This window comes from Streptomyces sp. TOM-9, from assembly GCF_056858595.1.
In genome coordinates this window covers 227,473-342,815 of the sequence record NZ_JBXEQB010000001.1, presented here as the reverse complement: position 1 = coordinate 342,815, position 115,343 = coordinate 227,473, and the positions used below count along the sequence as shown (strand labels likewise).

Below are 115,343 nucleotides of genomic sequence, written 5' to 3'. Positions count from 1 at the left end.
CCAGGTCGACCACACGGTCCGGGCCCTTGCGGTCCGGCAGGTGCTCCAGCAGGAAACGCGTGCCGATGTCGAGGTGATCGGCGCAGAACACGCCCGCGTGGTTGGTGACGGTGCGGCCGGACAGCGGGCCGATGCCGTCGGGCAGCGCGTACCGCAAAGGCCACGGGTTCGCCCCGGGGGCCGCCGCCGGATCGGGGGTGCTGAAGATCAGCCGGGCCTTGCGCACCGCCAGCGAGGTGCGGGTCGGCCCGATGACCCGCTCGAAGAGCCGCAGCGTGGACGTGTGGATCTCGGTGACCATGCCCGCGCCCAGGACGACGGTGCCGGGGTGCAGTGCGGGGGCCAGCCGGTGCAGCTGGTCCTCCAGCAGCGCGAGGCTCTTGGGCACCCGCACGAGCAGCACGTCGATGCGCGCCGGAGGCTCGTCGCGGGTGGTCAGCATCCGCACCTCGGCGTCCGGCGCGTTGCGCCGCAGGTTCGCCAGCGTGGCCTGCTGCCCGAGGTGGGAGTCCGTGATCTGCGTGGGGCGGTGTGCCGCCAGCGCCGTCGCCAGCGCCCCCCAGCGGTCTCCGAGGACGACGGTCGTGCCCGTCAGGTCCGTCCCGTTCTCCGCGAGGTGCCGCAACAGGTAGTCGTCCGCGGCGTCCCACGCCCGCAGCGTCTCCCGCGGCTCCGCGGGGAATCGGGTCAGTTCGAGTGCGCCCCACGGCGTGCTGAAGAGGTTCATCGCCCCCTCAGGGTACGGGCTGCCCGGGTGGCCCCCGGCTACCGGCTCCCGGGGTCGCCGGTCGTACGAAGCGGCCCGCGCCGACGACCGGGCCCACTGCGTCGGTGGGTGCGCGTGGTCGCGGCGCACCCACCGACGGGTTGACGTCAGCCCTGGGCGGCGTTCTGGATCATCTCGGCGAACGTGGTGACGTCCTTGGCCGGAGGCGCCTTGATGGCGGAGGTCTGGCCGTAGCCGGAGTACGCGATGGTCAGCTTGGCCGGGCCCTTGGCGGTCTTACCGGACTCCACGGTCTTGACCGCGAGGTCGTCGGCGCTGATCCACGCCTCGATCTTGACGGTGTTCTTGAGGCCGGTGGAGTGCAGTTCCTCGATGTAGGCGTCGCGCTCGTCCTTTGTGATGAGCTCCAGGACGGAGGTGTCGGCGGCGAGCTTCTTGATGTCCACGGTGCCCGTGTAGTGGGTCGCCTCGGCGCCGGCCACCTGCTCCTCGCCGGCCGCGGCGAGGTCCGCCGCGGTGGACAGCGCGGCAAGGGCCGCGGCGGGGCCGTGCGGCAGGTCCTTGGCCGGGTTGTCCTCCGCGGATGAGCCGTCGAGCTTCAGCCACTTCTTGCCGCCCGCGGCCTCGGCCATCTCCCCCTCGACCGGGAGGAACACGCTGCCGTCCGCCATCGTCATGTGCACCTTGCCGTCCGGACCGGCCATGTCCTTCATGTCGGCGTCGGAACCGGCGTCCATGCTCAGCTCGGCCCCCTCGGAGCCCTTCTTCCAGCTCAGCGTGCCCTCGGCCTTGGTGTTGCCGTCCGCAGGGTCGACGGAGTCGACGGCGACCTTCGCGGATGCCTGCTGCTCCACCGCCTTGGTGGCGTTCCGCACGGCTTCGACGGGGGAGACCTTCTTCTCCACCGGCTTGGCGGAGCCCTGCGTCGACGCGGACTTCGGCGCCTCCTTCGTGGCGTCACCACAGGCCGCGAGACCGAGCGCGAGCGTGCCGGTCGCAGCGGTGATCGCCACAAGACGACGGATGTGCATGAAGAGTTCCCCTCCGGGCGGTAAAGATTTGTACAACGATCAATGGCCTTGGACCCTACAGCAACCGACGAACACGCAAACGAGCGGGGGCTCCGCTCGTACGGAGCGCCATGTGCGCCTGACTCGCCCACCGATGCCGTCGTGAAGGCGGCGGACGAGTCGCTGATCGGCGGGGGAGGCGGCGACGACGGAGAGGCCGACGTCCTCGCCTCCTCCTACGGGCGTTGCCCGCAGGGCGCGGACGAGCTGGGGGCCACGAGCACCGCGTTCCCCTCGATCGCCACCGGCGTCCACGACCAGCCGGCGGAGGAAGCGGCGCGGATCGCCGCCTCAGCCCTCCGGGCGTCGCAGAGCCCGGTCCGGCAGATCAGGCTCGTGGCCTTCGGCCGGGCCGCGCTCGGTCCGCAGCCGGGAACCCGCCACGGCGGGTGCGTCAGCCGAGCTCCGGCACGACCTCGGCGGCCAGGCGCTCGGCGTGCTCGGCCGGCGCGAACAGGGGCGTGAACAGGATGAGCTCCGCACCGGCGGCGACGACCTCACGCAGCGCCCGGACGCACTCCGCCGGGGTCCCCGTGATCGCGGCGGCCTCGGTCTCGGGGGACTTGCGCATGTACAGCGCCGCCAGTTCGGCGTCGATCCGGGCGCGGGCGCGCCGGGAGTCGTCGTCCACCGCGATGTAGACGCGCTTGGCGATCCCGAAGCCGTCCACCGGCCTGCCGCTCTCGGCCAGCGCCTGCCGCACGATCGCGACCTGGTCGGCGAACTTCTCCGTCCGGACCTGACCCGCGCCGAAGAAGCCGGTGAAGAGCCCCGGACTCATCACGGCGCGGCGCAGCGCGGTGTGCCCGCTGCCGCCGAACCACACCGGGGGAAAGGGCTTCTGGAACGGTTTCGGTTCCATCGCCGCGTCGCTCAACCGCCAGAATTCCCCGGAGAAGTCGACCCGGGGCTCACGCCACAGGCGGGTCATGACCTCCATGCCCTCGTAGAAGCGGGCCACGTAGCGCTCCGGGTCGACGCCGAACGCCGCGAAGGGCCGCTGCGGGCCTCTCGTGCCGAATCCCACCTCGATCCGGCCCCGGCTCAGTTGGTCCAGCGAACCGATGCTCTTCGCCAGGTGCACCGGACTGTGCAGCGTGGACACGAAGACCACGCACCCCAGGCGCAGGCGCTCGGTGCACGCGGCGGCGAAGGTCATCGTCTCGAGCGGGGCGAGCTGCGGCTTCGTGCCCAGCGTCTGTTCCTGTGTCCAGGCACTGTCGAACCCCAACTCCTCGACGCGCGCCAGGAATACGCGGAAGGCGGCGGGATCGAACTCGCCGTCCGCATGGAACTGCGGAATGGACATCGCGCATCGCACCCGCGCATCGTAGGGAACGGAGTCCGCCGGGCCCGAAGCACCACGCCGCCGGACGCCCACGCACGGCGGAGTGACAGCGTGTGCCCCGCGCATGAGCGCTCTGCGACCACGGAATCTCCCGGAGTTGCGGCGCCGAACCGCCGAGGGACGATGGAACAGCGGCCGGCACGGTCCTTGCGACCGCCTCCGCTGCCCAAAAACGGAACCTCTCCGGCAGGAGGCCCACCATGCCCGAATCCCCGTCCGCGGCACCCGTCCTGGAACCCGCGGCCAAGGAACTGGCGGACGCGACCGCACAGCACCCGCGCATCTACGAGGTCGCGCCGGCGGACGGCCGCGAGATCCTCGACGACCTGCAGGCGGGCGAGGGCGTGCCCAAGCCCGCGGTGGACGAGGAATGGGTGACCGTCGACGCCGGACGGTACGGCAGCGTCCGTGCCCGCATCATCCGTCCCGAAGGGTCGACGGAGACCCTCCCGGTCGTGTTCTACATCCACGGCGCCGGATGGGTGTTCGGCGACGAGAACACCCACGACCGGCTCGTGCGCGAACTCGCGGTCGGCACGAACGCCGCCGTGGTCTTCCCCGTCTACGACCTGGCCCCCGAGGCGAAGTACCCCACCCAGATCGAGCAGAACTACGCGGTCGGGAAGTGGATCCTGAGCAACGGCGAGGACCGGAAGCTGGACGCCTCGCGGATGGCCGTCTGCGGCGACTCGGTCGGCGGCAACATGTCGGCCGTCTTCGCGCTGATGGCGAAGGAACGCGGCGACATCGACCTGGCGGCCCAGGTGCTGCTCTACCCCGTGACCGACGCCGACTTCGACACGCCGTCCTACCAGCAGTTCGCCGAGGGCTACTACCTCACCCGCGACGGGATGAAGTGGTTCTGGGACGCCTACACCAGCGACCCCGGACAGCGCGCCGAGATCCACGCGTCCCCGCTGCGCGCCGACGTCGAGCAGCTGCGCGGCCTCCCCACCACCCTGGTCATCACCGACGAGGCCGACGTACTGCGCGACGAGGGCGAGGCCTACGCCGCCAAGCTGCGCGAGGCGGGTGTGGACGTCACCGCGGTGCGGGTGCTCGGCATGGTCCACGACTTCCTCATGCTCGACAGCCTCCGGGACTCCAAGGCGACCGTCGTCGCCCGCACGCTGGCCGTCGAGGCCCTGCAGCGGGCGCTGCACCCTTGAGCCGCGTCAGGCGATCGTGACCCCGTAGCGTCGCACGGCGCCACCCGGTCCGGCCTCCTCAACGCCCTCGAGCACGCCGCCGTTGCGTTCGATCGTCCTGGCGGAGGCGGTGTTCGCCGCCTCGCAGACGATCAGCACCCGGTCCAGTCCGAGCCCGCGCGCCTCGTGGAGCATCCCGCCGAGGGCCCAGGTGGCCAGCCCACGGCGGCGCGAGGAGGGCCGGATGCCGTAGCCGATGTGACCGAACCGCAGCACGTAGTCGTCGGGCCCCTGCCGCAGGGCGATGCCCCCGTGCACCCGGTCGCCCTCGACGATCCACCGGTACCAGCAGCCGCGGCCCGCCTCCACCGCCTCCGGCCCCGACTGCCCGGCCAGCATCGTCACCCAGGCCGCGAACCCGTCCGGCGAGTCGACCTCGTCGGACGGCTCCAGGCCGAAGCCGTCCTCGTGCGGGCCGGGACCCCACTCGTCCCGCGCCTCGAGCCAGGCGGAATGCAGACGGGTGGTGGGCGCGATCAGCTCGGGCATACGGCGACGATACCGGTGCGTCACGGTGGGCCCGAAATTCGGGTGTGTGTACGGGCGGGCGCTGCTAATTTCGCTGACGTGCCGAAGCTCAATCAGATCATCGCCGTGGAAAAGGGCGTCAAGTCCAAGTCCCTCCAGGAATTGACCCAGGCCCATCACGACGTCCAGAAGCCCGCGTTGCTCGCCGGGATCTCGCGGACGTACCAGCCGAAGGACGAGGAGGGCGAGCAACTGCCCCCGGAGTCCACCCGGGTCCAGGTGAAGGCGGAGGACGTCCTGCACGAGGTCGGGGACACCCTGACGCGGCTCTTCGACGTGACGGCGACCAAGGACTGGGCCAACCGGACCGCGGCCGCCGACGTGGTGGTGGACGGGAGGGTGCTGCTCGCGCAGGTCCCCGTGCCGTACCTGCTCTTCCTGGAGAAGCAGCTCACCGACCTGCACACGTTCGTGCGCAAGCTGCCGGTCCTGGACGCGTCCGAGTCGTGGAACCCCGACCCGTCGACGGACTGCTGGAAGACCGAGCCGGTGCGGACGATCCGCACGAAGAAGGTCCCGCGCAACCACGTGAAGGCCGAGGCCACGGAGAAGCACCCGGCCCAGGTCGAGGTGTACTACGAGGACGTGCCCGTGGGGTACTGGACGACCGTGAAGTTCTCCGGCGCGCTCCCGGCGCGGCGCGTGAACGAGCTGCTCGTCAGGGTCGAGAAGCTGCAGCAGGCCGTGAAGTTCGCCCGCGAGGAGGCCAACGGCGCGGACGTCACCGACCAGCGCGTGGGGGAGGCGGTCTTCGGCTACCTGTTCGGGTAGCCCCATCAACGCCCCTCGTGAGAGCGGGGGGTGCGCCGAGAGCGCAAGCTGACACTGATGTTGAAGCTGACCAGGGGTATCAGTGGGGGTTCGAATCCCTCCCCCGGCACACCGGGCCGGGGTGGCCCAACCGGTAGAGGCAGCCCCGTCAATCTCAGACTCTCGCTCCAGTCTCAGCATTCGCCGCCGAACGCCGGATCGACCGAGCGCGGACGATCATCGACGGATGGGGGTTCAACTCCCCTCTGCGCCTCTTCCGTGGCGCGGTAGTTCAAAGGTAGAACACGTCGATCTCAGAATGATCCGCGACTCTTAAACGCCGCCGGCGTGTGCAATTGGGTGGCATCTCAGGAGCCCGGGCAGCTGGATATGCTCCCGGGCTCCGTCACGCCTCACCCGAGCGGGCCGCGGCCGGGACCGGCCGTAATTCGCTTGACCTTGCCGAGGGGCGACGCTGCACTGTGGCGGGTCACCACGACGCGTGGTGCCGGTATCCCGGGGAGGCAGCGGCAGCAATGGAGATCCGTTCCACGACCGACCAGGACCTCGACGTCTTCGTCGACACGCTCCATGCCGCGTTCGGGCGCTTCCCGGAAACCCCGGCCGAGGGCCGCGGGGTCTGGTGGTCGGCGCTCGAAATGGACCGCAACCTGCTCGCCACGACGGCGGACGGGCGGCCGATCGGCACCGCCGGTGCGTACTCCTTCGAGCTCACCTTGCCAGGTGAGGTCCTCGTCCCGGCCGCCGGCGTCACCGCCGTCGGTGTCGTGCCCTCGCACCGGCGTCAGGGCGTGCTCACCGCGATGATGCGCCATCAGCTCACCGGACTGCGGGCCCGCGGCGAGTTCCTCTCCGTGCTGCTGGCCTCCGAGGCCCTGATCTACCGCAGGTTCGGCTACGGACCGGCGACCTACACGGGTCGACTGACGGTGCCGCGCCACCAGGCCGCCCTCGCCGTCCCCCGGGCGCGCGGAACGGCCGGCGGCCCAGCGGCCGTCCCGGACACCGGCTCGGTCGAGGTGCTGCGGCGTGCCGAGTGCGGAGAGATCCTGGAAGAGGTCTACGACCGGTACCGCCGCGCACAGCCCGGCGCGCTGTCCCGGCCGCACCGCTGGTGGGCCCTGGGGGCGGGGCAGGCCCCGGTCTCCCCGGCACCGCGCTACGTCGCCGTCCACCGTGACGCCGACGGCGTGCCGGACGGGTACGCCAGCTACTCCCTCGGCGAGCCCGACACCTTGACGGTCGACGAGACCATCGCCACCGACGAGGCCGCGTTCACGGCCCTGGCCCGGTTCGTGCTCGGACACGACCTGGTGGCTCAGGTCGTGTTCAAGCACGTCCCGCCCGAGCATCCGCTGCGCTGGCAGTTCGCGGATTTCCGTGCCGGCCAGGCGAGCAACCACACCGACTGGCTCTGGGTGCGGCTGCTGGACGTCCCGCGTGCACTGACCTCGCGCGGCTGGTCCACGGACGGCGAACTCGTCCTCGACGTCGACGACCCGTTCCTGGGCGAGCACGGCCGCTACCTGCTGACCGTCCGGGACACCAAGGCGGAGTGCGTCCCGACGGACCGGGAACCCGACCTGTCCCTGGACGTGAGCGACCTGGGCTCGGTCTACCTCGGCGGTACCACCCCGAGCACGCTCGTGCGTGCCGGACACATCCGGGCCCACCGCCCGGACGCCGCGACCCTCGCCGACGCCCTCTTCCGCGCGGAGCGCGTCCCGCACTGCCTGCACTGGTTCTGACCCCGCGTGCGCCTTCGGCGACCGCGCAGGTGCCACCTCGCGGCTGCACGCGGGAGCCTTCGGGCCCGGCGTGCAGCCGCGGCGTTGTCAGCCCTCGCCGGTACCGCCCCGGCCGTTCACGAGAGGGCCCGTGACCGCACCGGATCGGGGTCGTCGGGCTGGATCGGGGCGGGGGACCTGCGGGTGCCGAGGCGGATGCGGGGGAGAGCGGTGCCGGGCGTGGGGGGCTTGTGGAACCGTGGTGCGCGACAACGTTGTCATTTGAGCTGGGCATGACTATACCGGCTGAGAAGGCAACGATGTCAAGGGAGTTGACGTGCACCCGAGGCGGTCTTCCGGCGCACCGGTGGGGCACGCTACTGTCCCCGCGGCTTGTGTGACCCGTGGTGCGCGACCCGTCCGAGAGAAGAAGGGCCGCGTCATGCGTTTGCGTACGACGTCCGTTCTGCTGGCCGCCGTCCTGGCGGTCGGCGGTGCCACTCCCGCCCTCGCGGCGCCCGCCGCGCCGCCACCCGATCTCGTGCAGGACCCCACCGCCTACGTCGACCCCCTGATCGGCACCAAGAACGGCGGCAACGTCTTCCCCGGCGCCGTCGTCCCCCTCGGCATGCTGTCCTGGAGCCCCGAGACCACCCGCGGCGACGCCACCCGCACCACGGCGCCCGGTGGTTACCACTACGACGCGACCCGCATCCGGGGGTTCAGCCTCACCCACATGTCAGGCACCGGCTGCGCGGGCGGCAGCGGCGACATCCCGTTCCTCCCGTACGCCGGAGAGGTCACCACCTCGCCCGCCGCGGACACCAAGGACGCGGTGTACGCCGCGGACTTCAAGCACGGCGACGAGACCGCCGAGCCGGGCCGCTACAAGGTGGGCCTGTCCTCCGGTGTGACGGCGGACCTGACGGCCACCGCGCGCACCGGCTCCGGCCGCTTCACCTTCCCCGCGGACAAGCCCGCCTCGATGCTGATCCGCACCGCCAACTCCGAGGTCGGGTCCACGGACTCCACCGTGACCATCGACCCGCAGACCCGTACCGTCTCCGGCTCGGTCACCTCCGGGAACTTCTGCGGCTACCTCGACCCGGAGGGCCAACGCTCCTACTACACCCTCTTCTTCACCGCCCGCTTCGACCGCTCCTTCAAGGCGACCGGCACCTGGCAGGACGACAAGGTGACCCCCGGCTCCACCACCGCCTCGGGCGGCACGGGAGGCTTCTCCCACGGCGGGACGCCGGTCGCGGGCAAGGGCGCCGGCGGCTGGGTGGAGTTCGCGCCCGGCAGCGGACCGGTGAACGTCAAGGTCGGCATCTCGTACGTGAGCCAGGCGGGCGCCGAGGCCAACCTCGCCGCCGAGAACCCGCGGCACCGCTCCTTCGACTCGGTACGGGAGGCGGCCGGTCGCGCGTGGCGGGACCGGCTGGGCGCGATCAAGGTGGGCGGTGGCACGGACGCCGAGCGCAGCACCTTCTACACCGCCCTCTACCACGCGCTGATCCACCCCAACGTCATCAGCGACACCGACCGCAGATACCGCGGCAGCGACGGCGAGGTCCACACGGTGGCCCGCGGCCACCAGGCGCAGTACGGCACCTTCTCCGGCTGGGACGTCTACCGCTCGCAGGTGCAGCTGCTCACCCTGCTGAGCCCGCGCACCGGCTCGGACATCGCCCAGTCCCTGTACGAGCTCGCCCAGCAGAACGGCGGCGTCTGGGACCGCTGGCTGCACGGTGCCTCCGGCACGCACGTCATGAACGGCGACCCGTCGCCGGCCGCCCTCGCCGGGATCCGGGCCTTCGGCGGCACGGACTTCGACCTGCGCGGCGCGCTCGACTCCCTGGTGAAGGCCGCGACCGTGCCGACGGAGCGCGACCTGTCGCCGGTGGGCAAGCCGATCCTCTCCGTGGGCCAGCGCCCGTCGCTGGACAAGTACCTGAAGCTGCACTACATGCCGTCCGTCTCCAACGCCTGGGGCGGCGCCGCCGAGACGCTGGAGATGTCGGGCGCCGACTTCGCCCTCTCGCAGCTCGCCTCGGCCGCGGGCCGGAAGCACACCGCCGCCGACTTCGCCCGGCGCTCCCAGTGGTGGCAGAACAACTTCAACCTCGCCGCCGACCCGAGCGGCGGTTACATAGCCAACCGCGCGGCCGACGGCAGCTGGGTCACCGGGTTCACCCCGGCCACCGGCAACGGCTTCGTCGAGGGCACGGCCGCCCAGTACACCTGGATGGTGCAGCACGACCCGGCCGGCCTGTTCGCGGCGATGGGCGGCCGCGACGAGGCCCTCGACCGGCTGGACGCGTTCTTCCACACGGCGGACGGCAAGTGGGCCTTCACCGGCAGCGGCGGCGAGAAGTCGGAGATGGACAACGAGCCGTCGATCAACGTGCCGTACCTGTACGCCTACGCCGGCGCACCCTACAAGACGCAGGAGACCGTGCGGGCCGCGATGGGCGCCCTGTGGTCCACGCAGCCGGGCGGCATCCCCGGCAACGACGACCTCGGCGCGATGTCGTCCTGGTACGTCTTCTCGGCGCTCGGCATGTACCCGCAGGTGCCCTCCCGCGCCGAACTCGTCCTCGGATCCCCGCTGTTCCCGCGGATCGAGATCGACCGCCCGGCCGGGAACGACATCTCCATCCGCGCGGCGGGCGCGGCGGCCGACGCGCCGTACGTCCGATCGCTGAAGGTCAACGGACGCGCCAGTGACCGGCCGTGGTTGCCCGCCTCCTTCGTCGAGGACGGCGGCAGGCTCGACTACACCCTGTCGCGCACCGCGGACCGCAGCTGGGGAGCGGACGCGGCCGACGCGCCGCCCTCGTTCCGGGAGGGTGAGCAGCCGCACCAGGTCGGCGTCGGCCCGACCACGGCGACGATCGCCCCGGGCGGCGGCACCAAGGTGGGCATCCGCGCCCTGTCGCTGCGCGGCGGCGCCGCACCGAAGGTGCGCTTCCGCGTCGAGGTGCCCGACGGCGTCACGGCGTCGCCCGCGGAGGGGGAGTTCACGGACGGCTCCCAGGAGATCACCCTGTCCACCGCCGGTGACGTCAAGCAGGGCTTCTACGACGCCAAGGTGGCGGTGAGCTACGGGGACACCTCGTACGAGCAGCCGGTGTCGCTGACGGTGGCCGCTCCCGGTTCCCTCATCGCGGCGTACAACAGCACGGGCGTCTCGGACGACGCCGGTGACCACGACGAGGCGGACTACGACGGCGGCGGCTGGAGCTACTCCCGTCAGGCGCTCGCCGCGGCCGGCCTCACCGGCGGGACGCAGGGCACGGTCACCGGAGGCCTCGCGTTCACCTGGCCGGATTCCCCCGCCGGCCGCCCCGACAACGCCTCGGCGACCGGCCAGACCATCGAACTGGCCACGCCCGCCTCGCGGTTGTCGTTCGTCGGCAGCGCCGTCAACGGCGACCAGCAGACGACGGCGACGGTCACCTACACCGACGGCAGCACCGGCGCCGTCGACCTGTCCTTCACCGACTGGACCGTGGGAGGTGGCGGCGGCAGCGTCAAGTTCGGCAACGAGGTCGTCGCCAAGACCGCCTACCGCAACGTCGCGGGCGCGGACAAGGACCCGGTGGCCACGTACGTCTTCGCCACCAAGCCCTTCTCGGCACCGGACGGCAAGACCATCACGAGCGTGAAGCTCCCGGAGAACACGGACCTCCACGTCTTCACCCTCGCGGTGGACTGACGCGGGAAGACCCCCAGGGGCGGGCGCGGAGCCGACTCCGCGCCCGCCCTTCGTGCTGCCCGGAACGGCGCCCCGCATCGGCGCCACATCAACATCACATAAAGTGGCGCACGTCATAGAGGGAATTCGGCACGGCCCGGAACCCTTTTCCCGGAATTCCGTCCCGCAATGCGCATTGCCAATTCTTTGTGCGCGTATTGCCTCATGTGGACGCGGGTGGCAGGAGGATATTTCCCGAGCCGTCCCACCGCGACGCTCCATTGTTTCCCCGCTCCGATACGGCGACATCCGGGTGGCGCTGCCGAACCCGGGTCACACCCCCGTAGGAGCCGGTGCGGCCCTGGTCACGGGGCGTGCCACGCGAAGGAGAAAGCACGTTGGGCCGTTACCTACTGCGCCGCCTCGGCAACTACGCAATCCTGGTGTTCATCGCGGCCAGCGCGACGTACTTTCTCGCATCCTTCACCCTCCACCCCGACATCAACTACCTGTCGAAGAATCCCCGGCCGCCCCTGCACTCGATCTACGCGATCCTGCACGCCTACAACCTCGATCCGCACACGCCCGTGTACCTCCGGTATTGGCGCTGGCTGACCGGGATCGTGCTGCACGGGGATTTCGGCAGGACCTACGACGGCGCTTCGGTCAACACCGAGCTGGGCCGCCGCGTCCTGGTCAGCACCGAGCTGCTCTTCGTCGCGACCGTCCTGGGGGCCGTCGGCGGCGTCGCGGTCGGCGCCTGGAACGCACTGCGGCAGTACCGGCCCTCCGACCGGGTGTCGACGATCGTCTCCTACGTCCTGCTGGCCACCCCGGTCGTGGTGATCGCGGTCGGACTGCGGACCCTGGACACCGCGGGCGACGGGCCGCTGGTGCAGTACATCGGGATGTACGACCCGAAGGTGCACGGCACCCTCCCGGTCGTCCTCAACAACCTCGAACACCTCGTGCTGCCGACGCTGACGCTGCTGCTCGCCCAGATCCCGTTCTTCAGCCGCTACCAGCGCAGCACGATGCTCGACGTCCTGGGCAGCGACTTCCTGCGGACGGCCCGCGCCAAGGGGCTCCGGCGGCGTCAGGCGGTCCTGCGGCACGGACTGCGCACCGCGGTCATTCCCGTGATGCCGCTGGTGGTCTACAACGTCGTGCTGCTGTTCACCGGCGCGACCTTCACCGAGGAGATCTACGGGTGGCACGGCATGGGGGAGTGGCTGGTCGACTCCATCACCAGCAACGACGTCAACGCGGTCGCCGCCGTGGCGATCTTCACCGCCGGCATCGTCCTGATCGCGGGACTGCTCTCCGACCTCGTCTACGCGGCGCTCGACCCTCGGGTCCGCACCTGAGACGGCCCACGTCGACCGACTCGAGGAGATTCCCTCATGACCACCCCCGCAACCGCCGCCGGGACCGCGGCGCCACACCGGACCCGGAGCCGCGGCGCGCTCGTCCTGGCCCGCTTCGCCCGCAACCGGCTGGCCCTGGTGGGCATCGCCCTGGTGATCGCCCTGGTGCTCCTGGCGTACGCCGTACCGCCGCTCCTGCACTGGACGTACCACGACAACGACTTCGCCAGCCTGGACACCGGGCCCGGCGGCGCGCACTGGTTCGGCACGACCCACTCGGGCCAGGACCTGTTCGCGCTCACCTTGAGGGGCCTCCAGAAGTCACTGGTCGTCGGACTCGTCGGAGGGCCGCTCACGACGCTGATCGCCGCGGTGGTGGGCGCCTCGGCCGGCTACTTCGGCGGCTGGACCGACCGCGTCCTGATGTGGTTCCTCGACCTGATGCTGGTGATCCCGGCGTTCCTGCTGCTCGCCGTCCTGTCACCGGCGTTCCAGCACGGGACCTGGCTGTTCTTCGTGGTCCTGCTCGCGGCGTTCGGCTGGATGATCACCGGTCGGGTGGTGCGGAGCATGACCCGGACCCTGCGGGAACGGGAGTACGTCCTGGCCGCTCGCTACATGGGCGTCCACCCGCTGGTCATCATCTTCCGGCACATCCTCCCCAACGCGGCCTCGATCCTCATCATCGACGCGACCGTCCAGGTGGGCGCGATCGTGCTCGGCGAGACGTCGCTGTCCTACTTCGGGTTCGGCATCCAGGCGCCCGACGTGTCCCTCGGCACCCTCATCGCCGCCGGAACGCCGGACGCCAACACCTCCCCGTGGCTGTTCTTCTTCCCCGCCGCCTTTCTCGTCCTGATCGGCCTCTCCGTCGCGTTCATCGGTGACGGACTGCGGGACGCCTTCGACCCGACGGCACGGGGAGCGAAGGCCCGGGGCCGCGCCCGGCCGGGCGCGCCCACCTCCCGGCACGCGAAGGCCCGGCAGGTCCCGCACCGCAAGCCCTCAGCCGCGGTCATCACCGCGGCACCCACCGAGGAAGGAGTCACGTCGTGACCGTCCCCACCGCCGCCCCCGGCGTCCCCACCCCGCGGCCGGCCTCCGGCGACCCGGTCCTGACCGTGCGCGACCTGCGGGTGTCCTTCCCCGGCGAGGCCGGACGGGTGCAGGCGGTCCGCGGAGTGGACTTCACGCTCCGCGCCGGCGAGACCCTCGCCGTCGTCGGAGAGTCCGGCTCCGGCAAGTCCGTCACGGCCACCGCCGTGCTCGGCCTGCTCCCGGACGACGCGGAGGTCACCGGCTCCGTACGGCTGAAGGACCGGGAGCTGCTCGGACTGCCGGACCGCCGGATGTCCGCCATCCGCGGCCGTGACATCGGCATGGTCTTCCAGGACCCGCTCTCGGCGCTCACCCCCGTCTTCTCCATCGGCACCCAGCTGGTGGAAGCCCTGCGGATCCACCAGGACCTCACCGCCGCCCAGGCCCGCGAACGGGCCCTGGAACTGCTGGACCTGGTGGGCATCCCCGACCCGAGGCGGCGCGTCGACGCGTTCCCGCACGAGTTCTCCGGCGGCATGCGCCAGCGGGCGATGATCGCCATGGCCATCGCCAACGACCCCGAGGTGATCATCGCCGACGAGCCCACCACGGCGCTCGACGTCACCATCCAGGCGCAGGTGCTGGAGGTCCTGGGCAAGGCCCAGGAGGTCACCGGAGCCGCGATCCTCCTGATCACCCACGACCTCGGCGTGGTGGCCGGCATGGCCGACCGGGTGGTCGTCATGTACGCCGGCAAGCCGGTGGAGACCGGGACCGCCGACGAGCTGTTCGCCACCCCCCGCATGCCCTACACCATCGGCCTGCTCGGCTCGGTGCCGCGCCTCGACACCGGGGACCGGACGGCCCTCACCCCCATCGAGGGCACGCCGCCGTCGATGGTGGACCTGCCGGCCGGCTGTCCCTTCGCGGCGCGCTGCCCGGTGGCCGTGGACCGCTGCCGTACCGAGGAGCCCGGTCTGCGGGCCGTCGCGACCGGAGCCGGTCACGCCACGGCGTGCCACCGCGGGCACGAGATCGACACGTCCGGCGGGATCCCGTCCGCGGGCATGTTCCGCACCCCCGCCTCACCGCGGCGGTCCGGGGCGCTTCCGCGCGCCGAGCGGCCGGAGGTGCTGCGGGTCACCCACCTCACCAAGCACTTCCCGCTCCTCAAGGGCGCGGTGTTCAAGCACCGGGTGGGCACGGTGCGCGCCGTCGACGGCGTGGACTTCGACATCCGCCAGGGCGAGACCCTCGCGCTGGTCGGCGAGTCGGGCTGCGGCAAGACCACCACCATGCTGCAGATCCTCGACCTCGCCGGGCAGCGCGGCGGCACCGTGGCCGTCCTCGGCAGGGACGTCGGGCAACTGGACGGGAAGGCGCGGCGGGAGCTGCGCCGGGACCTCCAAGTGGTGTTCCAGGACCCGATGGCGTCACTGGACTCCCGCATGCCGATCGGCGACATCCTGGCCGAGCCGCTGCGCACCCACGGCTGGGACCGGGAACGCATCGCCGCGCGCGTCCCCGAACTGCTCCGCCTCGTCGGGCTGCTGCCCGAGCACGCCGAGCGCTACCCCGCCGAGTTCTCCGGCGGACAGCGGCAGCGGATCGGCATCGCCCGGGCGCTGGCCCTGGACCCCAAGCTGGTCGTGCTGGACGAGCCGGTCTCCGCGCTGGACGTCTCGGTCCAGGCCGGGGTGATCAACCTCCTCGACGAGCTGCAGGCCGAACTCGGCCTGAGCTACCTGTTCATCGCGCACGACCTGTCGGTCGTCCGGCACATCGCCGACCGCGTCGCCGTCATGTACCTCGGCCGCATCGTCGAGGCCGGCGACGTCGAGGACGTCTTCGCCCGACCGGCCCACCCCTACACCCAGGCACTGCTGTCGGCCGTGCCGCTGCCCGACCCCCGCAAGGAGCGGCAGCGCCGGCGGATCATCCTCCAGGGCGACCTGCCCAGCCCCGCGGACACCCCCTCGGGATGCCGGTTCCGCACCCGCTGCCCCAAGTACCTGCAGCTCGCGCCGGCCGAGGCCAGGCGCTGCGACACCGAGGACCCCGCCGCCGGGGCGCTGGGCGAGGACCACACCGCCGCCTGCCACCACGCGGCCGCCCTGGAGGTCCTGTGACGCGCCCCCGGCCCGTGACGCACCCCCGGCCGTCCCGCCCGGCGGACACCCGACCCACGGAACCCACAAGGAGAGCCCAGTTGAACCGAAAGTCCGTAAAGCTGGCCACGGCAGTCGTGGTGTCCGCGGGTCTCCTCGCCGGCGCCACCGCGTGCGGAAGCGGCAACGGCGGCGCGAGCTCGTCGGCGCCCAAGGCCCCGCCCAAGGCGACCCTCAACCAGATCAACCCCGTCGACCCCGCGGGACTCCGGCAGGGAGGCACCCTCAACTTCCCCGTCGACGAGTACCCCACCCAGTGGAACAGCCTCAACGCGGCCTCGCAGAACACCGTCGCCGTGACCACGACGATGGCCCCCCTGCTGCCGTCGCTCTTCCACAGCACCCCCGACAACAAGCGGACCCCCAACCCGAACTACCTCAGCAAGGTGAGCACCGCCGTCAAGCACGGCAGGCAGGTCACCACCTACGCGGTCAACCCCAGGGCCCGGTGGTCCGACGGCACACCCATCACCTGGAAGGACTTCCGCGCGGACTGGCAGGCGCAGAACGGGAAGAACCCCAAGTACACCCCCGTCGGCACCTCCGGCTACGAGCAGATCTCCTCGGTCGCCGAGGGAAGCGACGCGCGGCACGTCGTCGTCACCTACGCCACGCCGTTCTCCGAATGGCAGACGCTGTTCTCGCCGCTGTACCCGGCATCGCAGATCGACACCCCGCAGAAGTTCGACGCCGGCTACAAGAACCGGATCCCGGTCACCGCGGGCCCGTTCAAGGTCAGCAGGATGGACCCGACGACCAAGGTCGTCTCCGAGGTCCGCGACCCCCACTGGTGGGGCCCGAAGCCGGTGCTCGACGGCATCAACTTCCGTACCCTGGACGCCGCGTCGACACCCGGGGCCTTCGCCTCCGGCGAGATCGACGTGGAGGACATCGGGCCCGACGTGGCCGCCTACAAGCAGGCGCAGAAGGTGCCGCACACCTCCATCCGCGTGGCGGGCGCCCCGAACCTGCGGCAGATGGTGGTCAACGGCGCGAGCCCGCTGCTGAAGGACGTCCGTGTCCGCCGGGCCCTGTTCATGGCACTGGACCGCCGGGCCATCGGCAAGGCCGACCTCAACGGCCTGCCCTTCCCGGCCCAGCCCCTCGACAACCACTTCCTCGTCAACAACGACGTCGCCTACAAGGACAACGCCGGCTCCCTCGGCCGCTTCGACCCCACCGCGGCGGGGCGGCAACTGGACGCGGCGGGCTGGAAACCGCACGGCGACGTCCGTGAGAAGGACGGCAAGCCGCTGGAGCTGACGCTGACCATCCCGTCGGGCACGCCCATCGCCGCCAACGAGGCACAGTTGTTCACGGCGATGCTCAAGAACGTGGGCATCAAGCTCGACACCAAGGTCAAGCCGAGCGACGACTTCTTCAACGACGTCAGCGCCGGGAAGTTCGACCTCACCCTGTTCAGCGGCATCGGCTCCGTGCCGTTCTTCCCGCTGACCAATGGCGCGGCGTCCTTCGTCTCCCCCCAGCACGGCAACGTCGGCCAGAACTACTCGCGCATCGGCACCGCCGCGATCGACGCCGACATGCACAAGGCGGGCACCGAGGTCGGCCACTCCGCCTACCTCGCCGACCTCGACGCCGCCGACGCCGCGCTGTGGAAGCTGGCCGCGAACCTGCCGCTCTACCAGCGCCCGCAGATCGTCGCGGCCAAGTCCGACGTGGCCAACTACGGCGCCTTCGGGTTCCAGGACACCGACTGGACCCGGATCGGCTTCACCGAGTAATCCCACTGGACCGCGGCGCGGGAGGACGACCCCCTCCTCAACGCCTCCCGCGTCGCGTCGGCCCCGACCCGAGCCGACACCCGACGAAGGGCCCTTGCCCCCGGTGCACCGGGGCCAAGGGCCCTTCGTCCGAACCGCCGTCGGCTACTTGACGCCGAAGGCGCGGATCAGGGTCTGGTTGACGCTGTTCCCCTTCGCGTCCCGCGCCGTCGTGCGCAGGCTCGCGAAGCGGGCCCGGGACGGCGCGTCGAGCTGCGCCTTCCAGCCGCCGCCCGACTGCCGCAGCGTCGTCTTGCGCCAGGTGGCGCCGTCGTCGTACGACACCTCGAGGGTCACCGTGCGGATCGCCCCCGCGCCCGCCGCGCCCTTCAGGTGCGAGGCGGTGACGGTCAGCCCGGTCCGGCGCTTGGCCTTGCCGGACAGGTCGGTGGCCACCGCGTAGTCGAGCTGGACCAGCGGCAGCGGGGTGATGGCCGAGTAGTCCGTCGTGCTCGAGGTGAAGCCCCACTCGGTGCGGGTGCGGGTCGAGTACGGGCGGTCGGCCACGTTCCGCTGACCCTCCACCACGATCCGGTAGGGCTGCGGCTCCGGTGACAGCCCCTCGGCGGTGACGATCCGCTCGTTGTAGTCCTCACCGAGCAGCTGGTCGCCCTGGTACAGCGAGACCTTCGAGGTGTTGCCGTCCACCCAGGCGACGCCCGAGTGACCGCCCGAGTCGCCCCAGGCCGGCAGCACGGACGTGCTGATGATGTCGCCCACCCGGTAGGGGGCCGTCCAGCTGATGCCGTCGTTGAGCACCCGCGGGTGCTGGATCGCCGAGAACCAGGTCTCGGTGCTCGTGCTGCGCGCCTTGTAGGTGCGCGTCACGCCCCGCTGGCCGAGGTCGCGCATCGCGGCGGAGGAGATCCAGCGGGCGTCCGCGCCCGCCGAGACCCACGAGGTGAGGGTGCCCTGGGCCGCGACCCGCGTGGCCTGGATGAGCGTGGGCCGGTTGAAGACGAGCGACACGTCCTCGCGGTACGCCACGGCCTCGGCCTGCGTGCTGTTGCGGAACGACTCGTCGATGCGGGCCAGGTCCCCGGGACGCGGACGGTAGGACGGGTCCTTCGGGACCGCTCCGTCGTGGTGGCGGATCAGGTCGTACGCGTAGCGCGGGTACGGGTGCGAGACCACCTTCAGCGTCGCCGTGCCGGTCTTGCGGAGCCGGCTCAGCAGCCGTGCGCTGTCGTCGGTGCCGAGCGAGGCCACCGGCAGGGGGGCGGCGTCGGGCAGGTCGGCCCAGGGGTCGAACTTGCCGTAGCCGTCGTTCAGGATCAGCAGCTGCCGGGCGCCGGCCTTCGCCGCCGCGGCGGCCTGGTCCGGGGCGGACACCGTGTCGCTGCGGCGGACGACCGCCACCTGGCCGCGCACCTTGAGCCTGCGGAACGCCGCAGCGGAGCCGTCACCTGCCCAGACCGCGCGGTAGGTGCCCGTGCCGTCCCGCAGCCTGGGGGACATGCTCTGGATGGTGACGTCGTCGTAGGTCTGCGAGCCGGAGGAGAACGTCAGCGGCGGCTGGATCTGCCGCCAGCGGGTCGCGAAGTGGTACGAGCCCTTCGTCACCTTCGGCGTCGGGGTCACCCAGAGGCTGTCGTAGCGCCAGTACTCGGGCATGTAGCTGTCCAGGAACGGGAACAGGTCGCCGTTGGTGCGGTACTGGTCCACCCGCATGAACTCGTTGGCGGTCGGCTGCGGCGTGACGGCGGCCGCCTTGCGCAGGCTCGCGGCCTCGAACCGCACGGTGCGGTCGGTGTCCAGGTCGATCTGCGGGGCCGAGAACATCGCGAAGCCCAGCGTGTGCGTACCGTCGATGCCGGGCACGTCCGCGTTCAGCCACGCGGAGTACGTGCTCGGGGACAGGCGCAGGTCGATGCGGCCCGAGGCGTCGACGGCGAACGCCTTGGGGGCGGTGTTGCGCTCCACGTCCTTCAGGATGAGCGTGCCGGGAAGGGCCTTGCCGCGCCGGTCCTTGGCGGTGACCGTCAGGTTGACCCGGCGGCCCTCCTTGTTCACCCCGACCGTGGTGCGGGCCAGGGCCGTGCCGTCGGCGCCGGTGGCGACGAGGCGGGTGGAGTAGGCGCCGTTGTCCTCGGCCGCGTCGAGGTGGGTGACCACGCCGACGGAGGCGGTGCCGTGGGCGGGCACGGTCAGCCGCGGTTCGGTCAGCGTGAACAGGCCCTCGGGCAGCTGGCCCGGGCTCAGGGACAGGTCCACGGTGACCGGTGCGGCGCCGGAGTTGGTGTAGGTGACGTCCTTGCGGACCGTCTGACCCGGCGTGTACGGGTAGTGCGTCTGCGCGTACGCGTCGCCGGAGGCGACCAGCGTGGCCTTCACGGCGGCGGCGACGTCCACGCGCCCGCTGCCCGCCTCGAAGGGGCTGAACCGCTGGGTGCTCGCGGTGGTGCTGATCAGGGCGGCCTTGAGCTGCTGCCCCGTCCAGTCCGGGTGCTCGGCGGCCAGCAGGGCCGCGGCGCCCGCCACGTGCGGCGTCGCCATGGAGGTGCCGCTCATCGTCTGGTAGGCGCCCTCGCCCTCAGGGGCGTACTGCGAGCGCGCGGCCAGCACGTTCACCCCCGGGCCGGTCAGGTCGGGCTTGACGGCGTTGTCGCCCACGCGCGGGCCACGGCTGGAGAACTGCGCCAGCTGGTCCACGCCCTTGCCGGGGCCGTTGACCGCGCCCACCGTCAGCGCGGCGTCGGCGGCACCGGGGGCGCTCACGGTGTACGGCGCGGGGCCGGAGTTGCCCGCCGCGATGACGAACAGCGCCCCGGTCTCCTCGCTGAGCCGGTTCACGGCCTCGCTCAGCGGGTCGGTGCCGTCGGTGGCGTCGCCGCCCAGGCTCATGCTGACGACCTTGGCGTGCTGGTCGCGGGCGGCCCATTCCATGCCGGCCAGGATCCAGGAGTCCTGGCCGCTGCCGAAGTCGTCCAGGACCTTGCCGATGTGCAGGGACGCGCCCGGGGCGACGCCCTTCTCGGTGCCACCGGAGGCGGCGCCGGTCCCGGCGACGGTCGAGGCGACGTGGGTGCCGTGACCGTGCCGGTCGGTGACGTCCGCGCCGGGCACGAAGCTCTCCGTCGCGGCTATGCGGCCGGCGAAGTCCGGGTGCGCGGCGTCGATGCCGGTGTCCAGGACGGCGACGTCCACGCCCTGCCCGGTGTCCCCGCCGGCCCAGACCTCCGGGGCGCCGATCTGCGCCGTGGTGTCCGACAGCGTGGCCTTGACCTTGCCGTCCAGCCACACCTTGGCGATGCCGCCGGCGAGCCGCCCTTCGCCGTCCGCCGTCCTCGCGGCCGCGGTGGCCTGCGCGCCGGCACCGGTCAGGGAGGACCAGAAGTCCGCGGCCCGCTCGTGCTCGGCGGAGATCGCCGCGCCCTGGATGCTGCTGAGGGTCAGCGTCCTGCGCGCGCCCTCCGGGGTCTTGGCGCTGCGGGAGCGGGCGGCGGCGTCGGTGTACGTGACGATGAGCGGCAGCCGGTCGCTGCGCGCGTCGTCGTAGCCGTCCTTCAGCAGCGCGGTGACGTTGAAGAGCCCCTCGTCCAGGGCTCCTGACGCGATGTAGGGAACCGCGGCGTCGGGATACACGTAGGTGTCGGTGCCAACCGACATCACGTGGGCGCCCCCGGTCCTGCCGTTCGGGTCGGTGACCGAGGTGACGGCCTGGGCCCGGCCGTCCCCGGTGACGGTGACCTTGTCGCCGGTGATCAGCGTGACGGTGCGCACGGCTGCGGAAGCGGCACCGGTCGCGGCGGGGGAGGGGGACGTCGCCGAGGGGTCGGCCGATGCGGCCGGACCCGTGGCCGTCAGCACCACCAGGGCGGCGACGGCGGCTGTCAGCCCGCGTCTGCGGGACGGAGGCATGCGCAAGGGAACCTCATGGACTCGATGGGGTGGGGTGGAACGCAGTCAGCCATCCGTTCGCATCGCTGTAAAGGCGGCCCTTTGGCACTTCTGTGCCATGTCACCAAGTGGACACGGCGCAAAGCGGCGCAATGATCGGCAAGCGAGACACACTGCACGGTGTGAGCGGCCGCCGCACAGCGGCACATCCATCACACGTTGCTGACAAGACGTCAGTTCGCTCGCGTGCACGAAGGTCAGAGGTGGAGAAGGATGACGGAAGGCGCCGCACCCTTGGAGCTGGTCGGACTCGACGCGGGGGCGGAGGCCGTCTACCGCGAACTGCTCGCACACGGTGGCGGTACGGCCGACGACGTCACCGCGGCGTTCGGGCTGGGCACCGGAGCGGCGGTGGCCCTGCTGGAACGCCTGCACCACTGCGGACTGCTCAGCCGCCGCTCCTCGGGGGAGTACCTGACCGTGGATCCGCGTCACGCGCTGCGGACACTGGTGGAGTCCCGCGAACGCCAACTGGCCGCCGTACGCGACGCCACCGGTCCGCTCGGCGCGCTGTTCGACGAGGCCAGGCGGTCCAGCGCCGGCGAACCCGCCACACGGACGATCAGCGGCCCGGAGGAAGTCGGGGACTGCTACTACCGTTTGCACCAGGCCGCCAAGTACGAGATGTGCGGCCTGGCCCGGCCTCCCTTCCTGTTCGCTCCGAACGGTCCGCTCGACGAGGCCGCCGTACGGCGCGGCGTACGGGTGCGGGTCGTCTACGCGGCCGCCAGCTTCGACGAGGACGGCGAGGGGCAGGAGCTGGGCAGCCTCGTCTCACGCGGCGAGGAGGCCAGGGTCGTGTCCTCGCTGCCCGTGAAGCTGACCATGGCGGACCGCTCGGCGGCCATGGTGTCGTTGAGCCTGGGCCCCGACAGCACCGACACCCTCTACACCGAGGCGCCCCCCTTGCTCGAAGCCCTGACCGAGCTCTTCGAGCACTACTGGGCCGGTGCCGCCTCGCTGAGCGGGCCGAGCTCGCAGCCACCACCGCCACCGGAGCCCGCCACCCCCGGCGAGCAGGTGCGCAAGCCCACCGACGAGGAGCGGAACCTGCTCGCCCTCTTCGCCGCCGGGGTCAAGGACGACGCCATCGCCCGCCAGTTCGGGATCTCGACGCGGACACTGCGCCGGCGCATCCAGGACCTCTACACGGAACTGGGCACCACCAACCGGTTCGGCGCCGGCGTCGCGGCGGCCCGGCGCAACTGGGTGTGAACGCGGAGTTGCGCCGGCGTGCCGCGGAGGGACGATGGGAGGAGGGCGCGGCGGTGTGCCGTGCCGTCCGAGGTGGTCCAGGTGTCCGAGGCGCGAACGGTCGACTACGGCGTCACCAGGTTCGACGTCCCCCTGCCCGGGACGTTCGAGGAGGCCGTGCGGCGCTACGAGTCCCTGGTGCCGCAGTACCGGGCCGATGAGATCCGGGACCTCGTCCGGTCCGGCGGCTCCTGGGAGAGCGCCCTCGCGCTGGCCGAGGGGAACGCGCCCCACGGATTCATGATCTTCTGGAGGGACTCCGGAACGGCGCTCATGGGCCTCGCCGGGGACACGACGCCGTTCGTGATGTACCTGATGGGCAACTACGCCATCGCCGAGCGGATGTTCCGCCACGATCCCTCCGCCATGATGCACGCGCCGCTGCGCACCGAGATCTACCGGAGCACCGACGCACCGCGATTCGTGATCGACAAGCCGAGTTCCCACTTCGGCAGTTACGGCAGCGAGGAGATCGCCCGAGTGGGGCTGGAACTGGACCACAAGGTCGCCCACCTGCTGACACTGATGGAGGCGCCGGTGCCCGCCGGGCTCGGCTGACCCGGCCATGACGGATCTGCGCTACGACACCTTCGTGTGCGACGGGTTGCGCCGCGCCCAGGGCCCCCGGTTGCCCGACGGGAGCCCGATCTTCTCCTCGCCGCTGACCTCGACGCTGGTCCTCGGCGACGCGGAAGCGGTCCTCGTCGACCCGCCGTTCACCCGTGAGCAGGTGCGCGGTGTCGGGGACTGGATCGAACGCTCCGGCAGACGGCTGACGTACGTCTACGCCACCCACGGCCACGGTGACCACTGGTTCGGCACCGATCTGCTGCTGCGGCGCTTCCCCGGGGCGGTCCCGTACGCCACCGAGGGCACCATCGAGCTGATGCACCGGCAGGCCACCGAGGGCCGCCGGACCAGGTGGGACGTGGACTTCCCCGGGCTCATCCCGGACAGCCCCGTGGTCTACCGGGTGGTCCCGGCCGACGGGTTCACGCTGGAGGGGCACCCGCTGCGCGTGGTGGAGACCGGTCACACCGACACCGACGACACGACCGTCCTGCACGTCCCGTCGACCGGCCTGGTCGTGGCCGGTGACGTGGCCTACAACGGGGTCCACCAGTACCTGCGGGAAAGCGCCGGCGGCGGCATCGACAAGTGGCTCGCCGCGATCGGCACCGTCCTCGCGCTGCACCCGCGCGCGGTCGTGGCCGGCCACAAGGACAAGGCCCTGCCCGACGACCCCGTGATCCTGCGGCAGACCCGCGACTACCTGCTCGACGCCCAGCGCCTGCTGGCGGACGAACCCCGCCCCCGCACGTTCTACGACCGGATGCTGCAGCTCCACCCGGACCGCCTCAACCCGGGCCCGGTCTGGTACAGCGCCCTCGCCCTCCTGCCCTGACGCCGCCGCCCGGACCGCAATCCGGAACCGGAACGGCAGCGGGGGCGTCGTGCCCAGGGACGACCCACTCGATCATGAAGCATCGTGAAGGAGCCCGGGCATGACGGCTGCGGCCACGCGTTACCTGTACCTCGTCCGGCACGGGGAGGCCGTGCCGGACGAGAGCGGTCTGTCGGACGACGGGCGCCGCCAGGCCGCCCTGCTCGGCCGCCGGCTGGCGGACCACCCGATATCCGTGGTCCACCACGGCCCCCTGCCCAGGGCCGCGCAGACCGCCGCCGTGATCGGGGAGCACCTGGACGGTGCCGTCCTGCGCGTCTCGGAGACCGCCGGCGACTACGTCCCGTACTTCCCTCGGCGCGACGAACTGCCCCCGGACAGCGCCGACCACCTGCTGCGCTTCCTCGACGGCGCCACGGCGCAGGAGCGCGTGCTCGGCCCGGCGCTGGCCCTGCGCGCGCTCGAGCAGTTCACCGGTCCCGTCGAGGGCGATCAGGAGCGTCACGAACTGGTCGTCACCCACAACTTCCTGGTCGGCTGGCTGGTGAGGCACGCCATGGACGCCCCGCCGTGGCGGTGGCTCGGGGTCAACCAGGGCAACGCGGCCCTGACCGTCATCCGCTACGCGCCGGGGCGGCCCGTCTCGGTCCTGGTCCAGAACGACACCCGTCACCTCCCTGCGGAGCTGCGCTGGACCGGCTTTCCGCCCGAGCTGCGGATGTGAGGGTGCGGACCGGCGGTGCCGGGGCCGCCGGAGGCCGGCCGCTGCCGTGGATAAAAAATGGATGTACATTCATTATGATGGAGCCATGCAGAGCACACCCAGCCGCACCGCGCAGCACGTCGCGCTCTTCCGGGCACTGGAGTCGGTGCGCCGGGGACCGCGCCTGTTCACCGACCCGTACGCCGCCTCGTGCCTCGGTGCCGGCTACCGCCTGGCCGTGACGATCGCCCGCTGTCCGGGCGTGGCGCGGTTCCTCGAACGGTGGATCGACCGGCGCTGGCCCGCGGGTCCGCGCGCTTCGGCCGTGGTCCGCACCCGGCTGATCGACGACCTGGTCGTGGACGCCCTGGAACGCGGCGCCCGGCAACTGGTCCTGCTGGGCGCCGGCTACGACAGCCGGGCCTTCCGCCTGGACGCGGCGCGCGGCGCCACCGTCCTTGAGGTCGACCACCCGGCGACGCAGGCGGTCAAGCGGGGGCTGGCCGCCACCTGGTCCGCCCGGGCGGGCCGGCCGGGAGACGGCATCCGCTATGTTCCCGTGGACCTGATGCACCAGGACCTCGGCGACGCCCTGCGCGGGGCGGGACTGACCGGCGACCGGGCGGTGGTGGTGTGGGAGGGCGTGACGAACTACCTCGACGCGCCCTCGGTGCACGCCACGCTGACGGCGCTCTCCACGACGCTGGCGCCCGGGAGCCGGATCGTCCTCACCTACATGGACCGAAGGGCCCTGGACGGCACCGGTGACTTCGACGGCGTCACAACATGGGCGGACACGGTGCGTACGGCCGGGGAGCCCTTCACCTTCGGCTTCCTGCCGGACGGGCTCCCCGCGTACCTGGCCGAGCGGGGGCTGGAGCTCACCCTGGACCGGTCGGCGAGGGAGGCCGCCGCGGAGTACCTGGAGCCCCTGGGGCGGCACGAGCCGGCCGCGCCCTTCTACCGGATCGCCCAGGCCGAGGTGAAGTGATGCCCAAGGTCAGTGAGGAGCACCTGCGGGCGCGGCGCGGGCAGATCCTCGACGCCGCCGCCCGCTGCTTCGCCCGTACGGGCTTCCACCGCACCACCATCCAGGACATCGCGGCCGAGTCCGGATTCAGCACCGGCCTGGTCTACCGCTACTTCGCCGACAAGGACGACATGGTCGCGGCCATCGCGGACCGGTGGCACGACGACCAGGCCCGCCGACTGCACCTGGACGACCCCGCCGGACGCACCGCCGACGCCTTCCGGGAGGTCGCCGGAGGCTACCTGGGACTGCTGCGCTCACTCGCCGGCTCCGACGAGCGGCAGCGCGTGCAACTCGGCGTCCAGATCTGGGCCGAGGCCCTGCGGGCACCCCGGGTGCACGCGGTGGCACGCGAGGGCGTGGACCGTCCCCGCGCCGTCGTCACCGACCTCGTCCGGGCGGCCCAGGAGCGCGGCGAACTGGACCACTCATGGCCTGCCGACGGCCTGGCCCGGGTGTTCGTCGCGATCTACCAGGGGCTGGCGCTGCAGACCGCCTGGGATCCCGAACTGGACCACGCCGCCTACGTCGCGGCGGTCGAGCGCCTCATCGGCGCTCTGGCGCTCCGGCCTGATCCTTCGTCGCCCTGAGGCACGCGCACCTCAGTCCAGCACGAGCGACGACAACTGCGGCGAGTACGTGGCGTGCAGCACGAGCGCGGCGCTGCCCACGACGGCCGCGTCCGCGCCGAGCGGGGAGGCCGCGACCTGGACGACGCGGATGTGCCGGGCCAGGGGCCGTGAGGCCAGCGCGGAGGCGACGGCGTCGACGTAGCGGGACTCCACGTGCTGGATGCCGTGGCCGCCGAGGATGATGAGGTCCACGTCGATGAAGTTGGCGATGGTCACGGCGACCGTGGCCACGTGACGCGCGGCCTCGTCGATGACCGCGGCCGCGATCGGGTCGCCGGCTCCGGCCGCGCGCTGGACCGCGGCGTGGTCGACGGAGGCCGGGTCCCGGTCGTACACCGGGGACAGCACGCTGCCGCCGGGCTTGTCGGTGAGGCGGCGGTGCGTCTCGGCCACGATCGCGGACGGGTTGGCCAGTCCTTCCAGGCAGCCCCGGTTGCCGCAGTAGCACTCCGGCCCGTCCGACAGCACCGTCGAGTGGCCGAACTCGCCGGCGTTGAGCGAACCGCCCCGGTAGACCTGGTGGTTGAGGACCAGACCGCCGCCGATGCCGGTGCCGAAGAACAGGTAGGCGAAGTTCGCCACGCCCCGGCCCGCGCCGGACCAGCGCTCGCCGACCGCGGCGGCCGTGGCGTCGTTGTCGAGCGTCACCGGAAGGCCGGTGGCGTCACTGAGCATCTGCTGCAGCGGGACCCGCGTCCAGTGCGCGAGCTGGGGCGGGGCGACGATCATGCCGCTGCGCTGGTCGATCGGCCCAGGGGTGGCGAGGCCCAGCCCCAGGACGTTGGCGCGCGGCACGTCCGCCTCGGCGAGCACCTCGGCGACCAGGTCGGCCATGGCCGCCACCACGTGCGTCGGATCGGTGCCGGGGGGAGTGGGGTGCCGTCTGACGACCAGTGGCCGGCCGAGCAGGTCGACCACGGAGCAGGTGAGTTCGACCGGGTCGAAGACGAGGCCGACCGCGTTGCCGGCGTCCGCGTTGACCCGCAGGGTGGTGCGGGGCTTGCCGCCGCCCGCGCCACGACTGGCCCCGTCCTCCCGCACGATGCCCTCGTCCAGCAGACGGCGCACGATCCCCGAGACGGTCTGTGGGGTCAGCCCCGTCTTCTGGGCGATCTCGACCCGGCTGATCCCGTCGGCGAGTTGGATCTGGTCCAGGACCACCGCCCGGTTGTACCGCCCGACTTTGGGGAGGTTTGTTCCTGCTTGCCGCACACGCGTTCCTCTCTTACCGCAATGACGATACCGCTCAAGGGCGTTGACTTAGTAAAACAAATGGATTTAAAGTCCGGTGCCCAAGCCGCAACAGGTCCGGCGTGGAGGCACGGCGCAGTGTCATCGGAGGCAAGTTGATGTCCACGAAATGTCGCATCCCAGGGGAGGCGGGCCCGCGTGATCGCCGCGGCGTCCGCAGCGTGGAGCTCCGCGCATGAGCCGCGCCCCGATGCTGCTGGAGATGCGGTCCATCACCAAGACGTTCCCCGGCGTGACGGCGCTCGCGGACGTCAACCTGGTGGTGAAGGAGGGGGAGATCCACGCGATCTGCGGCGAGAACGGCGCAGGCAAGTCCACCCTCATGAAGGTGCTGAGCGGGGTCCACCCGCACGGCAGTTACACCGGCGAGATCGTCTACCGCGGCGACACCGTGAGGTTCCACGACATCCGGGCCAGCGAGCAGGCCGGCATCGTCATCATCCACCAGGAACTGGCGCTGGTCCCCGGCATGTCGATCACGGAGAACATCTTCCTCGGCAACGAGCCGCGCAAACGCGGCTCGATCGACTGGAGGGCCGCACAGCACCGCGCGGTGGAGCTGATGGAGCGGGTGGGCCTCAAGGAGGACCCGGACACGCTCGTCAAGGACATCGGCGTCGGCAAGCAGCAACTCGTCGAGATCGCGAAGGCGTTCGCCAAGGACGTGAAGCTGCTCATCCTCGACGAGCCGACCGCGGCCCTGAACGAGACCGACTCGCAGCACCTGCTCGACCTGCTGCGCGGCTTCCGGGACCGCGGCATCACCTCGATCATGATCTCCCACAAGCTGAACGAGATCGAGGCGGTCGCCGACACCATCACCATCCTGCGCGACGGCCGGACGATCGAGAGCCTCGACGTCGAGGCCGACGGCGTGAACGAGGACCGCATCGTGCGCGGCATGGTCGGCCGCGAACTCGACAGCCGGTTCCCCGACCACACGCCCGACATCGGCGAGGTGTTCTTCGAGGTCCGCGACTGGACCGTGCGGCACCCCGCGTCCGACGAACGGCTCGTGTGCAAGGGGTCCAGCTTCACGGTGCGGCGCGGTGAGATTGTCGGCTTCGCCGGCCTCATGGGCGCCGGGCGCACCGAACTGGCGATGAGCCTGTTCGGCCGCTCCTACGGCACGTTCCTGTCGGGACGGGTCTTCAAGGACGGCAAGGAGATCCACCTCAAGACGGTGTCGGAGGCCATCCGGCACGGCCTCGCCTACGTCAGCGAGGACCGCAAGTCCGTCGGCCTCAACCTGCTGGACGACATCAAGACCTCGATGGTCGCCGCCAAGCTGTCGAAGATCTCCCGCCGCCAGGTCATCGACCCGGTGAGCGAGCACCGGATCGCCGAGGAGTACCGGCAGAACCTGAGGATCAAGACCCCCAGCGTGGACGAGGAGGTCGTGAAGCTCTCCGGCGGCAACCAGCAGAAGGTCGTCCTCGCCAAGTGGATGTTCACCGACCCCGACCTGCTCATCCTCGACGAGCCCACCCGCGGGATCGACGTGGGCGCCAAGTACGAGATCTACGGGATCATCCAGCGGCTGGTCGGCCAGGGCAAGGGCGTCGTCGTCATCTCCTCGGAGCTGCCCGAGCTCATCGGACTCTGCGACCGCATCTACACCGTGTTCGAAGGCGCCATCACCGGTGAGGTGACACGCCGCGACGCGAACCCGGAACTCCTCATGAAACAGATGACCTCTATGAAGAAGACACCGAGCCCATGAGCCGCATCACAGACCTGCAGAAGAACCTCTTCGGAGGCTCGACCTCCAACGCCCGCCAGTTCGGCATGATCGCCACGCTCGTCGCGATCGTGCTCCTGTTCCAGATCTGGACGGGAGGGCTGACCCTGACCTCCGGCAACCTCATCGCCGTGGTCAGCCAGTACTCCTACATCCTGATCCTGGCCATCGGCATGCTGATGGTGATCGTCGCCGGGCACATCGACCTCTCGGTCGGCTCGGTGGCGGCGTTCACCGGGATCGTGGTCGCCAAGACGATGCAGGAGCACTCGCTCCCCTGGCCCCTCGGCATCGTGCTCGGCCTGCTCGTCGGCGCGGCGATCGGTGCCTGGCAGGGCTTCTGGGTCGCCTACGTGGGGGTGCCGGCGTTCATCGTCACCCTGGCGGGCATGCTCCTGTTCCGCGGCGGCAACCAGTACATCGGCAACGCCGACACCGTGCCGGTCCCCACCGGATTCCGTGACATCGGCGCAGGCTTCCTGCCCGAAGTGGGCCCGGACACCGGATACAACAACCTGACCCTCCTCCTCGGTCTGGTCGCCTGTGCGGGCGTGGCCTGGCGGGAGTGGCAGGCCCGGCAGACCCGGCGCGCCATGCACGCCGACGCCGCGCCGCTGTGGGTCACGGGGATCCGTCTGGTCGTGATGGCGGGCGTCATCGTCTTCGCGACGCTGCGCTTCGCCGGCGGCCGCGTCGGCACCAGCTTCCCGATCTCCGGGATCATCCTGATCGCCCTGGTGCTCGCGTACTCGTACTACACCCGCAACACCATCGGAGGCCGGCACATCTACGCCGTCGGAGGCAACTCCCGCGCGGCCGAACTGTCCGGCGTGAAGCTCCGGCGCGTCAACTTCCTCGTCATGATGAACATGTCCGTGCTGGCCGCGCTCGCCGGCATGATCTTCGTGGCGCGGTCCGCGGCCTCCGGCCCGCAGGACGGTCTGAGCTGGGAACTCGACGCCATCGCGGCCGTGTTCATCGGCGGCGCCGCAGTCTCCGGCGGCCTCGGCACCATCAGCGGCTCCATCGTCGGCGGTCTCGTCATGGCGCTGCTCAACAACGGTCTCCAACTGGAGGGCGTCGGCTCGGACATGGTCCAGATCATCAAGGGCCTGGTCCTGCTCCTCGCCGTCGCCTTCGACGTCTACAGCAAGAGCCAGGGTCGCTTCTCGATCATCGGCACCCTGATGCGTCCGTTCCGCCAGAACGAGACGTCCACACCGGTCGACCCGGCGAACCCGGCCTCCGACCCCGACAAGGCTCCGGTCGCAGGATGACCGACCGGCAGTAACCCAGGGTGCCGCATCAGGGCGGCGCTCGATTCTCCCCGCATCACCAGGAAAGGGCACAACCCACATGCGCAGAACCATCACCAGAGCCGTCGCCGTGATCGGCGCCGCCGCGCTGCTCGCCCTGGGCACGGCGTGCTCCAACGAACGCGAGGGCTCCACCGGCAAGGACACCAGCGACGCCAAGGGCGGCTTCGCGAAGGACGCCCTGGTCGGTGTCGCGCTGCCCGCGAAGACCTCGGAGAACTGGGTGCTCGCCGGTGACCTGTTCACCAACGGCCTGAAGGACGCCGGCTTCAAGGCCGACGTGCAGTACGCGGGCGCCTCGACCACCGTCGCGGACCAGCAGGCGCAGATCTCCTCCATGGTCACCAAGGGCGCGAAGGTCATCGTCATCGGTGCCACCGACGCCTCGCAGCTGTCCACCCAGGTGGCGCAGGCCAAGCAGGCCGGTGCGACGATCATCGCCTACGACCGCCTCATCACCAACACCCCGGACGTCGACTACTACATCGCGTTCGACAACTTCAAGGTCGGCCAGCTGCAGGGCCAGGCGCTGCTGGACGGCATGAAGGCGAAGAAGGCGAAGGGCCCCTACACGATCGAGCTGTTCTCCGGTTCGCCGGACGACAACAACTCGAAGGTGTTCTTCGACGGCGCGATGGAGGTGCTGAAGCCCGCCATCGACAAGGGCGACATCGTTGTCGGTTCCGGTCAGACCGACATCAAGCAGACCGCGACGCAGGGCTGGAAGGCGGAGAACGCCCAGAGCCGTATGGACTCGCTGCTGAACTCCACCTACAACGGCAAGAAGACGCTCGACGGCGTGCTGTCCCCGAACGACACCCTCGCCCGGGCGATCATCACCTCGGTGAAGGGCGCCGGCAAGCCGGTCCCGGTCGTCACCGGCCAGGACTCCGAGGTCGAGTCGGTCAAGTCGATCATGGCGGGTGAGCAGTACTCCACCATCAACAAGGACACCCGCAAGCTCGTCGCCGAGACCATCAAGATGGTCCAGGCCCTGCAGACGGGCGGCAAGCCGACGATCAACGACACCAAGTCGTACAACAACGGCAGCAAGGTCGTCCCGTCGTACCTGCTCCCGCCGGTCATCGTGACCAAGGAGAACGCGGCCGAGGCCTACGCCAACGACCCGAAGCTCTCCCCGCTCACGAAGTAGCTCACGAAGCGGTCGCGCACGACCACTGCCGCCGGTGCCCCGGACCTCGTCCGGGGCACCGGCGGCAGCCGCGTTCCCGGCACCGGAGGACACCGCCGCCACGGGAGCCCGGTCAAGGGCAGCGCAGCAGCCGCCGCGGTCCGATCCCGTCGTCGTGGATGAGCCGGATCTCCGTCCTCCCGACGCCGTCGAGCCCGTGCAGGCACGGGACGCCGATCTCGTCACCGGCCATGGTGATGGCCGCCTCCTTCGCGGCGATCGCGTCGTCCGCATGGTCCACCACGTAGTAGAACCAGGTGGACGCGGGGCCACGGGTACGCACCTTGAACCCCACCAGCCACTTGTCCGCCGAGGTGGCGCGACACGCGGTCGCGTGCGGACGCCGTGGCGTGAGCGCGTACTCCTGGTCGTGTCCACGCGTTCCCCCGATCCCCGGCACGGCCCTGGCGATGTGCAGCATGGCGCGCCTCCTCAATCATCGGTCGTGCCCGGGTGGGACGCGGGAAGAAGTTGAGCCATCTCCCTCCTGACCGGACAGCCCCCGCCGCTGTGACAGCGTCCGGCCGCCCCGTGGGACCCGGCTCAGGCCTCCGCCGCCGTGGACAGCACGGCCTGGGCGGCCGGGCACGCCGGTCCCGGGCGGCGCGTCGTGGACGCGGCCCGGGACCGGACGGCGCGCCCCTCATCCCCAGGCGCCGGCGATCTGCCGCGTCGTGGCGTTGAGCCGGTTGAACAGGTTGGTCACGCCGATCATCAGGACGATCGCGGCGAGCTGCTTCTCGTCGAAGTAGGTGGCGGCCGCGTCCCACACCTCGTCACCGACCGCCTCCGGCCGGTCGGCCAGCCGCGTGGCGGCCTCGGCCAGCGCCAGCGCCGCCCGCTCCTCCTCGCTGAAGTACGGGGCCTCCCGCCACGCGGCGACCGTCGCCAGGCGCTCGTCGCTCACCCCGGCCTTGCGGGCCGTCTTCGCGCCGCCGTCGACGCAGGCGCTGCAGCCGTTGATCTGACTGACCCGCAGGTGCACCAGCTCCAGCGTCTGCCCGTCCACCCCACCGGAGTGCACGACCTTGATCAGCTCCTGGATGGGCTGCATCGCGCCGGGCAGGACGGCGGCCGGGTTCTGCATACGGGACTGCATCATGGTTCTCCCTCTTCCGCTTCGGTGCCCCGCTCCCCGGGGCGTGACTCCATGACAGCGCTTCGGACTTGCCATGACGACGGCGGTGGGACACCGTGGGACAGCCGGAAGGGCCTTGTACAGCGGCGATGCGGCCCGGAGGCGTTCTTCCGGGGCGGGACAGGAAGGCGGGGGACGGGTGGTTGCGCAGCAACGGACGGCGGAGGCCGACCCACCGGAGGAGCTGGCCGCCCGGCTCCGCATGCTCCAGGAGCTGTCCGGACGGGGCGTACGGGCCCTGGCGCGTGACACGGGCCTGAGCTCGTCGTCACTGTCGCGCTACCTCACCGGCCGGACCGTGCCGCCCTGGCCCGCCGTCGTGGCCCTCTGCCGTCTCCTCGCACGCGACCCGCGCCCGCTGCGGCCCCTGTGGGAACGGGCCTCCAACCCGCTGCCCGCGCCCCCGAGGACCAGCCGCCAGGTCCACCCCCCGACGCCACTCGCGTCGGCCCCGCGGCCGCCCCGCAACGATCTGCCGCGTGACGCCACCGACTTCACCGGACGCAGGGACGAACTCGCCGCCGTGCTCGACGCGGTCGGCAGCAGCAGGGTGGTCGCCGTCGACGGCATGGCGGGTGTCGGCAAGACCTGCCTGGCGGTGCACGCCGCGCACCGCCTGGCCGCCGACTACCCCGACGCCCAGCTCTACCTGGACCTGCACGGGTTCACCGAGGGCCGGCGGCCGCTCGACCCCGGCCCCGCCCTGCGGGCGCTGCTCGCGGCGCTCGACGTGCCCTCCGAGAGGATCCCGCAGGAAGGCGTCGAGCAACTGGCCGCCTGCTGGCGCTCGGAACTGGCCCACCGGCGGGCCGTCGTGGTCCTCGACAACGCCGCGGACGCCGGCCAGGTCCGCCCGCTGCTGCCCGGCGCGGGCCCCTCCGTCGCCCTGGTCACCAGCCGCAACCGGCTGCTGGGCCTGGAGGAGGTGCCCCCGGTCTCGCTGGACGTGCTGACCCCGCAGGAGAGCACCGAACTGCTCGCCCGCGCCAGTGGCGAGCCCGGCGGGTCCGACGGGCGGCTGGCCCGCGAACCGCAAGCGGCGGCCGAGGTGCTGCGGCTGTGCGGCAACCTGCCGCTGGCCCTGCGGCTGGCCGCGGCGCGACTGAGGCACCGGCCGGGCTGGACCGTGGCCATCCTCGTCGAGCGGATGGCGGAGGGCCCGACCGAGTTCGACACCGCGTTCGCGATGTCGGTGAACCAGCTGGACCGTGCCCAGCGCCGCCTGTTCCGCCTGCTGAGCCTCCTGCCGGGCTCGACCTTCGACGAGTACGTCGCGGCCGCCCTCGCGGACGTGCCGCTGCGCGACACCCGGGTGATGCTCGAGGACCTGCTCGACGCGCACCTGGTCCAGCAGCCCGCCCCCGGCCGCTACCGGCTGCACGACCTGGTGCACCGGCACGCACTGCGGGCCACCACCGAGCAGGACCCGGCGGCCGAACGGGAGCGGGCACGGGGCCGGGTGCTCGACTACTACGTGCACGCGGCGGCCGCCGCCGACGCCACCATGCCCTTCCTGTCCCGCAGCCGGGAGGCATGCGCGGGCCCGGCCCCTGCGGAGCTGCCGCGGTTCACCGACAAGTACACCGCCCTCGCCTGGTTCGGCGCCGAGTACGCCAATCTGCTGGCCGCCTTCGAGGCCGCCCTCGCCGCCGGGGCCGACGCCCATGTGTGCGAACTGCCGCGCTTCATGAGGTCGTACTTCGCCCGGCGCTGCGGCACCACCCAGCTCAACTCCCTCTTCGAGGGCTCGCTGGCCGCCGCCCGGCGCCTGGGCGACCCGCGGCAACTCGGTGAGGCGCACAGCGATCTGGGCTTCGCACGCCACAACGCGGGCCGGATGGCGGAGGCCGGTGCCGCGTACGAGGCGGCCACCGCCCTGGTGGCGGAGGCGGGGGACCTCCGGGCCGAGGCCGAACTGGCCATGCGGCGCGGCTACCTGAGGTGGGACCAGGGGTACGTCGAGGAGCCGCTGGAGTTGTTCCGCCTGGCGGGGAAGCTGTACGCGGACGCCGACTGCCCGATGGGCACGGCCCACGCCACCGCCTACGAGGCCTGGGCCCTGCTGCAGCTGGGGCACCGCGAGGAAGCGGCGCGACTGGCCCGTCAGGCGATGGAGATCCCGCACGCCGACCCCGCGTGGCCGCCGGCGCTCACCGCGCTCATCACCCTCGGGGTGGCCATCGCGCGTGAGGAACCCGGACGCGCCCGCGGCCATCTGCACCACGCCCTCGCGCTGGCCCGTGAGGACGGGCACCGGCACAACGAGGCCTGGTGCCTGAACTGCCTGGGTGTCGCCCTGCGACGGATGGGCCGCTATGAGGAGGCGCTGGCCAGTCATCGCGAGGCCTTCGCGCTGCTCGACGAGCTCTTCGAGGAGCAGTGGAAGATCCACTTCCTCAACGGCTACGCCGAGACCTGCCGGTTGGCCGGTCTGCCGGAGGAGGCCCTGCGGCTGCACCGGCAGGCGCTCGACCTCGCCCCCCGGGTGGGGCACCGGTACGAGGAGGCGCTGGCCCACGAGGGGATCGCCGCGGTGCTCGACGTCACGGATCCGTCCGCCGCGGCCCAGCACCGTGAGGCCGGACAGGCGATCCTGCGCGAGCTGGTCCCGGGCGCCTGACGCGCGGCGTCACGCCGGGTGCGTTGTCGGTCAGCTGTTCGACCTGACGCCCGGCGGCGTGGGACAGCTCTCGCGCCGCCGGGGTCGTTGTGGACCGTACGAGAGGCTGACCGGACCGGGAGCTAGATGAGGGGGAGTTCACCGCCGTCGACTGTCAGGCTCACTCCGGTGACCCACTGAGCCCGGTCCGATGCGAGGTAGGCGACGGCCTCGGCGATGTCGCGCGGGTCTCCGGGACGCCCCAGAGGAATGCCCGCTGTGGTGGCGGCAAGCGGGACGTCCATCGCGTCGGCGAAGTTCTGGCGGATCGCGTCGGCGCCCGGGGTGAGCACGTTGCCGGGGATGATCGTGGTGACGCGGATTCCGGCAGGGGCGAGCTCGGAAGCGAGCGCTTTGCCGTAGGTGTTGAGGGCGGCCTTGGCGGCAGCGTAGTGAGCCAATGGCGGCGCCGGCGTGAGGGCCGCTCCCGATGAGATGTTGACGATCACGGCGCCCGACCCGGCCTCGCGCAGCGCCGGCAGCAGCGCGTTGTTGACCCTCACGGCGGACAGGTAGTTGAGGTCGAGTGCGTCGATCCATTCCTCATCGGGGATGGATGAGAGGCCCCCGATGTGGGCGCGTGCCGCCGCCGCGTTGTTGACCACGATGTCGACGCCGCCGAGTACGTCGAGCGCTGCCGCAGTGAATGCCCGCACACCCGCGAGCGTGCCGATGTCGCCCTGAATGAAGGTGGCGGCCTTCGGCGTCTCGTCGGAGGCGTTACGCGCAGTGGTGACGACGGTCGCGCCGCCGTCGAGCAGCCGCTGCACGATGGCCGCGCCGATCCCGCGAGTGCCTCCCGTGACGATCGCGCGCTTTCCTGCGAACTCGGTGGGGTCGGGTGAAGTGCTAGTTCTGAACATGCGGTCCAAAATAACAGGTTCTGGACCGAACGTCCAGAAGATCTGGACCGATGGTTCAGAACGGCGTACCATAGAGGCATGGGGCGACCACGGAAATTCAGCGAGCAAGACGTCCTGGCCGCTGTGCATCGGCAGTTCAACGAAACCGGCTACCACGGAACCTCGGTCGACGACCTCTCCCGCGTGACAGGGCTCAGCAAGGGAAGCCTCTACGGCGCGTTCGGCGACAAGGAGTCCCTGTTCCAGCGCATATTCGAGGAGTACTGCGCAAACTCCGACGAGGGCGCCGCCGCCCTGCTCGAAGGCCCGGAGGACCAGGCCCTCGACCGCCTCCGCAAATGGCTCACGGCGCCGGAGGACCACACCGGTCAGCCCGGCTGTCTGCTGGCCAAGGCCACGGCCGAACTGGCGTCGGAGAACGAGGCCATCGCGACCAGGTCACTCGCGGCGTTCGAAGTGCTGCTCGACAGCTGCCGCCAGCTTGTCGAGCAGGCGCAGCGCGCCGGCCACCTGGATCCGGCCGCCGACGCCGAGGCGCTCGGCGGACTGATCGTCGCCACGCATCGCGGGCTCGAAGCGCTCGCCAAGGCAGGGGTCGACGTGAAGACCAGGAACCGAATCGCCGACGCCGCGATCGACAGCATCGCACTGCCGGCTTCTTGACCCGGGAGCCGGCAGGTCCCGTCTGCGGCGCGGCGGACCTTGGTTCCCAGTCCTCTGCGGGAGCGGCCGGTGGGATGGTCGCGGGGCTCGCCGGCCGGGGCGGCCGCCTCCTGCGTACGCGGGCGCGGGGTCCGGTCCGGACCCCGCGCCGTACGACGCCGCCGGGTCAGGCGGCCGGAGCGAGTTCGGCCCAGTGCGTGGCGCGGCCGGTCTCCCAGCGGTCGCCGTGCGCCGAGGCCACCTGGTCCACGATGGTCATGCCCCGGCCGTGTTCGCAGTCGCCGCAGCTGGCGGCCCATTCCCCGATGGAGGCGGCCGGTCCGCCGTCGGTGACCTCCACGCGGACCTGCCCGGTGCTCCGGTCGCGGTCCAGGTGGAGCACGATGGGCGGACGGGCGTATTCGAAGGCGTTGGTGACGAGCTCCGAGACGACCAGCAGGATCTCGTCGGCAGCGGCTGCCGGCACGTTCCAGCGGTGCAGAGCTTCCTTGGTGAGTTTGCGGGCTTCTGCGGGGGCTTCGGGCCGGTAGCAGAGCGCCCAGCTGTCTGTTTGGGCCGGCAGGGACTGCCGGCCCGGCCGCTGCCCTGCGTCGACGGTATCCATCCCATCCCTCTCGTTGTACCTATCGGTACAACACGGGCGGGTCACCGACGATTCCGCAGGCCGGGGCTACGCGCCGGGGTCGCCGCGGCGCAGCAGGACACCGACCCCGTCGTCCAGGGCGAGGGTGCCGCGGGGCACGACCACCAGCTCGGCACCGGTACACGCCGCGGCACGCAGCAGGGCCGCTCCGGCGGGTTCCCCGGGCCCTGCCGGCAGGTGCCCGGGGAGCGGCGGGGGATCGTTGACGAGGACGGCCTCGGCGTCCGCGCGCCCCAGCGCCGCGACGACGGCTGCGGTGCCCTCGCAGGCGGCGCGGTCCTGGGCGCGCTGCATCAGATACGCCTCCAGGCGGGCCTGGTCAGCGGCGTTGAGGCGGCCGCCGAGCTCGCGGGCGAGGTGCTCCTCCAGCAGGGCCCGGTCGGGAGCGCCGCCGGGGTTGCGGGTGCCGACCGTGACGAGGGCGTTGCCCAGGCGTTCCGGCATGTGGTCGACCAGGACACCGGCGGTCCGGGGGTCACCGGGATCGCGGCCCAGCACGAGCACCTCGGCGGCGCCGCGGTCGGCGAGGTCGGTCAGGTCCCCGGCGAGCCGGGGCGCGGTCCGCTGCCAGTCCTCCGCCGGGACGGTCTGCCGGACGGCCGGATCCGTGTCGATGCGTCCGGCCGGCCAGCGCTCCGTCTGGGCGGCGACCTGGATGCCGCCGCCGTCCTCGGTGCGGCCGACGAACAGCGCCAGGTAGGGGAGGTCCGGGGCGCGCTGCACCACCAGGGGCAGGGCGTCGGGCAGGTCGTCGAGGTCGGCGGTGTCGTGCACGGGTGGTTCGGGCAGCTCCGCGGCGAGCACCAGTTCCCCACGGGTGGCGAACAGGGCCTGGCCGTGCCGTCCGGGCAGGTCGTCGTCCATGCCCACCGCGGCGTGCAGGGCGTGGACGGTGGCGGGGTCGGCGCCGTGGGCGGTGAGGTCGTCACGCAGGTGCCGCCAGCGCCGTGCGATGACGCGGTCGGGATCCGCGACGTCCCGGGAGGTGTCCAGGTAGGCGCTCGCCCACGGGCCCGGCCGGTCGAACAGCGGTTGCAGGAACGACAGCTTCATCAGGGTGCCTCCCGGACGGGGCTCCTGTGGCCGGGCGGCGGCCGGGGCCCGCGCGGATCGGTGTGTGCCGGCAACCGGTGCCGGCCCCCCTTGAGCGTGCCCGTACCCGCTGGAGCGCGCCCGTATCCGCGCGGTGGTCCTTCGTGCGTGTGGCGGCGCGGGCAGTGGACCGCCCGGGCCGCCACGGACCTCAGGTGAGGCAGCCGACGTGGGCGAGGGCCTGCCGTAGCAGGACGCCCTGCCCGCCCTGCATCTCCTGCTGCAACTGCGGCGAGGACGCCTCCTGCGGGGTGAACCACACCAGGTCGAGGGCGTCCTGCCGGGGGTGGCAGTCGCCCGCCACGGGGACGACGTAGGCCAGGGACACCGCGTGCTGCCGGGGGTCGTGGAAGGGTGTCACACCCTGTGTCGGGAAGTACTCGGCGATGGTGAAGGGCTGCGGCGAGACCGGGATGCGGGGCAGGGCCATGGGCCCGAGGTCCTTCTCCAGGTGGCGGATGAGCGCCTCGCGGACACGTTCGTGGTGGAGCACCCGCCCGGAGACGAGGGCGCGGCTGACGTTCCCGTCCGGTCCGATGCGCAGGAGGAGACCGATGTGTGTCACCTCCCCGCTGTCGTCGACCCGCACGGGCACGGCGTCGACGTACAGGATCGGCATGCGTGCGCGGGTCAGCTCCAGGTCGTCCGGAGACAGCCAGCCGGGCGTGGTTTCGGTCATGTCGGCCATCGGGTGATCGTACGCGGAGAGCAGGCCACGTGGGGGTGATCGCCGGGGTGCGCCGCGAACCTGTTCGACCCACGTTGGTGCGCTCGCGCACGCCCTTGCGCTGCGCGTTGCTCCGTTGCGGGATCGTCAATCGGTCCGGGTGCGCAGGCTCCGCGCCAGGGTGGGGATCATCACCGTCGCAGGGACGAGGTGCAGCCCGATGAGGGCGGTGGTGGTGGCGGTGTCCGCCCCGGACAGGAGGGGCGGGACCAGCGAGATCGCGGTCAGCGGCACTGCCGTCCACACGAATCGCCTGGCGGGGTGAGCGCTCCGACGAAGAAGAGCGACGGCAATGACGACGCCCACGACCGAGAAGAAGCCGGTCACCACGGCGAACCCGGGCAACGGGATCGTCTCGCCACCATCGGGGACCTCGAAGCCGACGCCGACGGCCTGGGCAAGCGCAGCGGCGAGGGTGGTGGCCACCATCGCTGCGAGCGTGGCGATGAGGCCGGTGCCGGCGAGCCTGCGGAGTCGGTGGGTGTGGCTGGTCCGGCCCGATGCCGGGCCTGCGACGACCCCGGTGTGCCCTTCATGGTGTTCATGTCGTTCCTCCTTGATCCGGTGACCGGCGTACGGGGTGTGGTGACCGGCATGTGACGGTCACGGCCTTGGGGGTGACGATGCGCACCCTCCCCGTGCGACGGCCGGGGTTGCGCAGGGCGCGGACGCCGGTGCCGCGAAGCCAGAGTCCGGCGTCGCGTCCGAGGACCGGCCGGGGCTCGCCGTCGCGCAGCTCCAGCTGCACTCGCCCGCGGGTGACGACGCCGAAGGCGTCGCACCATCGCGCGGCGACCATCGCGACACGAGTACCACCGCGCAGCGCGAGCGTCCGCACCGGGGCTACTCCGTGCCGTCCGCCGGCAGGCGCTCCGGCAGCCCGAGCCGCGGGAACCGGTCGGCGTGGAAGACGACGAGCTCGGTGATCACCCCGCCGGTGACGCGCAGGACGTCGAGCGTCAACGGCAGGTAAGCGCCCTCGCGCTCGTTCCAGAGGTAGAAGGCGACGGCGGGCTGCCGGTTCACCGACGTGGGGACGCCGCGCAGTCCCCGCATGCCTTCGAAGCCGTCCTCGATCCAGCCGGTCACCACCGCGTCGCGGCCCAGGGACAGGCCCGGCGTCGGCGGCATCGAGCAGCGGACGTCGTCACGGAGCATGCCGGCGAGCCGGTCGACGTCCGCGGCCACGCTGGCGTCGGTGAAGCGGCGTACCAGCTCGCGTGTCCCGGAGTCCTCGGCGCCGCCGCTCCAGTCCTGCCGCTCGGCGGGCAGGTGCTCCCGCATGCCGGCGCGGGCCCGTTGCAACGCGCTGTTGACGGAGTTGACGGAGTCGCCGAGGAGTTCCGCGACGTCCTTCGCCGGCCAGCCGAGCACGTCGCGCAGGATGAGTACGGCGCGCGGGCGCGGCGCGAGGTGCTGGACGGCGACGAGGTACGCCAGCTCGATCGTCTCCCGCGCGACGGCGACGGTCTCCGGCTCGTCGGCGTCGGCCGCGGGCAGTTCGTCGAGCAGCCGGTCCGGGTAGGGCTGCAACCACAGCACCTCGCCGCCGGTCGCGGGCTCCGGGCGGCGCTTGGCGAGCAGGTCCAGGCAGGCGTTGGTGGCGATCCGGTACAGCCAGGCGCGGAACGTCGACCGCCCCTCGAAGGTCTCCCGGCGTCGCCAGGCACGCAGGAACGTCTCCTGCACGGTGTCCTCGGCGTCCTCGAACGACCCGAGCATCCGGTAGCAGTGCACGTGCAGCTCCCGCCGGTGCCGCTCCGCCAGCCCCGGGAACGCCGGCTCGTCGACCTCGCCGAGACCGCTCCCGCCCAGCTCCTCCAGCCGCGTGTCCGCACTCATCACGTCATCCTTCCGTCTCGTCGTGTCCCGTCGTACGTGTGACGGGTGCGGGCGCGACAACTCATCACCGTGGTCGGTGGCATGGCACGGACACGCAGGGAACTCCGCCGCCTCGCGGCCCCGGACCAAGGATCCGAAGGCCACGCCTGACGAATGGTCATCTCGTGGAGTCTGCAGGACCCCTTACCGGGAGGGGGCCTGCGCGGTCGCGGCCTCCGCGTCCTTGCGGGCGGCGCGACGCTCCGTCGCCCAGTAGCCGAGGCCGATCAGGGGCAGCGCGGCACCGAGGACGCTGACCGCCGTCCAGCCGTCCGCGTGGTAGGCCAGCGCCCCGAGTTGCGATCCGAGCGCGCCTCCCACGAAGAAGATCGCGATGAAGGCGCTGTTCAGCCGCGACCGCGCGGCGGCGTCGAGCTGGTAGATCGTGTGCTGCCCGAGGATGAGCGAGGTCTGCACGGCCATGTCGATGAGGACCGCGGCGAAGGCGATCAGGATGATGCTGTGCTGCCCGAAGCCCGCGACGGCGAAGGCCACGGCCGCGACGCCGAGGGCGATCCCCGTGACCGGGCGGACGAGGCCGCGGTCCGCCCAGCGGCCCGCCAGCGGTGCCACCGCGGCACCCGCCGCGCCCACGAGCGCGAAGACCGCGACGCCGATCGGCGAGTAGTGGAACGGGCCGGTGAGGAGGAAGGAGACGGGGGTCCAGAAGACGCTGAACGCGCCGAACATGGCCGCCTGGTACAGCCCCCGGCGTCGCAGCGCCGGATGCGTCCGCACCAACTGCACCGTCGAACGCAGGACCCGCCCGTACGACAGGGAGGTCGTCGGGGCGTGCTGCGGCAGGGCGGCGCGCAGCGCCAGGGCCAGGAGCGCCATCAGGACCGCGGAGCCGAGGTAGACGTAGCGCCAGCCCGCGAGGTCGGAGACCAGGCTGCTGACGGTGCGGGACAGCAGGATCCCGGCGAGCAGTCCGCTCATCACCGTCCCGACGATGCGGCCGCGGGCGCGGTCGGGCGCGAGGCTCGCCGCGAACGGCACCAGGATCTGCGCGACGACGGAGGTGGCACCGCTGACCAGGGACGCGACGAGCAGCATCGGGAAGCTCGTGGCGAAACCCGCCACCGCCAAGGAGACCGTGGTGACGGTCAGCAGCGCGGTGACCAGCCGGCGCTTCTCCAGCCGGTCCCCGAGCGGGACCAGGAAGACCATGCCGACCACGTAGCCGATCTGGGTCACCGTGATCAAAGTGCCGGCCGCTGCCGGACCGAGGTGGAAGATCGTGCTCAGCGACGCCAGGAGCGGCTGGGCGTAGTAGAGGTTGGCGACGGTCAGCCCGGAGGCGACGGCCAGCAGCCCGACCAGCCATCCCGGAACGCCGTGGGCGGCCCCGGCGGGCGCCGGACGACGCACGGACCTGGTCGTGCGGGGAGGGGACACGAGGACCTTCTCGTGTCGGGAACCGGTGGTGCGGTTCGGGCGGGTGAGTGGCGGCCGAGCAACTTCTCGCGCCGCTCGGATGAATGCTGCAGCGCCCGCACCCGACGATTGCTTCCCTGGTGAGGAAGATGCATCACGATATCTGTCATCTCTGATGGAGATGACCGCCGTCACCGCCGGGCGGGGGAGTCCTCGGGCGGCGTCACCTCGAACGCCTCGACGGCCCCCGGCAGCGGCTGCGTGAAGGCGTCACGCCGCAGCCGCCGGCCGAGCGCGGTGACCGCGGGTTCGGTGTAGCGGGCCGCCAGGGGCCCGACGACGACCAGGATCAGGACGTACGCGGTGGCCAGGGGCCCGATACGGGGCTGCGTGGCGACGGCGAGGCCCGCGATGACGATGGAGAACTCCCCGCGTGCGACGAGCGCGCCACCCGCCCGCAGCCTGCCCCGCGCATGGATGCCCGCCCGCCGGGCGGCGTACCAACCGGTGACGATCTTGGTTCCCGTGGTGACCAGCGCCAGGGCCAGCGCCGGAAGCAGCACGGGCGGGATCGCCGCCGGATCGGTGGACAGCCCGAAGAACACGAAGAAGACGGCGGCGAACAGATCGCGCAACGGCGTCAGCAGACGTCCCGCTCCCGCCGCGACCTCACCGGACAGGGCGATGCCCACCAGGAACGCCCCGACGGCCGCCGACACCTGCAGTTTCTGGGTGATGCCCGCCACCACCAGCGCCAGGCCGAGCACGACCAGCAGGAGCATCTCGGGGTTGTCGGAGGAGACCGCCTTGCTGAGCAGCCGGCCGTGGCGCAACGCCAGGTACAGCACCGTGCCCACGGTGCCGAGGGCGATCGCCAGCGTCACGCCCCCGGCCGCCAGGCCCAGGCCCGCCAGCAGGGTGGTCAGCAGCGGCAGATAGACCGCCATGGCCAGGTCCTCGATGACGAGGACGCCGAGCACCACGGGCGTCTCGCGGTTGCCAAGCCGGCCGAGGTCGGTGAGCACCTTCGCGATGACACCGGACGAGGAGATCCAGGTGACCCCGGCCAGCGCTACGGCGGCCACCGGCCCCCACCCCAGCAACAGCGCCGCCACCGCGCCGGGTACCGCGTTGAGGACGAGGTCCACGACCCCCGACGGGTACTGCCCGCGCAGATTGGTGACCAGTTCCGACGCGCTGTACTCCAGGCCGAGCAGCAGGAGCAGCAGGACCACGCCGATCTCGGCCCCCACGGAGATGAAGTCCTCGCTCGCCGACAGCGGCACGATGCCGCCGTGCCCGAAGGCCAGTCCGGCCAGCAGGTAGAGCGGGACGGGCGACAGCCCCATCCGGCCGGCGAAGCGCCCGATGAGGCCCAGCCCGAGGATGACGGCGCCGAGCTCGATGAGCAGCGCGGTGGTGTCGTGCATCGTCACTGCCCCGCCACGATCGCGGCCAGTGCGTCCACGCCCTCACGCGTGCCGACGACCACGAGCGTGTCCCCGATCGCCAGCCGGAAGTCCGGCCCGGGAGACGGGTGTGCGGTGGTCCGCCGCATCACTGCCACGACGGAGGCCCCGGTCAGCGTCCGGGCGCGGGTGTCACCCAGCGGCCGTCCCGCGTACGGCGACCTGGAGTCCACCGGGATCTGTTCGGTGACCAGCCCGATGCCCTCCGTCCGCACCGCCTCCAGCGGTGTCGGGTCCAGCAACCGTGCCAGCCCTGCGGCCTCGTCGGCCTCCAGCGGGACCGACATCCCGCACGCGTCGGGATCGTCGGCCTCGTAGAAACCGAGGAACCTCCGTCCGTCCTGGTGGACCACCACCGACAGGTTCCGCCCGGTCCGCGTGGTCACGTCGTACTGCGTGCCGATGCCCGGAAGGGTCGTCCGCCGTATGCCCACTCCTGCCTCCCAGGCGACCCGCACCCCACCCCTGCGGACGGCGCGCTCTTGACCAGCGACTTTTACATCCTTATTACGTTCATCCGGAGCGTTCTATTCCGAACGCGTCGGTCGTCGCGTGGTCGGGCAGAAGGGGGCGGCGCCGGTCACTCCTCGCCGGAGAACCGTTCCCACGCGGACTGCCGGGTGATCCCGAGGGCTTCGCCGATCCGGGTCCAGGTGACACCGCGGCGCCGCAGTTCCTGCACCCATGAGCGCAGATCGGCCTCGGCCTGGTCGATGTGCGCGGCGACGCGCGGGATGTGGCCCAGCATCTCCGCGTCGGTCAGCGACGCCCAGAGCGGCAGGGGAGCCCCCGGCGGGGTGCCCAGACTGCCTTCGATGATCGATGCGGACAGCGCCACGCATTCGTTGCAGATCTGCACACCGGCGCCCGCGACCAGCTTCTCGACCTCGCGGTCGGGCTTGCCGCAGAAGGAGCACCGGGTGAATTCGTCCTGGATGTCAGAGGTGGGCACGGCTCACTCCTAGGTTGTCAGGGATTCCCTGACAACCTAGGGCGTCAGGGAATCCCTGACAATCCGTTCGTCTGCGCCATCTCCACGTCGGAGTCGGTCAGATGAGGAGGTGTCGGCTTGGTCGAAGGGCGGCCCCGGTCCCGCCGCGCGGCGGGACCGGGGCCGGCCGGATCAGGCTGCGGGCCCCACGGCCGGGGGCTGGGACAGGGCGGCCTTGACGCTTCGCGTCTGCTCGTCGGCGAGGACCTCGAACCGGTCGTGCGTCAGGGCCTCCATGGTCAGTTCCGCCACGCTGGCGGCGCTGATCTTCGGCGCGTCCGTCCATGCGCTCAGGTCGGTGTCCACGAATCCGCAGTGCACACCCACGACCAGGGTGCCCTGGTCGTGCAGGCCCTTGCGCAGGGCGTCCGTCAGCGACCACTGCGCGGCCTTGGACGCGGCGTAACCGGGGAACTGCGGCTGCCCGACCCAGGAGGCCAGCGACAGCATGTTCACCAGCGCCCCGCCGCCGTTGCGGGCCAGCACCGGGGCGAAGGCCCGGGACACCGCCCACGTGCCGAAGTAGTTGACCTCCATCGCCTGCCGCGCGCCGTCGAGGCCGCCCGACAGCAGCCCGGTGGTCGCGCCGCCGATGCCGGCGTTGTTGACCAGGACGGAGACGTCGCCCGCCGCCTCGGCGGCCGCGGCTATCTGCGCCTCGTCCGTCACGTCCAGCCGCAGCGGGACGAGGTCCGGATCGGTCACGCTCTTCGGGTCGCGGACGCCGGCGTAGACCTTGGCCGCGCCCTGCTCCAGGAGCGCCCGGGCGAACGCGCGCCCGATCCCTCGGTTGGCTCCCGTCACCAGGGCGACGGATCCCTTGATGTCCATACGGCTTTCCTTTGCGGCACGCCCTCTCGGCAGGGCACCGGACACAGCTCGAGCACGTGGCCCTTCGGGGCCCGCCGTTCCAGGCTAGCATCTGGATTTAACAATGAAAGTCAGATGTCGCCGGCGGTGGCGACGACACGGCCCCACCCGCGAAACCGCAGGTGGGGCCGGGGCGGGGCCTGTGTGTCCGCCTCAGAGGGCGAGGGCGCCGCCGTCGATCGGGAGGGTGGCGCCGTGGATGTGCGCGGCGTCGTCGCCGGCGAGGAAGACCACCGCGGCGGCTACCTCCTGGGCGGTGCCCGGCCGCTTGGCGGGGTAGTTCCGGGCGAGCTTCTCCAGCAGGGTGCGGTAGACCTCGTTGGCCTCGGTGACGGTGGGGCCGGGGGCGACGGTGTTGACCCGCACCCCCTTGGAGGCCAGCTCGACCGCCCAGGACTTCGTCAGCGAGTGCAGACCGGCCTTGGTGGCCCCGTAGAGCGCGGCGAAGTCCATGCCGACGACGCCGTTGATCGACCCCACGTTGATCACCGATCCGGAGCCGCGCTCCACCATGGCGGGCACCAGCGCGGCCGCGAGCAGGAACGGGACCTTGACGTTGACCGCCAGCGCCTCGTCGATCTGCTCCTCGGTCGCCTCCGTCATCGACTGCGGCGGGACCAGGTAGGCGGCGTTGTTCACCAGGATGTCGATCGGCCCGCCCGCGGCCGTCGACGCCTCCTGCGCCAGCCGCCGGACCTCCGTACCGCCCACCGCCAGATCGGCCTGGACGAAGTGCGCGCGGCCCCCCTGCGCCGTGATCGCCTCGACGACCCCGGCACCGCGCTCCGCGCTGCGCCCGGTGACCACGACGGTGGCACCCTCGCGTGCCAGGGCTTCCGCGACCGCACGGCCGATGCCGCTCGTCGAACCGGTGACGAGTGCGGCGCGGCCCGGTAGACGTCCCATTGCACAACCTCCAAGGAATGACGGGTACTTCCGCGGGTGGCGGCGCGGGCGAGCCGGACCGGTCGCAGAAGTGATTGCTGCGTCAAGTAAATCGAGGAGTGCTTGACCCGTCAAATATCGTGCCGGTGAGGTGGGTTGGCGGACCGCCGGCCGGGCGCCAGGCGGTTCAGGGGCGGGGCCAGGGCCGTCCGGCGAGGCGTTCGATGTCGGTGTTGAAGCGCCTGAGGTAGGAGGCGAAGGCGGCGATGTCCTGGTCCGGCCAGTCGGCCATGACCTTGTCCAGGCCGCCGATGATGGCGTCGCGCTCCTCGTCCAGCATGCGGGCGCCCTGGGGGGTGATGCGGAACTTGCGCGCCATTCCGCCCTCCGGGTCGGGGATGCGTTCCACGAGCCCGGCGCGCATCGCCGCGGCGGTCTGCCGGTTGAGGGTCGAGGCGTCGAGCGCGAAGGCCTCGCTCAGCTCGCCGATCGACATGGGCCCCTGGACCCGGATGCGGCTGAGGAGGATGTAGGCGCTGCGGTCCAGGGCGCCGGACCGGTGGCGCAGCAGTTCGTGGCGGCTGAGGAGCATCTGCTCGTACTCGACCTCGTGGGTGGACCTGCCCATACGTCTTCCGCCTCCTGCCGTCCGCCGGGCCGCCGGGGTGCGTGTGCGGCGCCCGCTGTCATCCTCGCACAGCGCGTGCACCAGCCACATCATGTGCGCGATGCACTTCCTATGTACGATGCACATCGATCCCGAATGCAGGACCGTCAGGCGAGGAGTGCCGTCATGAACGCCCCACAACCCACCGCCCGTGCAGGGGGCGTGGTCGCCACGCTGGCCCTCGCCGGCATCACCGCCGCGATCATGCAGACGCTCGTCACCCCGCTGCTGACGGAGCTGCCCCAGATCCTGCACACCTCGTCCTCGAACGCCGCCTGGGTGATCACCGCCACCCTTCTGGTGGCGGCCGTGTGCGTGCCCGTCTTCGGGCGCCTCGGCGACCTGGTGGGCAAACGGCGCATGCTGGTCGTCTGCTCGGTGCCGCTCGTGGCGGGCTCGGTGGTGTGCGCCCTGTCGTCCTCCGTCACGCCGATGATCGTCGGACGGGGTCTGCAGGGCATGGGCATGGGCATGGTGCCGCTCGGCATCGCCCTGCTCCGTGACGTGGTCCCCGCGGAGAAGCTCAGCTCCTCCATCGCCCTGGTCAGCGCCTCCATGGGCATCGGCGGCGGCCTGGGCCTGCCGATCGCCGCCGCGATCGCCCAGTACGCCGACTGGCGCGTGCTCTTCTGGGGCTCCGCGGGCCTGGCCGCCGTCGTCGCGGTGCTGATCTGGTTCTTCATCCCCGAGGTTCCCGCCGGCGCCAAGGGCCAGCGCTTCGACGTGCCCGGCGCGCTCGGCCTCGGCGTCGGACTGGTCTGCCTGCTGCTCGCCGTCTCCAAGGGAGCCGACTGGGGCTGGGGTTCGGCGACCACGCTCGGCCTGTTCGGTGCCGCCGTCGTCGTGCTGGCCGGCTGGGGCTGGTGGGAACTGCGCACCCGCGACCCGCTGGTCGACCTGCGGACCACGGCCCGGCCCCGGGTGCTGATCACCAACCTGGCCTCGGTCTTCGTGGGCTTCGGCATGTACGCCGGGATGCTGGTCGTCCCGCAGCTGCTGCAGTTCCCGAAGGCGACCGGCTACGGCCTCGGCCAGTCCATGCTCGCGGCGGGTCTGTGGCTCCTGCCGGGCGGCATCATGATGATGATCGTCTCTCCCCTGGGCGGCAAGCTGACCAATGCCCGCGGCCCCAAGTTCACCCTGATGTGCGGCGCCCTGGTCCTCGCCGCCGGGTACGGCCTGTCGCTGGTGCTGACGGGCTCCGCCTGGGGTCTGATGCTGGCGGTCATGGTCGTCAACAGCGGCGTGGGACTCGCGTACGGATCGATGCCCGCCCTGATCATGGGTTCGGTCCCGCTGTCGGAGACGGCCGCCGCCAACGGCTTCAACGCCCTGATGCGTTCGCTCGGCACCTCGGTGGGCGCCGCCGTGATCGGTGTCGTCCTCTCCCAGATGACCACGACCGTGGGCGGCTACACCTTCACCTCCGAGAACGGCTTCCGCACCGGGCTGGTGATCGGCTGCGGCATCGCGCTGGTCGCCGCGCTCGTCGCCATGGCCATCCCGGCCGCCCGCGCCGCGTCGGGCGACGCAGAGGCCGCGCCGGCCCCCGAGCTCCGCAAGGCGGCGCTGGACGGCTGAACCGCCGCACCGCCGCACCGCAGGGCGTGCGGTGCGGCGGTGCGGCGGTGCGGGGTCCCCGGCTCGCGGTGAGCCGGGGACCCCGCCGGTTTCAGACGGACCTGCGTGCCGCGGACGCGCCGTTCGGCGATCCGGTGATGGTGAACTGGGAACCGGGCTCGATCAGTACGCTGCCCTGGGCCGAGTTCGTGATCGTGACGTTGGTCAGGGTGGCACTGCCGCGGGCGCCGCTCATCGCGAGGATGCCGGAGCCGCCCACGGAGTTGTCGATGCGGACGTCGGTGACCTTGACGCCGGGCATGGAGCCGCCGCCCGTCTTGAACTGGATGCCGTCGTAGGTCGAGTCGTGGATCTCGGTGTCCCGGATGGTCACGCCCGGGATGTCCGTGCCCTGGGCGAAGAGCGTGATGGCGCCGAACTCCTGCGCCTCGCCCCAGAACGCGCCGCCCGTCCGGTACAGGGCGTTGCCCGAGATGGTGGTCTGACCGGAGAAGGGGATCGGGTCGTGGTCGGTGGCGAGCATGATGCCCGGGTAGTTCATCGTGTCGGAGACGATGTTGTTCTCGATGGTGTTGCCGTAGCCGCCGTAGACCGCGATGCCGTTGGCCCGCCAGGGCAGCTGGATGGTGTTGTTGCGGAAGTGGTTGTCGTGGCCGACGTCGACGGAGGTGTCCTTGACGTACTTGCTGGCCCACACCGCCAGCGCGTCGTCGCCGGTGTTGCGGAACGAGGAGTTGTAGACGGTGGAGTTGCGGGTGCCGTTGGCGAAGTTGATGCCGTCGGCGTAGGTGTCGCGGATCCGGACGCCGGTGAACTCCAGCCCGTCGCCGGGGCCCCACAGCTCGGGGATGTTGGAGTAGTCACGGCCGACCCAGACGCCGACGTTGGCGTGCTCGATCCACACGTTGGTGATCTTCGTGTCCTTGCCGAAGCGCCCGTTGAGGCCGACGCCGCCCTCGGCGTTGCCGTCGCCGCCGCGGATGGTGCCCGAGCCGAAGATGGCGATGTCGGAGATCTGGGTGTTGCCGTCGATGTCGAAGCCGAAGTTGCCCTCGTGCGGGTGGTTGATGCCCCCGGCGTTCTGCGGCGGGGTCAGGGTGTAGAGCTGGGAGTGCCACATGCCCGCGCCGCGGATGGTGACGTCCTTGATGCCCACCTGGTTGTACTGGCCGCGGTTGAGCGGGTCGTCGGTGAGGATCTTCTGCTCCTGCCGCCACTGCCCGGCCGGGATCCACACGCAGGGGATCTGGCCGTTCTGGTCGGCGGTGACCGCCCGCTGGATGGCGTCGGTGTCGTCGAGCCCGTCGCCGGGGACGGCCCCGTACTCGGTGATCGAGGTGCAGTTGGCCGGCTTGCTCAGCGGGGGAGCCACCTGCTCCAGGTCGATCAGGTCGATGACGTAGTAGGCCGCCGAGTCGCCTGCGTCACGCTGCAGACGGAACGTGGTGCCCTGCGGGTACGTGCCCGACAGCAGCGCGTGCGCCTCGTCGAACAGCCGCCGCGCGTCGCCGCCCGGCCGGTTGGTCAGCCCCTCCGGGTCGTCGGTGCTGCCGTACAGCCAGCTGTGCTTGGAGGACAGGTTCAGCTTCTGCACGAACGTGCCGTCGGCGTACAGGCTGATGGTGGCGTCGGCTCCGCCGCCGGCGGAGGAGTCGGGGATGGAGTTGCGCACCACGATGGAGTTGGTGGACGTGGTGGAGGTGAACTCGACGTACTGGCCGCCCGAGTCGAGGCGGACGGACTTGCGGCCCGAGGACTCGGTGGCGAAGTTCGTGTGCCCGAAGGTCCGCTTGGCGTCGGCGGTGAGCAGGGTGCCCTGGTAGCGGCCGTCCTCGGCCTCGTACTCGGTGTACGGCAGGGCGGCGCCGCGTCCGACGACGAGGGACTTGGCGAGCACGTTGTTGTTCTCGTTGGTCTCGGTGACGACTCCGGTGGCGTCCGCGGTGGCGGTGAGCGTGGCCCCGCCGGCGGTCGCCGTCCAGGTCCCGCTGATCGCCACGGTGACCGTGGCACCGGCCGCGACCTGACCGGTCGTTCCGTTGAGCGTGGTGGTGCCGGCCTGGAGCCGGGTCACCGAACCTGCCGCGGCGGCGGTGATGCCGCGGTTGTGCACGGCGACGGTGAAGGAGACGGACGCGCCCACGGCCGGATTCGCCGGGTTCGTGGCGATCGAGGTCACCTCGAGGTCGGGGCCGGGGGCCTGGCTGACGACCAGCCGGTCCGCGGCGTTCCGGCTGTTGTTGGTGTCGTCCAGCTCGGCGACCGTGTTGCGCGGGTCGACCACCGCGGAGACGGCGTAGCTCCCGGCCGCGCGGGTGCCGGTGGAGACGGCGACGGTGGCGGACGCACCCGGGTCGAGGGCGGGCACGTCGGCGCTGCCGGCGACCGTGCCCTCCACGTTGACGTCCACGGTCGTCGCGGCCGAGCGCGCGGTGCCGGCGTTGCGCACCCCGGCGTTCACGGTGACCGGGTCCCGCTCCGACGGGGCGGCCGGTGACCAGGTGAGGCCCGTGACGGTGAGGTCGGGCGCGGGTGCCGCGGTGCCGACGACCTGGAACTCGGCGACCTGCCCGCCGGGCGCGCCGGTGTTGGAGGAGAACCGCAGGCGCACGTCGGCCCAGCGGCCGCTGACCGGGATGGTCACCGCGTTGCCCGTTCCCGGGCTGAAGGCGTAGTCCGCGCGGTCGCGCAGTGAGGTGAAGCCGGTGTCGGACGCCCCGCGGCCCAGCACCTGGATGCCCTGGGTCCTGGCGCCCCACACCGGGTCCGGGTTGAGCTTGACCACTACGGCGGTGACGTCCGCTGCGGAGCCCAGCTTCACGGTGAGGTCAGCCGGGTGGCCGGCCGCCTCCCAGTAGGTGGAGGTGGAGTCGTCGGTGGCGTTGGCGGCGACGTAGGTCTGCGTCGACGACGTGGCCTCGACCGGCTTGTTGCGCGCCAGGTTGGTGCCGGTGGGCGGCGGGTCGGTGCTGCCGCCGTCGTCTCCGTACACCTCCAGCTCGGACAGCTGCGCGGCGTTCCAGCCTGTGTTGCCGGTGACGTTGACGCGGACGTACCGGCCGTTGACGGGCGAGCTCAGGTCCACGGCGACGGTGTTGGCCTGGGCCGGGTTGAACACCCGGCCGGCGGAGGCGGAGAGCGTGGTGAACGAGGATCCGTCGGTGCTGCTCTGCAGGGAGAGCGTCTGCGTCCGGGTCTCCCAGCCGGACGGCAGTTTGAGCACGATCCGGTCGACGGCACGGGTGGCGCCGAGGTCGACCTGCACCCACTGGGGGAAGGAGCCGGCCGGGCCCTCCCAGTAGGAGGCCTGGGCGCCGTCGGTGGTGTTCCCGGCCGGGTATGCGCCGAGGGAACCACCGGCGGTGGCAGGGCGGCCGAGGGCGAGGTTGACGTCGGCAGCGGCAGCGGCAGCGGCAGCGGCAGCGTCCGAGGCCGTGGGGGCTGCCTGGGCGGTGGCGGAGATCGGTAACAGCCCGACCGTCATGAGCCCGGCCAGGGCGGCGGCGGACAGCGACCGTCGGCCGAGGGGTCTCCAATGCATGGGGTCCTCTATTCGGTGGGGGGCGGGGAGCGCGGCAGCCGGGCGAGGAGGAACCAGAAGAAGCAGCAGAAGCAGGGGAAGCGGGGACCGAAGGGGACCGTCCCGACGTGAGAGCCGGCCATGCACGCCAATTGAGTCAGCCAGTCAACTTCTTGCGGAAACTGCGTCATTAGGTTTCTCGTACGTCTCGGATTTGTCAACAGCTTGTAATTCAGGGGTAGTTGAGCCCGAGCCGTGCTTGCGTCACTTGCGGAGCACTTGCGCGGGTGGGTCTATCGGTCATGACGGCATAGACCCTGGTAGACCCTCCGGACGGTCGCCGGATGAGCCGGCGTCGGCGTGGCGCACACTCGGAGGGAACGCAATTTATTGAGTGCTCTACGCAAGATCGCTGGCTTCGGGCGCGCGAAAGGGCCGGTGCCCGGCACGATGTCGTGCCGGGCACCGGCCCCTCACGGTGTCACTTCAGGCCGAAGGCCCGGGTGACGGTCTGGGTGACTCCGCCGCCGTTGCGCTGCTCGGCGGTGACGCGGATCGACACGTAGCCGGCCCGGTGCGGTGCGTTCAGAGCCGCCTGCCAGGTGCCCTTCTTCTGTTTGAGCCCCTGCCGCAGCCAGGTCGTCCCGTCGTCGTAGGAGACCTCGAGCCGGACCGCGGAGACCGCGTCCCCGGCGGCCGAGCTGCCGAGCACCACCGGAGTGACGGAGAGTTCCGTCCTGCGCTGCGCCCGGCCCTCGGCGTCCAGTGCCGTGCCGTAGTCCAACTGCACCAACGGGACGGCCTGCACACCCTCCGGGGCGCCCGAGCTGAAGCGCCACTCGGTGTGGGTGGCGGTGGAGTAGGGGCTGAGCCCGGTGTCGCCCTTGGTGTCGACGACCAGCCGGTACGGGAGCTTCTCCGGCGCCAGGTCACCGACGCCGAACCAGGGGAAGCCCTCCATGTGGGACAGTTGCCGGTCGCCCTGGTAGAAGGAGATCGCCTGGTACATGCGCGACCCGCCGCTGTGCGCCGAACCCGCGTCGCCGAACCCCTGGATGTAGGCGCTCATCGCGTTCTCGCCCCGGTAGGGGAGGTCGGAGGTGACCATGCGGGGCCGGGTGATCGGCCCGAACCAGCGGTCCCCCTGCACACTGCCCGCCCGGTAGGTCACCAGGTCCGTCGACGAGCTGCCCCAGCCGTCCAGCGCCGCGTTCTGCTGCCACGTGACGCCGGCGGTGACCCAGTCGGTGCGCCGCCCGGGGGCGACCGCCTCAGCGGGGAGCGCGTTGGGCGAGAACCCGTTGTACGGCGGATAGTCGTACGACGGGAAGTCCAGCCGCGACTCGGTGACCTGCCGTCCGGGAGGCGGGGTGAAGTCGACGTCGACGCGCGCGAGGCTGCGGGCGTCCGTCCTGGCGGAGGGATCCGCCGGAATCCCTCCGAGGTGCTGGTCGACCAGGTCGTACAGGTACTTCGGCGCGGGATGCGCCTCGACCGCCAGCCGCACGCCCTTCCTGCCCGCGGCGGTGGCCTCCTTGATCAGCGCCTCCCCTTCGTCCAGGGACAGCGAGGCGACCGGGAGCTGTCCGGTCGTCACCTTGTCGGGGTCGCCGTACCAGTCGCTGCCGCGGCCCTCACGGTCGTTGACCACCAGGAGCAGTGCCGCACCGGCGGCGCGCGCCGCCGCGGCCTGATCGGCGGGGGTCACGGCGTCGCTGTCGCGGACCACCACGGCCCGGCCGCGGGCGGACACGCCGGCGTACTCGGCCCGCGTTCCGGTGCCGGCGAAGACGGCGTCCAGGCGCGAGGTGCCGTCCCGCAGCGGCCGGGAACCGGGCTGCACGAGGGGGTCGTCGAGGTGGTGGCCCCGGTAGGTGATCTCCAGGGGCCGCTGCTCGGCGCGGATCCTGGTGGTGAAGACGAAGCTGCCCTTGCGCACCTTGTCCTTGGTCGGCAGCGCCCACAGGCTGTCGTACGTCGCCGAGGGCCAGATCCGCTCGCGCAGGGCGCTCCCGTCGCCGGGGGTCGGAGTGCCGGAGGTGAAGGAGCGGTACAGGTCGATCCTGCTGCTCACCACGCTGGTCGGCTGCGGTGTCGCCACCTTGACCTGGCGGGCCCGGGAGGCGTCGAGCACCACGGAACGGTCGCCGGTGAGCTCGATCTCGGGGGCCGTCAGTACCGCGAGCCCGAGGGAGTGGGGCCCGTGGAGTCCCTGCACGTCCGCCAGCGACGCGACCATGTAGGAACCGGGCGCCCAGCGGCTGGTCAGCGACCCGTCGGGAACCCACAGGTAGGTGGAGCCGCCGTCGGCGCTCCTGATCTCGACCTCACCGCTCGCGGGCCGGCCGGAGCGGTCCTTCAGGCGGATGGTGAGGTCGTACTTCTCGGACTCCACGGAGACCCCGACCGCCGTGTGGACTTCACCGCCCGCGTGGCGTGCCGTGACCCGGGCGGCGTACTGACCCGCCGCGAGGCCCTTCGGATCCACCACGACCTCGGCGGTGGCGGTGCCGTTCGCCGGCACCGTGACCCGGCCGCCGGACAACGCGAACACCTGTGCGGGGGAGTCGCCGCGGTCGACGGAGAGCTGCAAGGTGATCGGGCGGTCGGTGGTGTTGGTGTAGGTGATCTGCCGCTTGACCGGCTGCCGCTGCGCACCGGGCGACCACCGCACCAGCCCCGCGTCGACCGACCCGGTCGCGATGACCTGGTCCTGGTTGTAGGCGGCGGCCACGTTCAGCCGGCCGGTGCCCGCCCGGTAGGGGCTGTAGTCGGGGGTCGGCACGCTGGTGCCCATCAGGGCGTCCTTGATCTGCCGGCCCGTCCACCGCGGGTGCTTCTGCGCCAGGAGGACGGCCGCCCCGGCCACATGGGGCGTGGCCATGGACGTGCCGCTGTCGACCCGGTAGAAGCCCTCGCCCCACTCCATGTACTGCGAGCGCGCCGCCAGCACGTCCACGCCGGGGGCGGTCATGTCGGGCTTGATGGCGTCGTCGTTCATCCGGGGTCCCGCGCTGGAGAACTCGGCGACGTGGTCGGACGCGTCCACCGCGCCGACGGTGAGCGCGGCGTCCGCCGTCCCCGGCGCTGCCACGCTGTAGGCACCGGGCCCGTCGTTGCCCGCGGCGATGACGAACAGCGCACCCGTCTCGGCGCTCAGCCGGTTGACCGCCTGGCTCAGCGGATCGTCCTGGGTGTGCCAGCCGCTGACGCCCAGGCTCATGCTGACCACCTTGGCGTGCTCGGTCCGCGCCGCCCACTCCATACCGGCGATGATCCCCGAAATGGTCCCGGATCCGCTGTCGTCCAGGACCTTGCCCACCAGCAGGTCGGCGCCGGGGGCGACCCCCTGCTCCTTGCCGCCGGAGGCGGCGCCCGTCCCGGCGACGGTGGACGCCGTGTGGGTGCCGTGCCCGTTCCGGTCGACGACGTTCCCGTCCGGGACGAAGCTGCGGGACGCCACGACGCGGTCCACCAGGTCCGGATGGGTGGCGTCCACCCCGGTGTCGAGGACGGCCACCCGCACCCCGGCCCCCGTGCCACCCGCGGCCCAGGCGGCGGGTGCCCCGACCTGCGCCGTGGTGTCGGCGAGCGTCGCCTTCGCCTTGCCGTCGAGCCACACCTTGTCGACGCCGGCGGCGAACCGCGGTGCCGCCGCGGCCTTTTCGGCGTCGGCCCGCGCGGTGCCGGTGAGGGCCGACCAGAAGTCCGCCGCCTTCGACCGCCGGGTGCGGACCGCCTCGCCGCGGACCGAGGGAAGGCTGCGCGTGGTCTCGGCCCCCGGCAGCGCCGAGGAGCGGGACGTGAGGGTGGCGGAGCCCTCGGTGCGGGTGACGATCAGGGGGAGCGCGCTGAGGTGCGCGTCGTCGTAACCCTGGGCCATCAGCTGTGTGACGTTGAAGAGTTGCTTGTCGAGCAGCCCCTTCGCGATGTACGCCACCGCCTCGTCGGGGAACACGTAGGTGTCCCCGCCCTCGGTGGCGACGCGCACCGAGCCCGTGGCCCCCGGCGCGCGCTCGACCTCCACCGCGGGCGCGGTGCCCTTCGGACCCTGAGTCACCGTCACCTTGTCACCGGTGACCAACGTGACGCGTGCGGGCGTGCGTTGTGCCTCGGCGGTTGCGGGTGTCGCCGTGGCCGACGGGGAGGGAGGAACGCTGTTCGCCGCTCCAGGGGTGACGAGAGCGACGACAACGGCAGCAGCCACGGCCGCCGCATATCTTCGGGTAGAAGGGGGTCTCACATTGCCCTCCAGCGTGGATGATTGCACGAATTCGATCACCACTGAAGAGGGCGTGTAAAGAGCTTGAACCTGAGGCTATCGGAATGTAGCGTTCTCTCTTTTCGGCTCGGCTGGACCTGGTCGTGGCGGCCGGGTGAGGTGCCCTCAGGAGGCCCCGGTGACCTGCGGGTTAAGAGCCCTGGGGAGGGTCCGCGAAATTTACCGACCGGAAACAAAAGAATTTGACCGGCGGTGCGGTCGGGGCCCCGCTTTCCCCGAAAGTTTCGAAGGTAGGAATGAATGCTCCCACCGTTTTGCCGTGAATTCGGGAGCGCCCGAAGATGTCGCCATTTGTGACACCAAAACCGTGGGGATGCGGCTGCCACCTCAGTCAACTGCCCTTGCCAGCAGCCTGGGACATGGTGTGCGAGACTGCCGCGATCGACAGCACGACCGACCCCCCTCGGCGATGGAGTCCGTCATGACGACCGGCACCACCCCCCACTCACCGCGGATCGACACCAGCAGGGCCCACCCGGCGCGCGTGTACGACTGGCTGCTGGGCGGCAAGGACAACTACCGCGTCGACGAGGCCGTCGGCGAGAAGCTGCCGCCAGAGGCGCGTGACGCGGCCCGGCAGAACCGGCAGTTCATGCAACGGGCCGCCGCCTGGCTCGCCGCGCAGGGCGTCGACCAGTTCCTCGACATCGGCTCGGGCATCCCCACCGAACCCAACCTGCACCAGATCGTCCAGCGCGTGGTACCGGCGGCGAAGGTCGTCTACACGGACAACGACCCCCTCGTGCTGCACCACGCGCAGGCGCTGCTGGCGGGCCGCCCCGAGGGCGTCACGGACTTCCTCGAGGCCGACGTCCGGCGGCCGGAGGAGATCGTCGAGCACGCGCGGGGCGTCCTGGACTTCACACGCCCCGTCGCGCTCTCGCTCATCGCCCTGCTGCACTTCGTCCCCGACGAGCAGGACGCCCACGGCATCGTGCGCCCCCTGCTGGCCGCGCTGCCGCCGGGCAGTTACCTCGTCCTGTCCCACGCCGCGTCCGATCTCTTCCCGGAGCTCGCCGAACAGGTCACCGCCGAGTACGCCAAGGGCGGCATCCGCCTCGGCTTCCGTACGCGCCCGGAAGTCGCCCGCTTCTTCGACGGCCTGGACCTCGTCGCCCCCGGCCTGGTGACGGCCCCGGAGTGGTTCAGGACCTCCCCGGCGCCGTCCCCCGAGGACAGCGGGATCTACGCGGGGGTAGCGCGGGTCCGGTGACGTCCGAGCGCGGGGTCAGGGGTGGGCGACGACGGCCACGGGCGCGGCGCTGTGGTGCAGGACGGCGTGGGTGACCGGGCCGATGTGGCTGCCGACCGTGGACCGGCGGATGCGGCGACCGACCACGACCAGGCAGGCTTGGCCGGAGGCGTCCACCAAGTGGTCGGCGGGCCGGCCGATGACCTGGTGGGCGTGGACGTCCATTTCCGGGTACTTCGACTGCCAGGGACGTAGGGCCTCGGTCAGCGCGGTGTCGCGTTCGGCTGCCGAGGCCTTGATCAGGTCGGGCAGCACGACGCCCGAGCCGTGGATGTTGGGCGGCAGGGTCCAACCGTGGATGACCCGCAGGGGCGCGGCCCGGCGGGCGGCGGCGTCGAAGGCGAAGGCGAGCAGGTCGTCGTGGGGCCGGTCCAGGTCGAGTCCGAGGACGACGTCCCGGTACGGGGTGTCGGCCGATGCCACTCCGTCGGCATCCGGAAGGTGCTCCTCCTCCACCGTCTTGGCGGCCCTGACCAGGACGACGGGGCGGCGCACCGTGGCGATGACCGCGAGCGCCACAGAGCCGACGAGGAAGCCAGTGATGCCGTGCAGGCCGCGGGAACCGAGCGCGAGCACCTCGGATTCACCGGCGGCGGCCGCGAGGACCGCCACCGGCTGCCCGGCGGACTCCTCGGAGATGACCTCCAGCGGCGGATACCGCTCCCGCAGGGCCCGGGCCGCGTCCCTGGGAACGCCTGCGGCCCAGGAGCGCATGGCGACCGGCCCGGTCAGGGGTGCGTTGGCGTAGGGCTGCCACTCCCAGGCGTGGAGCAGCCGCAGCGGCAGGTCGCGCATTTCCGCCTCCCTGGCCGCCCAGTCGGCGGCCGCCAGGCTCTCGGGGGAGCCGTCCACACCTGCGATGACACAACGCACCATGACGTGACCTCCTTGCCGCAAAAGGGACGGGGTTGCTGCTGGGCCTGTGCTCCTACCGTCCCCGCGATGCCCAGCCGGTGGTATGGGCCACTGGTCCCCGCGGGGGACCGGTCGGCCCACAGTGCGAGGCCGTGGGTCACGGGCGGGTGGCGACGCATTAGGTGAGGTCGGCAGTCGGTTGCAGTAGGCCCAACTTGTTGTCGTTCCGGCCGAGGACCTTCACCAGGTCGCCGCGGGCCTGCGTCGAAGGGCGTCGACGATGCAGGAGGCGGGGCCCGCCGATGACGTAACGGGACGATCGGGGCGGTGCTGACGCCCAGGGTGCCGTGCCGCGCGTCCGTCAGGGCCCGGGGAGCCGAGCTCCCCGGGCCGGTGCTGGGCGTCGCGCCGGGCGTCAGCGCAGCCAGGCGTGGTCGCGGACGACGGGCAGCCGGGCCCATACGCGGCCCAGGCCCCAGGTGGTGCCCGCGGAGGCGGTGGCAAGGGCGATCAGCACGACCGCGTACACGAGGTGGTAGTCGGCGAAGGGGTTGGTCGACATGCTGGGCGACCCGTCGGCCAGGTGCCGGGCCGGAGGCCACTCGGCGACCCACATCAAGGCCATCATCGCGGTGCCGGCCACGGCGGAGATCCGCAGCGCCACGCCGCTCATGACCGCGACGCCGACGCCCAGCAGGCCCAGCATGAACAGCCAGTCCGCCCACTCGGCGCCGGCCCAGGCGTGGAAGGTGGACTGCAAGGGACCCGCGGCGACGCCGCTGAGGAACCCCTTGGTCGGCGAGCCGCCGTCGATCCAGCCCTTGCCGGAGCCGGTGGCGTAGCCGAGACCGAAGGTCTTGTCGAGGAAGGCCCACAGGAAGACGAACCCGGTCAGGACGCGCAGTCCGGCGAGGACGTACACGCGGGCGGACGTTGCGGACGTGGCAGCAGCCTCGCCGGACGGGGCGGTGCCTGTGCCGGTCCTGCGCCGTGCGGGGAGGCGGAACCCGGTGTGCCGCTGGGGGTGTCCTTGGATGGCCATGGTGCTGATCCCTTCCGATCCGGGCGGAGCGTGAACCTGGTGGATTTCGTTGCGTGTTCACTGTCCTGCGTGGCGGAGGTGCGACGCCGTGGGCCGAAGGCCCGTGGGCATGGGGCCGAACGTCCCTTCTGCAGAGACCAGTTGGTGCACCAGACCGTGTGCGCTGAACGGTTCGCGGACATGGGCAGTCAGCGGCGGGGCCGGCGCGCGAATGCCGCGCAGCGGGAAACGGATGCCGAGCGCCTCAGTGTTGGCCGCGCCCGGATCATGGAGGCGCAGTACGCCCACGCGCTTGACGTGCCGGGCCCCGCGGCGAGGCGGCCGAGCCGTCGACGGCGGCCGGCTCGTCGGCCGAGGACCGAGTGGGCGCGACAGGTCCCCTGCGGGAGCCGAGGCCGTGGGCGACGCCCCCGGCCACCGTGCCGGTCGCAACGGCGGAACACCGGTGGAGGGACGTTCGAAGCCGCCCCGATCCGGCTATCTTGAAGCTGGGCACCTGCCTGCTGTGCCGGATGGAGGATCCGTGGGGATGGACGGCAGCGAGGGCGCGGAGCGCCTGCCCCGGCTGAGGCTCGACGAGCTGCTGGACGAACTGCAGACACGCATCGACGCGGTCCGGGGGACGCGGGACCGCGTGCACAGCCTGCTGGAGGCGGTGCTGTCGGTCGGGCGGGAGCTGGACCTGCCGCAGGTGCTGCGACGGATCGTGGAGGCGGCAGTGGTGCTGGTCGACGCCGAGTACGGGGCGCTGGGCGTGATCGGCGACGACGCGAAGCTCGCGCAGTTCCTGACCGTCGGGGTCTCGGACGAGCAGATCGAGGCGATCGGCCCCCTGCCGTCGGGCCACGGCATTCTCGGCGAACTGATCCGGCACCCCGAACCGCTCCGCCTGCGCGAGCTCTCCCACCATCCGGCCTCGTACGGATTCCCGGTCGACCACCCGCCGATGCACTCGTTCCTCGGGGTGCCGATCCGCGTCCGTGACGAAGTGTTCGGCAACCTGTACCTGACGGAGAAGCGCGGCGCCAAGGAGTTCGACGACGAGGACGAGACCGTGTTGTCCACCCTCGCCGTCGCCGCGGGCGTCGCCGTCGACAACGCACGTCTCTACCAGGAAGCCCGGTCGAAGCAGCGGTGGCTGGAGGCGAACGCGGAGGTCACCGCCAGTCTCCTGTCGGGAGTGGACGAGTCCCGCATCCTGGAGCTGATCGTGGAGCGCGCACGCAGCATCACCGGCGCGGATCTCGGGGTGGTCGCGCTGCCGGTCGACGGCACGACGGACGTGGAGGTGGCGATCGCCACCGGCACCGACGCGGACCTCCACCGTGGACTCACCCTCCCCCGGCAGGGGTCGTTCGCGGGCGCCGCCATGGAGGCCACCGAACCGATCACCAGCCCGGACGTGGAGCACGATCCGCGCATCACGGCCGGCCCGCCCCGGTTCGCTGGGCTCGGCCCTGCGGTGGCCGTCCCGATGAGTGCCCCGCAGGGGGTGCGCGGCGCGCTGTTGCTGGCCCGCGCAGAAGGGCAGCCGGTGTTCACCGAGACCGAGACGGAGTTGCTGCTGGCGTTCGCCGGATCGGCCGCCCTCGCCATGGAACTGGCCGAGCGACGCCGTGCCGCAGAGCAGATGGCACAGCTCGAGGACCGCGACCGTATCGCCCGGGACCTGCACGACCTGGCCATCCAGCGGTTGTTCGCCACCGGCATGACCCTGCAGAGCGCGGCGCGTTTCGTCGACCACCCCCAGGCGAGCGAGCGCCTGCTGCGCGCCGTGGACGACCTGGACGAAACCATCAAGATCATCCGCTCGACGATCTTCGGCCTTCGTGTCCACGAAACGACCTCGACCCGGCATGGTCTGCGGGTGCGCACCGCGAAGGGGGTCGAGGAGGCCGTGCCCGCGCTCGGGTTCACCCCGTCACTGCGGATGGAGGGCCTCATCGACACCGATGTCCCGGCCCCAGTGGCCGACGAGGTCGTCGCGGTGCTGGGTGAGGCACTGTCGAATGTGGCACGGCACGCACACGCCGGTTCGGCTGAGGTCGCCCTGGTGGTCGGCTCCGGCATCCTGGCACTTTCCGTGACCGACGACGGGGTGGGGCTGCCCGAAGGCGGCCGCCGCAGCGGTCTGACGAATCTCGCCAGGCGGGCCGAGAAGCTCGGCGGGTCGTTCACCGTCCGGACGAGGCCGTCCGGGGGGACGCACCTGGAGTGGAAGGTGCCGCTCGGCCCGGAGCCGGCGCGTGATGTCCCTCCATGACGTCCGTCGCCGACATGCGCGGGCTTGCCGGGCCCTGAGGGCCGTACCCGAGCCGGACGAGTATCTGGACGTGTCCCGGCCCGCTTTCCGCGCTGCGTAGCGCCCAACGCAGGTCGGGCCACTCCAGTGCCTGGTGCAGCAGCGACGCCCGCACCCGGTGCGCGGTGGCCACCAGAAGGACGTGCTCCAACGCCTGGCCGGCCCGCAGCCAGTCCGCACGCCGGTCGTGGGCGGTGGACAGCACCGCGATCAGCGGCTGCTGCTCGAATACCGCGGCCGGCAGCTGATTCTGCGGACCCAGCGCGGAGAAGTCCCGCATCGGCAGCCGCCCTGCGGCGTCCCGCGGGCCCAGGGCCACCGGCGTCAGGCCGTCCCGAGCACCTTCGCGGATCCAGCCCCGGCTCTCGGTACGGCGCGCGGGGTCGGTCACACCCCGCTGCTCCGCCTCCGAGGTCAGCCGCAGTATCCGCTGGGTCTCGCCGGCGTCTGGCACGTACAGTTTCGCCCCCTCCGAGTGGGCGGCGTCCGCCAGTTCGGCGAGGACCGGCCCCGGGGGCCGGTGCGCCGAGAAGGGAGCGCGGCTGCTGTGCCGGCGCCACAACGACTGGTACAGGTCCGCACGGTGCTCCCCACCGCTGCGGGACGGTCCGGCCAGCCGTACCGAAGCCAGCAGGTCCGGCTGCGCCGGGACCGGCAGCAGCCGGACGACGGGCTCCCAGCCGAAGTGGGCCACCGCGACCCGCAGGTTGAACACCGCCGCACCGACGGACACGTGCAGCGCCCGGCCCAGCGGGTCGGCCTCACGCAGCCCGCGCTCACCCGTGGCACGGACCAGGACCGTGGCAGTGTCCGGCTCCAGGCGGAATCGCCACGGCTGGCTGTTGTGGAAGGACGGCGCGGCGACGGCGGCGGAAATGAGCTTCTCCAACGTCGCGCCGTCGAGGGTCGTGGGCATCATGGTGGTCTCCTCCCGGCCCGGAACCTGGCTCAAGGTTCCGCCCCGCCGTGCTCGCGGGGGAGGGGCCGCTCGTCCCTGAGGCAGGAGCCATGCGGCACCATCTCAGCGTCGTGACTCGGCGTCCCCGCCGCCCCCGGTCTGGTGCTGGGTGGCGAGCACGGCGGCCTGGATGCGGCGTTCCACGCCGAGCTTGGCCAGCATCCGGGAGATGTGGTTCTTGACCGTCTTTTCCGACAGGAACAGCCGCTTGCCGATCTGCCGGTTCGTCAGGCCCTCTCCGATGAGTTCCAGGATCTCCCGCTCGCGCGGAGTGAGCGTGGCGAGGGTCTCGTCCTGCGGACTCGCCGGTTCTTCCTGGTGGCGCAGGCTGCTCATCAACCGGGCGGTGGTCGCCGGGTCGAGCATCGACTGGCCCGAGGCCACGGTCCTGACGGCGGAGATCAGGTCGGAGCCCTTGATCTGCTTGAGCACGTAGCCGGCGGCGCCCGCCATGATCGCGTCCAGCAGGGCGTCGTCGTCGTCGAAGGACGTCAGCATCAGACAGGCCAGTCCCGGCATGCGCGAGCGCAGCTCCCGGCAGACCCCGATGCCGTCGCCGTCCGGGAGACGCACGTCGAGGATCGCCACGTCCGGCCGCAGGGCCGGTCCCCGCGCCAGTGCGTGGCCGACCGTGCCGGCCTCCCCGACGACCTCGATGTCGGGTTCGGCGTCGAGGAGGTCGTGCACGCCCCGCCGTACCACCTCGTGGTCGTCGACCAGGAACACCCTGATCGGCGCCCGCGGTGAGAACTCCTCTGCACCCGTCATGCCGGCCCCCTGCCGTGTGTCGCTGCCCTGACGTCCCGTGTCCCGGTGATCCTCACCCACCAGGGCCGGGCGCGCCAGGGCCGAACGGACCCATCGGAACGGGGCGGGCCCATCAGGGGACGTCGATGCGCCGGCCGGTGATCGCGGCCGCGTCGATCCGTACCCACTCGCTGCGGTCGTCGTCGCCCGGCCACGGGCCGCTGTACGCCCGTCGGGCGAGGTGCCGCACGGCCTCCGGGTCCTCGACGTGCCTGGCCGGGCCCCGTACCAGGACGCTCCAGCCCTGGCTGAGCGCCTCGTCCACGTGGTCCACCTCGAAGACGACCTCCGTTCCGGTGACCTCGGCCGGCCCGGAACCGGGGGCGGTCCTGAAGACAACGGAACCGTCGACCACGCTGTAGTTCACGGGCAGGATGGCCTCGCGGCCGGGAGCGGTCACTGCGATCCGGCCCACGCCGTGGCCGTTCAGGCGCGACCAGCATTCCTCGGGGGAGAGCTCCACCAGGCGTGCGTGCGATGAGGCGCGCCCGAGGCGGCCGGGCGGAAGGTCGGCCTCCCCTCCGTTGAGCGCCACGACCGTGGTGTCCAGGGCGGCCGCGAGCGTTCCCAGCGTTCCCGGACCGGGAGCGGCCGTGGACTGCTCCTCGATGAACCGCAGGTAACTGGTGGCCATGCCGGCCCGGGCCGCGACTTCCTCACGGGTCAGACCCAACTCGTCGCGCCGCTTCGCCACACGGCGCCCCATGTCACCAGGGGCGGCCGGATACGGATTCGGTGCCATGCTGCTCACGTCCTTGGTCCCGAGGATCTGAGAGACCGCGCACTGCCGCGTGCGGGTCGGACCCTTACGATCGTCGCCCATCGGCGGCTCCGGAGACAGGGCCGAACGGGCCCGGCAGCCGGTGAGAACGGCCTGCCCGGCCCACCCGGGCGGCCTCTTCGGCCCCTGCTCCTCAACCCCGCCCCCGTGCGACCGTCGCCGCAGGGAAAGGGGGCGTGGCCATGAGCGGTCGGGTGATGTTCTGGCGGTGGCGGCGCAATTCGATGCGACGCGGAACGGATGTCGCGGAGGCGTGGACGGGAGTGGCGGCGGCGGTCCTGATGGCCGTCGGTGGTCCCGCCGCGGGGGTCGCTTCCGCGGTCGCCGTGGAGCACGACGCACTGCACTAAGGTGACGGCATGCGCCAGGTGACGGCAGTCCTCACCGAGGACGCGGCGGACGCGGTGGAGAACTCCTACACGGGGTCCTCCGGTACGGTGCGGGCCACCGTGCGGTGGACCGCCCCGGACGGTGTCGCGCACGTCGGCAGCGCTCGCGTGGAGCCGAACAGCCGGACGGGGTCCACCACACCCGTCTGGGTGGACCGGCACGACGAGATCAGGGAACCACCGCTCACACCGGTGCAGGCGGAGGTGCAGGGGCAGGTGTTCGGTGTCTTCGCCGCCACCGGCGCGGGCGGGCTGGTCCTGGCAGGACGCTGGGCCGTCCGGCTGCGGATCGACCGTCATCGGGCGGCGGCGTGGGAGCGGGAGTGGGCCGAAGTGGAACCCTCGTGGGGCCACCGGCGGGCATGATCACCCCCAACGCCCGGGGTGCTTCCGGTGTGCTTCAGTCCCACACGGCGTTGACGACGCCCTCCACGGCTCGGGCGAACCGTGACGCCACAGGGACCAGCGACGGGTCTCCCGGCGCGCCGGAGAAGTGGACGACGCCCTCCTCGACGCGTGCCCGTACCGGTGAGGGCTCGCCGGGGAAGAGGTACCCGGCGATCTCGCGGTTGACCTCCTCGGCGATCTCCTCGTCCGGACGCAGGAAGACCTTCAGCAGGTCGCCGCGGCTGACGATGCCGCACAGCATGCCCTCGGCGTCGATGACCGGCAGCCGCTTGACGTTCCGGAACGCCATGGCGCGCGCCGCCTGGGCCAGCGTGGCGTCGGCGTGCACGCACACGGCGGGGGCGCTCATCAGCTCGTCGGCGGTGGTGGCGCCGGCCTTGCACAGATCCGGCAGGCGCCGCATCTGCTCGTTGCGGGAGGGAGCGCTGTCGCGGTACTCCTCCTTGGGCAGCAGGTCGGCCTCGGACACCAGGCCGACTACCCGACCCTCGCCCTCCAGCACGGGGAGTGCACTGACCTTCCACCGCTCCATGGTCGTGACGATCTCCTTGAACGAGGCGTCCCGGCCAACGGCGACGACGGAACGGGTCATCACGTCGCTGACGATGTGCGGACTGCCGTGCATCGGTCCCTCTCCTCCTGGCGGGCGGAAGCCGGTCAGTGCGCGGTTCCGCTGCCGGCAGGACCGTAGAGGTCCAGCAGACGGGTGCGGGTCTGCAGCAGGCGGTGCGCGACGATCTCCGCCACCCGGCGGGACACGGCCCGGCCGAAGGCAGGGTCGGCCTCGCACAGCGCCCGCACGATCGTGGCGTCGTACTCCGTCGCCCGCACCGGGCTCTGCGCCTGGGCGCCCAGATGCCAGCTGTACGGAGGGAACAGCCACGACCAGCCGAGAAGGTCGCCGTGTCCGAGAGTCTCCAGCACGGCGGGGCGGCGCCCGGGGACGTGGAGGTCGAGTGCGACAGATCCGGTGTGGATGATCCAGAACCTGTCGGCTCGTTGCCCCTCCTCGAAGATCCGGGTCCCGGCCGGGAAGGACACCTCGCGGCCGAGTTCCGTCAGGCGCTGTCGCGCCTGGGCCGGCAGTACGTCGAGCAGGCCATTCGTCGTGGCGGTGGTCATCACCGGCACCTCCGTCCTGAGGACCGTCCACACGACGTGACGGGGGACGACCGGGCGGCCCGTCGGCGGCCCTCGTCCTCAGGCTGCACCCCGGCACCCTCCGCCCGCAGGGGCCTACCGGCCCCATGTCCTGGCCCGCCCGGTACCGAAGGCGGGTGCACGTCGGTGAGCCACCGCTGACCAGGGGGTCCGGAGGTCAGCCGATGGGGACCAGGACGACGGGGCAGTGCGCGTGCTGGAGCACCGCGTGGGTGACCGGTCCCAGGCGCATGCCGAGCGGGCGGTCCTGGCGGCGATGGGCACCGACCACCACCACGTCCGCCGCGCGGCTCGCCTCCACAAGCGCGGCGGCGGCGTGTCCCGGAACGGAGTCCACCCGCACGGCGACATCCGGAAAGCGTTCGGTCAGCTTTGACACGACGAACCGGGCCAGTTCCTTGTGCTGCCGTGCCTGGGAGGCCAGGTCCTGGCGGTGGGACGTGGGCCACTCTCCCATGGAGATGTGCGGGTGGGTCCAGGCATGGAGGACCCTCAGCCGTGCGGCGCGTCGTTCGGCCTCCTCGAACGCGAACAGGGCGGCCTCGGCGTCGCTTTCGTCCTCCAGGCCGAGCAGCACCTTGTCGTGCAGCAGCCCCCGTCGGACGGCCGCGTCCTCGCCGCGGACGACCATCAGCGGACCAACGGTGTGGGCGGCCACCCGCAGGCTGACGGAGCCCAGGAGCAGGCCGGCGAAACCGCCACGGCCTCTGGTGCCGACCACGGTCAGGGTCGCGGTCCGGCCCAGGCGCACCAGCGCCGAGGCCGCCGGCTCGGCAGCCTGCTCCAGTGCGACGGACAGCCCCGGATGCCGGTCCTCCACGCGTCTGGCGGCCAAGTCCAGGACCGTACGGGCCGCTTCGCCCGGCGGGCGCTCGCCATCGGCCTCCAGGCCGAATCCGACCTCGCCCGGATCGGGCCACGGCAGACCGAGCACGATCCGCAGGGCGGCGTCCCGCCGGTGTGCCTCGTCGGCCGCCCGGTCCAGGGCGCGCACGGCAGGGTCCGATCCGTCGACCCCCACGACGACCTCCCCGTGTGGTACGCGGGGCGGCCCCGCTGCGTATCCGCGGCCCGTCATGCCCCGCCTCCCTTGGTCGTCATGTCAGCCCACCACGATGCGGCGGCCCGTCACGGTCGCCGGTGTGATGCGCACCCACAGGTCGCGGTCCCCGCCGGCCCACGGCCCGGTGTACGCCTGTTCGTTGAGCCGCCGGACGCCCGCGGGGTCGGTGACGGTGTGCGCCATCCCGCGGACGAGGACGCTCCAGCCCTGGCTCAGGGCGTCGTCCACCTCGTCGACCTCGAAGGCGCACTTGGTGTCAGAGGCCTCCGCGGGGGTGGCGGCCGGCGAGGTGCGGAAGGCGATCGTGCCCTGGTCGACGCTGTAGTTGACCGGTACGACGGTGAGTCCCTCGGGCATGGACAGGGCGAGCCTGCCCACCCCGTGAGAGGACAGCAGTCTCCAGCACTCCTCACCGCCCAGTTCCACCAGTTCGGCGCGGCCTGCGGCCTGCCCGCGCCCCGACGGCAGATCGGCCTCGCCACCGCTGAGCGCGGAGACGCTGGTGTCCAGCGCCATGGCCAGGCCACGCAGTGTCGCGATGCCGGGAGCTGCGGTGGAATCCTCCTCCACGTACTGCAGATAGCCAGGGGCGATGCCCGTACGGGCCGCCACTTCCTCCCGCGACAGGCCCAATTCCTCACGGCGCATCGTGATGCGCCGGCCGATGTCCCCGGGCACGGTGGCTGGGGAGTGCTTCGTCATGACCGTCGGTCCTTTCCTCAGAGCTCAGTCGGTGAGCGCCATCGCCGAGTGGTGCGGGCCGCCGAGCACGACCTTGAGCGCCGCGGCGTCGGCCGCCCGGCCGAACACGGCGTAGGCCTCCTCCATGTCCTGGAGTTCGAAGGTGTGGGTGACGAGGGAAGCGGCCGGAGGCGTCCGGAAGCCATCATGCGCAACAGCACCGGGGTCGAGTACGTGTCCACCAGCCCCGTGGTGATGGTCACGTTCCTCCTCCACAGGTCCTCCAGGTGAAGGGTGGCCCGGCGCGCCGTGGACGCCGACGTTGGCCGGATGGCCGCCCGGCCGGACGATGCGCGCGCACGGTTCGAAGCTCTCGGGAACACCCACCGCCTCGATCACCACGTCGGCGCCGAGTCCCTCGGTCAGGTCGAGGACCAGCCGCTCGGGCTGCTCACCGGCGTTGGCGACCGCGTCCGCGCCCAGGCGCTTGGCCACGTCCAGACGGGTCTCCGCCAGGTCGATAGCGATGATCCGGTCGGGGGAGTACAGACGCGCCGTGGCGATCGCGGCCAGTCCGATCGGCCCGCTGCCGACGACGGCGACCGTGTCGCCGGGCCGGACGCGGCCGTTGAGGACGCCCACCTCGTAGGCCGTGGGGAAGATGTCGGCGAGCAGCACCGCGTCCTGACTGCGCACCGAGGCGGGCAGCGGGTGCAGGCGGACGTCGGCGAACGGTACGCGCACGTACTCGGCCTGGGTCCCGTCGATCAGGTGCCCCAGTACCCAGCCTCCGCCGCCGACGCACTGCCCGTAGGCTCCCTCGCGGCAGAATCGGCACCGGCCGCACCCGCAGATGCAGGAGATCAGCACCCGGTCGCCGGGACGCACCGTCGTGACAGCGGTACCGGTTCCGACGACTTCGCCCACCGCTTCGTGACCCAAGACGGTGCCGGGGCGCACGTCGTGCGCGTCACCCTTGAAGATGTGCAGATCGGTTCCGCAGACGGTGACCGCGCCGACGCGCACGATCGCGTCGCCGGGGTCCTTGACCTGCGGATCCGGCACCTCCTGCCAGCGGGCCTGCCCGGGCCCCTGGAAAACCCACGCCTTCACGGCCTTCCCTCCTTCGGACGGAGTCGTGTCCTGCCGTCAAGGTGTGGCGCGGCGCCAGGCGTCCGCCTAGGCCGGCCGGGCCAGTCGAGGAGGCCGACCGGTCGCCTTGGGGGAGCCTCACACGCGGCTCGACGTGAGGTCGAAGCGCACGTCCACGACACCCTCGACGGAGCGCACCATCCGTGCCACGACCGGGACCAGCGACCGGTCGGCGAGCAGGCCGCTCACCGTCACGATTCCCTCGGTGACTTCGACGTCCACCAACTGCCACGCGCCCGGCAGGACTTCGCCCGCGAGGATGTCCCGCACGTCACGGGCGATGTACTCGTCAGTCCGGAGGAACACCTTGAGCAGGTCGCCGCGGCTCACCACGCCGCGCAGCGTTCCGTCGGCGTCGACCACGGGCAGTCGTTTCACGTGGTGCAGCGCCATCGTCCGTGCCGCCTGCGCCAGGGGGGCGTTCTCGCGCACGGTGACCGCCGGGGCCGTCATCAGCTGCTCGGAGGTGACCGCGGCCGCCTTGTCCGGGCCCGCGCCGATCGGCGGGGCGACGTCCTCGCGGTGTTCCTCCTTGCGCAGCAGATCCGCCTCGGAGACCACGCCGACGACCCGGGTGCCGTCGGCCACCACAGGTAGCGCGCTTACCTTCCACTGTTCCAGGGTCCGCACGATCTCCTTGAAGGACGTGCCCAGGGCCACCGCGACGACCTTGCGTGTCATCACGTCGCTCACCGTCGCCGGTTGCAGGTTGGCGTTCATGGCCGCCTCCTTCGACGAGGGACGGAAAACCTCCCGCACCCAGTCTGGGACGCGCCGGTAACCGCCGCCATTGGGCCACCCGGCCCCGTGGACGGGCCCAACGCCCCCTGCCGTCGTACAGAGCCGCGGCGGTCTGCTGGACGAAGGGAAAGCCCGACCGAGGGAGGCTGACATGCTGCGAGACCGGCAGTTCACCCGCCCGGGCCCGATGCGTACCCGAAGCGGCTGCGAGATCTCCGTGTCCCGAGTCGATCCCGTCGAGCGCCCTGTCGGGACGGGGCGGATCGGCCTTGACGTTGCACGGTCGTCCTGCGACCAATGGCGCGGCCGGGCGGGCCTCACCCCTGCCGAGGCCCGCCACCTGGCCGCGATGCTGACGGCCCAGGCCCGCGCCGTCGAGCGGGAAGCCCTGCGCGACGCGGATGACCGGGGCGACCTTCCCGTGGAGGTACGCCGGGTGGAAGGCGATCACTACGCCACCGTCGTACGCGGGCACCGGATCGACACCGACCAGCCGCTCGGCGGCCCGGGGACGGACCGGGGACCCACCCCGGTAGAGCTGTTCGTGGCGTCCCTCGCGTCATGCGTCGCCCATTACGCCGGGCGCTACCTGGACCGGCACCACCTGCCGGGCGATGAACTGCGGGTCGGCGCCCGCTTCACCAAGGCACCCGGCGCGCGGATCAGTGCGGTCGCCCTTCGGCTGACGGTCCCCCCTCTGCCGCCCGAACGCGCCGCCGGACTGCTGGCCGTGGCGCGGCACTGCACGATCCACAACACCTTGTCGGCACCACCCGAGGTGACCTTCGACCTCACCACCGCCGTCGGGAGCGCACCGTGAAGGTCTCCGAGTTCATGAACGCGCCCGTCGTCACCGTGCAGCCCGGCACCCCGGCGCGGCAGGCCGCCCTGCGGATGGAGGACGCCGGGGTCGGATCGGTACTGGTCGCTCGCGCGGATCGCCTGCTGGGTATCGTCACCGACCGTGATCTGGTCGTACGCTGCCTGGCGCAGGGTGGCGACCCGGACATGCCGGTGTCCGAACTGATGTCGGCCCCCGTGACCACGCTGGACGTCACCGACGACCTCGCGGACGCCTACCGGACGTTCCGCCGCTGCGGCGTGCGGCGCCTGCCCGTGCTGGACGGGCACCGGCTCGCAGGGTTGCTCACCGTCGACGATCTCTTCCTCGACCTCTTCCAGCACCTGGCCGATCTCCTGGGACCCGTGGCCTGGACGGTACTGAAGGAACCGCCCGAGGACGGCACGGCAGGGCTGGTGGCGTCCGGACCCCCGGCCTGGCCGGGGTGATCGCACCACCGCGACCGGGGAAGCGCCGACGGCGGAGAGGTGATCCCGTGGGACCCGCAATCCACCACGACACGGCTGTGGCCCAAAAAGGGCTCTCACAGGAAGATGCGGAACGACGACTCGCCCGCTACGGCGGGAACGAGGTGGCTCCGCGCCCGCCGACCCCGCTGTGGCGCCGCGTGGCACAGCAGATGAAGGACCCGCTGATCCTGGTCCTGGTCGTGGCCGCCGTCCTCACCCTCGCCACGGGCGACTTCCCGGACGCCTGCGTCATCTTGCTCGTCATCACCGTCAACACGGCCGTCGGCGTGGCGCAGGAGGTCCGTGCCGAACAGGCTGTCGCCGCACTGACGGCTCTCAGCGCACCCGCCGCCCGTGTGGTCCGCGACGGTGAGGAGCGTCGGGTGCCGGCGGTGGAGGTGGTGCCGGGCGACGTGGTGCTGCTGGGGGAGGGTGACATCGTTCCCGCGGACGGCGAGGTGACGGAGGCCGCGGCGCTACTGGTGGACGAGTCGTCGATCACGGGCGAGTCCGTTCCGGTGGACAAGGACGCCGGTGGCTCGACGGCGTCGGGCACTGTCGTCGTCCGCGGCCGGGGCACGGTCGTCGTGACCGCGACGGGAGCCGCGAGCGCGACCGGCCGCATCGCCTCGCTTTTGGGTACGGCGCCCGCGCTGACCCCGCTGCAGCGCAGGCTCGCCGGTTTCGGACGGGTCCTCGCCGCCGTCACCGTGGTGCTGTGCGCCGTGGTGCTGACCATCGGGCTGCTGCGAGGGCAGCCGGTGGAGCTGATGGTCGTGGCGGCGATCAGCCTGGCCGTCGCGGCCGTACCCGAGTCCCTGCCCGCCGTCGTGACGCTCGGGCTGGCCCTCGGCGCCCGGCGGATGGCCGCCCGGAACGCCATCGTGCGCCACCTGCCGGCGGTGGAGACGCTGGGTTCCGTCACCGTCCTCGCCACGGACAAGACCGGCACCCTCACCGAGGGCCGCATGGTCGCCGAACGGTTCTGGACCCCTGAGGGCGAGGCCGAGGCTCGTGGCAAGGGCTACGAACCGGCGGGGAGCCTGGTGCGGGACGGCCGGGCCGTCACCCCCGACGATGCGCCTGATCTGGCCCGACTGCTGCGCGCCGCCGTACTGTGCAACGACGCCGGGCTGGAGCCCTCGGCCGGCGCGGACGGTGCGACGACCTGGCATGCCCTGGGCGACCCCACCGAGGCTGCCCTCCTCGTCGCCGCGGCACGGCTGGGCCTGGACCGCGAGGCACTCCTACGGGAGCTGCCACGCGTGGACGAGGTTCCGTTCGACAGCGGCCGCAAACGCATGACCACCGTTCACCGTGGACCAGTCGACGGTTGCCTCGTGGTGTCCAAGGGCGCACCGGAGGTCATGCTGCGGGCCGAAGTCCTCGACGACGCGCTTCCCGTGCTCGCTGCGGCCGCCGGTCGTGCAGAGGAGTTGGCGCGCCAGGGGTACCGTGTGCTCGCCGTGGCGGCTGCCGACCACGGCCCGCGGTCCTCGACCGGCGCCCCTGGCGACTGGGAGTCCGTCGGGCTGTCGCTGCTCGGTCTCGTCGCCGTCCTCGACCCGCCACGGCCCACCGCCGCGGGAACCGCGGCAGCCTGCCGCACCGCCGGGGTCGTCCCCGTCATGATCACCGGGGACCATCCGCTGACCGCGGGCGCCGTCGCGGGTCGCCTCGGCATTCTCGACGGCAGCCGCGTGACCACCGGAGACCGGATCGACCACGGCCTCGTGGGCGATCCCACCGGCACCCGGGTGTACGCCCGTACCACCCCCGAGCAGAAACTCGACATCGTCCAGGCATGGCGCCGCAGCGGTCACGTCGTCGCCATGACCGGCGACGGCGTCAACGACGGCCCGGCTCTGCACCACGCCGACATCGGAGTCGCCATGGGACGCCGCGGCACAGAGGTGGCACGGCAGGCCGCCGATCTCGTCCTGGCCGACGACGACCTGGGCACAGTGGTCTCCGCCGTGGAGGAGGGCCGCCGGGTCTACGCCAACGTCCGCCGCTTCCTGCTCTACGCCCTGTGCGGGGGCATGGCCGAGATCCTGGTCATGCTCCTCGGCCCCTTCCTGGGCATGCCACTGCCGCTGCTCCCGGCCCAGATCCTGTGGATCAACCTGCTCACCCACGGCCTTCCCGGGGTGGCACTGGGCGCCGAGCCGGCCGACCCTGCGGTCATGCGCCGGCCGCCCCGCCCGCCGGGCGAAAGCGTACTCGGCGCCGGGCTGTGGCCGCGGATCCTGCTGATGGGCTGCTTCGTCACCGTCCTCACGCTGCTCACGGGCATGTGGGCGCACGACACCGGGCGTCCGTGGCAGAGCATGGTCTTCCTCGTCCTCGGGGCCACCCAGCTCGGAATCGCCCTGGCATCCCGGGCCCGCCACGGCAGTTGGGCCAACCCCTTCCTGCTGGTCGCCGTCGCGACAGCCCTCGCCCTGCAGATCGCGGGCGTCTGTCTGCCCCTGCTGCGCGCGCTGCTGGGCACGGAACCGCTCTCGGCCGGAGACCTCGGCATCGCGTGCGGTCTGTCGGCCCTCGGCTACCTGGCGATGCGCCTGCAGGCACGGCTCTTTCCCGCGTCGTCGACGGACCCGCGGAGGCCGTCGGGCGCGCGTGGGTCCGCGTGGTCGCCGCTCAGGCGACGTGGGCGCTGAATCCCGGCGTTCGCCAGGTTCGGCCGTCGGGCAGGATGGCCAGCGCCTCGTACCCGTCCAGCCCCTCCAGCCAGGCGCGGGATCCGCTGCCACGTGCGAAGGCCGCGGTGGCGTAGGCGTCGGTCATCGTCAGGCCCGGCCCGATGAGGGTGATGGACGCCAGGGCGGTGGCGGGGGTGCCGCCGTGCGGGTCGAGGATGTGGGCGCCGCGTTCCGCGGTGCCCGAGGTCGCGATGGCCAGGTCGCCGCTCGCGGACACGACGGCGGCCGGCGCTCCTGGGTGAAGCGGGTCGGCAATGCCGATGCGCCAAGGTGTGCCCGGGGCCGCCTGGCCCCGGAGGCGGACGTCGCCGCCCCCGTTCACGCAGGTGTGGTGTGCCCCGGCCTCGTGGAGCATCCGGGAGGCGTTCTCGGTGGCCCACCCCTTGACGAGACCCGAGGGGTCGAGGGTGCAGCCGGCCGTGATGCTGAACCAGCCGTCCGTCTCGTGGGTCGCCCGGGCGCACAGCTCCAGCACGTCGCGCACCTCGCCCGGACAGTCATCGAGGCCGATCTCGCCGCGGCCGAGCCTGCTGACGGCGCTGTCGGGCCGGTACGTGGAGAACACGGCGTCCACGGTGTGCAGATGGCGGACGGCACGGTCGAGGGCATCGCGGACGGCGCAGGTGGCCCGGTCCCGGACGTCGAAGGAGAAGACGGTGCCCATCACGTGTTCGACGTGGTGCAGTCCGCGGGCGGGGTCACGCACGGGCCTGGTCCAGAGCGCTCTGCAGGGACCGGACGTAGCCCTGGCTGGTGTAGCTCGCCCCGGACACGGCGTCGATGCGGGCGCTCTGGGCGCCGAGGGCCTCCTGCGTCAGGCGGGGCAGGGCGTAGGCGGCGATCTGCCGGTCCCTGCCGTTCTCGTCCGGCGCCTGGAGGACCCGGACGGCGGTGATCCTTCCGTCGGCGAGCGTGGCCGCCACCTGCACCGTCCCGTAGGGGGTGTCGACGGGCGCACCGGTGAAGGTGCCGTTGGCGGCGCCGTGGCCGCCAGGGGACGCCTGCTCCGACCGCTGGGGCGTGGGCGAGGCAGCCGAGGGATCCGGACCGCCTGCCACGACGGACGGCTGGTGGGGTTTGAGGAAGAGCATCCCGGCGATGAGGGCACTGGTCCCGGTGGTGGTGAGCACGGCGCGACGCATGCGGTGGTTCTCCTCAGAACGCGAACGACTCGTGGTGGATGCGGCGGGCGGGCACTCCCGCCTCGCGCAAGGCCCGCACCGCGGCTTCCGTCATGGGCGGCGGGCCGCAGAGGTAGACGTCGTGACCGGCCAGTCCGGGGACGAGGGCGGACAGTGCCTGCGCGGTCAGGGGGGAGTGGTAGCGAGCGGGGTCGTCCACCACGTAGTGGACCGTGGCGCCGCGCCTGTGCGCTATCGCGTCGAGTTCGCCGCGCAGGGCGAGGTCTTCCGGACGGCGTGCCCGGTAGACGAGGGTCACCGGGCCGGGCAGGGTCTCGAAGAGAGTCCGCAGCGGGGTGATGCCGACACCTCCCGCCAGCAGGAGGACCTTCGACGCGGTGCGACGGTCCGCGGTGAACGCGCCGTAGGGGCCTTCCGCCCACACGCGGGTGCCCGGGGTCAGCCGGGCCAGGGCGCCGCTGTGGCCGCCCGCGGACTTCACGGTGATGCGCAGGTGCCGAGGGTGGGCCGGGGCGGACAGGGAGTACGGGTTGGCGGTCCACCACAGCCCGCGGGTGAGGAAGCGCCAGCGCAGGAACTGTCCCGGCGCACCCGCCAGCTCGTCCAGGTGCTCACCGGTGAGGTGGACGGACACGATCCCGGGTGCCTCCGGGTGGACGGCGACGACCGTGAGCCCGTGGCGGAGGCCGCGCCGGAGCGGGACGGCGAATCGGTACCAGGCGACCAGGACGGCGGCGCCGAGGTAGAGGGCGTACCAGGCGGTCTGGGCTGCCCGGTTCCCGACGAAGTCCGCTCCGTTGGACAGCTGGTGCCCGAAGGCGAGGAAGACCGCGAGGTAGGTGGCGAAGTGCAGGTAGTGCCAGGTCTCGTAGCTCATCTTCCGGCGGGCCGCACGCGCGGAGACCGCACCCGTGGCGACGAACAGCAGGAATCCGGCGGTGCCCTTGAGGAGGTCCGGATAGTCCAGGACGAATGTCGTGGTCTGTCCCACGAATGAGGCGTGCGAGGCGGCGGCGTAACCCCAGATGATCAGCAGCGTGTGGGCCAGGGCCAGGGAGACGGTGCAGCGTCCGCCCCAGGCGTGCCAGCGGGCGAGCCGGTCGGTTCCGACACTGTGGTCGAGGAGGGGCGCGCGAGCCATCAGCACGAGCAGGACCGCGCAGGCGTATCCGGCGAGGAGGCCCGTGATGCGGCCCGCACCGGTCAGCCACCCCGCCGGACCGACGACGGAGGTGGTGTCGGACCACCACAAGGCCAGCACTCCCGCGGCGCCCGCCCAGATCGCGAGCGGCGCGAGCACCGGGACGAGGCTGCGGCGCGGCCGCCGGTGGCGCAGTCCGCGACCGGCGTGGGCGGTGGTGGAGGTGGCGGCCATGAGGCTCCCAGGAGCGTGATCGTCGTCGGGCGCCCCCAGCATCGGCATCGAACCTCTGCGTTTCCTCTGATCCGGGCAGCTCAGCGGGAACTCAGAGGAGACGCAGAGGTTTCCGGGGCCGCCGTGGCGACGTGTGCGAGGGATGCTGTACTCACCATGGAAGAGAACGGCACACCACCCCCCGGCATGCACCGTCCCGACGGGAGCCCGGTGCGCATCCTGGTCGTCGACGACGAGCCCGATGTCACCGACGTGCTCTCCGCCGCTCTTGCCGGAGAGGGCTGCCGGGTACGGACGGCCGCAGACGGGGCGTCCGCGCTCGCGACCGCCCGCGACTTCCGCCCCGACGCGGTCGTCCTGGACTGGATGCTGCCCGACGTCGACGGCCTGCACGTCCTGCGCGAGCTGCGGCGCGACGCCGACCGCGTGTGCGTGCTGTTCCTGACGGCTCGCGACGCGGTCGAGGACCGCGTCGCCGGCATCACGGCGGGCGGCGACGACTACGTGACCAAGCCGTACAGCCTGGAGGAGGTCATCGCGCGGCTGCGCGGTCTGCTCCGCAGGGCTGGGATGACCGCCGCCACCGACCTGGACCGGCTGGTCGTCGGTGACCTCACGATGGACGAGGAGGCCCGGGAGGTCCGCCGTGGCGGGACCCTGATCGAGCTGTCCCGGACGGAGTTCGAGCTGCTGCGGTTCCTCATGCGCAACCCGCGCCGGGTGCTGTCCAAGAGCCAGATCCTCGACCGGGTCTGGGCGTACGACTTCGGCGGCCAGGCCCATGTCGTCGAGCTCTACATCAGTTATCTCCGCAAGAAGATCGACGCGGGACGTTCCCCGATGATCCACACGGTCCGCGGCGTCGGATACGTCCTGAGGTCCGAGGCCCCATGAGACGACTCCCTCCCCGCACCCTGCGGGGTCAGCTCACCGCCGGGCTCCTCGTCCTGCTGGCGGTGGCGTGTGCGGCCGTGGGCGTCACCACCGTCCTCGCGCTCAAGGGATTCCTGCTGGGACGACTGGACGAGCAGTTGACGGCGACCGGGGGGCGCTTCGCGGCCAGTCTGGAGCACGAGAGGACGCCCGACGCGGACAACCGCCCCGACACCAGGGGGCAGGCCGACGCGACCTTCGGCGCCCGACTCCTCGGCGGCGACGTCACCCATGCCGCCGTGGTCGACGACGCGGCCGACCGCCCCCTGGCGCTCTCCGCCGGAGACCGACGCGCCCTGGGAGGTGTCCCGGTCGACGGGAGGGGGCACAGCATCCGCATCGCCTCGCTCGGCGCCTACCGCGTCACGGCGGTACGCGGCGACGACGGCGACGTCCTGCTCACCGGACTTCCGCTGCACCCCGTCGAAGCGACGCTGCACCGCCTCGAAGCCGTGGAGGCCGTGGTCTTCGGCGCGGCCCTCCTCGCCACCGGAGTCGCGGGGACGTTGTGGGTACGGGTGAGCCTGCGACCCCTGCACCAGGTCACCGAGCACGCGTCCGGTGTCGCACGCCTGCCCCTGGCCACCGGCGAGGTCGCCATGCCGCGGCCCCTGCCGGACACCGACCCCCGCACCGAGGTCGGCCAGGTCGCCGCCGCGCTCAACCACATGCTCGGGCACGTGGAGGACGCCCTGGTCCGGCGTCAGGCCGGCGAGGAGCGACTCCGCCACTTCGCCGCCGACGCCAGCCACGAACTGCGGACCCCCGTCGCGAACATCAGGGGCCACGCCGAACTCGCCCTTCGCCATCGGGGCCCTGTCCCCGCCGAGATCCGCCACGCCCTCGATCGCATCCAGTCCGAGTCGCAGCGCATGACGCACCTCGTCGACGACCTCCTGCTCCTGGCCCGTCTCGATGCGGGTCGCCCACTCGAGCACGAGGAGGTCGACCTGACCCGGCTTGTCCTCGACGCCGTCGACGACGCCCGCGCCGCGGGACCGGGCCACCGCTGGTTCCTGGACCTTCCCGAGGAGCCCGTCGTGGTGTCCGGAGACGGCCATCGTCTACAGCAGGCCCTCGGGAACCTCCTGGCCAACGCCCGCACGCACACTCCGGCCGGTACGGAAGTGACGGTTGCCCTCTCCTCGGACGCGGACGGCGCACGTCTCACCGTCAGCGACGACGGGCCCGGGATCCCGGCGGAACTCCAGCCCGAGGTCTTCACCCGCTTCGTCCGTGCCGACCAGGCCCGTTCGCGGAGCACGGGCAGTACCGGCCTCGGACTCGCGATCGTCCACGCGATCGTCACCGCCCACCACGGTGCCGTCGAGGTCACCAGCCGCCCCGGGCACACCGAGTTCCGGGTGTCGCTCCCCGCTCGCTCCGGCTGACCACGTGCCGGCCGACGAGCCGCCCGTCTCACTGGACGGCCGCGTGAATCTCCTGTTCGGTCGCGGAGTGGGAGACCACGAGCAGTTCGTCGCCGGGCCGCAGCACCATCTGCGGCGTCGGCACGGTGGGCCGGCCCTCGCGGACCACGGTGGCGATCACGCTGCCCTCCGGCAGGACCACCTCGGCCAGCGGGCGGCCGGCGGCCCGGGACGCGGCGCTGATGGCGGTCTCGATGACGTTGACCCCTGCCTTGCTCAGCCGCAGCAGGGCCACGGTGTCGGTGGCTCCCGTGGCCTCCTCGATCAGCGAGATCAGCGGCGTGGCGGCGGGCACCGCGCTGTCCACCCCCCACGTGCCGTCGAACAGCCAGGCGTTCTCCTCGTCGTTGACGCGGGCGGCCACGCGCGGGACGCCGAAGTGGCGTTTGGCCAGGAGGCTGACGATGAGGTTGTCCTCGTCCTCCCCGGTGGTGGCGATGACCAGATCGGCGTTGAGCGCGCCCGCGTGTTCGAGCAGGTCCGGGTCGCACGCGTCGCCGGTCAGCATCCGGACGGCGAGTCGCGGGCCGAGTTCGGCGGCGCGTGCCTCGTCCCGTTCGAGGACGGTCACGTCGTACCGTGCGGCGGCGAGCACTTGGGCTATCTGGGCGCCGAGCCGTCCGGCGCCCGCCACGATCGCTCTCATGTCCCGAGCTCCTTGTCGAGGAAACCGCGCAGGCGACCGAGGGCCGTGGTGGCGACGGTGAAGGTGACCACGTCCCCGGGCTCGGCCAGCGTGTGGCGAGAGGGAACGAGCGAGTGCCCGCCGCGGGTGACCTCCGCGACACGGATCTCGCCGTCGACCTCGAACACCGACAGTGGGCGGCCGGTGAGGTAGTCGGGCAGGCTGGAACGGACGAGCAGTGTCTCGCCGTCGCCGAACCCCAGTTCCGGCGCGAGGTGCCGGTGCAGCAGAAGGCGGTGCAGGCGGTCGACGGTCCAGCTGACGCTGCTGATGGTGCGGATGCCCAGGCCCCGGTGGACCTCGGCCCTGCGCGGGTCGTCGACCCTGGCAAGGACGACGGGCACCCGGTACGTCTGCCTCGCCACTCGCGCGGTGACGATGTTGCCGTTGTCCCGGCCGGTCACCGCCAGCAGCGCGTCGGCGTGTCCGACGCCCGCCGCGTCCAGCACCGCGCGGCTGTAGCCGTTGCCCTCGAGGAAGTGCCCGGCGAAACCCTCACGAAGGGCTTTCCGGGCCTGCGGACGACGGTCGACCACCCAGATGTCGTGGCCCTCGGCGGTGAGGCGCAGGGCCAGCGCGGAACCAACCCGCCCGCAGCCCACGATGATCACCTTCATGCCCCCGCCCCTTCCCGTCGCCCCGCGCCAGGCAGTGGCCGGAAACGCCGCAGCCACCACTTGCGCAGTTCCTCGGCGGCCAGCGGCAGTGCGCCGAACGCGGCGAGCACGGCCCAGTCGGCGGCGTCCAGCGGCGCGGTGTGGAACACGGCCTGCAGGAAGGGCAGATAGGAGATCGCCGCCATAGTGGCGACCCCCAGCAATCCCGCGGCGATGAGCGCGGGGTTGGACCACAGGCCGATGCGGAAGACGCTCTCGCGGTCGGTGCGCACCGCCTGGGCGTTGAAGAACTGGCTGACGACGATGCCCGCCTGGACCATGGTGATCGCCTCCCGGTAGACCGGGTTGCCGGCGGTGAAGTCCGCGTAGGGGACGCCCGCGGAGTTGACGTGCCAGAAGAACACCGCGCACACCCCCAGCGCCTGGATGCTGCCGAGGAACAGGAAGCGGCGGACCACTGCCGCGGAGAACAGCGGTTCGCGCCGGGAACGCGGCGGTCGGTCCATCACATCCGGCTCGGGGGGCTCGGCGCCGAGCGCGAGCGCGGGCAGCACGTCCGATCCCAGGTCGATGGCGAGGATCTGCACGGCGGTGATCGGCACGAGCGGGAACCCCACGAAGGTCGCGACGAGGATCGGGACCAGCTCGGCGACGTTGTGGCTGAACAGGTAGACCAGGAACTTGCGGATGTTGCGGTAGACCGAGCGGCCCAGACGGACGGCCGCCGCGATCGACGCGAAGGAGTCGTCCAGCAGCACCATCTCGGCGGCCTCGCGGGCCACGTCGGTGCCCCCGGCTCCCATGGCCACCCCGATGTCGGCGTGTTTGAGCGCGGGAGCGTCGTTGGCGCCGTCCCCGGTGACCGCCACCACGTGGCCGGTCCCCTGCAGGGATGCGACAGCCCGCATCTTGTGCTCGGGGCTGACCCGGCACAGCAGCAGCTCGGCAGGGCGCCCCAGCAGTTCGCGCAGTGCCTCGCTGTCCATGGAGTCCAGGTCCGCGCCCGTCACCACCAAGGGTGCCGCCCCGCGGACGATCCCCACCCGCCGCGCGACCGCCTCGGCGGTCAGCGGATGGTCGCCGGTGACCATCACGACGCGGATCCCCGCCCGACGGCACGCCGTGACGGCGTCGGTGACCTCCGGGCGCGGCGGATCCTGCATGCCGGCCAGCCCCAGGAACACCAGGTGGGACTCGGCTTCCTCCTGTGATCCTGACGGCTGCCCGGGCGGCAGCGTCCGCTGTGCCACCCCCAGTACCCGCAGTCCTTGCGCGGCCATCGCGTCGTTCGCCTCGGTGATCGCTTCCCGTGCCCGGGCGGTCAGCGGCTCGGGCCCCGACTCGCCGACGGCATGCGTGCAGCGCGCGAGCAGTTCCTGCGCCGCACCCTTCACGCAGATCTGGCTGCCGCCGTCCGGGAGCGCGTTCACCGTGCTCATGACTTTGCGGTCGGAGTCGAAGGGGAACTCCGTCACCCGCGGTGTGCGCTGCTCCTCGCGGGCGGTGTCCACTCCGGCCTTGGCGGCCGCCACGAGCAGGGCGCCTTCCGTGGTGTCGCCCAGGATGCGCGTACCGCCCCGCTCACCCGGGGGCAACAGGCGTGCGTCGCAGCACAGGGCGGCCACCCGCAGGAGTTCCCGTACCGGTCCGGGATCGGTGACCGTGCCGACGGGCTCGTATCCGACGCCGGACACCTCGTGCCAGGCCCCGCGTGCCCACAGCCGGGTCACGGTCATCTCGGCCTGGGTGAGGGTGCCGGTCTTGTCGGTGCAGATCACCGTCGTCGACCCGAGCGCCTCCACCGCCAGCAGCTTCTTCACCAGCGCGTTGCGCCGGGCCATCCGCCGCACGCCGATGGCCAGCGACACCGACAACGTCGCCGGGAGTCCCTCCGGGACCAGGGCGACCATGACGCCGAGTGCGAAGACGAACGAGGCCACCACCGGCTGCCCCGACGGGATCCGGATCGCGAACAGCAGGGCTCCGATGACCAGGGCCGCCAGCGCGACCCGCCGGGCCATCGCCGCGACCTGGACCTGCAACGGGGTCCGCTGACGGGGCGCCCGTGCCGTCAACCGGAAGATCCGGCCGAACTCGGTCGCCGCGCCGGTCGCGAAGACAACGGCCTTGCCCGAGCCGGCCACCACGTCGTTTCCCATGAACAGGCAGTCACGCGCCTGCAGCAGCGGGCCGGCCGGTACCGCCTCCGCGGTCCGCCGCACGGGCTCGCTCTCCCCGGTGAGTGCGGCGTTGTTCAGCTCGACCGCCCGTGCCTCGACGAGCCGGCAGTCGGCGGGTACCGCATCGCCCGCCTCCAGGACCAGCAGATCACCCGGCACGAGTTCCCGTACGGGCAGCGGCGCCCGCTCCCCGTCGCGCAGCACGGTGCACGTGTGCGGCACCATCGCCTGAAGTGACTCGGCGGTGCGTTCGGCCGAGTACTCCTGGGCGAAGCCGATCACGGCGTTGAGCAGCACCACCGCGGCGATGGCGAAGGCGAGCTGGAGGGTCCCTTCGTCGCGGGGCTCCTGCAGTCCGTACGCGAGGAACGTGATGGCGGAGGCGACCAGCAGCACTACTGCGAACAGATCGGTGAACTGGGACAGCAGCCGCGGCCACAGACCCCGCCCGGCTGCTGCGGGCAACTCGTTGGAGCCGTGACGTGACAGGCGCGCTGCGGCCTCGGCGGGGGTGAGACCGCGCGGCGAGCTGCCCAGTGTCGTGAACACCTGCTCCGGGGGCAGGCAGGGCACGTCCGCCGGGTCGACGTCGTGGGCGCCCGGGGCAAGCTGAGGCCGCCGGGGGACGACGGGGGCGGATTTCATCCGGGCCCGCCCCCGGGAAGACCGCCGGGACCGGCGGGAGGCGGCCCGTCGCGGCCCGCGACGAGTGCACCGTGTCCGATCACCTCGAACCCTGCCGGTGACCGGTCGCCTGTTCCAGTACCTCGAGCCTCTGCCGGTACTCCTTGTCGTCGATCTCGCCGCGGGCGTACCGCTCGGCCAGCAGCTCCCGCGGGCTCGGGCGCTGCCGCTCGGCGGACCGGGCCGGACCGGTATCGTGGGTGCGGCGCACCAGTACCGTCACGGCCAGGCCGACGAGCACCAGCAGCACGAGCCATCCGAGTGACATCAGGGCCCAGCCCCAGCCGTTCATGTGGCCGTAGACGAACATCGTGTCCTCCTCACAGACTGCTCAGCCGGTCGTCGGCGACGCCGTGGACCGTGGGTTCCACGGGCCGCTGATGCGTGTCGTCGAGCCGGTACGTGAGCCGGTTGACCACGGCGACCACGCCGTCGACCCGGCGGGTCAAGGCCTCTGCCAGCGCGACCTCAGTGCGGCGCTCCAGGCGGCCTTCGAGGGTGACCACCCCGTGGTGGACGCTCACCCCGATCGCGCGCGGCGCGAGCCACAGCGCCCGGACGACGACCTCGTCGACGACCTCCGCGCGGATGTCGGGGTCCGGGCGGAGGAAGACCTGGAGCAGGTCGCCACGGGTGACGATGCCGACGAGACGGTCCTCCTCGTCGACCACCGGCAGCCGGTTGACGCGGTGTTCGGCCATGGTGCGTGCGGCGACGGCGATGGATTCCCCCGCGCGTACGGTGATCGCCGGAGTGGACATCAGCTGCCCGGCGGTGCGTGCGCGGCCACGGACGGCATTCCTCCGGGCGGAGGGGGACAGCGCCGGCAGGCGCCGCCGCCAGCCCTCCTGCCGGGCCGCCTGGCGCAGCATCAGGTCGGTCTCGGAGACGACTCCGAGCACCTTGTCGTCGTCGTCGACCACGGGCAGGCCGCTGATCCGGTGCCGTGCGAGCAACGCGACGACGTCCTTGAACGGAGTGCCCTCACGGACACTGACGACGTTCGCCGTCATCAGGTGACCGGTCTTGCGGTGCTTCATCGTCGTCTCCTCCTGGCCGCGGCAGGCTCACCGAAGCCGGCGCAGGTACGGGTCATGGGCGTGCCGCGGGAGCACGCGGATGCGGACGTCGAGGGCCTCCACGCCGCCCGGGCGGGCGACCACGGGATTGAGGTCGGCCTCGGCGAGCTGCGGCAGGTCGGACGCCATCGCCGACAGCCGCAGCAGCAGTTGCTCGAGCCCCTCCAGGTCGACCGTCGTGCTGCCGCGGTGACCGAACAGCAGCGGGGCACACCGCGGCGCGGTGATCAGGTCGTGGACGTCGAGGTCGGTGAGCGGGGCCAGCCGCGCCGCCTGGTCGGCCAGCACCTCGGTGGCGGTGCCGCCCAGGCCGAACAGGACCAGCGGCCCGAACACCTCGTCCTGGACGAGACCTGCGAACAGTTCGGTGCCCCGGCCCGCCATCGGCTGCACCAGTACGCCCGTCAGCACCTCGCCGAAACGTCCGGCCAGCTCGCGGTACCCGGCGCGGACCTGCTCCTCGCCCTGGAGGTCGAGCAAGACCGCCCCGTGCTCGCTCTTGTGCACCAGGCCCGGCCAGTGGGCCTTGAGCGCCACCCGCCCGCCCGGCCCGGCGAGCCGCGTCGCTGCGTCCACGGCCGCCTGCTCGTCCCGCGCCCATGCCTGCGCCACGTGCGGGATGCCGTAGTGGTCGAGCAACTCGGCGCAGGCGTACGGGGCGAGCCAGCCTCCGTCGGGGTGTGCGGCGAGGAACCCCTCGACCAAGGCCCTCGCGGTGGCCGCGTCGGTGCCCGTCAGGGCGGGGACGGTGCCCGGCGGCCGGGCCAGCCCGCGGGCCCGCGCCGCCGCGTGGGCCAGTGCCTGCGCCGCAGCCCGCGGATCACTGTAGGCGGGCACCGCCCCACCGCCTGCGGTGTGCAGCAGTCGTACGCCCTCGGGCTGGTCGAGCAGGACCGCGGCCACGGTTGCGGCCCGGCCGTCGCCAAGGCCGTGCGTGAGGGCCCGCACCGGGTCGTCACCGGTCGCCGCCGCCAGGGCGGTGGGGACCAGGACGAGCAGTACGGCGTCCACGGACGGGTGGCCGGCGAGCCGGTCCACGCAGGCGCGCAGTTCGCTCTCGCCCACCGCGGCGGTCGTGTCCACCGGATTGGCGGCGCTCGCACCCAAGGGCAGCAGACCGAGCAGTTCCCGGGTCAGGGCGTCCGGCAGGACGGGCACCGAGAGCCCGGCCTCCTGGCAGGCGTCCGCCGCCAGTACCCCGGCGCCACCCGCGTTGGACACCACGGCGACACGGGTGCCGTCGGGGAGTGGCTGCGAGTGCAGGAGAGCGGCGGTCTCGAGGAGTTCGCCGATCGTGCGCGTCGCGATGATCCCCGCCTGGGTGAACAGCGCCTGCCGGGTCATCGTCGGCGTCGCGGCGGCAGCCGTGTGCGAGGCCGCGGCACGCCGCCCGGCCACGGAACGGCCCGCGTCGACGGTCAGCACGGGCATGACGCGTGCCACCCGGCGGGCGGTGCGGGAGAAGGCGCGCGGGTTGCCGAAGGACTCCAGGTGGAGCAGCGCCATGTCGGTGCGGCCGTCGCCCTCCCACCACTGCAGCAGGTCGTTGCCGCTGACGTCGTACTTGTCGCCGAGCGAGACGAACTCCGAGACCCCGATGCCCAGCCGGGCCAGGCCGCCGAGCAGCGCGATGCCCACCCCACCCGACTGGACGGCGACACCGGCGGTACCGGGCAGCGGCCGGTGCGCGGCGAAGGTGGCCTCCAGCCATACGCCCTCCTCGGTGTTCGCGATGCCGAGGCAGTTCGGGCCGACCAGGCGCATCCCGTAGTGGCGGCAGGCACCGAGCAGCGCCACGGCCTGGCCCGAGTCCAGCCCGGAGGTGACGACGACCAGCGCGCGCACCCCGACGGCACCACACTGGCGCGCGACCTCCGGCACCGCCGCGGCCGGGACGGCGAGCACGGCCAGCTCGGGAACCTGCGGCAGGTCGGCCACGGACGGGTACGCGGGAACGTCCGCGATGGTGCCGGCGTGAGGGTTGACCGCGTACAGAGGACCGGTGAAGCCGCCGCGCAGCAGGTTGCGCAGGACCGCCCGCCCCACCGACGACGGCTTGGTGCCGGCCCCGACGACCACCGCCGAGCGCGGGCGCAGGAGCGGCCGCATGCTTGCGGTATCGGCGCCACGGCCTCGTTCGTCACAGGCCGCCAGGTACCGCTCGTCGGCATCGAGACGGATGGTGCAGTGCACTTCGGGGCCGTCGAAGTGGCGGGCGGTCCGCAGCCCCAGATCTGCGAAGACCTTGAGCACGGCGTGGTTGTCCGCGAGGGCGTCGGCTTCGAAGACCTTGATGCCGTCGGAGCGGGCCGCGTGCACCAGGTGCTCCAGCAGCAGGGTTCCGACGCCGGTGTGGTGGACGTCGTCGGCCACGGCCAGAGCGACGTCGGCCGCCTGGGAGTCCTGTCCGGTGACGTACTCGGCGAGGCCCACTAGCCGGTCGCCGAGCAGCGCGAGCAAGGTCAGCCGACCAGGCCGGGCGGGTTCGTGGAGACGGTCGGCGGCGAGCTGTCCCGAACGCCGGCCCACGCAGAAGAAGCGCAACCGCACGTTCTCCGGCGACATCCGTGCGTACAGGTGCTCGACCCGGTCGTGGTCGTCCGGCCCCGCGGCGCGGATCTCCACGGTCCTGCCGTCCGCCAGCAGCGCGTGGGCCGGATGCGGCCGGCGCAACGCGGTGTCCGTCATCGCTGTTCCCCTCTCCTCGGCTCCCCCCCCACCATCGGGCGGGGACCGAGGTGCTCCCAGGGGTCGGCCGGGGCTCCGACGGGGGCCGAAAGGCCCCTCATCCGGCGCCGGCCGGGGCGGACGAGGGTCAGGCGGTGCCCTGTCCGGAACGCGCGGCCCGGCGCCAGACGAGAGCTCGTGGAGGGCGAGGACACGGCACCGTCCACTGCCTGCTCCCGCAGGGTCAGCGGTGCGCCGGGGCGGGCCGGACGGTGTCGTCCGCCTTGTAGCCCAGCCGGGCCTCGACGTCGACGACGCCGTCGACGCCGCGGCACAGTTCGGTGACCACCGGCACGAGGCTGCGGCGATCCACCACGCCCTCGAGGGTGGCCTTTCCGTCGACCACCTGGACCGTGACGGCGTTGGGGGCGAGCCCGAGCGTCTTCACCAGCAGGTCACCGGCTATCTCCTCACGGATGGCGCGGTCCCTGCGCAGGAAGACCCGGAGCAGGTCGGCGCGGCTGACCACCCCCACCAGTCGGCCCGTCTCGTCCACCACCGGCAGCCGCTTCACCCCTCGACGCTCCATCACCCGGGCCGCCTCGACCACGGACCACTCGGGCCGCGCGACGACGGGCGGGCTGCTCATCAGCCCCTCCGCGGTCGTGGCGGCGAGGCCGGAACGCTCGCCCGGCCGCGGATGCCGGGCCGGCAGCAGGCCGGTCGGATCCGGCTGCCCCGCCTCCTTGTGCAGCAGGTCCGCCTCGGACACCACGCCCACCGGCCGGTTCCCTTCGTCCACGACGGGAACGGCCGTGACGTCGTGTTCCGCCAGCAGCTTCGCGATCTCCTTGAACGGCGTATCCGGCCGCGCCGATACGACTGCCCTGGTCATCAGATCGCCGACGTTGCGGTGGTACATCTCCCCGCCTCCCTGCACTGTCGTCTCAGGCCGGGTCCGCCGTGGACGGGCCCCGCCTCGTCAGGTCCACTGTCGGTCGTTTCCACCGTGCCCCGCATGGGCCGGTGGGGCCACCGGTACGGCCGAGGGTCTCCTGGGACGGGCCGACTGGCCCATGTGCGCATGGGGCACCGACCGGCAGGGTCGTCAGTACGGGAACCACCATCGAGAGGCGGTGGAAGCCATGACGCTTCCCCTGGTCGTGGGCACCGACGGCTCGGATGCCGCCCTGAAGGCGGTCGACTGGGCCGCGGACGAGGCCGAGGTACGCGGGCTGCCGCTGCGGATCGTGCACGCCTCCCTGTGGGAGCGGTACGAGGGACGGGCCCCTTCCTTCAGCCGGGTACCTCCCGAAGCGCAGATTCTGGCCCAGCACATCGCGAGTTCCGCACGGGAGCGGGCCGGCCTGCGCCGCCCCGGCCTCGAGGTGTCGGCCGAGGTCCTCGCCGAGGACTCCACGTACGCGTTGCTGCGCGAAGCGACCCGCGCCACCGCCGTGGTGGTGGGCCACCGTGGCCGCGGTGACATGGCGGGCCTGCTGCTGGGCTCCGTCGGTCTGACCCTGGCAGGCCGTGCGGAATGCCCGGTGATCGTGGTGAGGGGCGACCGAGAGGAACGGGACACCGGCTCCGGCCAGGGCTGGATCGTGCTCGGTGTAGGGCCGGACGAGAACTCCGCCGCCGCCGTGGAGTTCGCCTTCCACGAGGCCCAACTGCGCGGATGCGGTGTGCGGGCCGTTCACGCTTGGCGGATGCCGCCGGGCGGGAGCGCCGAGTACGGCTACGAGGACGAGGCGGCCAAGACCCACCAACGTCGTGCAGAGGAACACCTTGACCAGGCCCTGCGGGCCGCGGCGACCGCCCGCCCCGGCGTGCGCTACCACCGGGACGTGCAGGAGGGCCATGCCCGCAAGGTCCTGCTCTCGACGCTGGACGACGCCGACCTGCTGGTCGTCGGCGCCCGTCGACGCAACAGCCCCTTCGGGCTCCAGCTCGGGCCCGTCAACCATGCGGTGATCCACCACGCCCCGTGCCCGGTCGCCCTCGTCCCCCAGCCCGCGTGATCCGCGGTTGAGCCGGCCCTGCCCCGCTCCCGGGGCGGGGCAGCTGGGTCGAAGGGAGACTGGAGAGGAAGGCCTGTCGCACGACCCCGAGGCGCAGGAGGGTCCGCGCGGCGGGCCCGGCCCGGCCGCCGGATTCCCTGGAGAGGGGTGACGATGGGGGAGTGGACCTGGTCGTACGAGGGTTACGACCCCGCCCAGGAGCGCCTGCGCGAGGCACTGTGCACCCTGGGCAACGGCTACTTCGCCACCCGCGGCGCCGCCCCGGAGACCGTGGCCGGCCCCCACCACTACCCCGGCACCTACGTCGCCGGGTGCTACAACAGGCTCCACTCCACCGTCGCCGGGCGGAAGGTGCAGAACGAGGACCTGGTCAACCTGCCCAACTGGCTGCCCCTGCGGTTCAGGATCGGCGACGGCGGGGCGTGGTTCGCCCCCGACGACGGCTCACTGCTGGAGCACCGGCAGGACCTCGACCTCCGACGCGGCACCCTGACGCGGACGTTCCGGCTGCGTGACCCGCGCGGGCGGGTCCTCGCCGTCGAGCAGACCCGGCTGGTGCACATGCACGACCCGCACCTCGCCGCACTGCGCACCGTCTTCCGCGCGGAGGGCGACTGGTCCGCCGACTTGGAGGTCGAGTCCGCGCTCGACGGCGACGTCGGCAACGCAGGTGTTGTCCGCTACCAGGACCTGAACGGCCGTCACCTCACCCGGATGCACACCGGAACCTCCGAACCGGACACGGTTTGGCTGCGGTGCCGTACCACCGCCTCCGACATCCGCATCGCGCTCGCCGCGCGGACACGCGCCACGACGTCTCCGACGGCCGTACGGACACTGGAGCCGGGGGAGCGCACCGTGGTCCACCGGCTGACCGTCCCGGTCGCGCCGGACCGGCCGGCGGTCGTCGAGAAGACCGTCGCCCTGCACACCTCCCGGGACCCGGCGATCAGCGACCCGCTGCACGCCGCCCTCGACCGTGTTGAACGGGCCCCGGACTTCGCCGGCCTCCTCGCCACGCACACCGCCGCCTGGGCGCGGCTGTGGCGCCGCGCCGGCCTGGACGTGCCCGGCGAAGCCGGACGGATCCTGCGGCTGCACGCCTTCCACGTCCTGCAGACCCTCTCCCCGCACACCGCCGGGCTGGACGTGGGCGTGCCCGCCAGGGGACTGCACGGAGAGGCCTACCGCGGACACGTCTTCTGGGACGAACTGTTCGTCCTGCCCTACCTCGACCTGCACTTCCCCGAGGTGTCCCGGGCGCTGCTGGAGTACCGCCACCGCCGTCTGGAGGAGGCGTGCCGGGCGGCGGAACAGGTGGGGTGCACGGGGGCGATGTACCCGTGGCAGAGCGGCAGCGACGGACGCGAGGAGACCCAGACCCTCCACCTCAACCCGCGCTCGGGACGCTGGCTACCGGACCACACCCGGCTCCAGCACCACGTCGGCTCCGCCGTGGCGTACAACATCTGGCGGTACGGCCAGGCCACCGGCGACACGGAGTTCCTGTACACCAAGGGCGCCGAGATGCTGTTGCAGATCGCCCGCTTCTGGGCCTGCCGCGCCACCTGGGACCCCGACTACGACACCGGCGGCCGCTACCGCATCCGCGGCGTCGTCGGACCCGACGAGTACCACGACGCCTACCCCGGCTCCGCGACGCCCGGAGTCGACGACAACACCTACACCAACGTCACCGCCGCCTGGGTACTGGAGCGGACCCTGGAGCTGTGGCGGACTCTCCCCGCGCCGCGCCGCGACGAACTCCGCGAGCGGACGGGGCTCGGCCCGGAGGAGACGGAGCGCTGGGAGGACGTCTCGCGCAAGCTGTACGTCCCCTGGCACGCCGGCGTGATCAGCCAGTTCGCGGGCTACGACGGACTGGAGGAGCTGGACTGGGCGGGTTACCGGGCCCGGTACGGGGACATCCGCCGGCTGGACCGGATCCTGGAGGCAGAGGGGGACTCCGTCAACCGCTACCAGGCGTCCAAGCAGGCCGACGTACTCATGCTGGGCTACCTGTTCCCACCCACCGAACTGCACCGCCTGTTCGGGCGCCTGGGGTACCGGCTGGACGACGGCACATGGCGGTCCACCGTCGACCACTACCTGCGGCGCACCAGCCACGGATCCACCCTCAGCGGAGTCGTGCACGCCTGGGTGCTGACCCGGGCCCACCGGGCCGACGCATGGTCCTGCGCGCAGGAGGCACTGCTCGGGGACGTCACCGACGTCCAGGGCGGCACCACCGAGGAAGGCATCCACCTGGGTGCCATGGCCGGCACCCTCGACCTCGTCCAGCGGGGCCTGACCGGTCTGGAAGCCCGTGAGGACGCCCTGTGGCTCGATCCGGCACCGCTGCCGCAACTGTCGCGCTTCGCCTTCACGGTCCGCTACCGCGGTCACTGGGGCGTGCGGATCCACGTCGACGGAGGCCGCGTCAGCGTCGCCGTCCCCGCCTCCGCGGGGGCACCGCTCCGGGTCCGCCTCGGCGGCCGGACCTGGTCCGTCCCGCCCGGTCGCTTCCGGCTGCTCGACCTGCCGGCCCGATGAAATGGGTCCGCGGCGCGGGCCTTTCACCGCACAAGGCAACTGATCGACTACGATCCGTGACATGACGTGGCGAGCGGGTCGGCGCATCTCCTTCCGCGGAGTGCTCCTGCTGCTGGGCGTGCTCGTGTTCACGAGCATCCACCTGGTGGCCTGCGCGCACGGGCCGGACCGCACCGGTGGCGACACCCTCACCGCCGGTCCCGCCGCGGCGGCCCCGTGCCAGCCACAGGACGCCGCGACACGCCCGGACCAGGACGTCGCCCGCGGCGACGGACCGCCCGCCGACCACCACGCCCTGTGCGGAGTCGCACTCGACCGGCTCCCCGATCCCCGCCCCCGACTGGCCGACACCCCCACGGTTTCCGGCATCGGGTCGGCGCCTGCCGTACCGGCGCCGGCCATCCACCCCCCGAAGGCCGGGGCCGCAGGCGCCGGACGGCCCTGCGCACCCGCCCGTTCCGGCCCCGGAACACTGAGTCTGCTCTGCGTATCGCGGACCTGACAGGGCCCCAGCCCCGCCCGCCGCACCGCGCACCGCGCACCGCGCACCGCGCACCGCGCACCGCGCACCGCGCACCGCGCACCGCGCACCGCGCACCGCGCACCGCGCACCGCGCAGCGCGCAGCGGGCACGGCTGCACGCGCCCCCGGATCCGTACGAGCAACGGCCGCGCCACGGCGACGGCCGCAGGAGAAACCCGTATGAGCACCCTCCCTCACCCCGGCACGCCCGCGTCCCCGGCCGCGCTCCTCGCCGCCACCGCGCCCCCGCGCCGCACTCCGGCCGGACTGGTCGGCAACACGCCCGTGCTGTGGGTCGGATCGCCCTTCGTCCCCGACGGCCGCGGCTTCTGGGCCAAACTCGAGGGCTTCAACCCCGGCGGCATCAAGGACCGCTCCGCGCTGTACATGATCGAGGCGGCCCGCGCCCGCGGTGAACTCCTCCCCGGTGCCCGCATCGTGGAGTCCACCAGCGGGACGCTCGGCCTCGGGCTCGCCCTCGCGGGGGCCGTGCACGGACACGCGGTCACGGCGGTCACCGACCCCGGCATGGAACCGCCCATGGTCTCCCTGCTCACCGCCTACGGAGCGACCGTCGACATCGTCGCCGAACCGCACGCCGTCGGCGGGTGGCAGCAGGCCCGCCGCGACAGGGTGCGGGACCTCCTGGCGGCCGATCCGACCGCCTGGTGCCCGGACCAGTACCACAACCCGGACAACGTCGCCGGCTACGCGGCCCTCGCCCACGAACTCGTCGCCCAGCTCGGCCGCATCGACGTCCTGGTCGCCAGTGTCGGCACCGGAGGACACTCGGCCGGGGTCAGCGGCCCGCTGCGCGCGTTCTTCCCGCACCTGCGGCTGGTCGGTGTCGACACCACGGGGTCGACGATCTTCGGCCAGCCGCCCGCCGCCCGGCTCATGCGGGGCCTGGGCAGCAGCATCCATCCCCGCAACGTCGACTACGCGGCCTTCGACGAGGTGCACTGGGTCGCCGCCGGCGAGGCGGTGTGGGCCTGCCGGCGCCTCGCCCGCGACCACTACGCCAGCGGCGGCTGGAGCGTCGGCGCGGTCGCCCTGGTCTCCCGCTGGCTGGCCCGTACGCTGCCGGCCGAGACCCGGATCGTGACGATCTTCCCCGACGGCCCGCAACGCTACGTCGGCACCGTCTTCGACGACGCGTACTGCCGGGGCCACGGCCTGCTCCACCACGAACCGGCCGAGGACCCGCAGGAGATCGCCCACCCGGGCGAGACCGTGGTCGACCGCTGGACCCGCTGCACCACCGTGGTGGACCCGCTGGCCGACGCGCCGGACGGCGAACTCGGCGGCCTGTCCTTCGAGGCCGCCCGGTGAGGGGGCTGTGGCGGCAGGCCCGCTCCTTCGACACTCCGGCCCGGCTGCTGATGGCCAACCAGTTCGCCATCAACCTGGGCTTCTACATGCTCATGCCCTACCTCGCCGACCACCTGGCCGGCGGCCTCGGCCTGGCCGCCTGGGCCGTCGGCCTCGTCCTGGGCGTACGGAACTTCTCCCAGCAGGGCATGTTCGTGCTCGGCGGCACCATCGCCGACCGCTTCGGCTACAAGACACCCATCGTGATGGGCTGCACCCTGCGCACCTTCGGCTTCGCGCTGCTGGGGCTGGTCGACTCCCTGCCCGCGCTGGTCGCGGCCTCGGCCGCCGCGGGGTTCGCGGGCGCGCTGTTCAACCCGGCGGTCCGCGCCTATCTGGCCGTGGAGGCCGGAGAGCGGCGGGTGGAGGGCTTCGCCCTGTTCAACGTCTTCTACCAGGCAGGCGTCCTGATCGGCCCGCTGGTCGGCCTGGCCCTGCTCGCCCTGGACTTCCGCGCCGTGTGCCTGACGGCCGCGGCCGTCTTCGCCGTGCTGACCGTCCTGCAGTGCCGGGCCCTTCCCGACCGGCGGCCGAAACGCGGTACCGGCCCCAGCGCGGCGGCGGGCGTCCTCGGCTCCTGGCGGCAGGTGCTGGGCAACCGGCCGTTCATGTTGTTCGCCCTGGCCATGGTCGGCTCGTACGTGCTGTCCTTCCAGGTCTACCTGGCGCTGCCCCTGCAGGCCCACGCACTCCTCGGCACCGGCGGACAGGCCGTCACCAGCGGCCTGTTCATCGTCTCGGCGGTCGTGTCGGTCCTCGGCCAGCTCCGCATCACCGGGTGGGTCCGTGCCCGCTGGACCGGACCGCAGGCCATCGTCGGCGGGATCCTCCTCATGGGCCTGGCCTTCACGCCCCTGGCCATGAGCCCCGACCCGTCCGGAGGGCCGTTCGACGCGGGTCTCGCGGTGGCCCTGCTCGTGGTCGCCGTCGCGGTCCTGGCCGTGGGCAGCGCGGTGGTCTACCCCTTTGAGATGGACACCATCGTCACCCTCTCCGGAGAGCGCCTCGTCGCCACGCACTACGGCTGGTACAACACCGTCTCCGGCCTGGGCATCACCCTGGGCAACCTCGCCACCGGCGCCATCTGGGACCTCGCCGACCACAGCGGCAGGCCGTGGCTCCCCTGGCTGACGCTGACCATGACCGGCCTGCTCTGTGCCGCCTGCGTCCAGCTCCTGTCCCGGGCCGGGGGCCTCGCCCCGGTCAAGCGCGAACCCGCCCTCGCCTGACACCGCCTCCCGGGCGTTTCCGGCCGGGGGACGGCTCCCTGGACTGGCGGGCTGCCGATGGGTCTGTTGCGCTGAAAGGAGACGGGACGAAGGTGGTGAGCGGCAGTGATGGGTGGTCCGGACCGGCCCGGCTCGGCGGGCGGCGGCTCCTTCGACGGTGAGAGCGTGGCCGGCCGCGTCGCGGTGCGACGGGAGCAGCTGGGCATGTCCCGCGAGGAGCTGGCCACCAAGGCCGGGATGTCGATCGTGTACCTGCAGCAGGTCGAGGAGCTCGGCACCGGCTTCGACCCCGCCGCGCTGATGCGGCTGGCAGCCGTGCTGGGGGTGTCGTACGAGGAGCTGGCGCTCGGCTCGCGCGAGGCGCCGCCCGGACGGGGCGGACCGGCGGCCCGTCCGGTGCTGCAGCGGCTGTCCCAGCAGGAGTGCTGGGAACGGCTGGGCACGCACGGCATCGGCCGGGTGGCCCATCCGCCGGAGCCGGACACCGGCGACGAGCCTCCCGTGCTGGTGCCGGTCAACTTCCTCGTGGATGGGCGAACGGTCGTCTACCGGACGGATCCGGCCGGCGCGGCAGCGGTCGCGTCCGGCACGAAGCTCGCCTTCGAGACCGACCACGTCGACGAGGCCAGCCGTGTCGGCTGGAGCGTCCTGGTGGCGGGCACCGCCGACCGGATCACCGACGCCGCCGTCGTGGAGTCCCTCGCCCGGCGTCCCGGGGCCGAGCCCTGGCCCGGAGGGACGCGGGAGCTGTGGATCCGCGTCGTGCCGCGTGAGGTGAGCGGCCGCGCCATCCGGTCACTGCCGGCGGCCGAGGACCGGGCGCCGCGGCACGCCGAGTGACGCGGGCGTGTGAAACCCCCGGGCGACGCAGCATCGCCCGGGGCTCCGGCTGGCCCCGCAGACCAGCCGTGGGCTGCTCCTCGTCCTGAAGCCGGAGTCCGACACGGATCGCGCCGGGGACACGACCGTCGGACTCACCCGGATCACCACCGGGCGATGCACCGGCGATGCGGCTGGGCGGTCGTTCACGGTCGGCGCACGCGCACATCGGCTCGACGGGTGACCCACGGGACTTCATCGGTACGCCGGGGCGCCGGAGTGGCAGCCATCTGTCCGGGGGCGCTGTGCCATGCGCCCCGTTCTGACCACCGGTGTGGTGCCGCCGTGCAGCCCCACCGGCTCGAAGGGAGCAGTACCGATGCGTACACGACTGCTTGCTGCCGCCGTGGCAGCGGCGGCATTGTCCGGGATAGCAACGCCCCAGGCGTTCGCTGCGGGGCTGACCGACCAGGACACGACGTTCCTGACGCACATCCACCAAGGGAACCTCGCCGAGATCGCGGCTGGGAACGACGCACAGGGTCACGCGACGAGCGCATGCGTGAAGCAGGTCGGCGAGGTGCTCGTCCAAGACCACAGCAAGCTCGACGCGGATGTGAAGATGCTCGCGGGCAAGCTGAAGGTGACGCTGCCGCCGTCCACATCCGCCGCGCAGGACAAGGGGCTGGCCGAGGTGCAGGCGAAGGCGGGCAGCCCGGCGTACGACGCGGCATGGCTCAGCGCCGAGGACGTCGGGCACCGCGAGACCCTCGCGCTGATCGACCAGGAGATCAAGGCGGGGAGCAACGCCGAAGTGGTGGCAGCCGCCCGCAGCGCCCGTCCGGTGGTGGCAATGCACCTGGAAATGGTCCGCGGCGGCACCTGCCACGCCCCCTCGGGCACCGGCATGGTCCACGCTGGATCCGGGGGCCAGTTCGCCGCCGCGCAAGGCTCGGCCACCACCGCGGGCATGGTCGGCGTGGCCGGAGGCGCGTTGCTCACCGCCGGCGGAGCGGCCTGGCTCCTGCGGATCCGCCGCCGAACGGCCGGGAAGAGCTAGAACCCGTGGAACGCCACCGGCCGGCCGCCGCTGTGATGACACTTTGCGGTCTGGGCGCGGCGGCCGCCGGCTGGCTGACGTGGACAACGCCACAACTGGGCGTCACCGACTCGGGCACCCTGCCCGCCGGTGTGCACCGCTCCGCCTTTGACGGCCAAGAGGCGTCGTCGCCACCCACCCGCATCCATGGCCCAGCCGGTCTCGACGCCGTCGTCGTACCTGTCGCCGCCCGGGCAGACGGTGCTCTCGACCTGCCGGAAAACCTCCACACCGGCGGATGGTGGGCACTGGGGGCCCCGCTGGGCGCGGCGACCGGCACGGTGTTGATAGCGGGTCATGTCGACAGCCGCGAAGACGGGCTGGGCACCTTCGCCGCACTGTACGACATACCCGTGGGAGGCCCCATCACCGTGACAGGAGCGGACGCCAAGGTACGTCTGTACCGGGTCACCGCCCGGCGCACGTACCGGCAGGAGCATCTGCCACGTGACCTCTTCACACGCGCCGGCCCCCACCGGCTGGCACTGATCACATGCGCCGGTCCCTACGACCGCGCGGCACGCCGCTACGAACGCAACCTCGTTCTGTACGCAACGCCGACCGAAGAACGCACCCCCGGCCCGCTTCGCCCGAGCATGCGGTGGGGGTAGCCGGAGCTGGTGACTGAGCGCGCTGACGACCCTGCACCGCAACGGCGAGCGGGTCTACCAGAGCATCTACCCCTTTGACTACTTCTACGTCGCCGACAACGAGCGGGCCGACTACCGGCTCACCGCCTCCGTCACCCGCGGAGCGGTGGCCGACGTCTCCACGAGCTTGACCGCGTCCTGGAGGTTCTCCTCCGCGTACGCGGACGGGATCCACCAGATCCCCACCTCCGTCGTGCGCTTCACCCCCGCGCTGTCCCTGGACAACACGGGCAAGGCACGGGCCAAGGTGCGGGTGCCGGTCACCGTGGAGGGCGCCGCCGAGGGACGGAACCTGAAGTCCCTCAAGGTGTGGGTCTCCTACGACAAGGGCGCCCACTGGGAGAAGACGGGCGTCCGCGACGGCCGGTTGGAGGTCACCAACCCCAGGGCCGGCGGCACCGTCTCGTTCAAGGCGGAGGCGGCCGACCGCCAGGGCAACACCGTCACCGAGACGATCGTCGACGCCTACCTGACGAAGTAGGCCGCGAGCGGCGTGGACGGGCGCTCGGCCGGGTCTCCCCGGCCGGGCGCCTTTGCCCGTGGCGACGGGCGGTCAGGCCTTCAGGGCGCGGCTGTGCAACGCGGTGACGGCCTTGCGGGCGGAGAGGATGGCGCCGTGCTGCCAGGCGTCCATGTAGGACAGCCAGTCGCCGGCGTACAGGACGCGTCCGGTGGGTTCGTTCAGAGGTCTGTACACGGCGGCGTCGGTGCCGCCCGGGATGCTGTGCCAGGCGCCTTCGAGGTGGCGGACGCGCTTCCAGGCGATGGAGAAGGAGTTCGCCAGCTCGCTCCGGTACTTCTCGCCGTGGATCTTCACGCCCTGCATGACCGCGCGGGCCTCACGCCCGGCGGGGGTCAGGGCGGCGTAGGCGTCGGCGTTGGCCCCGGTGTTGTAGTAGCCGACGATGACGCCGCGCTTGCCGTGGTGGCCGTAGGACGGGTACCAGATGTGGGACAGGTCCAGGTCGGTCTCGGTGATGCCGCCGTAGATGCGGTGGTCGGTCTCCCACCAGCGGCTGCGGTACTCCAGGCCGATCTTGCCGGCCGACGAGGGGCGGATGGTGGTGAGCGCGGTCTGCACGTCGGGACCGAGGTTGTGCGGCAGTTTGGCGAGCAGATGGGGCGGCATGGCGGCGATGCAGTAGTCCGCCTCGACCTGCCGCTGCCGTCCGGTGGCGTCGGTGTAGCCGACGGTGACGCCGCCGGCCGACTGCACCAGCGACGTGGCCTGGCAGCCGTAACGGATCCGGTGATCGCCGATGGCGCGGGCGAAGGCCCTGGGTATCCGGTCCATGCCGCCGACGGGCTGGAACATCAGCATCGCCTGGTCGTACTCGAACTCGAACGCGAAGTGCCGCCCGACACCCGAGGCGAAGACCTCGGAGGCCGTGGGCAGGTCACCGAGCAGGCTCCCGGGCGTGCCGGCGGCGCCGGGCCAGGTGGTGAAGCCCCGGTTGGCGCCGCCGGCGTACGCCCAGCCCTCGGACCGTCCGCCGATCTCGCCGAATCCCTCCAGGAACGACAGCAGCCGCTCCTTGTCCTGGGCGGTCAGTTCCTGGTCCAGCGCGCCCTGGTCGGTGGCCTTGGCGAGGAGTTCGCTGACGTAGCCGAAGGTGTCCGCCTTGGCGGTGCGGTACCGCACCGGCTGCCCGGGCGGCATACCCGCCGACTCGTGGTAGATGTACGCGTCGGCGTTGGCGTTGGTGAAGACCTCGATGGGGACGCCGAGTTCCCGGCAGTAGTCGAGGGTGACCATCCACTGGGCGAGCCGGGCCGGCCCGGCGTTGAGGTACTGGCCCTGGGAGAACCGGGCGGTCTGGGTACGCCCGTCGAGGTCGGTGTGGGTGTCCCCGCCGCGCACGGTGTAATTGCGGCCGCCCGGCCTGTCGCGCGGCTCCAGGATCGTACAGTCGTATCCGGCCTTGCCCAGTTCGTAAGCGGCCGTCAGCCCGGCCAGCCCCGCGCCCAGGACGACGACCTTGCCCGCCCTGCGTCCGGTGAGGTGGAAGTCGGCCGCGTTCGGCGCGCGGAAGTCGGCGCCGCGTCCGGCCGCCTCGGCGGTCGGCGCGAGCCCCAGCGCGCCCATGGTGGCGAACATCGCCCCGGCGCCGCCGGTGATGCCGACGGCGCGCAGAAATCCCCTGCGGTCGAGTCCTGTTGGCTGCCCCTGTGTCATGAGTCGCCCTCTCTCGATCTGCCGGTGTGCACGCCGATCTTCAGGGCGGCCTGTTACGGATGATGTGGCCGGAACATGACAGAGCCATTTCGCGTGCCGCGGGCGTGTGAACGGACGTCGAGGACCCGGCGCCCAGTGGCGCCGCGCGGCCGCCATCCGGGTGATCGGCGGCGGGACCGGCGGCGCGAAGCGGGGCTGCCGACGGGAAGGTGCGGGGTGGGTGAGGATGTTGAGGTTGTCGATGTCGCATGCCGAGATGGGAGAACGACGTGCCTTTGGTCGGTGAGTACCAGCCGAGCCCCGAGCAATGGGTCCGGGACCAGGTCGAGCTGTACGAGGGTTCCGGAGGGACCGACGGGACCACGCTGCGCGGCAAGCCCGTGATCGTCCTGACGACGCTGGGCGCCAAGTCCGGCAGGATCCGCAAGACACCGCTCATGCGCGTGGAGCACGACGGCAGCTACGCGGTCGTGGCCTCGAAGGGCGGCGCCCCTCAGCACCCGGTCTGGTACCACAACCTGGTCGCCGACCCCCGGGTGGAACTGCAGGACGGCCCTGTGCGCCAGGATATGACGGCCCGTGAGGTCACGGGCGACGAGCGCGCCGCGTGGTGGGAGCGCGCGGTGGAGGCGTGGCCCGACTACGCGGAGTACCAGAAGAACACCGACCGGGAGATCCCGGTCTTCGTCCTGGAGCCGGCGGCCGCACCCCACTGACCTGCCCCGCCCCGACGGCCGCCGCCCCACGAGGGGGCGGCGGCCGTCGCCTGTGTGCCGGCGGTGTCAGTCCGGGGTCCCGGCGTGGGGCGGGGGGCCCGGCAGGGCGGGGCCTTCGGCGGTCTGCATGCCGTCGAAGACCAGGCGCAGGTAGCGCCGCCACAGGTGCGGTTGCGTCGTGTGCACACGTGAGACGGCCAAGGGGATCCCGCTCATCAGCAGCATGACGTCCTGCCCGGTCATGTCCTGGCGGACGGCACCGTGCCGGCGGGCCCGGTCGGTCAGGGCCTCGGTGACGGCGCTCACCCGTTCCTGGCTCTCGCGCACCTCGGCGTGATCATCGGCCACCCCGTGGACGACCTGGCAGAAAGCGCGGTCCTGGACCTGCAGCTCGACGGCGGCGCTCATGAATTCGCGCAGCCCCTCCGCCGGGTCCCCGGCCTCCATGAGGTGCTCACCGGTCGCGGCGAGGGCGTGCATCTTCTCGCAGACGATCGCCGCCAGAAGATCGTCCTTCGTGGGGAAGTGCCGGAACACGGTTCCCTTGCCGATCCCCGCCCGCTCCGCGATCTGGGCGACGGACACCTCGGTTCCGTGCTCGGCGAATGCCTCGGATGCGGCGCTCACCAGCAGTTTCCTGCTGCGCGCCGCGTCGCTGCGCATCGGCCTGGCCGCCGGGTTCGTCATGGCTTCCTCCGCTCTTCCGCGGCCACTGTAGAGCAACCGGACCGCCCGGTCACATTGTGGCCGGCAACATGACCGCCCGGTCCGCTTCCGTGCTACGGTCAACATGACCACCCGGTCCGCTTATGGCGGCGGGGCGGGGCGACGTCCATGAGGCCCCCCGCACACCGCACCGACCGGCCCCCCACATGGCCGCGGGGCGGTGCCGTCACAGGGCGCCGCCTCCCGTAGCTCCCCTCACCCCTCCTCCCGCACGAGAGACCCCCCTTCCCATGCCTGCACCAAGCCATCCCCGTCCGCGCCATCCCCATCCACGCCGCTGGGCGGCGCTGCTCTTCATCTCCATCGCCCAGCTGATGGTGTTCCTGGACAGCGCCGTCATGAACATCGCGCTGCCCTCCGCCCAGCAGGCCCTGCACTTCTCCGACGGCGGCCGCCAATGGGTCATCACCGCCTACGGCTTGGCCTTCGGCGGCCTGCTCATCGTGGGCGGCCGCCTGGGCGACCTGCTGGGCCGCAAGCGGACCTTCACCATCGGCCTCGTCGGCTTCGCCCTGGCCTCCGCACTGGGTGGTGCCGCGGCCAACCTCGGCACCCTGCTCGTCGCCCGGGCCGGACAAGGCGTCTTCGGCGCACTGCTCGCGCCCGCCGCACTCGCCCTGATCTCCCTGACCTTCACCGACGCCAAGGAGCGGGCCAAGGCCTTCGGCATCTACGGCGCCATCGCCACCGCGGGCGGTGTCCTCGGCCTGCTCCTGGGCGGTGTCCTCACCGAGTACCTGAACTGGCGCTGGTCGATGTTCGTCAACATCCCGTTCGCCGTCATCGGCATCATCGGCGCCCTCACCGTGGTGCACGACGTCCCCAGCGCGGAGAAACGTAGCCGCATCGACGTACCCGGCGCCGTCCTCGCCACGCTCGGGCTGGTCGCCCTGGTCTTCGGCTTCTCCGAGGCCGAGAGCCGCGGCTGGGGCTCCGGGCTCACCGTCACCATGCTCCTCGCCGGCGTGGTGCTGCTCCTGGCCTTCCTGATCACGCAGAGCAGGATCACGTCGCCGCTCCTCCCGCTGCACGTACTGACCGGACGCAACCGCGCCGGCGCCTACCTGTCGGTCGCCTTCGGCGTGATGAGCATGTTCGGCATGTTCCTCTTCCTCAGCTACTACCTGCAGCTGGTCAAGGGGTACTCCCCGATCGCGGCGGGCTTGGCGTTCGTGCCGCTGGGAGTCGCACAGGGCTTCGGCTCCATGGTCCTCGGCACCCGCCTGTCCGCCAGGATGCGCCCCGGCCTGCTGATGACCGCCGGCTACCTCGTCAGCGCGGTCGGCGTGCTCCTGCTCGCCCTGCTGGACGCGGACAGCTCCTACGCCCTGCTCGCCGTCGCCGAGATCATCACCGGCCTCGGCATCGGCACCGCCTTCATGCCCGCCATGAGCCTGGGCACCCACGGGGTCGCCCCCCGGGACGCGGGCGTCGCCTCCGCCATGGTCGGCACCTCGCAGCAGGTCGGCGGCTCGATCGGCACCGCCCTGCTCAACACCATCGCCGCCGGCTCCACCACCGCCTACCTCGCCACCCACGGACACGGTGGCCACGGCCGAGCGGCGACCGATGCCGCGCTGGTCCACGGATTCAGCACGGCCTTCTGGTGGGCCACCGGATTCCTGCTCCTGGCCGCCCTGTTCTCCCTCGTCGCGGTCAACGCCCCCCGCCCGGGCCACAGCGCGACCCCTGCCACGGCGGAAGCCCCGGGAACACCGGCACCCGTCCACTGACCAGTGGGACGGAGGAACCGGCCAAGCCCGCGGCTCCGTGTCCCGCGAACACCCACCCCCGGCATCCCGTGACCTACGCGTGCCATGCCGGGCAACGAAAGGAGACCCCATGTCCCACCGCCTGCAGTCCAAGGTCGTCATCGTCACCGGAGGCACCTCCGGCATGGGCGCGGCCTTCGCGAAGCGCGCCGCGTCCGAGGGGGCGACCGTGCTCATCGGAGCCCGCGACAAGGAACGCGGCGAGGCCACCGCCGCGGAGGTCACCCGGGAAGGAGGTACGGCCCTGTTCGTCCCGACGGACGTGACCGTCGAGGAGGAGGTCGCGCACCTGGTAGATGTCGCCGTCACGGAATTCGGCGGCCTGCACGGCGCCTTCAACAACGCGGGAGGCGGCAACAGTCAGGGCGCGATCGGGGACATCGACGCGTCCTTCTGGGACAGCGTCATCGCCCTCAACCTGACCAGTGTCTTCCACAGCCTCAAGCACGAGATCCCCGCGATCGTCGCCAGCGGCGGCGGCTCCATCGTCAACAACGCCTCCGTCGTCGGAGTGGTGGGCGACCCGGGCGCCGCCGCCTATTCCGCCGCCAAGCACGGCGTCGTGGGCCTCACCCGCTCCACGGCGCTCGACGCGGCCAAGCACGGCGTACGGGTCAACGCCCTGGTGACCGGCCTGGTCAACACCCCCCTGTGGCAGGGCTTCACCGCAAGCAACCCGGAGGCCGCGAGCGCCCTCCTCAACCAGCAGCCGACCGGCCGCGCCGCGGACGAGGCGGAGATCGCCGCCTTCGCCGCCTTCCTGCTCAGTGACGAGAGTCCGTTCATCACCGGCGCGGCCCTCGCCATCGACGGCGCCCTGACCGCGGGCTACTGACCGCCGGCACCGGCGGTGCGTGACGGCGGGGATCCGCCGCCCCCCAGCCATCGGGGGCGGCGGATCCCCGCCGTCCCGACGGCTTCGGGGTCAGGCGGTGTCAGGCTCCGGGTCCCCGGCGTGATGTGGACCACATCCATGGAAATTCTCGATCCGGGATGTAAGAAACGCGCCTCGGCGCTCACTGCATGGTGAGAGAGCAGAGATGAGGGGACGGCGCGTGACACATGCCCAGCGCTTCAGGGACGTCTACGAGGAGTGCCATCCGCGTGTACTTGCCTACGCCACCAGCCTGGTCGGACGGCAGGTAGGGGAGGACATCACCAGCGAGACGTTCACCGTCGCCTGGCGGCGGGTGCGGGACATCCCTCATCCGGCACTGCCGTGGCTCCTGGGCGTGGCCCGCAACCTGGTGCGCGAACTGCGTCGCCGGGACGCCCACCAGTACCTCCTGGCCGCCGAGGAGGCACGGCGCATCAGCAGCGGCGCCCGGACCGACAGCGGTGACGTCGCGGCGCAGGTCACCGACCGGCACGACGCGCTGCAGGCCCTCGCGAGCCTGCCCGAGGCCGACCGGGAACTGCTCACGCTGATCGCCTGGCACGGCCTGAGCGCCAAGGAAGCGGCCCAGGTCCTGGACTGCACCACCGCGACGCTGACCGTCCGGCTGTTCCGGGCGCGCCGCCGGCTGGAGAAGGCCCTGGACGCGGCGCCTCCGGCGGAGCCCGTGGCAGAGCCGCCGTCCGCGCCCTCCGCAGAGACCTCGTACCCCACTCACCGCCAAGGAGCACCCGCGTGAAGAACACCCACAAGCCGTCCGGGCGGCCCGACGTCATGAAGGTGCTCGCGGACGCACGGCCCGACGAACTGGACCCGTCCCGGCTCGTGGACCCCGCGCGGCAGCGGGAGGACCTCGCACGCATCGTCGCCGGAGCGACGGACGGCCCCGCGGTGCGCTTCCTCGCGCCGCGCCGCAGGAGCGGGTTCCGGCCGCTGGGAGCGGTGGCCCTGGCAGCCGTGGCGGCGTCCGTGGTGGCCGTGGGCGCACTCGACTGGCAGGAGCCGGCGGACCGGCAGGCCGCCCAGCCGCGGTCCTCCGCCGGGACGGAGGTCCCGGGCACCGGCGCGGACATCCGTGTCGACGGCCACATCGAACTGCTCAGCGCGGCCAGGCAGGCGGAGACCTCGGTCGCCGAGGGAACGTACTGGCAGACGACCACGCGCTCGGAGAACGTGGACGTCGCCGGTGACGAGGGCCACCTCTTCGCCGTGCGCAGCGCGTCGACCGACGAGTGGTCGGTGGGCGTGCGGCCCGGAACCGGGAGCCTGATGGTCTCCGGCCTGGACTCCGTGACCGAGCCCCGGACCGCGGCCGACAAGGCCCGCTGGCAGGCCGCGGGCTCGCCCGGCACGGTGGAGTTCCAGGTCGGGAAGAAGAACGGGACCGGCAAGCTCGCGACGATGATGGGCACCGCGCGGCGGCCCATGGTCATGCGGACGAACGTCGACGACAAGATCTACGCCGTCGGCCCGCACAACGTCACCTACAAGGACCTTCGCGCACTGCCCTCCACCAGCGCGGAACTGCGCCACTACCTGGAGCGGCTGTACGCGCAGGACGGCGGCGCCGACACCGGCGCCTCGGCGCGCAGCGCCTGGATCCTGCGCCAGGCCGGCGACCTCATCACGATGCCCGTGAAGCCCGCCGTCCGGGCGGCCGCGTACCGGGTGATGGCGGAGCTGCCCGGAGTCCGGGTGACCGGGCAGGTCACCGATCCCCTGGGACGCGAGGGTGTCGGGGTCGACTTCCCCATCAGCTACCCGGGACCGCTGGGCACGACGCGGGAGCGGCTGATCGTGGACCCGTCCACCGGCGCCATGCTCAGTGACGTGCTCGTACTGGCCGAGCCGTCCGCCCGGGCCGAGGAAGCCGGGCTCGGCGCCGGTACGACGGTCAACTACAACGCGACGACCAGGATGAGCTGGGGCGAGCACCAGATCACCGTGCCGAAGAACGCCCGCAGCTGAGCCCGGGGCCGAGCTCTGCCCGGCCCACCAGGAGCACGCACAAACAGACACAAAGGTGACCCGCCCCCGGTGAGCACCGACTGACGGCCCCGGGGATCCGCCGCTGACGCGCCGCGGCCGATCCCCGGGCGCCGGCCGGCATGACCGGCATGTCCCGTGTCCCCGGCGTCCCGGCCCGGGTCCCCGACATCCGGGCAACCCGAACTGGAGTCCGCCCGGTTGAACGGGTGTGAGACCCCCTTCGCGGCCCAGGGCCGCGCCCATGACACGGGCGCCGATGTCCGGCGTGCCGCATCACCCACCGACACCATCCGGTCCCCGGCCGGAACCGCGCGCCCCGCCACGGGGCCGCCCCCGACTTCCCGCCCTCGTGAGAAAGCCAGCACCCATGCGCCTCCACAGGCCCTACATATCGGCGACCGCGGCGGTCATCGTCTCCTCGCTCGGCATCGCCGCCTACCAGCACCTGCCCGAGGCGAACCCCACCCCTTCCCCCGAGACGGCCTCCGTCGTCCAAGACGCCCCCGACCCGGCGACGGGCCAGCCGGCGGGCGCCCCCGCCACACCGCGGACGACGGGCTCGCCGAAGCCTCCGAAGCCGCAGTACCCCGCCCAACTGCCGGGGCTCGGCCCCAAGACGCTGTCGCAGATCCCGGCCCGCACCCGGCAGGTTGTCCTCGTCACGGGAGCCGGCAAGAAGTCGTCGTCCTCGAAGGTCGTGCTCTGGGAGCGTGTCGACGGCGGCTGGCGTCCGGGCGCGGAATGGGCCGCGCACAACGGCTACAAGGGCTGGACCGACGAGCACTACGCCGGCGACCTGCACAGCCCCATAGGGGTGTTCGGCCTCACCGACGCCGGCGGACTCCTGGCCGACCCCGGCACCAAGCTGCCCTACCACCGTTCCGGTGCCTTCTCCATCAATGACGTCGGCTTCCTGGGCGAACCGCTCGCCGGTTCCTTCGACTACGTGATCGCCATCAACTACAACCGCCAGCCCGGTACGTCGCCGATGAACGGCGCCCAGCCGATGGGCGCGAACCGCGGCGGCGGCATATGGATCCACGTCGACCACGGCGGCCCCACGCACGCGTGCGTCAGCGTCTCCAAGGCACACATGAAGCAGTTGCTGCGGGCCCTCGACCCCGCCGACCACCCCGTCGTCGTCATGGGCGACGCGGCCTCCCTCGCCCGATGACAGTTCCGCGGTCCACAGGAGTAAGCGTGTCATCCCTTCCCCACCGCACCGTGATCGCCCTTGCCGTCGCCGGGGCGTCGGTGCTCACCGCCTGCGCGGGCCAGCAGCCCGCCACCGCGCCCGCCGCGCAAGGGACGGCGCCGTCCACGGCCTCCTCTCCCGAACTGCGCGCCGCGTCGGCCGCCTTCCGCCTCACCACGGGCGCCACCGACGGCGAACGGCACGCATCCATCCGCAGCGCGGGCGACGTCGAGGTCTCCGGCGGGAAGATCTCGTCCGTCACCCTCACCACCGCGGCCGGAGATCCGGTACGCGGCACCGTGACCGCCGACCACCGCCGCTGGTCCCCGGACGGCACCCTGGCCTACGGCACCTCGTACCGGCTCGTCGTCCACGCCTCGGACGAAGCCGGCCGGACACAGACCCGGAGCCTGTCCTTCACCACGCTCACGAAGGACGAGCGCCTCATCGGCACCTTCACCCCCGAGGACGGCTCGACCGTCGGCGTCGGCATGCCCGTGTCGCTGACCTTCAACAAGCCGGTCACCGACAAGGCGGCCGTCGAACGCGGCATACACGTCACCAGCGACGGCGACCAGGAGGTCGTCGGCCACTGGTTCGGCGACCAGCGCCTGGACCTGCGCCCCCAGACGTACTGGAAGGCGCACACCGAGGTCACCCTGAGCCTGCGCCTGGACGGCGTGAAGGGCGCCGCGAAGGCCTACGGAACCCAGGACAAGACGGTCCGCTTCACCGTCGGCCGCCGTCAGGTCTCCACCGTCGACGCCGCCGCCCACACCATGCGCGTCGAGCGCGACGGCAGCACCGTCCGCACGATCGCGATCACCTCCGGCGCACCGGGCAGCACCACGTACAACGGGCAGATGGTGATCTCCCAGAAGCTCATCTCCACCCGCATGGACGGCGCCACCGTGGGATACGCGGGGGAGTACGACATCCCCGACGTCCCGCACGCGATGCGCCTGTCCACCTCCGGCACCTTCATCCACGGCAACTACTGGGCGAACGACTCCGTCTTCGGGAACTCCAACGTGAGCCACGGCTGCGTGGGCCTGAACGACGTCCAGGGCGGCGGCGACTCCGGGCAGGACGCGGCGTGGTTCTACAACAACTCCCTCGTCGGCGACGTGGTCGTCGTCAAGCACTCCCACGACCACACCATCGCGCCCGACAACGGCCTCAACGGCTGGAACATGCCCTGGGAGCAGTGGAAGGCCGGCTCGGCCCTGGCGTAGGTGCGCCTGCCGGGGCGGCCGTCGATGGTCCGGCGCGTCCAGTCCGTCTCCGGCGACGCACCCGGAGCCCGGGCGGTCGTGAGCCGACTCGCACTTCCGTGCGATCCTCCTGATCGTGACTGATGCAGACGGTGGCAAGCGGCACGTCTTCCTTGACCCTCTTGACACAGGTTCCGGTCAGGGCTGGGTGTTCGTCATCGTGGCGGCACCTACCGGCGTGGTCTACCAGAACCAGGGTGGGGGGTACGGCTGCATCCGGTACGAGCAAGAGGGTTTCCTGATCCCGGTCTTCGGGCGGGGGCTGGACGACGAGCTGAAGGAGATCTTCGTCGGGGAGCTGCAGGGGACCGGGGCCAGAGGGCTGGACTGGCCGGCGGACCTGCTCGATCGGCTGAGGGCAGCGGTCGCCTTCCACGTCTTCGGCTCCGCGAACCGGGACGACCTCTTCCCTGCGCCGCTCATGCTCGACGAATCCCGACTCTCCGAGGTGGACGAGGCCTGGGTTCCAGTGGTGACACCCGATGGTCCCGGGGTCCTCGTCTGGGAGAACTCCGACTAGACGATCCCAAGCGTCGGCCGGCGGACCGGATGGGGACACCCGTGACGGTCGTCGAGCGGCGCTTCGCTCGACCGGAGAACACCGCACCCCGGCGGCCTGGTTCAGCTGGCACAGGGCAAACAGGTGATCGCGGCGTTCAGTCCGAGTTGAACCACACCAGCACCGCGGGGCCGTCCGGTGTGATCACCGGAACCCAGGCCTCATCGGCCTCACGGATCCGGCTCTCGTCCAGCCGCAGCGGATGCGGCTCCTCCGTGGTGCCGTCGGAGGCCCAGTAGCGGAGGGCGCCGATGGCACCACGGAGCCGGTCCCGCTCGTCATGCGGCCAGGTGTGGTTCCAGGTTCCGGCTCCGCGGAAGTCCTTCTCGAACAGCTCACGCAGCGCGGCCAGCTCATCGGGGCCGTGCAGCGGCACAAGGAAGCCCTCGACCTGCCCCTGACGGCAGGCCGTTCCCCCGTACTGCTGCTGGTAGAAGACACCGGTCCGCGCCTCGACCACCGCGTACAGCCAGCCGCCGGCGCTGATGCCGTCGGGGTCGAGGAAGACGAAGCGCCGGGAACCCATGGCCCCACTCTCCTGGGCCACCGGCCGTGAGCTCAAGGGCATTTGTGCGCCCACGGCCCGCAAGGATTCGTCGACCCGTCAGGAAACTGCCACCAGTACGTCTCCCAAGCCCCTTCTGATGGCTCCGGCCAGTACTCGTGCGTCATGCACGCACATACGACGGGACATCAGAATGACGAGAACGATCGGTCGGGTCCGCGGGGCAGCCCTTTCCGCGGCGGCGGTGATCACGACGGCGACGATGCTGCTCGGCACAGGGGCAGGCCGGGCGGACGCCGTCGAGCGGGTCCGGATGGCGGACGGCGTGACGATCGCGCCGGGCATCACCTACCAGTCCTTCTCGGTGACCGCGTCGCACGGAACGGTCACCGGCCATGTGGTCACCGCCGATCTGCGCGACCGCCATGTCTCGGTGGGCCTGCTCTCACCGGGGAAGGTCGCCTCCCGCGCCAAGCTGTCCCAACTGGCCGCGGCACAGGGCGCGGTGGCGGGTGTCAACGCCGACTTCTTCAACATCGACGAGACCCAGCACCCTGGCGTCCAGGCGACCGGCTCCGCGGTCGGACCGGCGGTCTCCGATGGTGTGGCGCTGAAGGCGGCCGTACCGAACGGTCAGCGCTTCGGGCCGGGTCTGCCGCCCGGGACGTCGACCCGCGACGTCATCGGCGTCGGCTACGACCACAAGGCGCGGCTGGACGAACTCACCCTCGACGGCACGGTCCGGGCCCAGAAGGGCAAGCGGCTCGACCTCGAGGGGCTGAACCAGTACGCGATCCCCGAAGGCGGGATCGGTGCCTTCGACTCGCGGTGGGGAGAGGTGTCGCGCCGGCGCGCCGTGCGGCACCGACACCCTGCGCGCCGCCGCCTGCACCACGGACGCCTATGAGGTGACCGTGCGGGACGGCCGGGTGGTCTCCGGGTCCGACACGATCGGCGCCGGCGCCATCGAGCCCGGCACGGTGGTCCTGGTCGGCCGCGAGGGCGGGGCGGCGGCGCTCCGTACGCTCCGGTCGGGCGAGCGCGTCCGCGTCTCCGACAAGCTGCGGAGCACCAGCGGCAAGCGGGTGAGGTTCGCGGTCGGCGGCTATCCCGTCCTGCGCGACGGCGCGCCGCTGCCAGGCCTGGACGACAAGGCCGTGGCGACCAGGACCGGAGCCGCCATCGGCGACGACGGCCGCTTGCTCCACCTCCTGGTGCTGGACGGCAGCGCGGAGGCGGGCGCTGGACTCACGGTCGCCGAACTGGCCGGAGTCTTCCAGGCCGTGGGCGCCGACGACGGCGTGAACCTGGACGGCGGGGGCTCCTCCACCCTCGTGACCCGTGATCCCGTGTCCGGCACGCCGGTCGTCCGGAACCACCCCACGGGCGGAGCCGAGCGCGCGATTCCCGAAGGCATCGGGCTGTTCTCGCGCGACTGACCCGGCCGCACCCGGGTGGCGTCGCCGCCACCCGGGTGCACGCGCGGACGCGCCGGACCGTCACCCCCGGCCCGGGTCCCGGGGTGCCCACAGCGCGGCCCGGACCGTTCCCTCCTCGATGTCCTGCTGGGGAAGTCGCAGACCGAGCGCGTCGTCCAGGGCGTGGAAGTACAGTTCGAACGCGTCGGTCAGCTCGGGATGGTCCAGTTCGGCGCGGCGTATGGCCTGGTTGAGGAAGTCGAGCCGGCCGCCCCGGTGGTAGGGGGCCTGGCCCCGGTGGTACCAGATCAGTTCCAGTACGCCCCGGTCGTCGTCGACACGGACGCCGTCGCGCGTGTAGTCGAAGGTGTAGATGGCCTTCGCGGAGCAGGCGCTCAGGCACACCGTCTCGGTGACCCCGAGCCGGGAGAGCTCCGCTGCGCCTGCCCGGCTGCCGGGCGGCGTCTCGTGGTACATGAGAAACGCCCAGTCGCCCGCCTGCCCGAAGCAGCAGGACGTCCAGGCGGTGTCCCAGTGGTCGCGGTCGTGGCCGTCGATGCGGTGCAGGTCCGACCGGCGTGTCCCGGCGGCGACATGCTCCGGGTCGGCTCCGTACAGCGGCGCGATCTCCTCGGCGCTGACGCCCTCGCCGCGGAAGAAGACGAGGTTGGTGTACGGGTCCTGATCCCGCCAGGCTCGGGCGATCCAGGCGAGGCCTTCCAGCGGGTCGCGTCCGCACGGGCGCGTCGCCTGCGTTCCGTCCACGCCGCCGCTGCGGAATCGGCTGGCCCAGGCGGGGTTGATCTCCTCGAGCATCTTCGCCTGCCCGGCGACGAGGTTGCCGACGGGGCCCTGGCCGGGGGAGTGGGCCACGATGTGCTCGGCGAGATGACGGACCGCTTGCTCGGCGACGTAGTACAGCACCTGGTCCACGTCCCGCGTGGCGAAGACCTCTTGGTAGGGGTTGTCGTAGCCGTGCACCGTGCCGTCCTCGTCCAGGACGAGGAGGAGGCCGCCGCGATCGCCCATGCGCCGTGCGTACTGGTCGCGGGACGTGCCGATCGGCGGGAGCATGGCGTCGTCGAGCAGGTCGGAACCCGCGACCGTCCGCTGCCATGCCTGAGCGAGTGTGTGCTCCGTCATCTGCATGGGCGTCAGTATGCGGCGGGCCACTGACACAGCCCCCGTGCGCAAAGGCGAGGGTCAACTGCCTGCGGGGGCAGAGCGTGCCGTTGCGCGTCGGCGGTGCCTGAAATGGTTGACGGTCCCCGCGACGGCCGTGCCCAGCAGCACCACGGTCGCCAGAGCCAGGACGAGGATGGCCGCGTTGACCCATGCCGGAACCAGGTCGTATGAGGCGTTGCATTTGTTGTGCAGGGGAAAGACCTGGGCGAACTCCTTGAAGTGTGCTGCCCTGTAGTCGGGATCATAATGCTCGCCCACGACGAGTTCGCAGGTCTCCCGTACGTCCATGCCGCCGGAGAACGTCCCGTAGGCCCAGGTGACGAACACGGCGGCAGATGTCGCTGCCGACAGCAACAGGGTTCCCAAGGGCTTCACTTGGTGGATCCCCCCTCCTTCGCGGGCAGGGATGAGGGTATCGCCCCCAGTTGCAGCGCCCGACGGCGGCCGCCGGGAAGGCGGTATTTCATGGCCGCCCGAATGTGGGAAATCCCGTCGGGGGTATTGACGGTGCGTATCCAGGGCCGATGCGGATGTGGCTGAAATGCGCCCGGTATTAAGGCAACTTTTCGAGGTGTGACCTGCGCCACATTGGCGGAGAAGGATGGTGCGGGTAAAGAAATAGTGGCTGGACGGCCTTTTCCCTCCAGGGGTTTGATTCGGTTGCGAGTCAATGATTAGTGTCGTGACTCGAACCTCCGCCCGGTCGGTCATCCATTCGGGATGGCGGCGGAGGTCCCCGCCGATTCTCAAGTGCCGTACGCGTACGGCAGGCGGCCGGAGGAAGAAGGAGCTCGCGCCAGTGGCGTCCCACCGTCGTCCCAAGCAGGCCGGTCGCACACGTGTCACCGTGCTCACCGCGACCGCCGCCGCAGCCGTCGCCCTGTCCGCGCAGGCGGCCCAGGCCGCGCCGGCCAAGCCGTCCGTCAAGAGCGTCAAGGCCAAGGTCGACGGTCTCTACGAGCAGGCCGAGCAGGCGACCGAGAAGTTCAACGGCGCCAAGGAGAAGCAGCAGAAGCTGCAGAAGCAGGTCGAGGACCTGCAGGACGAGGTGGCCCGCGAGCAGTCGGAGCTCAACGACCTCCAGGACGACCTCGGCACCCTCGCCAGCGCCCAGTACCGCAGCGGCGGCATCGACCCGACGCTCCAGCTGTTCCTCTCCGCCGACCCGGACACCTACCTCGACAAGGCGTCCGCCCTCGACCAGCTGAGCACCAAGCAGGCCGAGGCGCTCCAGCAGATCGCGGAGAAGAAGCGCACCCTCAACCAGCAGAAGGCGGAGGCCGCGAGCAAGCTCAACGAGCTCGACGAGACCCGCACCGAACTGGGCGAGAAGAAGAAGGAAGTCCAGGCGAAGCTCGCCGAGGCGCAGAAGCTCCTGAACTCGCTGACCGCCTCCCAGCGCGCTTCCCTCGCCGCCGCCGACGCCCGCGCCAACCGCTCCAACGAGCGCGTCGACCTGGGCAACGTCCCGCCGGCCTCCTCGCTCGCCGCCGCCGCCCTCGCAGCGGCCAAGACCAAGCTCAACCTGCCGTACGTCTACGGAGCTTCCGGTCCCAATGCCTTCGACTGCTCCGGCCTCACCTCCTGGGCCTACGCCCAGGCCGGCGCACACATACCGCGGCCTTCCCAGTTGCAGGCCAACGCGGGCACCCGCCTGTCGATGAGCCAGCTCGCGCCCGGCGACCTCGTCCTCTTCTACGGCGACCTGCATCATGTCGGCCTCTACGCGGGCAACGGCATGGTCCTGCACGCGCCGCGCACCGGCACGCTCGTGCGCTACGAGTCCATCAACAACATGCCGTTCCAGTTCGGCGTCCGCATCTGAGGCTGTGCACCATGCGCCCCGTGCCGAGCGCTGAGGGCGCGGGCCGGGAATTCGGTCGCGTCCCGTGAGGTGAGCCGTTAGCTTCGCCTGTGCGCAGCGACGAAACGCGACCGCGGAGGGAGCCGGGCACATGGCGACAGAGGGCGCGCGGACCGACCGACTGGGTTTGCTGCTCGAACAGTTCGACCACGCCCGGGAGATGGCCCAGGTGCGGCTCGAGGGGCTCGGCGACGAGGAGTACCTGTGGGAGCCGGTGCCCGGTTGCTGGTCGATCCGTCGGCGGGGTGAGGCGAAGACGCCCAGGGCGTTCGGTCCGGGGGAGTGGGTGCTCGACCTGGGCGCCCCGGACATCCCGGCGAGCGAGTACGCGGAGGTGGCCCGGCAGGCCGCGGGCGGCATGACCATCGACAAGATCGCCGAGGACTGGAGCGTGAGCGTCGAACGGGTCGAGCAGGTCCTGGCCCACACCGGCCCGCCGGAGCCCGACCGAGCACCGTTCACGACCATCGCGTGGCGCCTGGGGCACCTGCACTTCTGTTTCGCGGGCGGATGGGAGTGGACCTTCGGCGAACGGCGGCACGAGCCCAAGCTGCTCGTCGACTTCACGCCCTCCGCGGCCGTGGCGCTCCAGCGGTTCTGGGCGGTGATCGACCGCTGGCGCGAGAGCGTCGCCACCGTCACCGACGAGCAGCTCGACACGATCGGCTTCTCGCAGTACCCGTACGGCTCCGACCCCGACGAGCCGTTCGTCGGCGTGCTCGCGGGCGGCAACCTGGAACTCATCCACCACATGGCCGAGATCGCCCTGCTCCGCGACCTGTGGCAGGCGAAGGGTGCCTCCGAGGCCCTTACCAGTTGATCTTCGCCATCAGGAAGGGCTCGCTCTCCGGGGCCTGCTTACGGGCCCGCAACACCTGCTCGGCCGGCGCGCCGACCGGCACGCGCAGCGCGGGCGCGGGCTGTTCGATCGTGTCGGCCACCACGGCGGCCACCTCCTCGGGGGTGATGAGCTCACCCCGGAGGGCGGGCAGGGCCGCGTAGAGCGGGGCGTAGGGGTCGTCCTCCTTCAGGAACACCTTGGCGCGCTCCCCGCCACCGGAGGAGACGGCGCCGGGTTGCACGATGCTCACCTTGATGCCGAAGTGACCCGTCTCGATGGCGAGCGTCTCGGCGAGCGCCTCCAGCGCCCACTTGCTGGCGCCGTAGGGGCCGATCATCGGCAGCACCAGGCGTCCCTGGATGCTGGAGACGAAGACGAGACGACCCGCCCCCC

General features: G+C 72.0%; 98 protein-coding genes and 2 pseudogenes (2 of these 100 only partly in view). 50 read left to right on the top strand and 50 right to left on the bottom strand.

Annotation, left to right across the window (positions count from 1 at the left end; translation table 11 throughout):
- Together AC1VWI_RS01550 and AC1VWI_RS01545 are read right to left on the bottom strand one after the other, a co-directional pair.
- On the bottom strand, positions 1-727 hold the 5' portion of the coding sequence (locus AC1VWI_RS01550; protein ID WP_499509049.1) for a methyltransferase. It extends 425 nt beyond the left edge of the window; only the first 727 of its 1,152 coding nucleotides appear in the window; it begins with the start codon at positions 725-727; its stop codon lies off the left edge, out of view.
- Between the two features lie 146 nt (positions 728-873).
- Positions 874-1,758, bottom strand: coding sequence for an SCO4651 family lipoprotein (locus AC1VWI_RS01545; RefSeq protein ID WP_499509048.1), 885 nt, complete (start codon positions 1,756-1,758; stop codon positions 874-876).
- Between the two features lie 42 nt (positions 1,759-1,800).
- Between AC1VWI_RS01545 and AC1VWI_RS01540 the strand changes: the two genes are divergently transcribed.
- Positions 1,801-2,262, top strand: a complete 462-nt coding sequence (locus AC1VWI_RS01540) for a macro domain-containing protein (RefSeq protein ID WP_499509047.1) — start codon at positions 1,801-1,803, stop codon at positions 2,260-2,262.
- Here AC1VWI_RS01540 and AC1VWI_RS01535 read toward each other — a convergent pair.
- Positions 2,192-3,106, bottom strand: a complete 915-nt coding sequence (locus tag AC1VWI_RS01535; protein ID WP_499509046.1) for an LLM class flavin-dependent oxidoreductase — start codon at positions 3,104-3,106, stop codon at positions 2,192-2,194. The two genes, AC1VWI_RS01540 and AC1VWI_RS01535, sit on opposite strands and share 71 nt — an antisense overlap.
- A gap of 239 nt (positions 3,107-3,345) precedes the next feature.
- Between AC1VWI_RS01535 and AC1VWI_RS01530 the strand changes: the two genes are divergently transcribed.
- Positions 3,346-4,314 (top strand): alpha/beta hydrolase, encoded by a 969-nt coding sequence (locus AC1VWI_RS01530; RefSeq protein WP_499509045.1) that lies wholly within the window; start codon positions 3,346-3,348, stop codon positions 4,312-4,314.
- Between the two features lie 6 nt (positions 4,315-4,320).
- On the opposite strand, the gene AC1VWI_RS01525 is transcribed toward AC1VWI_RS01530, so the two are convergent.
- Positions 4,321-4,842, bottom strand: coding sequence for a GNAT family N-acetyltransferase (locus tag AC1VWI_RS01525; RefSeq protein ID WP_499509044.1), 522 nt, complete (start codon positions 4,840-4,842; stop codon positions 4,321-4,323).
- A 78-nt stretch (positions 4,843-4,920) separates the two neighbouring features.
- Between AC1VWI_RS01525 and AC1VWI_RS01520 the strand changes: the two genes are divergently transcribed.
- The 7 genes from AC1VWI_RS01520 (at position 4,921) to AC1VWI_RS01490 (ending at position 17,397) form a co-directional block, all read left to right on the top strand.
- Positions 4,921-5,652 carry a DUF7873 family protein gene (locus AC1VWI_RS01520; RefSeq protein ID WP_499509043.1) on the top strand — a complete coding sequence of 244 codons (732 nt, stop codon included), beginning with the start codon at positions 4,921-4,923 and terminating at the stop codon, positions 5,650-5,652.
- A 515-nt stretch (positions 5,653-6,167) separates the two neighbouring features.
- Positions 6,168-7,400 (top strand): GNAT family N-acetyltransferase, encoded by a 1,233-nt coding sequence (locus tag AC1VWI_RS01515; RefSeq protein ID WP_499509042.1) that lies wholly within the window; start codon positions 6,168-6,170, stop codon positions 7,398-7,400.
- Between the two features lie 421 nt (positions 7,401-7,821).
- The gene (locus AC1VWI_RS01510; protein WP_499509041.1) at positions 7,822-11,100 is read left to right on the top strand and encodes a GH92 family glycosyl hydrolase; all 3,279 of its coding nucleotides are present in this window, start codon (positions 7,822-7,824) and stop codon (positions 11,098-11,100) included.
- Positions 11,101-11,477: 377 nt separating this feature from the next.
- Positions 11,478-12,446 carry an ABC transporter permease gene (locus AC1VWI_RS01505; RefSeq protein ID WP_499509040.1) on the top strand — a complete coding sequence of 323 codons (969 nt, stop codon included), beginning with the start codon at positions 11,478-11,480 and terminating at the stop codon, positions 12,444-12,446.
- Between the two features lie 36 nt (positions 12,447-12,482).
- Positions 12,483-13,502 (top strand): ABC transporter permease, encoded by a 1,020-nt coding sequence (locus AC1VWI_RS01500; protein ID WP_499509039.1) that lies wholly within the window; start codon positions 12,483-12,485, stop codon positions 13,500-13,502.
- Complete coding sequence (locus AC1VWI_RS01495) at positions 13,499-15,613, top strand: ABC transporter ATP-binding protein (protein WP_499509038.1); 2,115 nt, start codon at positions 13,499-13,501, stop codon at positions 15,611-15,613. Before AC1VWI_RS01500 ends, AC1VWI_RS01495 begins: the two co-directional genes overlap by 4 nt.
- Positions 15,614-15,693: 80 nt before the next feature.
- Positions 15,694-17,397, top strand: coding sequence for an ABC transporter family substrate-binding protein (locus AC1VWI_RS01490; protein ID WP_499509037.1), 1,704 nt, complete (start codon positions 15,694-15,696; stop codon positions 17,395-17,397).
- Between the two features lie 144 nt (positions 17,398-17,541).
- Here AC1VWI_RS01490 and AC1VWI_RS01485 read toward each other — a convergent pair whose 3' ends face one another.
- The gene (locus AC1VWI_RS01485; RefSeq protein WP_499509036.1) at positions 17,542-21,297 is read right to left on the bottom strand and encodes a S8 family serine peptidase; all 3,756 of its coding nucleotides are present in this window, start codon (positions 21,295-21,297) and stop codon (positions 17,542-17,544) included.
- 252 nt (positions 21,298-21,549) lie between these two features.
- Here AC1VWI_RS01485 and AC1VWI_RS01480 point away from each other — a divergent pair, with 252 nt between their 5' ends.
- From AC1VWI_RS01480 to AC1VWI_RS01455, 6 genes are all read left to right on the top strand, one after another.
- Entirely contained in the window at positions 21,550-22,551 is a 1,002-nt protein-coding gene (locus AC1VWI_RS01480; protein ID WP_499509035.1) for a LuxR family transcriptional regulator, read from the top strand.
- A gap of 81 nt (positions 22,552-22,632) precedes the next feature.
- The gene (locus AC1VWI_RS01475; protein ID WP_499509034.1) at positions 22,633-23,148 is read left to right on the top strand and encodes a DUF302 domain-containing protein; all 516 of its coding nucleotides are present in this window, start codon (positions 22,633-22,635) and stop codon (positions 23,146-23,148) included.
- A 7-nt stretch (positions 23,149-23,155) separates the two neighbouring features.
- On the top strand, positions 23,156-23,995 hold the full coding sequence (locus AC1VWI_RS01470; protein ID WP_499509033.1) for an MBL fold metallo-hydrolase: 840 nt from the start codon (positions 23,156-23,158) through the stop codon (positions 23,993-23,995).
- Positions 23,996-24,095: 100 nt separating this feature from the next.
- On the top strand, positions 24,096-24,719 hold the full coding sequence (locus AC1VWI_RS01465; RefSeq protein WP_499509032.1) for a histidine phosphatase family protein: 624 nt from the start codon (positions 24,096-24,098) through the stop codon (positions 24,717-24,719).
- A gap of 85 nt (positions 24,720-24,804) precedes the next feature.
- Complete coding sequence (locus AC1VWI_RS01460; protein ID WP_499509031.1) at positions 24,805-25,689, top strand: class I SAM-dependent methyltransferase; 885 nt, start codon at positions 24,805-24,807, stop codon at positions 25,687-25,689.
- Positions 25,689-26,318, top strand: a complete 630-nt coding sequence (locus AC1VWI_RS01455; RefSeq protein WP_499509030.1) for a TetR/AcrR family transcriptional regulator — start codon at positions 25,689-25,691, stop codon at positions 26,316-26,318. Before AC1VWI_RS01460 ends, AC1VWI_RS01455 begins: the two co-directional genes overlap by 1 nt.
- A 12-nt stretch (positions 26,319-26,330) precedes the next feature.
- Here the strand turns inward: AC1VWI_RS01455 and AC1VWI_RS01450 are convergent, their stop codons facing one another.
- Positions 26,331-27,521, bottom strand: coding sequence for an ROK family transcriptional regulator (locus AC1VWI_RS01450; RefSeq protein WP_499509029.1), 1,191 nt, complete (start codon positions 27,519-27,521; stop codon positions 26,331-26,333).
- Between the two features lie 265 nt (positions 27,522-27,786).
- On the opposite strand from AC1VWI_RS01450, the gene mmsA reads away from it, so the two are divergent.
- The 3 genes from mmsA to AC1VWI_RS01435 all read left to right on the top strand — a co-directional run bounded on the left by mmsA (position 27,787) and on the right by AC1VWI_RS01435 (position 31,821).
- Entirely contained in the window at positions 27,787-29,334 is a 1,548-nt protein-coding gene (mmsA, locus tag AC1VWI_RS01445) for a multiple monosaccharide ABC transporter ATP-binding protein (RefSeq protein WP_499509028.1), read from the top strand.
- Positions 29,331-30,629: a multiple monosaccharide ABC transporter permease gene (gene mmsB / locus AC1VWI_RS01440; protein WP_499509027.1), complete on the top strand. Its 1,299-nt coding sequence runs from the start codon at positions 29,331-29,333 to the stop codon at positions 30,627-30,629. The genes mmsA and mmsB overlap by 4 nt, the downstream gene beginning before the upstream one ends.
- A 79-nt stretch (positions 30,630-30,708) precedes the next feature.
- Positions 30,709-31,821, top strand: a complete 1,113-nt coding sequence (locus AC1VWI_RS01435) for a substrate-binding domain-containing protein (protein WP_499509026.1) — start codon at positions 30,709-30,711, stop codon at positions 31,819-31,821.
- A 112-nt stretch (positions 31,822-31,933) separates the two neighbouring features.
- On the opposite strand, the gene AC1VWI_RS01430 is transcribed toward AC1VWI_RS01435, so the two are convergent.
- The gene (locus AC1VWI_RS01430) at positions 31,934-32,281 is read right to left on the bottom strand and encodes a hypothetical protein (protein WP_499509025.1); all 348 of its coding nucleotides are present in this window, start codon (positions 32,279-32,281) and stop codon (positions 31,934-31,936) included.
- A 222-nt stretch (positions 32,282-32,503) separates the two neighbouring features.
- Positions 32,504-32,959: a carboxymuconolactone decarboxylase family protein gene (locus AC1VWI_RS01425; RefSeq protein ID WP_499516693.1), complete on the bottom strand. Its 456-nt coding sequence runs from the start codon at positions 32,957-32,959 to the stop codon at positions 32,504-32,506.
- A 178-nt stretch (positions 32,960-33,137) separates the two neighbouring features.
- Here AC1VWI_RS01425 and AC1VWI_RS01420 point away from each other — a divergent pair, with 178 nt between their 5' ends.
- Entirely contained in the window at positions 33,138-35,618 is a 2,481-nt protein-coding gene (locus AC1VWI_RS01420) for a helix-turn-helix domain-containing protein (protein WP_499509024.1), read from the top strand.
- Between the two features lie 122 nt (positions 35,619-35,740).
- On the opposite strand, the gene AC1VWI_RS01415 is transcribed toward AC1VWI_RS01420, so the two are convergent.
- Positions 35,741-36,520, bottom strand: a complete 780-nt coding sequence (locus AC1VWI_RS01415) for an oxidoreductase (RefSeq protein WP_499509023.1) — start codon at positions 36,518-36,520, stop codon at positions 35,741-35,743.
- A gap of 78 nt (positions 36,521-36,598) precedes the next feature.
- Here AC1VWI_RS01415 and AC1VWI_RS01410 point away from each other — a divergent pair, with 78 nt between their 5' ends.
- Positions 36,599-37,183 carry a TetR/AcrR family transcriptional regulator gene (locus AC1VWI_RS01410; protein ID WP_499509022.1) on the top strand — a complete coding sequence of 195 codons (585 nt, stop codon included), beginning with the start codon at positions 36,599-36,601 and terminating at the stop codon, positions 37,181-37,183.
- Between the two features lie 166 nt (positions 37,184-37,349).
- Here AC1VWI_RS01410 and AC1VWI_RS01405 read toward each other — a convergent pair whose 3' ends face one another.
- From AC1VWI_RS01405 to AC1VWI_RS01350, 12 genes are all read right to left on the bottom strand, one after another.
- Positions 37,350-37,787, bottom strand: a complete 438-nt coding sequence (locus AC1VWI_RS01405) for an ATP-binding protein (protein WP_499509021.1) — start codon at positions 37,785-37,787, stop codon at positions 37,350-37,352.
- Positions 37,788-37,853: 66 nt separating this feature from the next.
- Positions 37,854-38,879 (bottom strand): baeRF2 domain-containing protein, encoded by a 1,026-nt coding sequence (locus tag AC1VWI_RS01400; protein WP_499509020.1) that lies wholly within the window; start codon positions 38,877-38,879, stop codon positions 37,854-37,856.
- Positions 38,880-39,069: 190 nt separating this feature from the next.
- A complete protein-coding gene (locus AC1VWI_RS01395; protein WP_499509019.1) occupies positions 39,070-39,606 on the bottom strand; it encodes an NUDIX hydrolase family protein in 537 nt (178 codons plus the stop codon).
- A gap of 126 nt (positions 39,607-39,732) precedes the next feature.
- On the bottom strand, positions 39,733-40,074 hold the full coding sequence (locus AC1VWI_RS01390) for a DUF6069 family protein (RefSeq protein WP_499509018.1): 342 nt from the start codon (positions 40,072-40,074) through the stop codon (positions 39,733-39,735).
- 414 nt (positions 40,075-40,488) lie between these two features.
- On the bottom strand, positions 40,489-41,487 hold the full coding sequence (locus tag AC1VWI_RS01385; RefSeq protein WP_499509017.1) for an RNA polymerase subunit sigma-70: 999 nt from the start codon (positions 41,485-41,487) through the stop codon (positions 40,489-40,491).
- 183 nt (positions 41,488-41,670) lie between these two features.
- Positions 41,671-42,897, bottom strand: a complete 1,227-nt coding sequence (locus tag AC1VWI_RS01380) for an MFS transporter (RefSeq protein WP_499509016.1) — start codon at positions 42,895-42,897, stop codon at positions 41,671-41,673.
- A 197-nt stretch (positions 42,898-43,094) separates the two neighbouring features.
- Positions 43,095-44,333 (bottom strand): cation:proton antiporter, encoded by a 1,239-nt coding sequence (locus tag AC1VWI_RS01375; protein WP_499509015.1) that lies wholly within the window; start codon positions 44,331-44,333, stop codon positions 43,095-43,097.
- Positions 44,334-44,335: 2 nt separating this feature from the next.
- Positions 44,336-44,806 (bottom strand): cation:proton antiporter regulatory subunit, encoded by a 471-nt coding sequence (locus AC1VWI_RS01370; RefSeq protein ID WP_499509014.1) that lies wholly within the window; start codon positions 44,804-44,806, stop codon positions 44,336-44,338.
- A 146-nt stretch (positions 44,807-44,952) separates the two neighbouring features.
- Positions 44,953-45,324, bottom strand: a complete 372-nt coding sequence (locus AC1VWI_RS01365) for a ClpX C4-type zinc finger protein (RefSeq protein ID WP_499509013.1) — start codon at positions 45,322-45,324, stop codon at positions 44,953-44,955.
- 171 nt (positions 45,325-45,495) lie between these two features.
- A complete protein-coding gene (locus AC1VWI_RS01360; protein ID WP_499509012.1) occupies positions 45,496-46,194 on the bottom strand; it encodes an SDR family oxidoreductase in 699 nt (232 codons plus the stop codon).
- A gap of 192 nt (positions 46,195-46,386) precedes the next feature.
- Positions 46,387-47,139 carry an SDR family NAD(P)-dependent oxidoreductase gene (locus AC1VWI_RS01355; RefSeq protein ID WP_499509011.1) on the bottom strand — a complete coding sequence of 251 codons (753 nt, stop codon included), beginning with the start codon at positions 47,137-47,139 and terminating at the stop codon, positions 46,387-46,389.
- A gap of 166 nt (positions 47,140-47,305) precedes the next feature.
- A complete protein-coding gene (locus tag AC1VWI_RS01350) occupies positions 47,306-47,746 on the bottom strand; it encodes a MarR family winged helix-turn-helix transcriptional regulator (RefSeq protein ID WP_499509010.1) in 441 nt (146 codons plus the stop codon).
- A 165-nt stretch (positions 47,747-47,911) separates the two neighbouring features.
- Between AC1VWI_RS01350 and AC1VWI_RS01345 the strand changes: the two genes are divergently transcribed.
- A complete protein-coding gene (locus AC1VWI_RS01345; RefSeq protein ID WP_499509009.1) occupies positions 47,912-49,366 on the top strand; it encodes an MFS transporter in 1,455 nt (484 codons plus the stop codon).
- Between the two features lie 91 nt (positions 49,367-49,457).
- On the opposite strand, the gene AC1VWI_RS01340 is transcribed toward AC1VWI_RS01345, so the two are convergent.
- Together AC1VWI_RS01340 and AC1VWI_RS01335 are read right to left on the bottom strand one after the other, a co-directional pair.
- A complete protein-coding gene (locus tag AC1VWI_RS01340) occupies positions 49,458-52,907 on the bottom strand; it encodes a CARDB domain-containing protein (protein WP_499509008.1) in 3,450 nt (1,149 codons plus the stop codon).
- Between the two features lie 460 nt (positions 52,908-53,367).
- Complete coding sequence (locus AC1VWI_RS01335; RefSeq protein WP_499509007.1) at positions 53,368-56,946, bottom strand: S8 family serine peptidase; 3,579 nt, start codon at positions 56,944-56,946, stop codon at positions 53,368-53,370.
- A 643-nt stretch (positions 56,947-57,589) separates the two neighbouring features.
- Between AC1VWI_RS01335 and AC1VWI_RS01330 the strand changes: the two genes are divergently transcribed.
- Complete coding sequence (locus AC1VWI_RS01330; protein ID WP_499509006.1) at positions 57,590-58,381, top strand: SAM-dependent methyltransferase; 792 nt, start codon at positions 57,590-57,592, stop codon at positions 58,379-58,381.
- Between the two features lie 15 nt (positions 58,382-58,396).
- Here the strand turns inward: AC1VWI_RS01330 and AC1VWI_RS01325 are convergent, their stop codons facing one another.
- Together AC1VWI_RS01325 and AC1VWI_RS01320 are read right to left on the bottom strand one after the other, a co-directional pair.
- Positions 58,397-59,296, bottom strand: coding sequence for a universal stress protein (locus AC1VWI_RS01325; protein WP_499509005.1), 900 nt, complete (start codon positions 59,294-59,296; stop codon positions 58,397-58,399).
- Between the two features lie 394 nt (positions 59,297-59,690).
- Positions 59,691-60,317 carry a hypothetical protein gene (locus tag AC1VWI_RS01320; protein ID WP_499509004.1) on the bottom strand — a complete coding sequence of 209 codons (627 nt, stop codon included), beginning with the start codon at positions 60,315-60,317 and terminating at the stop codon, positions 59,691-59,693.
- A 529-nt stretch (positions 60,318-60,846) separates the two neighbouring features.
- On the opposite strand from AC1VWI_RS01320, the gene AC1VWI_RS01315 reads away from it, so the two are divergent.
- On the top strand, positions 60,847-62,580 hold the full coding sequence (locus tag AC1VWI_RS01315) for a sensor histidine kinase (protein WP_499509003.1): 1,734 nt from the start codon (positions 60,847-60,849) through the stop codon (positions 62,578-62,580).
- On the opposite strand, the gene AC1VWI_RS01310 is transcribed toward AC1VWI_RS01315, so the two are convergent.
- From AC1VWI_RS01310 to AC1VWI_RS01300, 3 genes are all read right to left on the bottom strand, one after another.
- On the bottom strand, positions 62,492-63,538 hold the full coding sequence (locus AC1VWI_RS01310; RefSeq protein WP_499509002.1) for an Acg family FMN-binding oxidoreductase: 1,047 nt from the start codon (positions 63,536-63,538) through the stop codon (positions 62,492-62,494). The genes AC1VWI_RS01315 and AC1VWI_RS01310 overlap by 89 nt on opposite strands.
- A gap of 102 nt (positions 63,539-63,640) precedes the next feature.
- Entirely contained in the window at positions 63,641-64,345 is a 705-nt protein-coding gene (locus AC1VWI_RS01305) for a response regulator (protein WP_499509001.1), read from the bottom strand.
- A 112-nt stretch (positions 64,346-64,457) separates the two neighbouring features.
- Positions 64,458-65,126, bottom strand: a complete 669-nt coding sequence (locus tag AC1VWI_RS01300; RefSeq protein ID WP_499509000.1) for a pyridoxamine 5'-phosphate oxidase family protein — start codon at positions 65,124-65,126, stop codon at positions 64,458-64,460.
- Positions 65,127-65,347: 221 nt separating this feature from the next.
- On the opposite strand from AC1VWI_RS01300, the gene AC1VWI_RS01295 reads away from it, so the two are divergent.
- Complete coding sequence (locus AC1VWI_RS01295; RefSeq protein WP_499508999.1) at positions 65,348-65,515, top strand: hypothetical protein; 168 nt, start codon at positions 65,348-65,350, stop codon at positions 65,513-65,515.
- 9 nt (positions 65,516-65,524) lie between these two features.
- Entirely contained in the window at positions 65,525-65,920 is a 396-nt protein-coding gene (locus AC1VWI_RS01290) for an Rv1733c family protein (protein WP_499508998.1), read from the top strand.
- A 34-nt stretch (positions 65,921-65,954) separates the two neighbouring features.
- Here the strand turns inward: AC1VWI_RS01290 and AC1VWI_RS01285 are convergent, their stop codons facing one another.
- From AC1VWI_RS01285 to AC1VWI_RS01260, 6 genes and pseudogenes are all read right to left on the bottom strand, one after another.
- A complete protein-coding gene (locus AC1VWI_RS01285) occupies positions 65,955-66,587 on the bottom strand; it encodes a CBS domain-containing protein (protein ID WP_499508997.1) in 633 nt (210 codons plus the stop codon).
- A gap of 32 nt (positions 66,588-66,619) precedes the next feature.
- Positions 66,620-67,084, bottom strand: a complete 465-nt coding sequence (locus AC1VWI_RS01280; protein WP_499508996.1) for a Crp/Fnr family transcriptional regulator — start codon at positions 67,082-67,084, stop codon at positions 66,620-66,622.
- A 196-nt stretch (positions 67,085-67,280) separates the two neighbouring features.
- Positions 67,281-68,144: a universal stress protein gene (locus AC1VWI_RS01275; RefSeq protein ID WP_499508995.1), complete on the bottom strand. Its 864-nt coding sequence runs from the start codon at positions 68,142-68,144 to the stop codon at positions 67,281-67,283.
- An 81-nt stretch (positions 68,145-68,225) separates the two neighbouring features.
- Positions 68,226-68,888, bottom strand: a complete 663-nt coding sequence (locus tag AC1VWI_RS01270; RefSeq protein ID WP_499508994.1) for a helix-turn-helix domain-containing protein — start codon at positions 68,886-68,888, stop codon at positions 68,226-68,228.
- 24 nt (positions 68,889-68,912) lie between these two features.
- Positions 68,913-69,980, bottom strand: a pseudogene (locus AC1VWI_RS01265) (alcohol dehydrogenase catalytic domain-containing protein).
- 117 nt (positions 69,981-70,097) lie between these two features.
- Positions 70,098-70,739, bottom strand: coding sequence for a CBS domain-containing protein (locus AC1VWI_RS01260; protein WP_499508993.1), 642 nt, complete (start codon positions 70,737-70,739; stop codon positions 70,098-70,100).
- A gap of 172 nt (positions 70,740-70,911) precedes the next feature.
- On the opposite strand from AC1VWI_RS01260, the gene AC1VWI_RS01255 reads away from it, so the two are divergent.
- From AC1VWI_RS01255 to AC1VWI_RS01245, 3 genes are read left to right on the top strand one after another with little or no spacing between them, the layout of a single operon-like run.
- The gene (locus AC1VWI_RS01255) at positions 70,912-71,580 is read left to right on the top strand and encodes an OsmC family protein (protein WP_499508992.1); all 669 of its coding nucleotides are present in this window, start codon (positions 70,912-70,914) and stop codon (positions 71,578-71,580) included.
- Positions 71,577-72,050, top strand: coding sequence for a CBS domain-containing protein (locus AC1VWI_RS01250; RefSeq protein ID WP_499508991.1), 474 nt, complete (start codon positions 71,577-71,579; stop codon positions 72,048-72,050). Before AC1VWI_RS01255 ends, AC1VWI_RS01250 begins: the two co-directional genes overlap by 4 nt.
- Positions 72,047-74,734: a cation-translocating P-type ATPase gene (locus AC1VWI_RS01245; protein ID WP_499508990.1), complete on the top strand. Its 2,688-nt coding sequence runs from the start codon at positions 72,047-72,049 to the stop codon at positions 74,732-74,734. Before AC1VWI_RS01250 ends, AC1VWI_RS01245 begins: the two co-directional genes overlap by 4 nt.
- Here AC1VWI_RS01245 and AC1VWI_RS01240 read toward each other — a convergent pair.
- From AC1VWI_RS01240 to AC1VWI_RS01230, 3 genes are read right to left on the bottom strand one after another with little or no spacing between them, the layout of a single operon-like run.
- Positions 74,715-75,482 carry an FAD:protein FMN transferase gene (locus tag AC1VWI_RS01240; protein WP_499508989.1) on the bottom strand — a complete coding sequence of 256 codons (768 nt, stop codon included), beginning with the start codon at positions 75,480-75,482 and terminating at the stop codon, positions 74,715-74,717. The two genes, AC1VWI_RS01245 and AC1VWI_RS01240, sit on opposite strands and share 20 nt — an antisense overlap.
- Complete coding sequence (locus AC1VWI_RS01235; RefSeq protein ID WP_499508988.1) at positions 75,475-75,918, bottom strand: FMN-binding protein; 444 nt, start codon at positions 75,916-75,918, stop codon at positions 75,475-75,477. Before AC1VWI_RS01235 ends, AC1VWI_RS01240 begins: the two co-directional genes overlap by 8 nt.
- 13 nt (positions 75,919-75,931) lie before the next feature.
- Positions 75,932-77,293, bottom strand: coding sequence for a ferredoxin reductase family protein (locus tag AC1VWI_RS01230; protein WP_499508987.1), 1,362 nt, complete (start codon positions 77,291-77,293; stop codon positions 75,932-75,934).
- A gap of 156 nt (positions 77,294-77,449) precedes the next feature.
- Between AC1VWI_RS01230 and AC1VWI_RS01225 the strand changes: the two genes are divergently transcribed.
- Together AC1VWI_RS01225 and AC1VWI_RS01220 are read left to right on the top strand one after the other, a co-directional pair.
- Positions 77,450-78,187: a response regulator transcription factor gene (locus AC1VWI_RS01225; protein WP_499508986.1), complete on the top strand. Its 738-nt coding sequence runs from the start codon at positions 77,450-77,452 to the stop codon at positions 78,185-78,187.
- Positions 78,184-79,617 (top strand): sensor histidine kinase, encoded by a 1,434-nt coding sequence (locus AC1VWI_RS01220; RefSeq protein WP_499508985.1) that lies wholly within the window; start codon positions 78,184-78,186, stop codon positions 79,615-79,617. Before AC1VWI_RS01225 ends, AC1VWI_RS01220 begins: the two co-directional genes overlap by 4 nt.
- Positions 79,618-79,645: 28 nt before the next feature.
- On the opposite strand, the gene AC1VWI_RS01215 is transcribed toward AC1VWI_RS01220, so the two are convergent.
- The 7 genes from AC1VWI_RS01215 to AC1VWI_RS01185 all read right to left on the bottom strand — a co-directional run bounded on the left by AC1VWI_RS01215 (position 79,646) and on the right by AC1VWI_RS01185 (position 88,490).
- The gene (locus AC1VWI_RS01215) at positions 79,646-80,302 is read right to left on the bottom strand and encodes a potassium channel family protein (protein ID WP_499508984.1); all 657 of its coding nucleotides are present in this window, start codon (positions 80,300-80,302) and stop codon (positions 79,646-79,648) included.
- Positions 80,299-80,958, bottom strand: coding sequence for an NAD-binding protein (locus AC1VWI_RS01210; RefSeq protein WP_499508983.1), 660 nt, complete (start codon positions 80,956-80,958; stop codon positions 80,299-80,301). Before AC1VWI_RS01210 ends, AC1VWI_RS01215 begins: the two co-directional genes overlap by 4 nt.
- Entirely contained in the window at positions 80,955-83,783 is a 2,829-nt protein-coding gene (locus tag AC1VWI_RS01205) for a cation-translocating P-type ATPase (protein ID WP_499508982.1), read from the bottom strand. Before AC1VWI_RS01205 ends, AC1VWI_RS01210 begins: the two co-directional genes overlap by 4 nt.
- 79 nt (positions 83,784-83,862) lie before the next feature.
- On the bottom strand, positions 83,863-84,132 hold the full coding sequence (locus AC1VWI_RS01200; protein ID WP_499508981.1) for an SHOCT domain-containing protein: 270 nt from the start codon (positions 84,130-84,132) through the stop codon (positions 83,863-83,865).
- 10 nt (positions 84,133-84,142) lie between these two features.
- A complete protein-coding gene (locus tag AC1VWI_RS01195) occupies positions 84,143-84,862 on the bottom strand; it encodes a CBS domain-containing protein (protein ID WP_499508980.1) in 720 nt (239 codons plus the stop codon).
- Positions 84,863-84,889: 27 nt separating this feature from the next.
- Positions 84,890-87,589 carry a bifunctional acetate--CoA ligase family protein/GNAT family N-acetyltransferase gene (locus AC1VWI_RS01190; RefSeq protein ID WP_499508979.1) on the bottom strand — a complete coding sequence of 900 codons (2,700 nt, stop codon included), beginning with the start codon at positions 87,587-87,589 and terminating at the stop codon, positions 84,890-84,892.
- Positions 87,590-87,812: 223 nt separating this feature from the next.
- Entirely contained in the window at positions 87,813-88,490 is a 678-nt protein-coding gene (locus tag AC1VWI_RS01185) for a CBS domain-containing protein (RefSeq protein ID WP_499508978.1), read from the bottom strand.
- A 223-nt stretch (positions 88,491-88,713) separates the two neighbouring features.
- On the opposite strand from AC1VWI_RS01185, the gene AC1VWI_RS01180 reads away from it, so the two are divergent.
- From AC1VWI_RS01180 to AC1VWI_RS01140, 9 genes are all read left to right on the top strand, one after another.
- A complete protein-coding gene (locus tag AC1VWI_RS01180) occupies positions 88,714-89,592 on the top strand; it encodes a universal stress protein (protein ID WP_499508977.1) in 879 nt (292 codons plus the stop codon).
- Between the two features lie 153 nt (positions 89,593-89,745).
- Positions 89,746-92,145, top strand: coding sequence for a glycoside hydrolase family 65 protein (locus AC1VWI_RS01175; protein WP_499508976.1), 2,400 nt, complete (start codon positions 89,746-89,748; stop codon positions 92,143-92,145).
- Positions 92,146-92,206: 61 nt separating this feature from the next.
- Entirely contained in the window at positions 92,207-92,647 is a 441-nt protein-coding gene (locus AC1VWI_RS01170) for a hypothetical protein (protein WP_499508975.1), read from the top strand.
- A 200-nt stretch (positions 92,648-92,847) separates the two neighbouring features.
- The gene (locus AC1VWI_RS01165) at positions 92,848-93,999 is read left to right on the top strand and encodes a PLP-dependent cysteine synthase family protein (RefSeq protein ID WP_499508974.1); all 1,152 of its coding nucleotides are present in this window, start codon (positions 92,848-92,850) and stop codon (positions 93,997-93,999) included.
- On the top strand, positions 93,996-95,267 hold the full coding sequence (locus AC1VWI_RS01160) for an MFS transporter (protein ID WP_499508973.1): 1,272 nt from the start codon (positions 93,996-93,998) through the stop codon (positions 95,265-95,267). The genes AC1VWI_RS01165 and AC1VWI_RS01160 overlap by 4 nt, the downstream gene beginning before the upstream one ends.
- 108 nt (positions 95,268-95,375) lie before the next feature.
- Entirely contained in the window at positions 95,376-96,107 is a 732-nt protein-coding gene (locus AC1VWI_RS01155; protein WP_499508972.1) for a helix-turn-helix domain-containing protein, read from the top strand.
- Positions 96,108-96,465: 358 nt separating this feature from the next.
- Positions 96,466-97,146, top strand: a complete 681-nt coding sequence (locus AC1VWI_RS01150) for a DUF4142 domain-containing protein (RefSeq protein WP_499508971.1) — start codon at positions 96,466-96,468, stop codon at positions 97,144-97,146.
- Between the two features lie 5 nt (positions 97,147-97,151).
- Positions 97,152-97,796 carry a class F sortase gene (locus AC1VWI_RS01145; protein WP_499508970.1) on the top strand — a complete coding sequence of 215 codons (645 nt, stop codon included), beginning with the start codon at positions 97,152-97,154 and terminating at the stop codon, positions 97,794-97,796.
- A 145-nt stretch (positions 97,797-97,941) separates the two neighbouring features.
- The gene (locus AC1VWI_RS01140; protein WP_499508969.1) at positions 97,942-98,316 is read left to right on the top strand and encodes a hypothetical protein; all 375 of its coding nucleotides are present in this window, start codon (positions 97,942-97,944) and stop codon (positions 98,314-98,316) included.
- A 72-nt stretch (positions 98,317-98,388) separates the two neighbouring features.
- On the opposite strand, the gene AC1VWI_RS01135 is transcribed toward AC1VWI_RS01140, so the two are convergent.
- A complete protein-coding gene (locus AC1VWI_RS01135; protein WP_499508968.1) occupies positions 98,389-100,011 on the bottom strand; it encodes a flavin monoamine oxidase family protein in 1,623 nt (540 codons plus the stop codon).
- A 269-nt stretch (positions 100,012-100,280) separates the two neighbouring features.
- Between AC1VWI_RS01135 and AC1VWI_RS01130 the strand changes: the two genes are divergently transcribed.
- On the top strand, positions 100,281-100,727 hold the full coding sequence (locus tag AC1VWI_RS01130; RefSeq protein ID WP_499508967.1) for a nitroreductase family deazaflavin-dependent oxidoreductase: 447 nt from the start codon (positions 100,281-100,283) through the stop codon (positions 100,725-100,727).
- Between the two features lie 66 nt (positions 100,728-100,793).
- On the opposite strand, the gene AC1VWI_RS01125 is transcribed toward AC1VWI_RS01130, so the two are convergent.
- Positions 100,794-101,414 carry a TetR/AcrR family transcriptional regulator gene (locus tag AC1VWI_RS01125; RefSeq protein WP_499508966.1) on the bottom strand — a complete coding sequence of 207 codons (621 nt, stop codon included), beginning with the start codon at positions 101,412-101,414 and terminating at the stop codon, positions 100,794-100,796.
- 269 nt (positions 101,415-101,683) lie between these two features.
- Between AC1VWI_RS01125 and AC1VWI_RS01120 the strand changes: the two genes are divergently transcribed.
- From AC1VWI_RS01120 to AC1VWI_RS01090, 7 genes are all read left to right on the top strand, one after another.
- A complete protein-coding gene (locus tag AC1VWI_RS01120) occupies positions 101,684-103,186 on the top strand; it encodes an MFS transporter (RefSeq protein WP_499508965.1) in 1,503 nt (500 codons plus the stop codon).
- Positions 103,187-103,295: 109 nt separating this feature from the next.
- Complete coding sequence (locus tag AC1VWI_RS01115; RefSeq protein ID WP_499508964.1) at positions 103,296-104,060, top strand: SDR family NAD(P)-dependent oxidoreductase; 765 nt, start codon at positions 103,296-103,298, stop codon at positions 104,058-104,060.
- A gap of 220 nt (positions 104,061-104,280) precedes the next feature.
- A complete protein-coding gene (locus AC1VWI_RS01110) occupies positions 104,281-104,859 on the top strand; it encodes an RNA polymerase sigma factor (RefSeq protein WP_499508963.1) in 579 nt (192 codons plus the stop codon).
- Entirely contained in the window at positions 104,856-106,088 is a 1,233-nt protein-coding gene (locus AC1VWI_RS01105) for a CU044_5270 family protein (RefSeq protein WP_499508962.1), read from the top strand. Before AC1VWI_RS01110 ends, AC1VWI_RS01105 begins: the two co-directional genes overlap by 4 nt.
- A 388-nt stretch (positions 106,089-106,476) precedes the next feature.
- Positions 106,477-107,283, top strand: a complete 807-nt coding sequence (locus AC1VWI_RS01100) for a L,D-transpeptidase family protein (protein WP_499508961.1) — start codon at positions 106,477-106,479, stop codon at positions 107,281-107,283.
- On the top strand, positions 107,280-108,539 hold the full coding sequence (locus AC1VWI_RS01095; RefSeq protein WP_499508960.1) for a L,D-transpeptidase: 1,260 nt from the start codon (positions 107,280-107,282) through the stop codon (positions 108,537-108,539). Before AC1VWI_RS01100 ends, AC1VWI_RS01095 begins: the two co-directional genes overlap by 4 nt.
- Positions 108,540-108,654: 115 nt before the next feature.
- On the top strand, positions 108,655-109,098 hold the full coding sequence (locus AC1VWI_RS01090) for a DUF6210 family protein (protein WP_499508959.1): 444 nt from the start codon (positions 108,655-108,657) through the stop codon (positions 109,096-109,098).
- A 136-nt stretch (positions 109,099-109,234) separates the two neighbouring features.
- Here AC1VWI_RS01090 and AC1VWI_RS01085 read toward each other — a convergent pair whose 3' ends face one another.
- On the bottom strand, positions 109,235-109,663 hold the full coding sequence (locus tag AC1VWI_RS01085) for a DUF6210 family protein (RefSeq protein ID WP_499508958.1): 429 nt from the start codon (positions 109,661-109,663) through the stop codon (positions 109,235-109,237).
- A gap of 241 nt (positions 109,664-109,904) precedes the next feature.
- On the opposite strand from AC1VWI_RS01085, the pseudogene AC1VWI_RS01080 reads away from it, so the two are divergent.
- Positions 109,905-111,081, top strand: a pseudogene (locus AC1VWI_RS01080) (phosphodiester glycosidase family protein).
- A gap of 60 nt (positions 111,082-111,141) precedes the next feature.
- On the opposite strand, the gene AC1VWI_RS01075 reads toward AC1VWI_RS01080, so the two are convergent.
- The gene (locus AC1VWI_RS01075) at positions 111,142-112,209 is read right to left on the bottom strand and encodes a hypothetical protein (RefSeq protein WP_499508957.1); all 1,068 of its coding nucleotides are present in this window, start codon (positions 112,207-112,209) and stop codon (positions 111,142-111,144) included.
- Between the two features lie 54 nt (positions 112,210-112,263).
- Positions 112,264-112,620, bottom strand: a complete 357-nt coding sequence (locus tag AC1VWI_RS01070) for a hypothetical protein (RefSeq protein WP_499508956.1) — start codon at positions 112,618-112,620, stop codon at positions 112,264-112,266.
- A gap of 424 nt (positions 112,621-113,044) precedes the next feature.
- Between AC1VWI_RS01070 and AC1VWI_RS01065 the strand changes: the two genes are divergently transcribed.
- Both AC1VWI_RS01065 and AC1VWI_RS01060 read left to right on the top strand, forming a co-directional pair.
- Positions 113,045-114,070 (top strand): C40 family peptidase, encoded by a 1,026-nt coding sequence (locus AC1VWI_RS01065; protein ID WP_499508955.1) that lies wholly within the window; start codon positions 113,045-113,047, stop codon positions 114,068-114,070.
- 130 nt (positions 114,071-114,200) lie between these two features.
- Positions 114,201-114,929, top strand: coding sequence for a DinB family protein (locus AC1VWI_RS01060; RefSeq protein ID WP_499508954.1), 729 nt, complete (start codon positions 114,201-114,203; stop codon positions 114,927-114,929).
- Here the strand turns inward: AC1VWI_RS01060 and AC1VWI_RS01055 are convergent.
- A protein-coding gene (locus AC1VWI_RS01055; protein WP_499508953.1) for an SDR family NAD(P)-dependent oxidoreductase crosses the window boundary here: on the bottom strand, positions 114,919-115,343 show its 3' portion. The gene runs 22 nt beyond the window's last position; the window shows 425 of its 447 coding nt (coding positions 23-447); its start codon lies beyond the right edge, outside the window; it ends in the stop codon at positions 114,919-114,921. The genes AC1VWI_RS01060 and AC1VWI_RS01055 overlap by 11 nt on opposite strands.

Coding starts and splice junctions, on each gene's coding strand:
- AC1VWI_RS01210 (WP_499508983.1), bottom strand. CDS start 80,958: ATGAAGGTGATCATCGTGGGCTGCGGGCGGGTTGGTTCCGCGCTGGCC.
- AC1VWI_RS01330 (WP_499509006.1), top strand. CDS start 57,590: ATGACGACCGGCACCACCCCCCACTCACCGCGGATCGACACCAGCAGG.
- AC1VWI_RS01085 (WP_499508958.1), bottom strand. CDS start 109,663: ATGGGTTCCCGGCGCTTCGTCTTCCTCGACCCCGACGGCATCAGCGCC.
- AC1VWI_RS01305 (WP_499509001.1), bottom strand. CDS start 64,345: ATGACGGGTGCAGAGGAGTTCTCACCGCGGGCGCCGATCAGGGTGTTC.
- AC1VWI_RS01225 (WP_499508986.1), top strand. CDS start 77,450: ATGGAAGAGAACGGCACACCACCCCCCGGCATGCACCGTCCCGACGGG.
- AC1VWI_RS01185 (WP_499508978.1), bottom strand. CDS start 88,490: ATGTACCACCGCAACGTCGGCGATCTGATGACCAGGGCAGTCGTATCG.
- AC1VWI_RS01060 (WP_499508954.1), top strand. CDS start 114,201: ATGGCGACAGAGGGCGCGCGGACCGACCGACTGGGTTTGCTGCTCGAA.
- AC1VWI_RS01350 (WP_499509010.1), bottom strand. CDS start 47,746: ATGGGCAGGTCCACCCACGAGGTCGAGTACGAGCAGATGCTCCTCAGC.
- AC1VWI_RS01100 (WP_499508961.1), top strand. CDS start 106,477: ATGCGCCTCCACAGGCCCTACATATCGGCGACCGCGGCGGTCATCGTC.
- AC1VWI_RS01280 (WP_499508996.1), bottom strand. CDS start 67,084: ATGACCACCGCCACGACGAATGGCCTGCTCGACGTACTGCCGGCCCAG.
- AC1VWI_RS01270 (WP_499508994.1), bottom strand. CDS start 68,888: ATGACGAAGCACTCCCCAGCCACCGTGCCCGGGGACATCGGCCGGCGC.
- AC1VWI_RS01545 (WP_499509048.1), bottom strand. CDS start 1,758: ATGCACATCCGTCGTCTTGTGGCGATCACCGCTGCGACCGGCACGCTC.
- AC1VWI_RS01120 (WP_499508965.1), top strand. CDS start 101,684: ATGCCTGCACCAAGCCATCCCCGTCCGCGCCATCCCCATCCACGCCGC.
- AC1VWI_RS01220 (WP_499508985.1), top strand. CDS start 78,184: ATGAGACGACTCCCTCCCCGCACCCTGCGGGGTCAGCTCACCGCCGGG.
- AC1VWI_RS01530 (WP_499509045.1), top strand. CDS start 3,346: ATGCCCGAATCCCCGTCCGCGGCACCCGTCCTGGAACCCGCGGCCAAG.
- AC1VWI_RS01290 (WP_499508998.1), top strand. CDS start 65,525: ATGCGCCAGGTGACGGCAGTCCTCACCGAGGACGCGGCGGACGCGGTG.
- AC1VWI_RS01480 (WP_499509035.1), top strand. CDS start 21,550: ATGACGGAAGGCGCCGCACCCTTGGAGCTGGTCGGACTCGACGCGGGG.
- AC1VWI_RS01310 (WP_499509002.1), bottom strand. CDS start 63,538: ATGATGCCCACGACCCTCGACGGCGCGACGTTGGAGAAGCTCATTTCC.
- AC1VWI_RS01205 (WP_499508982.1), bottom strand. CDS start 83,783: ATGAAATCCGCCCCCGTCGTCCCCCGGCGGCCTCAGCTTGCCCCGGGC.
- AC1VWI_RS01500 (WP_499509039.1), top strand. CDS start 12,483: ATGACCACCCCCGCAACCGCCGCCGGGACCGCGGCGCCACACCGGACC.
- AC1VWI_RS01345 (WP_499509009.1), top strand. CDS start 47,912: ATGAACGCCCCACAACCCACCGCCCGTGCAGGGGGCGTGGTCGCCACG.
- AC1VWI_RS01425 (WP_499516693.1), bottom strand. CDS start 32,959: ATGCAGTCCCGTATGCAGAACCCGGCCGCCGTCCTGCCCGGCGCGATG.
- AC1VWI_RS01215 (WP_499508984.1), bottom strand. CDS start 80,302: ATGAGAGCGATCGTGGCGGGCGCCGGACGGCTCGGCGCCCAGATAGCC.
- AC1VWI_RS01170 (WP_499508975.1), top strand. CDS start 92,207: ATGACGTGGCGAGCGGGTCGGCGCATCTCCTTCCGCGGAGTGCTCCTG.
- AC1VWI_RS01255 (WP_499508992.1), top strand. CDS start 70,912: ATGCTGCGAGACCGGCAGTTCACCCGCCCGGGCCCGATGCGTACCCGA.
- AC1VWI_RS01095 (WP_499508960.1), top strand. CDS start 107,280: ATGACAGTTCCGCGGTCCACAGGAGTAAGCGTGTCATCCCTTCCCCAC.
- AC1VWI_RS01360 (WP_499509012.1), bottom strand. CDS start 46,194: ATGGACATCAAGGGATCCGTCGCCCTGGTGACGGGAGCCAACCGAGGG.
- AC1VWI_RS01385 (WP_499509017.1), bottom strand. CDS start 41,487: ATGAGTGCGGACACGCGGCTGGAGGAGCTGGGCGGGAGCGGTCTCGGC.
- AC1VWI_RS01540 (WP_499509047.1), top strand. CDS start 1,801: ATGGCCTTGGACCCTACAGCAACCGACGAACACGCAAACGAGCGGGGG.
- AC1VWI_RS01410 (WP_499509022.1), top strand. CDS start 36,599: ATGGGGCGACCACGGAAATTCAGCGAGCAAGACGTCCTGGCCGCTGTG.
- AC1VWI_RS01135 (WP_499508968.1), bottom strand. CDS start 100,011: ATGACACAGGGGCAGCCAACAGGACTCGACCGCAGGGGATTTCTGCGC.
- AC1VWI_RS01405 (WP_499509021.1), bottom strand. CDS start 37,787: ATGGATACCGTCGACGCAGGGCAGCGGCCGGGCCGGCAGTCCCTGCCG.
- AC1VWI_RS01460 (WP_499509031.1), top strand. CDS start 24,805: ATGCAGAGCACACCCAGCCGCACCGCGCAGCACGTCGCGCTCTTCCGG.
- AC1VWI_RS01195 (WP_499508980.1), bottom strand. CDS start 84,862: ATGAAGCACCGCAAGACCGGTCACCTGATGACGGCGAACGTCGTCAGT.
- AC1VWI_RS01375 (WP_499509015.1), bottom strand. CDS start 44,333: ATGCACGACACCACCGCGCTGCTCATCGAGCTCGGCGCCGTCATCCTC.
- AC1VWI_RS01340 (WP_499509008.1), bottom strand. CDS start 52,907: ATGCATTGGAGACCCCTCGGCCGACGGTCGCTGTCCGCCGCCGCCCTG.
- mmsA (WP_499509028.1), top strand. CDS start 27,787: ATGAGCCGCGCCCCGATGCTGCTGGAGATGCGGTCCATCACCAAGACG.
- AC1VWI_RS01260 (WP_499508993.1), bottom strand. CDS start 70,739: ATGAACGCCAACCTGCAACCGGCGACGGTGAGCGACGTGATGACACGC.
- AC1VWI_RS01355 (WP_499509011.1), bottom strand. CDS start 47,139: ATGGGACGTCTACCGGGCCGCGCCGCACTCGTCACCGGTTCGACGAGC.
- AC1VWI_RS01165 (WP_499508974.1), top strand. CDS start 92,848: ATGAGCACCCTCCCTCACCCCGGCACGCCCGCGTCCCCGGCCGCGCTC.
- AC1VWI_RS01515 (WP_499509042.1), top strand. CDS start 6,168: ATGGAGATCCGTTCCACGACCGACCAGGACCTCGACGTCTTCGTCGAC.
- AC1VWI_RS01325 (WP_499509005.1), bottom strand. CDS start 59,296: ATGGTGCGTTGTGTCATCGCAGGTGTGGACGGCTCCCCCGAGAGCCTG.
- AC1VWI_RS01200 (WP_499508981.1), bottom strand. CDS start 84,132: ATGTTCGTCTACGGCCACATGAACGGCTGGGGCTGGGCCCTGATGTCA.
- AC1VWI_RS01175 (WP_499508976.1), top strand. CDS start 89,746: ATGGGGGAGTGGACCTGGTCGTACGAGGGTTACGACCCCGCCCAGGAG.
- AC1VWI_RS01075 (WP_499508957.1), bottom strand. CDS start 112,209: ATGCAGATGACGGAGCACACACTCGCTCAGGCATGGCAGCGGACGGTC.
- AC1VWI_RS01525 (WP_499509044.1), bottom strand. CDS start 4,842: ATGCCCGAGCTGATCGCGCCCACCACCCGTCTGCATTCCGCCTGGCTC.
- AC1VWI_RS01285 (WP_499508997.1), bottom strand. CDS start 66,587: ATGCACGGCAGTCCGCACATCGTCAGCGACGTGATGACCCGTTCCGTC.
- AC1VWI_RS01415 (WP_499509023.1), bottom strand. CDS start 36,520: ATGTTCAGAACTAGCACTTCACCCGACCCCACCGAGTTCGCAGGAAAG.
- AC1VWI_RS01395 (WP_499509019.1), bottom strand. CDS start 39,606: ATGGCCGACATGACCGAAACCACGCCCGGCTGGCTGTCTCCGGACGAC.
- AC1VWI_RS01320 (WP_499509004.1), bottom strand. CDS start 60,317: ATGGCCATCCAAGGACACCCCCAGCGGCACACCGGGTTCCGCCTCCCC.
- AC1VWI_RS01180 (WP_499508977.1), top strand. CDS start 88,714: ATGACGCTTCCCCTGGTCGTGGGCACCGACGGCTCGGATGCCGCCCTG.
- mmsB (WP_499509027.1), top strand. CDS start 29,331: ATGAGCCGCATCACAGACCTGCAGAAGAACCTCTTCGGAGGCTCGACC.
- AC1VWI_RS01150 (WP_499508971.1), top strand. CDS start 96,466: ATGCGTACACGACTGCTTGCTGCCGCCGTGGCAGCGGCGGCATTGTCC.
- AC1VWI_RS01300 (WP_499509000.1), bottom strand. CDS start 65,126: ATGGCACCGAATCCGTATCCGGCCGCCCCTGGTGACATGGGGCGCCGT.
- AC1VWI_RS01315 (WP_499509003.1), top strand. CDS start 60,847: ATGGACGGCAGCGAGGGCGCGGAGCGCCTGCCCCGGCTGAGGCTCGAC.
- AC1VWI_RS01295 (WP_499508999.1), top strand. CDS start 65,348: ATGAGCGGTCGGGTGATGTTCTGGCGGTGGCGGCGCAATTCGATGCGA.
- AC1VWI_RS01485 (WP_499509036.1), bottom strand. CDS start 21,297: ATGCCTCCGTCCCGCAGACGCGGGCTGACAGCCGCCGTCGCCGCCCTG.
- AC1VWI_RS01535 (WP_499509046.1), bottom strand. CDS start 3,106: ATGTCCATTCCGCAGTTCCATGCGGACGGCGAGTTCGATCCCGCCGCC.
- AC1VWI_RS01230 (WP_499508987.1), bottom strand. CDS start 77,293: ATGGCCGCCACCTCCACCACCGCCCACGCCGGTCGCGGACTGCGCCAC.
- AC1VWI_RS01155 (WP_499508972.1), top strand. CDS start 95,376: ATGGGTGGTCCGGACCGGCCCGGCTCGGCGGGCGGCGGCTCCTTCGAC.
- AC1VWI_RS01400 (WP_499509020.1), bottom strand. CDS start 38,879: ATGAAGCTGTCGTTCCTGCAACCGCTGTTCGACCGGCCGGGCCCGTGG.
- AC1VWI_RS01510 (WP_499509041.1), top strand. CDS start 7,822: ATGCGTTTGCGTACGACGTCCGTTCTGCTGGCCGCCGTCCTGGCGGTC.
- AC1VWI_RS01430 (WP_499509025.1), bottom strand. CDS start 32,281: ATGCTGCACATCGCCAGGGCCGTGCCGGGGATCGGGGGAACGCGTGGA.
- AC1VWI_RS01390 (WP_499509018.1), bottom strand. CDS start 40,074: ATGGTGGCCACCACCCTCGCCGCTGCGCTTGCCCAGGCCGTCGGCGTC.
- AC1VWI_RS01470 (WP_499509033.1), top strand. CDS start 23,156: ATGACGGATCTGCGCTACGACACCTTCGTGTGCGACGGGTTGCGCCGC.
- AC1VWI_RS01435 (WP_499509026.1), top strand. CDS start 30,709: ATGCGCAGAACCATCACCAGAGCCGTCGCCGTGATCGGCGCCGCCGCG.
- AC1VWI_RS01125 (WP_499508966.1), bottom strand. CDS start 101,414: ATGACGAACCCGGCGGCCAGGCCGATGCGCAGCGACGCGGCGCGCAGC.
- AC1VWI_RS01235 (WP_499508988.1), bottom strand. CDS start 75,918: ATGCGTCGCGCCGTGCTCACCACCACCGGGACCAGTGCCCTCATCGCC.
- AC1VWI_RS01465 (WP_499509032.1), top strand. CDS start 24,096: ATGACGGCTGCGGCCACGCGTTACCTGTACCTCGTCCGGCACGGGGAG.
- AC1VWI_RS01115 (WP_499508964.1), top strand. CDS start 103,296: ATGTCCCACCGCCTGCAGTCCAAGGTCGTCATCGTCACCGGAGGCACC.
- AC1VWI_RS01455 (WP_499509030.1), top strand. CDS start 25,689: ATGCCCAAGGTCAGTGAGGAGCACCTGCGGGCGCGGCGCGGGCAGATC.
- AC1VWI_RS01190 (WP_499508979.1), bottom strand. CDS start 87,589: ATGACGGACACCGCGTTGCGCCGGCCGCATCCGGCCCACGCGCTGCTG.